General features: G+C 60.5%; 98 protein-coding genes, 1 tRNA gene and 3 pseudogenes. 56 read left to right on the top strand and 46 right to left on the bottom strand.

What is annotated here, in order from left to right:
- Nucleotides 1–104: 104 nt before the first annotated feature.
- The gene (locus AC07W7_RS16675) at nucleotides 105–863 is read right to left on the bottom strand and encodes an SDR family oxidoreductase (protein ID WP_099167809.1); all 759 of its coding nucleotides are present in this window, start codon (nucleotides 861–863) and stop codon (nucleotides 105–107) included.
- Between the two features lie 75 nt (nucleotides 864–938).
- Between AC07W7_RS16675 and AC07W7_RS16680 the strand changes: the two genes are divergently transcribed.
- The 4 genes from AC07W7_RS16680 to groL all read left to right on the top strand — a co-directional run bounded on the left by AC07W7_RS16680 (nucleotide 939) and on the right by groL (nucleotide 4,440).
- Entirely contained in the window at nucleotides 939–1,670 is a 732-nt protein-coding gene (locus tag AC07W7_RS16680) for a HugZ family pyridoxamine 5'-phosphate oxidase (RefSeq protein ID WP_495039726.1), read from the top strand.
- A gap of 66 nt (nucleotides 1,671–1,736) precedes the next feature.
- On the top strand, nucleotides 1,737–2,213 hold the full coding sequence (locus tag AC07W7_RS16685) for an FxsA family protein (RefSeq protein ID WP_076961844.1): 477 nt from the start codon (nucleotides 1,737–1,739) through the stop codon (nucleotides 2,211–2,213).
- 228 nt (nucleotides 2,214–2,441) lie between these two features.
- Nucleotides 2,442–2,738 carry a co-chaperone GroES gene (locus AC07W7_RS16690; protein WP_495039727.1) on the top strand — a complete coding sequence of 99 codons (297 nt, stop codon included), beginning with the start codon at nucleotides 2,442–2,444 and terminating at the stop codon, nucleotides 2,736–2,738.
- A gap of 49 nt (nucleotides 2,739–2,787) precedes the next feature.
- The gene (groL, locus tag AC07W7_RS16695; RefSeq protein ID WP_169864468.1) at nucleotides 2,788–4,440 is read left to right on the top strand and encodes a chaperonin GroEL; all 1,653 of its coding nucleotides are present in this window, start codon (nucleotides 2,788–2,790) and stop codon (nucleotides 4,438–4,440) included.
- Between the two features lie 85 nt (nucleotides 4,441–4,525).
- Here groL and AC07W7_RS16700 read toward each other — a convergent pair whose 3' ends face one another.
- Nucleotides 4,526–6,463 carry an LTA synthase family protein gene (locus AC07W7_RS16700; RefSeq protein ID WP_169864470.1) on the bottom strand — a complete coding sequence of 646 codons (1,938 nt, stop codon included), beginning with the start codon at nucleotides 6,461–6,463 and terminating at the stop codon, nucleotides 4,526–4,528.
- A 201-nt stretch (nucleotides 6,464–6,664) separates the two neighbouring features.
- On the opposite strand from AC07W7_RS16700, the gene colR reads away from it, so the two are divergent.
- The 5 genes from colR (at nucleotide 6,665) to AC07W7_RS16725 (ending at nucleotide 10,416) form a co-directional block, all read left to right on the top strand.
- Complete coding sequence (colR, locus tag AC07W7_RS16705; RefSeq protein ID WP_029295378.1) at nucleotides 6,665–7,348, top strand: two-component system response regulator ColR; 684 nt, start codon at nucleotides 6,665–6,667, stop codon at nucleotides 7,346–7,348.
- Nucleotides 7,338–8,618: a sensor histidine kinase gene (locus AC07W7_RS16710; protein ID WP_236309709.1), complete on the top strand. Its 1,281-nt coding sequence runs from the start codon at nucleotides 7,338–7,340 to the stop codon at nucleotides 8,616–8,618. Before colR ends, AC07W7_RS16710 begins: the two co-directional genes overlap by 11 nt.
- A gap of 169 nt (nucleotides 8,619–8,787) precedes the next feature.
- Nucleotides 8,788–9,468, top strand: a complete 681-nt coding sequence (locus AC07W7_RS16715) for a class I SAM-dependent methyltransferase (protein ID WP_076961848.1) — start codon at nucleotides 8,788–8,790, stop codon at nucleotides 9,466–9,468.
- A gap of 4 nt (nucleotides 9,469–9,472) precedes the next feature.
- Nucleotides 9,473–10,189 carry a lipopolysaccharide kinase InaA family protein gene (locus AC07W7_RS16720; protein WP_076961849.1) on the top strand — a complete coding sequence of 239 codons (717 nt, stop codon included), beginning with the start codon at nucleotides 9,473–9,475 and terminating at the stop codon, nucleotides 10,187–10,189.
- Complete coding sequence (locus AC07W7_RS16725; RefSeq protein WP_076961850.1) at nucleotides 10,189–10,416, top strand: hypothetical protein; 228 nt, start codon at nucleotides 10,189–10,191, stop codon at nucleotides 10,414–10,416. The genes AC07W7_RS16720 and AC07W7_RS16725 overlap by 1 nt, the downstream gene beginning before the upstream one ends.
- A gap of 222 nt (nucleotides 10,417–10,638) precedes the next feature.
- Here AC07W7_RS16725 and AC07W7_RS16730 read toward each other — a convergent pair whose 3' ends face one another.
- The 7 genes from AC07W7_RS16730 to AC07W7_RS16760 all read right to left on the bottom strand — a co-directional run bounded on the left by AC07W7_RS16730 (nucleotide 10,639) and on the right by AC07W7_RS16760 (nucleotide 23,090).
- Nucleotides 10,639–13,671: a multidrug efflux RND transporter permease subunit gene (locus tag AC07W7_RS16730; protein WP_495039728.1), complete on the bottom strand. Its 3,033-nt coding sequence runs from the start codon at nucleotides 13,669–13,671 to the stop codon at nucleotides 10,639–10,641.
- A gap of 3 nt (nucleotides 13,672–13,674) precedes the next feature.
- Complete coding sequence (locus AC07W7_RS16735; protein ID WP_495039729.1) at nucleotides 13,675–14,838, bottom strand: efflux RND transporter periplasmic adaptor subunit; 1,164 nt, start codon at nucleotides 14,836–14,838, stop codon at nucleotides 13,675–13,677.
- 179 nt (nucleotides 14,839–15,017) lie between these two features.
- Nucleotides 15,018–18,044, bottom strand: a complete 3,027-nt coding sequence (locus AC07W7_RS16740; RefSeq protein ID WP_099167816.1) for a multidrug efflux RND transporter permease subunit — start codon at nucleotides 18,042–18,044, stop codon at nucleotides 15,018–15,020.
- Nucleotides 18,041–19,201: an efflux RND transporter periplasmic adaptor subunit gene (locus tag AC07W7_RS16745; protein WP_099167817.1), complete on the bottom strand. Its 1,161-nt coding sequence runs from the start codon at nucleotides 19,199–19,201 to the stop codon at nucleotides 18,041–18,043. Before AC07W7_RS16745 ends, AC07W7_RS16740 begins: the two co-directional genes overlap by 4 nt.
- Nucleotides 19,202–19,463: 262 nt before the next feature.
- Nucleotides 19,464–20,561 (bottom strand): DUF1513 domain-containing protein, encoded by a 1,098-nt coding sequence (locus AC07W7_RS16750; RefSeq protein WP_076961855.1) that lies wholly within the window; start codon nucleotides 20,559–20,561, stop codon nucleotides 19,464–19,466.
- A gap of 2 nt (nucleotides 20,562–20,563) precedes the next feature.
- On the bottom strand, nucleotides 20,564–21,628 hold the full coding sequence (locus AC07W7_RS16755; RefSeq protein ID WP_076961856.1) for an imelysin family protein: 1,065 nt from the start codon (nucleotides 21,626–21,628) through the stop codon (nucleotides 20,564–20,566).
- A gap of 31 nt (nucleotides 21,629–21,659) precedes the next feature.
- Nucleotides 21,660–23,090 (bottom strand): di-heme oxidoreductase family protein, encoded by a 1,431-nt coding sequence (locus AC07W7_RS16760; RefSeq protein ID WP_495039730.1) that lies wholly within the window; start codon nucleotides 23,088–23,090, stop codon nucleotides 21,660–21,662.
- A 147-nt stretch (nucleotides 23,091–23,237) separates the two neighbouring features.
- On the opposite strand from AC07W7_RS16760, the gene AC07W7_RS16765 reads away from it, so the two are divergent.
- Nucleotides 23,238–23,801, top strand: coding sequence for a nitroreductase family protein (locus tag AC07W7_RS16765; RefSeq protein WP_197880848.1), 564 nt, complete (start codon nucleotides 23,238–23,240; stop codon nucleotides 23,799–23,801).
- A gap of 161 nt (nucleotides 23,802–23,962) precedes the next feature.
- On the opposite strand, the gene AC07W7_RS16770 is transcribed toward AC07W7_RS16765, so the two are convergent.
- From AC07W7_RS16770 to gap, 8 genes and pseudogenes are all read right to left on the bottom strand, one after another.
- Nucleotides 23,963–24,718: a methyl-accepting chemotaxis protein gene (locus tag AC07W7_RS16770; protein ID WP_420876154.1), complete on the bottom strand. Its 756-nt coding sequence runs from the start codon at nucleotides 24,716–24,718 to the stop codon at nucleotides 23,963–23,965.
- A gap of 102 nt (nucleotides 24,719–24,820) precedes the next feature.
- Nucleotides 24,821–26,101: pseudogene (locus AC07W7_RS16775) on the bottom strand (methyl-accepting chemotaxis protein); the annotation flags it as partial.
- 126 nt (nucleotides 26,102–26,227) lie between these two features.
- Complete coding sequence (locus AC07W7_RS16780) at nucleotides 26,228–26,632, bottom strand: YbaN family protein (protein WP_495039731.1); 405 nt, start codon at nucleotides 26,630–26,632, stop codon at nucleotides 26,228–26,230.
- Nucleotides 26,633–26,824: 192 nt separating this feature from the next.
- Entirely contained in the window at nucleotides 26,825–27,433 is a 609-nt protein-coding gene (locus AC07W7_RS16785; RefSeq protein WP_495039732.1) for a biliverdin-producing heme oxygenase, read from the bottom strand.
- Nucleotides 27,434–27,561: 128 nt separating this feature from the next.
- Nucleotides 27,562–30,129 carry a TonB-dependent receptor gene (locus AC07W7_RS16790; RefSeq protein ID WP_495039733.1) on the bottom strand — a complete coding sequence of 856 codons (2,568 nt, stop codon included), beginning with the start codon at nucleotides 30,127–30,129 and terminating at the stop codon, nucleotides 27,562–27,564.
- A gap of 115 nt (nucleotides 30,130–30,244) precedes the next feature.
- Nucleotides 30,245–31,213 (bottom strand): FecR family protein, encoded by a 969-nt coding sequence (locus AC07W7_RS16795; protein ID WP_099167821.1) that lies wholly within the window; start codon nucleotides 31,211–31,213, stop codon nucleotides 30,245–30,247.
- 74 nt (nucleotides 31,214–31,287) lie between these two features.
- On the bottom strand, nucleotides 31,288–31,806 hold the full coding sequence (locus tag AC07W7_RS16800; RefSeq protein WP_076961864.1) for an RNA polymerase sigma factor: 519 nt from the start codon (nucleotides 31,804–31,806) through the stop codon (nucleotides 31,288–31,290).
- A 211-nt stretch (nucleotides 31,807–32,017) separates the two neighbouring features.
- Nucleotides 32,018–33,019, bottom strand: coding sequence for a type I glyceraldehyde-3-phosphate dehydrogenase (gene gap / locus AC07W7_RS16805; RefSeq protein WP_076961865.1), 1,002 nt, complete (start codon nucleotides 33,017–33,019; stop codon nucleotides 32,018–32,020).
- Nucleotides 33,020–33,240: 221 nt separating this feature from the next.
- On the opposite strand from gap, the gene edd reads away from it, so the two are divergent.
- The 4 genes from edd (at nucleotide 33,241) to AC07W7_RS16825 (ending at nucleotide 38,322) form a co-directional block, all read left to right on the top strand.
- The gene (edd, locus tag AC07W7_RS16810; protein ID WP_099167822.1) at nucleotides 33,241–35,067 is read left to right on the top strand and encodes a phosphogluconate dehydratase; all 1,827 of its coding nucleotides are present in this window, start codon (nucleotides 33,241–33,243) and stop codon (nucleotides 35,065–35,067) included.
- Nucleotides 35,064–36,020, top strand: a complete 957-nt coding sequence (locus tag AC07W7_RS16815) for a glucokinase (RefSeq protein WP_099167823.1) — start codon at nucleotides 35,064–35,066, stop codon at nucleotides 36,018–36,020. Before edd ends, AC07W7_RS16815 begins: the two co-directional genes overlap by 4 nt.
- 126 nt (nucleotides 36,021–36,146) lie before the next feature.
- Entirely contained in the window at nucleotides 36,147–36,878 is a 732-nt protein-coding gene (locus tag AC07W7_RS16820; RefSeq protein ID WP_076961868.1) for a response regulator, read from the top strand.
- The gene (locus AC07W7_RS16825) at nucleotides 36,868–38,322 is read left to right on the top strand and encodes an ATP-binding protein (protein ID WP_076961869.1); all 1,455 of its coding nucleotides are present in this window, start codon (nucleotides 36,868–36,870) and stop codon (nucleotides 38,320–38,322) included. The genes AC07W7_RS16820 and AC07W7_RS16825 overlap by 11 nt, the downstream gene beginning before the upstream one ends.
- A gap of 33 nt (nucleotides 38,323–38,355) precedes the next feature.
- On the opposite strand, the gene AC07W7_RS16830 is transcribed toward AC07W7_RS16825, so the two are convergent.
- Nucleotides 38,356–39,285, bottom strand: a complete 930-nt coding sequence (locus tag AC07W7_RS16830; protein ID WP_099167824.1) for an AraC family transcriptional regulator — start codon at nucleotides 39,283–39,285, stop codon at nucleotides 38,356–38,358.
- 327 nt (nucleotides 39,286–39,612) lie between these two features.
- On the opposite strand from AC07W7_RS16830, the gene AC07W7_RS16835 reads away from it, so the two are divergent.
- Together AC07W7_RS16835 and AC07W7_RS16840 are read left to right on the top strand one after the other, a co-directional pair.
- On the top strand, nucleotides 39,613–39,954 hold the full coding sequence (locus AC07W7_RS16835; protein WP_099167825.1) for an antibiotic biosynthesis monooxygenase family protein: 342 nt from the start codon (nucleotides 39,613–39,615) through the stop codon (nucleotides 39,952–39,954).
- An 8-nt stretch (nucleotides 39,955–39,962) separates the two neighbouring features.
- Nucleotides 39,963–40,244: a hypothetical protein gene (locus tag AC07W7_RS16840; RefSeq protein ID WP_076961872.1), complete on the top strand. Its 282-nt coding sequence runs from the start codon at nucleotides 39,963–39,965 to the stop codon at nucleotides 40,242–40,244.
- A gap of 143 nt (nucleotides 40,245–40,387) precedes the next feature.
- Here the strand turns inward: AC07W7_RS16840 and AC07W7_RS16845 are convergent, their stop codons facing one another.
- Nucleotides 40,388–41,020 carry a flavin reductase family protein gene (locus AC07W7_RS16845; RefSeq protein ID WP_169864487.1) on the bottom strand — a complete coding sequence of 211 codons (633 nt, stop codon included), beginning with the start codon at nucleotides 41,018–41,020 and terminating at the stop codon, nucleotides 40,388–40,390.
- Nucleotides 41,021–41,216: 196 nt separating this feature from the next.
- Here AC07W7_RS16845 and AC07W7_RS16850 point away from each other — a divergent pair, with 196 nt between their 5' ends.
- A complete protein-coding gene (locus AC07W7_RS16850) occupies nucleotides 41,217–41,972 on the top strand; it encodes a COG4705 family protein (RefSeq protein ID WP_076961874.1) in 756 nt (251 codons plus the stop codon).
- A gap of 63 nt (nucleotides 41,973–42,035) precedes the next feature.
- Here the strand turns inward: AC07W7_RS16850 and AC07W7_RS16855 are convergent, their stop codons facing one another.
- The 4 genes from AC07W7_RS16855 to AC07W7_RS16870 all read right to left on the bottom strand — a co-directional run bounded on the left by AC07W7_RS16855 (nucleotide 42,036) and on the right by AC07W7_RS16870 (nucleotide 48,603).
- Nucleotides 42,036–43,355 (bottom strand): MFS transporter, encoded by a 1,320-nt coding sequence (locus tag AC07W7_RS16855; RefSeq protein WP_495039734.1) that lies wholly within the window; start codon nucleotides 43,353–43,355, stop codon nucleotides 42,036–42,038.
- Nucleotides 43,356–43,781: 426 nt separating this feature from the next.
- Nucleotides 43,782–45,107 carry a sigma-54-dependent transcriptional regulator gene (locus AC07W7_RS16860; RefSeq protein WP_076961876.1) on the bottom strand — a complete coding sequence of 442 codons (1,326 nt, stop codon included), beginning with the start codon at nucleotides 45,105–45,107 and terminating at the stop codon, nucleotides 43,782–43,784.
- The gene (locus AC07W7_RS16865) at nucleotides 45,092–46,867 is read right to left on the bottom strand and encodes a sensor histidine kinase (RefSeq protein ID WP_197880842.1); all 1,776 of its coding nucleotides are present in this window, start codon (nucleotides 46,865–46,867) and stop codon (nucleotides 45,092–45,094) included. Before AC07W7_RS16865 ends, AC07W7_RS16860 begins: the two co-directional genes overlap by 16 nt.
- 212 nt (nucleotides 46,868–47,079) lie before the next feature.
- The gene (locus AC07W7_RS16870) at nucleotides 47,080–48,603 is read right to left on the bottom strand and encodes a fumarate hydratase (RefSeq protein ID WP_236309460.1); all 1,524 of its coding nucleotides are present in this window, start codon (nucleotides 48,601–48,603) and stop codon (nucleotides 47,080–47,082) included.
- Nucleotides 48,604–48,859: 256 nt separating this feature from the next.
- On the opposite strand from AC07W7_RS16870, the gene AC07W7_RS16875 reads away from it, so the two are divergent.
- The gene (locus tag AC07W7_RS16875) at nucleotides 48,860–49,792 is read left to right on the top strand and encodes an iron-sulfur-binding ferredoxin reductase (protein ID WP_099167835.1); all 933 of its coding nucleotides are present in this window, start codon (nucleotides 48,860–48,862) and stop codon (nucleotides 49,790–49,792) included.
- 28 nt (nucleotides 49,793–49,820) lie between these two features.
- On the top strand, nucleotides 49,821–50,570 hold the full coding sequence (locus tag AC07W7_RS16880) for an enoyl-CoA hydratase (RefSeq protein ID WP_495039735.1): 750 nt from the start codon (nucleotides 49,821–49,823) through the stop codon (nucleotides 50,568–50,570).
- Between the two features lie 179 nt (nucleotides 50,571–50,749).
- Here the strand turns inward: AC07W7_RS16880 and pyk are convergent, their stop codons facing one another.
- A complete protein-coding gene (gene pyk / locus AC07W7_RS16885; protein ID WP_076961882.1) occupies nucleotides 50,750–52,201 on the bottom strand; it encodes a pyruvate kinase in 1,452 nt (483 codons plus the stop codon).
- A gap of 176 nt (nucleotides 52,202–52,377) precedes the next feature.
- Between pyk and AC07W7_RS16890 the strand changes: the two genes are divergently transcribed.
- Nucleotides 52,378–52,752, top strand: a complete 375-nt coding sequence (locus AC07W7_RS16890) for a tol-pal system YbgF family protein (protein WP_076961883.1) — start codon at nucleotides 52,378–52,380, stop codon at nucleotides 52,750–52,752.
- A 234-nt stretch (nucleotides 52,753–52,986) separates the two neighbouring features.
- Nucleotides 52,987–53,346 carry a PilZ domain-containing protein gene (locus tag AC07W7_RS16895; RefSeq protein WP_076961950.1) on the top strand — a complete coding sequence of 120 codons (360 nt, stop codon included), beginning with the start codon at nucleotides 52,987–52,989 and terminating at the stop codon, nucleotides 53,344–53,346.
- A gap of 13 nt (nucleotides 53,347–53,359) precedes the next feature.
- Here AC07W7_RS16895 and AC07W7_RS16900 read toward each other — a convergent pair whose 3' ends face one another.
- Together AC07W7_RS16900 and AC07W7_RS16905 are read right to left on the bottom strand one after the other, a co-directional pair.
- Nucleotides 53,360–54,691 carry a DUF58 domain-containing protein gene (locus AC07W7_RS16900; protein WP_495039736.1) on the bottom strand — a complete coding sequence of 444 codons (1,332 nt, stop codon included), beginning with the start codon at nucleotides 54,689–54,691 and terminating at the stop codon, nucleotides 53,360–53,362.
- A 7-nt stretch (nucleotides 54,692–54,698) separates the two neighbouring features.
- Entirely contained in the window at nucleotides 54,699–55,691 is a 993-nt protein-coding gene (locus tag AC07W7_RS16905) for an AAA family ATPase (RefSeq protein WP_076961885.1), read from the bottom strand.
- A gap of 734 nt (nucleotides 55,692–56,425) precedes the next feature.
- Here AC07W7_RS16905 and AC07W7_RS16910 point away from each other — a divergent pair.
- Nucleotides 56,426–57,061, top strand: a complete 636-nt coding sequence (locus tag AC07W7_RS16910) for a lytic polysaccharide monooxygenase auxiliary activity family 9 protein (RefSeq protein ID WP_076961887.1) — start codon at nucleotides 56,426–56,428, stop codon at nucleotides 57,059–57,061.
- Nucleotides 57,062–57,101: 40 nt separating this feature from the next.
- Nucleotides 57,102–58,103: pseudogene (locus AC07W7_RS16915) on the top strand (chitinase); the annotation flags it as partial.
- Nucleotides 58,104–58,682: 579 nt separating this feature from the next.
- Here AC07W7_RS16915 and AC07W7_RS16920 read toward each other — a convergent pair.
- The 4 genes from AC07W7_RS16920 to AC07W7_RS16935 are packed head-to-tail and all read right to left on the bottom strand — an operon-like array spanning nucleotide 58,683 to nucleotide 63,022.
- Nucleotides 58,683–59,840: a DUF4350 domain-containing protein gene (locus AC07W7_RS16920; RefSeq protein WP_495039737.1), complete on the bottom strand. Its 1,158-nt coding sequence runs from the start codon at nucleotides 59,838–59,840 to the stop codon at nucleotides 58,683–58,685.
- Complete coding sequence (locus AC07W7_RS16925) at nucleotides 59,837–61,366, bottom strand: DUF4129 domain-containing protein (RefSeq protein WP_495039738.1); 1,530 nt, start codon at nucleotides 61,364–61,366, stop codon at nucleotides 59,837–59,839. The genes AC07W7_RS16920 and AC07W7_RS16925 overlap by 4 nt, the downstream gene beginning before the upstream one ends.
- Nucleotides 61,353–62,333: a stage II sporulation protein M gene (locus AC07W7_RS16930; RefSeq protein WP_495039739.1), complete on the bottom strand. Its 981-nt coding sequence runs from the start codon at nucleotides 62,331–62,333 to the stop codon at nucleotides 61,353–61,355. The genes AC07W7_RS16925 and AC07W7_RS16930 overlap by 14 nt, the downstream gene beginning before the upstream one ends.
- Nucleotides 62,330–63,022, bottom strand: a complete 693-nt coding sequence (locus tag AC07W7_RS16935) for an RDD family protein (RefSeq protein ID WP_495039740.1) — start codon at nucleotides 63,020–63,022, stop codon at nucleotides 62,330–62,332. Before AC07W7_RS16935 ends, AC07W7_RS16930 begins: the two co-directional genes overlap by 4 nt.
- 210 nt (nucleotides 63,023–63,232) lie before the next feature.
- Between AC07W7_RS16935 and sbcB the strand changes: the two genes are divergently transcribed.
- A complete protein-coding gene (gene sbcB, locus AC07W7_RS16940; protein WP_076961892.1) occupies nucleotides 63,233–64,660 on the top strand; it encodes an exodeoxyribonuclease I in 1,428 nt (475 codons plus the stop codon).
- Between the two features lie 89 nt (nucleotides 64,661–64,749).
- Here the strand turns inward: sbcB and mvaT are convergent, their stop codons facing one another.
- On the bottom strand, nucleotides 64,750–65,124 hold the full coding sequence (mvaT, locus tag AC07W7_RS16945) for a histone-like nucleoid-structuring protein MvaT (protein ID WP_029295469.1): 375 nt from the start codon (nucleotides 65,122–65,124) through the stop codon (nucleotides 64,750–64,752).
- A 349-nt stretch (nucleotides 65,125–65,473) separates the two neighbouring features.
- Here mvaT and purU point away from each other — a divergent pair, with 349 nt between their 5' ends.
- Together purU and AC07W7_RS16955 are read left to right on the top strand one after the other, a co-directional pair.
- A complete protein-coding gene (gene purU / locus AC07W7_RS16950) occupies nucleotides 65,474–66,322 on the top strand; it encodes a formyltetrahydrofolate deformylase (RefSeq protein ID WP_076961893.1) in 849 nt (282 codons plus the stop codon).
- Between the two features lie 87 nt (nucleotides 66,323–66,409).
- Nucleotides 66,410–66,607 carry a hypothetical protein gene (locus AC07W7_RS16955; RefSeq protein ID WP_076961894.1) on the top strand — a complete coding sequence of 66 codons (198 nt, stop codon included), beginning with the start codon at nucleotides 66,410–66,412 and terminating at the stop codon, nucleotides 66,605–66,607.
- Nucleotides 66,608–66,652: 45 nt separating this feature from the next.
- Here the strand turns inward: AC07W7_RS16955 and AC07W7_RS16960 are convergent, their stop codons facing one another.
- Nucleotides 66,653–67,417, bottom strand: a complete 765-nt coding sequence (locus tag AC07W7_RS16960; protein WP_373562108.1) for a methyl-accepting chemotaxis protein — start codon at nucleotides 67,415–67,417, stop codon at nucleotides 66,653–66,655.
- Nucleotides 67,418–67,510: 93 nt separating this feature from the next.
- Nucleotides 67,511–68,542, bottom strand: a pseudogene (locus AC07W7_RS16965) (cache domain-containing protein); the annotation flags it as partial.
- 197 nt (nucleotides 68,543–68,739) lie between these two features.
- On the opposite strand from AC07W7_RS16965, the gene AC07W7_RS16970 reads away from it, so the two are divergent.
- Nucleotides 68,740–70,218, top strand: coding sequence for a helicase HerA-like domain-containing protein (locus AC07W7_RS16970; RefSeq protein WP_495039741.1), 1,479 nt, complete (start codon nucleotides 68,740–68,742; stop codon nucleotides 70,216–70,218).
- Nucleotides 70,219–70,289: 71 nt separating this feature from the next.
- Here the strand turns inward: AC07W7_RS16970 and AC07W7_RS16975 are convergent, their stop codons facing one another.
- Nucleotides 70,290–70,745, bottom strand: coding sequence for a DUF721 domain-containing protein (locus AC07W7_RS16975; RefSeq protein WP_076961896.1), 456 nt, complete (start codon nucleotides 70,743–70,745; stop codon nucleotides 70,290–70,292).
- Between the two features lie 308 nt (nucleotides 70,746–71,053).
- On the opposite strand from AC07W7_RS16975, the gene secA reads away from it, so the two are divergent.
- From secA to AC07W7_RS16990, 3 genes are all read left to right on the top strand, one after another.
- Entirely contained in the window at nucleotides 71,054–73,789 is a 2,736-nt protein-coding gene (gene secA / locus AC07W7_RS16980; protein WP_169900222.1) for a preprotein translocase subunit SecA, read from the top strand.
- 120 nt (nucleotides 73,790–73,909) lie between these two features.
- Nucleotides 73,910–75,127, top strand: a complete 1,218-nt coding sequence (argJ, locus tag AC07W7_RS16985) for a bifunctional glutamate N-acetyltransferase/amino-acid acetyltransferase ArgJ (RefSeq protein WP_495039742.1) — start codon at nucleotides 73,910–73,912, stop codon at nucleotides 75,125–75,127.
- 58 nt (nucleotides 75,128–75,185) lie between these two features.
- Nucleotides 75,186–76,130 carry a Nudix family hydrolase gene (locus AC07W7_RS16990; protein ID WP_495039743.1) on the top strand — a complete coding sequence of 315 codons (945 nt, stop codon included), beginning with the start codon at nucleotides 75,186–75,188 and terminating at the stop codon, nucleotides 76,128–76,130.
- Between the two features lie 126 nt (nucleotides 76,131–76,256).
- Here AC07W7_RS16990 and AC07W7_RS16995 read toward each other — a convergent pair whose 3' ends face one another.
- Genes AC07W7_RS16995 through AC07W7_RS17005 form a run of 3 tightly spaced genes read right to left on the bottom strand, consistent with a single transcriptional unit; the run spans nucleotide 76,257 to nucleotide 79,837 of the window.
- Nucleotides 76,257–76,835, bottom strand: a complete 579-nt coding sequence (locus AC07W7_RS16995) for a cob(I)yrinic acid a,c-diamide adenosyltransferase (RefSeq protein WP_032862480.1) — start codon at nucleotides 76,833–76,835, stop codon at nucleotides 76,257–76,259.
- Nucleotides 76,836–76,854: 19 nt separating this feature from the next.
- The gene (locus AC07W7_RS17000) at nucleotides 76,855–78,873 is read right to left on the bottom strand and encodes a sensor histidine kinase (RefSeq protein WP_495039744.1); all 2,019 of its coding nucleotides are present in this window, start codon (nucleotides 78,871–78,873) and stop codon (nucleotides 76,855–76,857) included.
- A gap of 46 nt (nucleotides 78,874–78,919) precedes the next feature.
- Nucleotides 78,920–79,837 carry a putative 2-dehydropantoate 2-reductase gene (locus tag AC07W7_RS17005; protein WP_169864513.1) on the bottom strand — a complete coding sequence of 306 codons (918 nt, stop codon included), beginning with the start codon at nucleotides 79,835–79,837 and terminating at the stop codon, nucleotides 78,920–78,922.
- A 137-nt stretch (nucleotides 79,838–79,974) separates the two neighbouring features.
- On the opposite strand from AC07W7_RS17005, the gene AC07W7_RS17010 reads away from it, so the two are divergent.
- Both AC07W7_RS17010 and AC07W7_RS17015 read left to right on the top strand, forming a co-directional pair.
- Entirely contained in the window at nucleotides 79,975–80,460 is a 486-nt protein-coding gene (locus tag AC07W7_RS17010; protein ID WP_057440144.1) for a YajQ family cyclic di-GMP-binding protein, read from the top strand.
- A gap of 129 nt (nucleotides 80,461–80,589) precedes the next feature.
- The gene (locus AC07W7_RS17015) at nucleotides 80,590–81,432 is read left to right on the top strand and encodes a mechanosensitive ion channel family protein (protein WP_076961902.1); all 843 of its coding nucleotides are present in this window, start codon (nucleotides 80,590–80,592) and stop codon (nucleotides 81,430–81,432) included.
- A gap of 176 nt (nucleotides 81,433–81,608) precedes the next feature.
- Here AC07W7_RS17015 and AC07W7_RS17020 read toward each other — a convergent pair whose 3' ends face one another.
- Complete coding sequence (locus AC07W7_RS17020) at nucleotides 81,609–82,904, bottom strand: OprD family porin (RefSeq protein WP_076961903.1); 1,296 nt, start codon at nucleotides 82,902–82,904, stop codon at nucleotides 81,609–81,611.
- Nucleotides 82,905–83,634: 730 nt separating this feature from the next.
- Between AC07W7_RS17020 and AC07W7_RS17025 the strand changes: the two genes are divergently transcribed.
- Both AC07W7_RS17025 and AC07W7_RS17030 read left to right on the top strand, forming a co-directional pair.
- On the top strand, nucleotides 83,635–84,060 hold the full coding sequence (locus tag AC07W7_RS17025; protein ID WP_099168833.1) for an HIT domain-containing protein: 426 nt from the start codon (nucleotides 83,635–83,637) through the stop codon (nucleotides 84,058–84,060).
- A gap of 3 nt (nucleotides 84,061–84,063) precedes the next feature.
- Nucleotides 84,064–84,270, top strand: coding sequence for a SlyX family protein (locus tag AC07W7_RS17030; protein WP_076961905.1), 207 nt, complete (start codon nucleotides 84,064–84,066; stop codon nucleotides 84,268–84,270).
- An 81-nt stretch (nucleotides 84,271–84,351) separates the two neighbouring features.
- Here AC07W7_RS17030 and AC07W7_RS17035 read toward each other — a convergent pair whose 3' ends face one another.
- Nucleotides 84,352–84,954 carry a cold-shock protein gene (locus AC07W7_RS17035; protein WP_076961906.1) on the bottom strand — a complete coding sequence of 201 codons (603 nt, stop codon included), beginning with the start codon at nucleotides 84,952–84,954 and terminating at the stop codon, nucleotides 84,352–84,354.
- A 408-nt stretch (nucleotides 84,955–85,362) separates the two neighbouring features.
- Between AC07W7_RS17035 and AC07W7_RS17040 the strand changes: the two genes are divergently transcribed.
- The 18 genes from AC07W7_RS17040 (at nucleotide 85,363) to AC07W7_RS17125 (ending at nucleotide 99,139) form a co-directional block, all read left to right on the top strand.
- Nucleotides 85,363–85,836, top strand: a complete 474-nt coding sequence (locus AC07W7_RS17040) for a Dps family protein (protein WP_076961907.1) — start codon at nucleotides 85,363–85,365, stop codon at nucleotides 85,834–85,836.
- 192 nt (nucleotides 85,837–86,028) lie between these two features.
- Complete coding sequence (locus tag AC07W7_RS17045; RefSeq protein WP_076961908.1) at nucleotides 86,029–86,379, top strand: ribbon-helix-helix domain-containing protein; 351 nt, start codon at nucleotides 86,029–86,031, stop codon at nucleotides 86,377–86,379.
- Between the two features lie 163 nt (nucleotides 86,380–86,542).
- Entirely contained in the window at nucleotides 86,543–86,764 is a 222-nt protein-coding gene (locus tag AC07W7_RS17050) for an FmdB family zinc ribbon protein (protein WP_029300317.1), read from the top strand.
- 110 nt (nucleotides 86,765–86,874) lie between these two features.
- Entirely contained in the window at nucleotides 86,875–88,650 is a 1,776-nt protein-coding gene (gene aspS, locus AC07W7_RS17055) for an aspartate--tRNA ligase (protein WP_076961909.1), read from the top strand.
- A 135-nt stretch (nucleotides 88,651–88,785) separates the two neighbouring features.
- Nucleotides 88,786–89,532, top strand: a complete 747-nt coding sequence (locus AC07W7_RS17060) for a YebC/PmpR family DNA-binding transcriptional regulator (protein ID WP_076961910.1) — start codon at nucleotides 88,786–88,788, stop codon at nucleotides 89,530–89,532.
- A gap of 182 nt (nucleotides 89,533–89,714) precedes the next feature.
- On the top strand, nucleotides 89,715–90,239 hold the full coding sequence (gene ruvC, locus AC07W7_RS17065) for a crossover junction endodeoxyribonuclease RuvC (protein ID WP_005790910.1): 525 nt from the start codon (nucleotides 89,715–89,717) through the stop codon (nucleotides 90,237–90,239).
- Nucleotides 90,240–90,302: 63 nt separating this feature from the next.
- On the top strand, nucleotides 90,303–90,914 hold the full coding sequence (ruvA, locus tag AC07W7_RS17070) for a Holliday junction branch migration protein RuvA (RefSeq protein WP_495039745.1): 612 nt from the start codon (nucleotides 90,303–90,305) through the stop codon (nucleotides 90,912–90,914).
- On the top strand, nucleotides 90,915–91,973 hold the full coding sequence (ruvB, locus tag AC07W7_RS17075; protein WP_029300308.1) for a Holliday junction branch migration DNA helicase RuvB: 1,059 nt from the start codon (nucleotides 90,915–90,917) through the stop codon (nucleotides 91,971–91,973). It begins immediately after the preceding gene.
- A 136-nt stretch (nucleotides 91,974–92,109) separates the two neighbouring features.
- The gene (ybgC, locus tag AC07W7_RS17080) at nucleotides 92,110–92,565 is read left to right on the top strand and encodes a tol-pal system-associated acyl-CoA thioesterase (protein WP_057441374.1); all 456 of its coding nucleotides are present in this window, start codon (nucleotides 92,110–92,112) and stop codon (nucleotides 92,563–92,565) included.
- Between the two features lies 1 nt (nucleotide 92,566).
- Nucleotides 92,567–93,262 (top strand): protein TolQ, encoded by a 696-nt coding sequence (gene tolQ / locus AC07W7_RS17085; RefSeq protein ID WP_029300305.1) that lies wholly within the window; start codon nucleotides 92,567–92,569, stop codon nucleotides 93,260–93,262.
- 23 nt (nucleotides 93,263–93,285) lie between these two features.
- On the top strand, nucleotides 93,286–93,738 hold the full coding sequence (tolR, locus tag AC07W7_RS17090; RefSeq protein ID WP_162473200.1) for a protein TolR: 453 nt from the start codon (nucleotides 93,286–93,288) through the stop codon (nucleotides 93,736–93,738).
- Nucleotides 93,738–94,811 carry a cell envelope integrity protein TolA gene (gene tolA / locus AC07W7_RS17095; RefSeq protein WP_076961913.1) on the top strand — a complete coding sequence of 358 codons (1,074 nt, stop codon included), beginning with the start codon at nucleotides 93,738–93,740 and terminating at the stop codon, nucleotides 94,809–94,811. Before tolR ends, tolA begins: the two co-directional genes overlap by 1 nt.
- A gap of 17 nt (nucleotides 94,812–94,828) precedes the next feature.
- On the top strand, nucleotides 94,829–96,109 hold the full coding sequence (gene tolB, locus AC07W7_RS17100) for a Tol-Pal system beta propeller repeat protein TolB (protein ID WP_154220440.1): 1,281 nt from the start codon (nucleotides 94,829–94,831) through the stop codon (nucleotides 96,107–96,109).
- A 55-nt stretch (nucleotides 96,110–96,164) separates the two neighbouring features.
- Entirely contained in the window at nucleotides 96,165–96,665 is a 501-nt protein-coding gene (gene pal, locus AC07W7_RS17105; protein ID WP_029300299.1) for a peptidoglycan-associated lipoprotein Pal, read from the top strand.
- Between the two features lie 6 nt (nucleotides 96,666–96,671).
- Nucleotides 96,672–97,496, top strand: coding sequence for a tol-pal system protein YbgF (ybgF, locus tag AC07W7_RS17110; protein WP_076961914.1), 825 nt, complete (start codon nucleotides 96,672–96,674; stop codon nucleotides 97,494–97,496).
- A 165-nt stretch (nucleotides 97,497–97,661) separates the two neighbouring features.
- Nucleotides 97,662–98,309 carry a 7-carboxy-7-deazaguanine synthase QueE gene (gene queE, locus AC07W7_RS17115; protein WP_057441364.1) on the top strand — a complete coding sequence of 216 codons (648 nt, stop codon included), beginning with the start codon at nucleotides 97,662–97,664 and terminating at the stop codon, nucleotides 98,307–98,309.
- Nucleotide 98,310: 1 nt separating this feature from the next.
- On the top strand, nucleotides 98,311–99,000 hold the full coding sequence (gene queC / locus AC07W7_RS17120) for a 7-cyano-7-deazaguanine synthase QueC (protein WP_076961915.1): 690 nt from the start codon (nucleotides 98,311–98,313) through the stop codon (nucleotides 98,998–99,000).
- A 63-nt stretch (nucleotides 99,001–99,063) separates the two neighbouring features.
- Nucleotides 99,064–99,139 (top strand) — tRNA-Lys (locus AC07W7_RS17125).
- A gap of 260 nt (nucleotides 99,140–99,399) precedes the next feature.
- Here AC07W7_RS17125 and AC07W7_RS17130 read toward each other — a convergent pair.
- The 6 genes from AC07W7_RS17130 to AC07W7_RS17155 form a co-directional block, all read right to left on the bottom strand.
- Nucleotides 99,400–99,594, bottom strand: coding sequence for a DUF3077 domain-containing protein (locus AC07W7_RS17130; RefSeq protein ID WP_495039752.1), 195 nt, complete (start codon nucleotides 99,592–99,594; stop codon nucleotides 99,400–99,402).
- A gap of 14 nt (nucleotides 99,595–99,608) precedes the next feature.
- Nucleotides 99,609–100,439 (bottom strand): alpha/beta fold hydrolase, encoded by an 831-nt coding sequence (locus AC07W7_RS17135; protein WP_495039746.1) that lies wholly within the window; start codon nucleotides 100,437–100,439, stop codon nucleotides 99,609–99,611.
- A gap of 713 nt (nucleotides 100,440–101,152) precedes the next feature.
- Nucleotides 101,153–103,639, bottom strand: coding sequence for a TonB-dependent siderophore receptor (locus AC07W7_RS17140; protein ID WP_495039747.1), 2,487 nt, complete (start codon nucleotides 103,637–103,639; stop codon nucleotides 101,153–101,155).
- 115 nt (nucleotides 103,640–103,754) lie between these two features.
- Complete coding sequence (locus AC07W7_RS17145; protein WP_495039748.1) at nucleotides 103,755–104,723, bottom strand: FecR domain-containing protein; 969 nt, start codon at nucleotides 104,721–104,723, stop codon at nucleotides 103,755–103,757.
- Nucleotides 104,699–105,211 (bottom strand): sigma-70 family RNA polymerase sigma factor, encoded by a 513-nt coding sequence (locus AC07W7_RS17150; RefSeq protein WP_083743117.1) that lies wholly within the window; start codon nucleotides 105,209–105,211, stop codon nucleotides 104,699–104,701. Before AC07W7_RS17150 ends, AC07W7_RS17145 begins: the two co-directional genes overlap by 25 nt.
- Nucleotides 105,212–105,311: 100 nt before the next feature.
- On the bottom strand, nucleotides 105,312–106,142 hold the full coding sequence (locus AC07W7_RS17155; RefSeq protein WP_495039749.1) for a hypothetical protein: 831 nt from the start codon (nucleotides 106,140–106,142) through the stop codon (nucleotides 105,312–105,314).
- Nucleotides 106,143–106,325: 183 nt separating this feature from the next.
- Between AC07W7_RS17155 and AC07W7_RS17160 the strand changes: the two genes are divergently transcribed.
- Nucleotides 106,326–106,730, top strand: a complete 405-nt coding sequence (locus AC07W7_RS17160; RefSeq protein WP_076964703.1) for an antitoxin Xre-like helix-turn-helix domain-containing protein — start codon at nucleotides 106,326–106,328, stop codon at nucleotides 106,728–106,730.
- Nucleotides 106,724–107,416: an RES family NAD+ phosphorylase gene (locus AC07W7_RS17165; RefSeq protein WP_495039750.1), complete on the top strand. Its 693-nt coding sequence runs from the start codon at nucleotides 106,724–106,726 to the stop codon at nucleotides 107,414–107,416. Before AC07W7_RS17160 ends, AC07W7_RS17165 begins: the two co-directional genes overlap by 7 nt.
- A 9-nt stretch (nucleotides 107,417–107,425) precedes the next feature.
- Here AC07W7_RS17165 and lldD read toward each other — a convergent pair whose 3' ends face one another.
- The gene (gene lldD / locus AC07W7_RS17170; RefSeq protein WP_236310078.1) at nucleotides 107,426–108,568 is read right to left on the bottom strand and encodes an FMN-dependent L-lactate dehydrogenase LldD; all 1,143 of its coding nucleotides are present in this window, start codon (nucleotides 108,566–108,568) and stop codon (nucleotides 107,426–107,428) included.
- A 108-nt stretch (nucleotides 108,569–108,676) separates the two neighbouring features.
- Between lldD and AC07W7_RS17175 the strand changes: the two genes are divergently transcribed.
- Together AC07W7_RS17175 and nadA are read left to right on the top strand one after the other, a co-directional pair.
- A complete protein-coding gene (locus tag AC07W7_RS17175; RefSeq protein WP_495039751.1) occupies nucleotides 108,677–109,570 on the top strand; it encodes a LysR family transcriptional regulator in 894 nt (297 codons plus the stop codon).
- 154 nt (nucleotides 109,571–109,724) lie between these two features.
- Nucleotides 109,725–110,783, top strand: coding sequence for a quinolinate synthase NadA (nadA, locus tag AC07W7_RS17180; protein ID WP_076964707.1), 1,059 nt, complete (start codon nucleotides 109,725–109,727; stop codon nucleotides 110,781–110,783).
- Nucleotides 110,784–110,867 lie beyond the last annotated feature (84 nt).

Below are 110,867 nucleotides of genomic sequence, written 5' to 3' on the forward strand. Positions count from 1 at the left end.
CGATAGCGGTGGGTCAGTTAAATATTTATCAACTGACCCACCGCTATCGCGGGCAAGCCCGCTCCCACACAAGCCCGCTCCCACATTAGAATGTGCGGTACCAGTTACAGGCGCAACCCCCCATCCATCTCCAGAATGCGCCCGGTGTAATAGTCGTTCTCGAAGATATACGCTGCCGAATGGGCGATCTCTTCCGGGCGGCCCATGCGCTTGAGGGGAATCCCCGCCGTCATCTTCTCCAGCGCCTCGGGCTTCATGCCCAGGGTCATCTCGGTCTCGATAAAGCCTGGGGCAATGCCCGCCACGCGGATGCCATAGCGTGCCAGTTCCTTGGCCCAGGTCACCGTCGCCGCTGCCACGCCGGCCTTGGCCGCCGAATAGTTGGTCTGGCCGACATTACCCGCCCGGGAGATTGACGAAATGTTGATAATGGCGCCGTGGTTGTTCAGTTCCACCATCTTCGCCGCCACTTCGCGGGTGCAGAGGAACACGCCGGTCAGGTTGACGTCGATCACCGCCTGCCACTGGGCCAGGCTCATCCTGGTCATTTCGCCGTCCTTGACCTTGAGCAGCAGGCCATCGCGCAGGATCCCGGCGTTGTTGATCAAACCATGGATCGCGCCGAAATCATCGGCGATCCGGGCCACGGTATGGATCACCTGTTCTTCATCCGCCACATTACAGAGATAGCTGCGCGCGGTAACGCCATGGGACTGGCAGGCCGCCACTGCTCCATCGAGCTTTTCCTGGTTGAGGTCCACCAGCGCCAGGTGGGCCCCTTTGCTTGCAAAATACTCGGCCATGGAACGGCCCAGCCCCTGGCAACCGCCGGTGATAATGATTACTTTGTCGTTGAGATGCATTCGCATGTCCTGTGAGCAGATTTAAGCGGTTGCCCAAGTCCGTTTTTTGACGGAATTTATCGAAGGAGTCATAAGTTGAGCGTCCACGTAGCCCAGAATGCCCGAGAACTACTGCTCAAGGAATACCGTGGGGCGCTCGCCACCCACTCCAAGGCCATGCCCGGCTTCCCCTTTGGTTCGGTGGTGCCTTACTGCCTGGACGCCGAGGGCCGGCCGCTGATCCTGATCAGCCGTATCGCCCAGCACACCCACAACCTGCAAAAAGACCCTAAATGCTCGTTGCTGGTGGGCGAGCGCGAGGCCGAGGATGTGCAGGCCGTGGGGCGCCTGACCTACCTGGCCGAGGCCGAAAAGCTCGACGACGAGGCCGCCATTGCCGCTGCCGCCGAGCGTTACTACCGGTACTTCCCGGATTCGGCGAACTACCACAAGGCCCATGACTTCGACTTCTGGGTCCTCAAGCCGGTGCGCCATCGCTATATCGGCGGTTTCGGGGCGATCCACTGGGTCGATCAGTTGAACCTGGCCAACCCGTTCGCCGGCAAGGCCGAGCTGAGCATGATCGAGCACATGAACAGCGATCACACCAAGGCCATTGCCCACTATGTCGAACTGGCCGGCCTGCCGACCTTCGAGCCGGCGCAATTGGCCGGTATCGACAGCGAAGGCATGCACTTGCGCATCGGCCAGGGCCTGCACTGGTTGCCTTTTGCGCAGACTTGCAACACGCCGACACAAGTGCGCGAGGCCCTGGTTTTCCTGGCTCACGCCGACGCCTGGCCGAAAAAAGCCGGCATGCACGCTTGAATTCACGAAAGGGCGACGTCATTTAAGGTCTAGTAGCAAGGCATTCTTGCGTTGAGGAACCATTTGATGCGCCCTTTTTTATTGCTCTTTCTGCTGTTTCCGGTGCTGGAGCTGTTCGTATTCGTCAAGGTCAGCGGGGCTATCGGGTTTTTCCCGGCGCTGCTGCTGATCATTCTCGGCTCGATGCTCGGCGTGTTTGTGCTGCGCATCGCTGGCCTGGCCACGGCACTGCGTGCCCGTGAAAGCCTGAACCGTGGCGAATTGCCGGCCCAGACCATGCTCGAAGGCCTGATGATGGCCTTGGCCGGTGGCCTGCTGATCCTGCCGGGTTTTGTCAGCGATGTGCTGGGCTTGATCCTGCTGCTGCCCTTCACCCGTCGCTTGCTGGCGGGCAAGATGCGCCAGCGTGCCGAAGAAGCGGCGATCCGCCAGCGCGCCTTTGCCGATGACCTGCAGCCCCGTGGCGGCCCGGCACCTCGCCAGCCGCTGGGGCGTGAAGGTGATGTGATCGAAGGCGAGTTCGAGCACCGCGACTCCAAGTAATGCCATCCCTGGCCCGGCACCTTCGGGTGCCGGCCGACACAAAAAATTTCACCTGCGGCCCTTGTAATAAGCATATACGCCCTTATGTAACGGTCACCGCAAGGTTTCTGGTGGCGACACCAGACAGACTTCCGCGTTTCGCTTGGCGAAGCGCGACCGGCACCGCCGGAATACAACCAGCCGGTACTGATACCGGCCGATGAAACTTACAATTAGGAGAGATCGACAATGAGCAAGCTTCGTCCTCTGCACGACCGCGTCGTTATCCGTCGCAGCGAAGAAGAAAAGAAAACCGCTGGCGGTATCGTTCTGCCAGGTTCGGCTGCTGAAAAAGCCAACCACGGTGTGATCCTCGCAGTTGGCCCAGGCAAGCCCCTGGAAAACGGTCAAGTACGTGAGCTGCATGTGAAAGTGGGTGAGAAGGTTGTATTCGGTCCTTACTCCGGCAGCAACACTGTGAAAGTCGACGGCGAAGATCTGCTGGTGATGGCTGAGAACGAGATCCTCGCCATTCTGGAAGACTGATTTCCCGCTCATTTTCCCGTTACTACAAAGTATTTAAGGAATATCGATCATGGCTGCTAAAGAAGTTAAATTCGGCGATTCCGCCCGTAAAAAAATGCTCACCGGTGTCAACATCCTGGCTGACGCAGTAAAAGCGACCCTGGGCCCGAAAGGCCGTAACGTGATCATCGAGAAGAGCTTCGGCGCTCCGACCATCACCAAGGACGGCGTTTCCGTCGCCAAAGAAATCGAACTGGAAGACCGTTTCGAGAACATGGGCGCGCAGCTGGTCAAAGACGTTGCCTCCCGTGCCAACGATGACGCAGGCGACGGCACCACCACCGCCACCGTTCTGGCTCAGGCCATCGTCAACGAAGGCTACAAAGCCGTCGCTGCCGGCATGAACCCGATGGACCTCAAGCGCGGCATCGACAAGGCGACCATCGCCATCGTTGCTGAGCTGAAAAACCTGTCCAAGCCTTGCGCTGACACCAAGGCCATCGCTCAGGTAGGTACCATCTCTGCCAACTCCGACAGCTCCATCGGCGACATCATTGCCGAAGCCATGGAAAAAGTCGGTAAAGAAGGCGTGATCACCGTTGAAGAAGGCACTGGCCTGGAAAACGAATTGTCGGTTGTAGAAGGCATGCAGTTCGACCGTGGCTACCTGTCCCCTTACTTCGTCAACAAGCCAGAGACCATGGTTGCCGAGCTGGACAGCCCGCTGATCCTGCTGGTCGACAAAAAGATCTCGAACATCCGCGAAATGCTGCCAGTACTGGAAGCCGTTGCCAAAGCCGGCCGTCCACTGCTGATCGTTTCCGAAGACGTTGAAGGCGAAGCCCTGGCGACTCTGGTGGTGAACAACATGCGTGGCATCGTTAAAGTCGCAGCCGTCAAGGCTCCGGGCTTCGGCGACCGTCGCAAGGCCATGCTGCAGGACATCGCCGTCCTGACCGGCGGCACCGTTATCTCCGAAGAGATCGGCCTGAGCCTGGAAAGCGCCACCCTGGAAAACCTGGGTAGCGCCAAGCGCGTGACCATCTCCAAGGAAAACACCATCATCGTTGACGGTGCTGGCGTAGAGCAGGACATCCAGGCGCGCATCACCCAGATCCGTGCCCAGGTTGCCGAAACTTCGTCCGACTACGACCGTGAAAAACTGCAAGAGCGCCTGGCCAAGCTGTCTGGCGGCGTTGCAGTGATCAAGGTTGGCGCGGGTTCCGAAGTAGAAATGAAAGAGAAGAAAGCCCGCGTTGAAGACGCCCTGCACGCAACCCGCGCAGCCGTTGAAGAAGGCGTGGTACCTGGCGGTGGCGTTGCGCTGATCCGTGCTCTGGAAGCGCTGACTAACCTGACCGGCGACAACGCTGACCAGAACGTGGGTATTGCTGTACTGCGTCGTGCTGTTGAAGCACCGCTGCGCCAGATCGCTGCCAACTCCGGCGACGAGCCAAGCGTTGTAGTCAACGAAGTCAAGAACGGCAAAGGTAACTACGGTTACAACGCTGCGACTGGCATCTACGGTGACATGATTGAAATGGGCATCCTGGACCCTACCAAGGTGACTCGTTCCGCGCTGCAAGCGGCATCCTCCATCGGCGGTCTGGTCCTGACCACTGAAGCTGCGATCGTTGAAGCGAAGAAAGAAGCCCCGGCTGGCGGCGGTATGTCAGACATGGGCGGCATGGGTGGCATGGGCGGTATGGGCGGCATGATGTAAGCCAGCCTTACCCCTGATGCATAAAAGCCCCGCCTGAGTGATCAGGCGGGGCTTTTTCATGGGCGCTTATCGGGGCACTGTTGGCTCAGTTGAGGGCCGGGTCTTTCGGGGCTTTCCAGTTCAGCAGGTGGTGCTTGAAGTCATAACTGGCCGTTTGGTAGTAAGTGATCGCGCGCTGGATCAACGGGTCATTGCTGTCAACCCGGGACTCCTGGCTTGCACCCAGGGCCTGGTCATGGCGACGCAGGCCTTGGCGCGGGCTAAGGATTGCCAGGTTGGTGCCATCAAACAGGCCCAGGTGCTGATAGTTGCCGACCACCACGCGCGGTGGCAGCGGGTTGTCCTGCAACAGGTTGCGCCCGAAAAACGTCGATTCATAGCTCAGGTTCAGCAGCCCCAGAAGTGTCGGGGCGAGGTCGATCTGGCTAGCCAGTTGCGCGCTTTCCCGGGCCTCGATCAATTTCGGCGCATAGATAAACAACGGAATCTGGTAGTTGGCAATGGGCAAGTCTTCCTTGCCCGCGCTGCCGGCGGTGTGGTCGGCGACAAACACGAAGATCGTATTGTCAAACCACGGTTTTTGGCGCGCAGCCTGCAGGAACTGGCCGATGGCGTAGTCGGTGTATTTCACCGCACCGTCGCGACCATTGCCGGACTTGATATCGATCCTGCCATCCGGGTAAGTGTAGGGGCGGTGGTTGGACGTGGTCATCAGCTGCAGCAGGAACGGTTGTTGTTTGGCGTAGTCGGCATCCGCCAGTTTCAGGGTCTGGTTGTACAGGTCTTCATCGGCCATGCCCCAGGCGTTCTTAAAACTGATGTCGGATTCGGCGACACTGCTCTGGTCGACCACCCGGTAACCGTTGCCGCTGAAAAACGCATTCATATTGTCGAAGTAGCCGCGACCGCCATACACAAACACGCTGTCATAGCCGATGCCCTTGAGCTGCTGGCCCAGGCTGGCAAAGCCGCTTTCCCGGCCAATGCGCTTGACGATGGAGCGCCCCGGTGTGGGCGGGATGGCCAGGGTAATGGCTTCCAGACCGCGGTCGGTACGGGTGCCGGTGGCGTAGAAGTTGTTGAAGTACAGGCTCTGCTTGCGCAGTGCGTCGAGGTTGGGCGTCAGGTTGCGTGCATCCCCATTGCTGCCCATGTATTTGGCGCTGAAGCTTTCGATGGTCACCAGCACTATATTGGGTTTGCGCAGGGTGCCGGGGTTATCGATGGTGCGGCGGATATCCAGCGGGTCGCTGCCGATGAAGCGGGCATTGGGCTCGCTCAGCTCCGCGCGTAGCTGGCGGGCCACGGTATCGCTCGGCAGGCTTTTGTAGAACTGGCTGTAGTCCAGTTCGTTGTTACGGAACGCCGCGAAGAACTGGTATGGGCCATTGCTGGCCAACTCGTTGTTATAGGCGTTGCCACCCTGGGTGCGCGGGCTGTCCTGGCTGATCACTTGCAGGCTCAGGCCGGCAACCACCAGCAGTCCCAAGGCATTGAGCAAGCGCCCACGCATGGCCGGCAGGGGCGAGTCGAGGGCTGCGTTGAACAGTTTGCGCAAGGCCAGGCTCAAGACAATCGCCAGCACCGCCAACAGGCTCAACAGTTTGCCGATGGGGTAGGACTCCAGCAGGTTGTTCAGTACCTCGTCGGAATACACCAGGTAATCGACGGCGATAAAGTTGAAGCGCACCCCGAACTCATCCCAGAACAACCATTCGGCCACTGAGGTGAACAGCATGGCGAACAGGCTGACGGTCAGTACCCCTTGCAGGAACCAGCGATGGCCACGCCGCCGCCATAACGCGGGCGGGCACAGCAGCAGGTACAGGCCCAAGGGCAGCGCGGCATAGGCCAGGAAGCCCAGGTCGTAGAGCAGGCCTACACCGAACACCGGCAGCAGGTTACCGCTGACTTCATCCAGGTGGGTGACGAGCAAGACGCTGCGGGTCAACAAAAAAATGACCAGCCAGGTGCCGGTCACCAACAGCAAATAGCGCATTGGCGCAGTTTTGATAAAACCCATATCTAACTTCCTTATATCAATGGGGGGCGATTTTCACTCGGGTACTGTAGTCAAGCTGTGAACCGATAGTGAAAAACTCGTTACGCCAGGCAATCAGTTGAAAAGAGTAATAGGTTAGCCTGTCAGGCCTAGCGGTAAGCCCGGCTTGGCCTTAAGCTGCGCGAGCCAACACGGCCGCTACCGCGTACGGAGACACTGCCCATGCGAATTTTATTGGTTGAAGACAACCGCGATATTCTGGCCAACCTGGCCGATTACCTGGGGCTCAAGGGCTACACCGTAGACTGTGCGCAGGACGGCTTGTCAGGCCTGCACCTGGCCGCCACCGAGCATTACGACCTGATCGTGCTCGATATCATGTTGCCCGGGATTGATGGCTACACCCTGTGCAAACGCCTGCGTGAAGACGCGCGCCGCGATACGCCGGTGATCATGCTCACCGCCCGCGATCAATTGGACGACCGTCTGCAAGGCTTCAAATCGGGTGCCGACGACTACCTGCTCAAGCCGTTTGCCCTGTCGGAGCTGGCTGCGCGCATCGAAGCGGTACTGCGTCGTGCCCAGGGTGGCGGTCGGCGGGAGCTGCAGGTCGGCGACCTGTCCTACGACCTCGACACCCTGGAAGTGACCCGCGAAGGACGTCTGCTCAAGCTCAACCCGGTCGGCCTGAAACTGCTTGCGGTGTTGATGCAAAAAAGCCCGCATGTCCTGCGCCGCGAAGTGCTTGAAGAGGCCCTGTGGGGCGATGACTGCCCGGACAGCGACAGCCTGCGCAGCCATGTCCACCAATTGCGCCAGGTGATCGACAAGCCTTTCGCCAAACCGTTGCTGCAAACCGTGCATGGTGTGGGCTACCGCCTGGCAGAGGGCCGTGATGGAGTTTAGGCAAAGCCTTGCCCAGCGGATCATCATCGCCTTTGCGCTGATGAGCGCGCTGGTGGCGGGAGCCTTCGCCATGGGCATCGTGGCCACGGTGCACCTGGTAGAAGAAAAACTGATTTCAGCGGGCCTGGGCGGCGACCTGCAACGCCTGCTGTTGATGGACAGCGTCGAGGACTGGCGCCACCGCCCTGAGCCGGACCAGTTGTTCTACTTCAGCGGCGGGCGTGGGGATTTTCAACTGCCCAAGGACTTGCGGCATCTGGATGCCGGCTTTCATGAAGTCTTTCGCGAAGAGCTTTCCTACCATGCCATGGTCGAGATCGTCGACGGCCGGCGGTATGTCCTGCTGCAAGACCAGAGTGATTTTGAAGAGCGCGAGCGCGTACTGTTTGCGGTGGTGCTGGTGGGGTTTGTCCTCAGCCTGGCGCTGGCGGTATTCCTCGGCTGGGTTCTGGCCCGCAAGGTGATGGCACCGGTCGTACGCCTGGCGCGCCAGGTGCGCCATCGCGACCAGCTATTGGGCCTGGCCCCACCGCTGGCCCCGGACTACGCGGCCGACGAAGTGGGCGAGTTGGCAGTGGCCTTCGACGCCACCCTTGGCCGCCTGCGCCAGGCGCTGACCCGTGAGCGCTTGTTCACCAGCGATGTCAGCCATGAACTGCGCACCCCCTTGATGGTGCTGGCCAGTTCCTGCGAACTGCTGCTGGAAAACCCGGCGATCGATTCACGGGGGCGCAAACAGGTCGAGCGTATCGCTCGGGCCTGCGAGGAAATGCGCGAGCTGGTGCAGACCTTCCTGATGCTGGCCCGTGCCCAGCATGATGACACCACGATGTCACCCCAGGTCAACCTGGCCGAGGTCGCGGAGGGCTTGCTGGGGATCTGGCGCGAACCCATCGAGCGCAAGGGCATCGAGTTGTTCTTCCAACCGGGCAACCCACTCGACACCCGCTACAACGCCACCTTCCTGCATGCGGTCATGGGCAACCTGTTGCGCAATGCCCTGCATTACACCGAGCAGGGGTTTATTCGCCTGACCCTGGAGCCCACCGGTTTTGTGGTGGAAGACAGTGGCGTGGGGATTCCCGAAGACAAGCGCGAGGCCATGTTCGAGCCGTTTGTGCGCGGCAACGAAAAGCGCGGTGACGGCCTGGGCCTGGGTTTGTCGCTGGTCCAGCGCATCTGCGAGAGCCAGGGCTGGGTGGTCAGCCTCAGCACCATGGAGCCCAGTGGTTGCCGCTTCCAGGTTGAATTGAACCCAATCAAAACCTGACCCCTTGCCTGCCCCTGCTCTCGGGGGCAAATGGCTTTATGCCATGCTTTTTCCCTGTAAAACTTTGTAATTCTTTAGGATTAGACGGGACGTTTTTTTCACAAAGGGTTGACCTGCGGATGACGCACGACTGCTTAAGGTTGTCGGCATCAGTCCAGGAGAGCTGTTGATGGCTACCCCAATCAAGCTTGAATTTTCCGCAAAGTACGACGACCAGCACGCTCAGGAATATTTGCTTAAACATCAGGACACCCTGTCGCGCCGTCTGTCTCACAAACGTGATGAACAATTGGCCCGTGGTGCGCTGGCGATGGCCGGTGAGCCTGGCCTGGTATTGGACCTGCCGTGCGGGGCCGGGCGTTTCTGGCCGTTGCTGGCCGAAAAGCCCAACCGGATCATTATCGGTGCGGACAATTCCGAGTCCATGCTCAACATCGCCATGGGTGCGCAGCCGGCCGAGGTGGTCAAGCAGGTACGGCCCTTGCAGACATCTGCCTTTGATATCGATTTGCCAGATAACGCCGTGGACAGCATTTTCTGCATGCGCCTGTTGCACCACATTGGCGAGCCTGCGCACCGCATGGCGATATTGAAGGAATTTCAACGAGTTACCCGCGATAGCGTGATTGTCTCGTTGTGGGTGGATGGCAATTTCAAGGCCTGGAAACGCAAGCGCCTGGAAGAGCAGCGCCGCCAAAAAAGTGAGCAGGACAGTTACCGAAATCGATTTGTGTTACCGGCTGCTACTGTTGAGGCTGAGTTTGAGCAAGCTGGTTTCCGCGTCCAGGAGTATTTGGACTTCATACCGCTGTACGCCATGTGGCGTGTGTATGTATTGCGCAAGAGGTAACAGGATGGCAGTTGAGTGCGTAGCAGGCAGTCACGTAGCTCCCGAAGAGCGGTTCGATTATTTCTGGCAACAGCAGGGCGAATGGGTCGAGGAACCCAATCGACGGCGGGGTGGCGAAAGCGGCGTACAGCGGGTGATCGGTACCCAGGGGCGCCTGCTCTACAGCAAGCGCCAGACCGGCCATACCTACCGCAGTTGGCTGCATCCCTTTGGGCGGCCTACGGTACTGCGCGAGCGTGATGCGCTCAGGGGCCTGCGCTTGCTGGATGTGGGCGTCCCGGAACTGGTGTTTTGTGGTGCCCGTCGCGATCGGGACCAGCAGTGGACGGCCTTGCTGGTGACGGCGGCATTGGAGGGTTTTACGGACATCGACAGCTGGTACGCCGCTGGTGGCCGCGAGCAATGCGGGGAGCTGGCGCATGAGCGCCTGCTCGATGAATTGGCGCAAACCCTGGCGCGGATGCACAAGGGGCGCTGGCAGCATGGCTGCCTGTACAGCAAGCATATTTTCGTGCGGGTCAGCGGGGCGGGTGAGGGTGCGACGGTCGACGTGGCGCTGCTGGATCTTGAAAAGTGCCGCCAACGTTTGACCGCCCGCCGGGCCGCTGCCCATGACATGCAGCAATTGCGTCGCCATTCGTCGTGGAATGCCACCGACTGGCAAAAACTCAGCTACTTTTACGAAACGGCGTTTGGCAGCGCTATCAAGGGTTTAACCTAATGAAGCTAGAAATAGCACGAGGTTTGTTTCTGTTGGGGGCCTTGGGCATCGCTTCCCTGGCCCTGGCTGCCTGGGAGCAGCCCCGCACAGAAGTCCTCAGCGCAGAGCACAGTGGTGGGCAATGCCCGCTGCCGCGTATCGCCAAGACTGCTGGGGTTACACAACCTGATCATCAGCTTTTGCTGTTTATGTTTGGGATGTCCCAGGGCATGAGGCCTGCGAGTTGAATAGATTGACGCCCCTGTAAAAGGCCCCGCAGTGCGGGGCCTTTTGTTTTTTGCGTGTTGCTGCGTGCTTTGCCCGGGTGGCGGCTAAAACAGAGCAACAGCAGAAGCGGAGCGCGAAGCTGCATTCCTCTGTGGGAGCTGGCAAGCCAGCTCCCACAGAGGGACGTGCGCCCCGTCAGGGCGCAGCCAATCGCCGCCATTACCGCAGAAATGGAGATGTCCTCAATCAGCCAAGGGATCACGCTTGGCCAACAACGTATAAACACACGGCAACACAAACAAAGTAAACAACGTCCCCACAGACATCCCCGTAGCAATCACCATCCCGATATCAAACCGACTGACCGCCCCCGCCCCCGTGGCCAGGATCAACGGCACCATCCCAAACACCATCGCCGCCGTGGTCATCAAGACCGGGCGCAGGCGAATCGCCGCCGCCTCTTCCACCGCTTCACGGGGCGTCAGGCCTTTGTCCTTGCGCAACTGGTTGGCAAATTCGACGATCAGGATCCCATGCTTGCTGATCAGCCCGATCAACGTCACCAACCCCACCTGGGTGTAGATATTCATGCTCGACCAGCCGAGGAACAACGGGATCAACGCCCCGCAGATCGACAGCGGCACCGTCACCAGGATCACCAGCGGGTCACGGAAGCTCTCGAACTGCGCCGCCAGCACCAGGAAGATGATTGCCAGCGCCAGGCCAAAGGTGACCCACAGCGCGCTGCCTTCCTGGATGAACTGGCGCGACGCGCCGCTGTAGTCAAAGGCATAGCCGGCCGGGGTTTCTTCGAGGGCGATCTGGCGCACGGTGTCGATGGCCTCGCCCATGCTGACAATCGGGAAACCCGAGATCAGTGCCGAGTTGAGTTGCTGGAACTGGTTCAGCTGGCGTGGCCGTGCGCGGTCGCTGACGCTGATCAGGGTCGACAGCGGCAACAGTTCGCCCCGGGTGTTTTTCACGTAGTAATTGTTCAGCCACTCGGGGTTGTCGCGGTAGGCCCGTTCGACCTGGGCGATTACCTTGTAGCTGCGCCCATCAAGGGTGAACCGGTTGATCTGCGCCTCCGCCAGCAAGGTCGCCAGGGTGTTGCCCAGGTCTTGCATCGACACCCCCATCTGTGCTGCCTTGGCGCGGTCGATATCCACCACCACCTCGGGCTTGTCGAACGCCAGGTCGATATCCACAAAGGCGAACTTGCCCGACTCCATGGCGCGTTTCTTCACGCGGGTGGCCACTTGTAGCAATGACTCATAGTCATTCGGCGTATTGATCACAAACCCGAAGGGCAGGCCTTCGCCGGTGCCCGGCAGCGACGGCAGGTTGAAGCCGAACACCTGCAAGCCGGGAATCTGCTCCAGGCGTTTCTGCACCTCGGGCAGGATCTGCATCTGCGTGCGGTCGCGCTCGTTCCACGGTTTGAGCAGGAAGCCGCCGATACCCGACTGCACCCCGTTGAACCCATTGATCTGGAATGAGGAGTAGTACTCCGGGAAGTCCTTGAAGATCGTGATGAACTCATCGGTGTAGGTGTTCAGGTAGTCCAGGTTGGTCGGCTGCGGCGCGCTGGCCATCATGAAGATGATGCCCTGGTCTTCGTCCGGGGCCAGTTGCGACTGGGTGAACTTGAGGAACACCGGGATCAGGCACAGCACGATCAAGGCAAATACAATCACCACCGGCCGAGTGTCCAGGGTGCCGTGCAGCAGGCTCTGGTAGCGGCGCTTGAGGCCCTCGAAGATCAGGTCCAGGCGATGGGCCAGGCCCGTGGGGTTTTCGTCGTGGCGCAACAGCAGGGCACACATCATCGGGGACAAAGTCAGGGCAACGATGCCGGAAATCACCACCGCCCCGGCCAGGGTCAGGGCGAACTCCTTGAACAATGCCCCGGTCAGCCCCTCAAGAAAGCCGATGGGCGCGTAGACCGCCGCCAGGGTGATGGTCATCGACACCACCGGCACGGCAATCTCCCGCGCACCTTCCAGCGCTGCGTCCAGTGGCGTCTTGCCGTCTTCGATATGGCGGTGGATGTTCTCCACCACCACAATGGCATCGTCGACCACCAGGCCGATGGCCAGCACCATCGCCAGCAGCGTCAACAGGTTGATGGAGTAGCCCATCAGTTGCATGAAAAACAGCACGCCAATCATCGACAGCGGGATGGTGACCACCGGGATCACCACCGAGCGCAGCGCCCCGAGAAACAGGAACACCACGACGATCACGATCAGCACTGCTTCAAACAGGGTCTTGATCACTTCGTTGATCGAGGCCTGGATAAACAACGTGGCGTCGTAGGCAATTTCGGCCTTGAGAGTGGGGGGCAACTGGGATTCCAGCTCCGGCATCAGCTTGCGCACTTCCTTGATCACGTCCAGCGGGTTGGCGCTGGGCGTGGCCTTGATGCCGATATACACCGAGGGCGTGCCGCCAAAGGAGCTGATGGCGTTGTAGTTTTCCGCGCCCATTTCCACCCGGGCCACATCGCCGAGCAGCACCCGGCTGTCGCCATCGGTCTTCACCGTGATAGCGGCGAAGGCTTCGACGGTCTTCAGGTCGGTATTGGCGTTGATGCTGGTGACCACATATTCGCCCTTCACCTCGCCAGCGGCGGAGAGGAAGTTGTAGTGGCGCACGGCATCGGTCACGTCGCTGGCGCTCAGGCCAAAGCCCGCGAGCTTGACCGGGTCCAGCCACAGGCGCATGGCAAACACCTGGTTGCCGAGGATCTCGGCCTCGGCCATGCCGGGCAGGGTCGCCAGCTTAGGCTGGATCACCCGCGACAGGTAGTCGGTGATCTGCGGGTTGCTCAGTTGCTGGCTGGAGAAGCTGATATACATCAGCGCCGAGGCATCCGCGGCTTCCTTGCTCAACACCGGGTCTTCGGCGTCCAGGGGCAGTTTGTTCTTGACCTCGTTGGCCTTGGCCAGCAGCTCGGTGAACAGGCGGTCGCTGTTGGCGCCGATCCGTGCATAGATGGAAATCACCGAGAAGTTCTGGCGGCTGACCGAGGTCATGTAGTCGATGCCTTCGGCGCTCGCCAGGCTTTGCTGCAATGGCTGTGTGATGTAGCCCTGGATCGTCTCGGCATTGGCCCCGGGGTAAGCGGTGGTCACCGTGATCAGGGCATTTTCCATGGACGGGTATTGGCGCAGTGGCAGTTTGCTGTAGGCCTGCAAACCCAGGAGCACGATCAGCAGGCTGACCACCATGGCCAGCACCGGGCGGCGGATAAACGTGTCGGTAAACGCCATGGCTCAGTTCCTTGAACCGTCGTTGCGCAGAGGCAGGCCAGGGGTGGCCGGCAGGTTTTTATCCGCAGTGATGGCAATATGCGCACCGGTGTCGAGCTTGATCTGCCCGGCGCTGACCACTTGCTCGCCACGGCTCAGGCCCTGGGTGACCAGCACCAGGCCGTCGTGCCGTTCGCCGGTCTCGATAAAGCGCCGTTCGGCAATCAGGATCGGTTGGCCGCTGGCATCTTGTTCGAGGCTGCCGTCCGCGGCCTTTTTCTGCGCCACCACATAGGCCGAATTGCCGTAGAGGGTGTAGGTAATCGCACTTTCCGGTATCACCACCTGGGCTTGCGGATCGGGCAACAGCACTTGCAGGCTGCTGAACATGCCCGGTAGCAGTTTAGTGTCCGGGTTGGCCAGGGTGGCCCGCACCAGCACGTTACGGGTGCTGCTCTCGACTTTGGGGTTGATGGCGCTAAGGGTGCCGGGGAAGGTCTGTTTGGGGTAGGCCGAGACGTGCACCTGTACCTCCTGGCCGATGGCCAGCTTGGGCACCGATTGCTCGGGCACATAGAAGTCCACGTACAGGCTGCTCAGGTCCTGCAAGGTGGCGATCACCGTGCCGCTGGCCAGGTAGTCGCCCACATCCACCTGACGGATGCCGATGGTGCCGCTGAACGGTGCGACGATATGTTTCTTGGCCAGGGATGCCTTGAGTTGGTTGACCGTGGCTTTGTGCTTTTGCAGTTGCGCCGAGAGCCGGTCGAACTCGCCCCTGGAGATTGCCTGGCTGCCCACCAGTTGGCTGCCGCGCCCGTAATCGAGCTGGGCCAGGCCCAGGTCGGCCTGGGCCGTTTGCAGCAAGGCGTCTTCCACCGCGCTGTCGAGTTGCACCAAAGGTTGCCCGGCCTTGACCTTCTGCCCGGACTCGAACTGCACGTCCTTGACGGTGCCGGCGATCTCCAGGGCCAGGTTCACCCCTTGCAAGGCCTTGAGCGTGCCCACCGCTGGCAGGCGTTGTTGCCAGGGGTGTTCGACCGCCGTGGCCACCGCCACGCTGATCGGCGGTTTGGGCGCAGAAAAGACCTGGATCTGCTGATAGATGGAAAAGGCCTTATAGCCTCCCAGCAGCAGGACGATTAACAGGACAATGGCCAACATGATCAGCATGCGACGACGCAGCATATTCCGGTTCCTTGGAAAAAACTGAGGCAGACGAAGACGAACGATTCGGCACATTACTCTGAGTTTCGGGGGGATTCCAACTGGTAAATTTCACAGTTGGCAGGCAGGCTCAAACCCCCGGGTTGTAAGGGCTTGGAGGAGTAGGAAAGGGGTGTCAGCCCTTTCCTTGGGGGCGTGTATCAGCGTGTAGGTTTGGCCAGCGCCGTATACACCGACGGGAGGACAAACAAGGTGAACAAGGTGCCGATCGACATGCCGGTGGCGATCACCATGCCGATATCAAAGCGGCTGACCGCGCCCGCCCCGCTGGAAAACACCAGGGGGATTACCCCCAGCACAGTGGCGATGGTGGTCATCAGCACCGGCCGTAAGCGGATCGCGGCGGCTTCCTCGATGGCGACGCGGGGTGACAGGCCCTGTTCCTTGCGCAGTTGGTTGGCGAACTCGACGATCAGGATGCCGTGCTTGCTGATCAGGCCGATCAAGGTGACCAGGCCGATTTGTGTGTAGATGTTCAGGGTCGACCAGCCGAGGAACAACGCAATCAACGCGCCGCAGATCGACAGCGGCACCGTCACCAGGATCACCAGGGGGTCACGCAGGCTTTCAAACTGGGCCGCCAGCACCAGGCCGATGATCGCCAGGGCGAGGCCGAACGTGCCCCAGAGCGCATTGCCCTCCTGGACAAACTGGCGCGTGGCGTTGCTATAGTCGAAGGTGTAGCCGGCTGGTGCCTCTTCTTCAGCGATGGTTTGCAGGGTTTCAAGTGCGTTGCTCATGCCGACAATCGGGTAAGCCGAGACCAGCACCGAATTGAGCTGCTGGAATTGATTCAACTGCCGCGGTCGTACCTGTTGCTTGGAGACGGTGATCAAGGTCGACAGGGGCAATAATTGGCCTTTGGCATTTTTTACGTTGTAGTGGCTCAGCCAGTCCGGGTTGTCGCGGTAGGTGCGCTCGACCTGGGCGATCACTTTGTAGAGGTTGCCATCAATCCTGAACCGGTTGATTTCCGTTTCCGCCAGCAGGGTGGCCAGGGTCAGGCTCAGGTCCTCCATGGACACGCCTATTTGTGCGGCCTTGACCCGGTCAATGTCGATCACCACTTCGGGTCGGTCGAACGCCAGGTCGATATCCACGTAGGCAAATTTCCCAGAGTCGATCGCCCGTTGCTTGACGCGCTCGGCCACGCCCAGCATCGATTTGTGGTCTTGCTGGGAACTGATGACAAAGCCAAAAGGCAGGCCCTCGCCCGTACCCGGCAAAGAGGGCAGGTTAAAGGCAAAAACCTGCAGGCCGGGGATCTTGTCCAGTTTCTCGCGTAATTGCGCCAGCACCTGCATTTGTGTGCGCTCGCGCTTGTCCCAGGGCAGCAGTTGAAAGCCGCCAACCCCCGAGTGCACGCCATCGAGGCCATTGATCTGGAAGGAGGCCTGGTACTCGGGCACGGTCTTGAACGGCTCGATAAAGTCCTGGGTGTAGCGATTGAGGTAGGCCAGGTTGGTCGGCTGCGGCGCGTTGGCGAGGATAAAGATCAGGCCCTGGTCTTCATCGGGTGCCAGCTCCGAGAGGGTGAAGGTGAGCATGGCCGGGATCAGGCCAAGGATGAGCAGGGCGAACACGATGACCACCGACTGCGCCTCCATGATCTGGTGCAGGCGGCGCTGGTAACGGTGCTTCAGATGATTGAAAAAGCGATCGAGGAGCAGCGGCAGGCCCTGTGGCTGTTGTTCCGGGCGCAACAACAGGGCGCACATCATGGGGGACAGGGTCAGGGCAACGATGCCGGAAATCACCACGGCGCCGGCCAGGGTCAGGGCGAACTCCTTGAACAGCGCGCCGGTCAAGCCTTGCAGGAAGCCGATCGGCGCATACACCGCCGCCAGGGTGATGGTCATGGAGATCACCGGCATGCACACCTCCCGCGCCCCCTTGATCGCGGCTTCAAGGGGGGACCTGCCTCTTTCGATATGCCGATGGATGTTCTCCATCATCACAATGGCATCATCGACCACCAGGCCAATGGCCAAGACCATGGCCAGCAGCGTCAGGACGTTGATGGAGTAGCCCATCAGTTGCATGAAAAACAGCGTGCCGACCAGCGACAAGGGAATGGTGATGACGGGAATCACCACCGCGCGTAACGAACCCAGAAACAAGAACACCACCAACACCACAATCAGGATGGCTTCCATCAGGCTCGACAGCACATGGTCAATAGAGGCGTTGATATACAGCGTCGAGTCGTAGGCGATATCCGCATGCAGGTGGGGCGGTAACTGTGTCTGCAGCAGGGGCATCAGCTCGCGTACGCGCTTGCCCAGCTCCAGTGGGTTGGCATCGGGGGTCGGTTTGATGCTGATATAGGTCGCGGGCAGGCCATTGAACGAACTGAAGCTGTCGTAGTTCTGCGAACCCAATTCCACCCGCGCCACATCACCGAGGCGGACCTGGCTGTCACCGTCGATTTTCAAGGTGATGGCCCGGAAGCCCTCGGCCGATTGCAGCTCGGTATTGGCCGTCACACTGGTGACTACAAGTTCACCGGTGGCATCGCCGGCAATGGACTGTACGTTGTAGCGCTTGATGGCGTGCGTCACATCGCTGGCGCTCAAACCAAACCCCGCGAGTTTCAGCGGATCGAGCCACACACGCATGGCAAAGCTTTGGTTGCCGATGATCTGGGCCTCGGCCATGCCCGGCAGTGTCACCAGTCGAGGCTGGATCACGCGGAGCAGGAAGTCGGTGATTTGCGCATTGCTCAGGGTGTCGCTGGAAAAACTCAGATACATCAGCGCGGTGTTATCCGCCGCGACTTTGCTCAGGACCGGGTCCTCAATCTCCTTGGGAAGCTGGTTCCTCACTTCATTGGTCTTGGCCAGCAGTTCGGTGAATAAACGATCGCTGTCGGCACCGACCCGGCCATAGATGGAGATAATGGACACATTCTGCCGGCTGGAGGAGCGCATGTAGTCAATGCCTTGCGCGCTTGCCAGGCTTTTCTGCAGGGGTTGTGTGATATAGCTCTGGACGGTTTCGGCACTGGAGCCCGGAGAGAGCGTGGTCACCGTAATCAGCGCATTTTCCATCTGGGGGAACTGGCGCAGCGGCAATTGCCCCCAGGCTTGCCACCCCAGCAGCAGGATCAGCAGGCTGACGACCAGGGCCAGCACGGGACGGCGGATAAACAGGTCGGTGAACGTCATTCAGCGTTCTCCCGTTGTGCCGCCAGTGGTCGCTCATCGGGTTGATTCCTGTCGAAGCTGATGTGCACCGGGGTGCCGTTTTGCAGTTTGATCTGGCCGGCCGTGATGATTTGTTCGCCCTTGGCCAGGCCCTTGGTAATCACGATGTCGCCGTCGCGTCGCTCGCCGGTTTCGACCAGGCGTTGTTCGGCGATCAGGACCGGCATGCCCTCGCCATCCAGTTCGTCGCGGCCTTCGCTGTTTTTGCGCGGCACCACGACGTACACGTATTCGCCATAGGGGCTGTAGGCAATTGCGCTTTCCTGGACCACGATGTGCGCGCCCGGGTCGGCCAGCATCACCTGCAAGTGGGCGAACATGCCCGGGAGCATGTCGTCGGGCGGGTTGGTCAGGGTGGCGCGTACCAACACATTGCGCGTGTTGTCATCGACGATGGAGTTGATGGCACTGACCGTGGCGAAACTGAAAAGCCCAGGCCGCGCCGAGACCTCAATGCGCACGGACTGTCCGATCTTGATCTGTTGGACGGCTTGCTCGGGGATATGGAAATCGACGTAGAGACTATGGGTATCCTGCAGGCTGGCGATCACCGTGGAGCTTTGCAGGTAGTCGCCGATGTTGACCTGGCGGATGCCAATGGTGCCATTGAACGGGGCGACGATACGTTTTTTTTCCAGGGTCGTGCGGCGTTGTGCAACGACGGCATTGTTGCGGTTGAACTCGGCGGACAGCCGGTCGAACTCACCTTTGGAAATGGCATTGACCGCCACCAGTTCCCGGCCGCGTTGAAAGTTCTGCCGGGCCAGGCTCCGGTCAGCCAGGGCCACCTCCAACTCAGCCTGCTCGGTCTGGTGTTCGAGCTGCAGCAGGGTTTGCCCTTCCTTGACCTCTTGCCCCGAGTCGAAGTGCAACTGGGTGACGACGCCGGGCACCTCGATACTCAGGTTGATACCTTGCAACGCCTTGAGCGTGCCCGCTGCGGGCAACTGGCGCTGCCACGGCTTTTCGAGGGCCGTGGACACCGCCACGCTGACGGGGGGCTTCGGCGCATGCAGAAGTTGCAATTGTTGGTAAGCCCAGAACGCCTTGTAGCTGGCGAGCATCAGCACGACCAACAGGACGATGCTGAGCATGGTAATCATCCGGCGACCCGGCATAGTTGCTTCCTTGTGATGGCGATGTCGTGCGGGAGGGGCGATGGACGAGCAGGCAGGCGCGCTCGTTGGCCCGGTGAGCCACGCAGTTTTCACGAGAAAGGCGGGTGCTATAAGGGGTAAATTCGCGAGTGTCTGTGAGAATGTTGGTTGCCGTAGAGAGGCGTTTTCACATGCTTCGTAGGAGAAATGCCTGGTGCTGGCGGGGCAGGAGAAGACGCTCCCGGGCGTTGGCCGGGAGCGATCAGGTGGCGCGGGGGGGAGGTCAAATCAGATGCAGGTGGTTATCCCAAAACCCGGCTGGTAAATCCAGGGGCTTGGCCACCCATTGGGGCTGCCGGCAATCGTAGAAACGGCAGCGGCCCTGGCCCGAGGTCACGACAAAGCCGTCCGCCACCGCGCCCACGCCGGCGCAGTCGGGCAATGGCCCGTCCAGGCGCAGTTCGCCGCTGTCCATGTCCCAGATAAAAAAGCGGTTACCCCGTGGCGCGGTCAGTGCCACCAGGCGTAGCTCGCTGTGCACGGCCACGCTGGCGGTGTAGTGCCCCATGGCCTGCAACTGCTCGTCCGCCACCGGGAACGCCACGAACGGTTGCCCCGGACGCTTGATCGCCAGCAGCTCGGAGCGCTCCTGGGACGGCCCCATGAACTGTTGCCCGGTGAGGATCGTGCCATCGCTGGCGATCCCCATATGCCGCACGCTGTTCATCGGCTGGGCGAGGGTTTCCTTGCTCAACAGGGTACCGTCACGCTGCATCAACACCAGGCTGGGTTCCATGGCGTCGAGGTTCATCTCGACCCGGCTCTCGGCCTCGGTGCGAATGCCACCATTGGCCACGATCAGGGTCTCGCCATCCGGCATCCACGACACCTGGTGCGGGCCGATGCCGTGGGTGGACATCTCGCCACTGTGCACCAGGCGCTCACCCTCAAACCGATACACCCCCAACAGGCCGCGACCGGGGTCGGTGGTGTCGTTTTCCGTGGCATACAGCCAGTCGCCACTCTTGTGGATCACCGCATGCCCATAGAAGTGCCGGTTAGCCTGGGACGTCACGGTTTGCAGCAGCGTGCCGTCGCGCAGGTCCACCAGATAGCTCTCGGTGCCCGGGCGGCGGGCCACGAACAGGGCGATGGGCAGGCTCGGGTGGTTGATGATGTCGTGGCAGCGCTGGCCGACCTGGGTGGCGAACACCTGGCTGCCGTCCAGGCGATAACCCACGGCGTAGTGCTTGCCATCACCATCATCCCGGGCCGACAGCAGCAGCGGGCTGTCGCCCTTGCGTTTGAACAGCGTCCAGCCGCCCAGGGTGATTGCACTGAGCAGCACGCTGCCGATGGCCAAAGCCTGTCGCCTGAGCATCATCAGTCACCGTCGTTGGCATTGAAGCCCAGTTGGATGCCCAGCGCCTTGGCCAGTTCGCCTTCGTGCAGGCGGTGGACCACGTTGAGGCTGTCGTAGAGTGCGTTGAGTTGCTCGCGCCCGGCGTCGTCGGCCAGCAGTTCATTGAGCGAACGCGGGTTGCTGTCGAACAGCTTCAGGGCGGCGGCGTAGGCGGCGTCGATCTTCTCGGCCAAAGGCTTCTGGTCGGCGGGCAGCAGGCCACGCAGGCCCTTGTTGTCGACCCCGACCCACACGGTCTGGGCCGCCGCGAGGCTGGCGCGCAAGCCTTGCAGGGACGACTGGCTGCGCCATGCATCGGCCTGGAACGGCTGAGGGATACCCTTGGACAGGCGCCCCATCGGTGTGCCGAGCTTTTTCTTCAGGGTGTCCAGGGCCGTGACCTGCACGCGCAGCAACTCGGCGATGGCCTCGTGGGAATCGGCGTAGCGCTGGTTAGGAAACTTGCTCATCTGCGCGAGCATGCCGTCGGTGCTGTTCCAGCTCGTAAGAATCTCTTCGGCCAGCAGTTTCTGGCGCTCGCCGATGGCAATCAGCAGCGGGCAGTAGCGGGCTTTCTGGGCGTCGTTGGCGATATCGGTCTTGGCGTCATACAGGATGTATTCGTAGGCCGACAGGCCCTGCACGACCACGCTGGACTTGGCCAGGGCGGCGGCATCGATCTGCGGCTGGGCGCTGGCCAGTTGCTCGACCTGGCGGCCGACGAGGTTTTTCTTGTCGGGCCAGAACTGCACCTGCCAGGCGCGATTGCCTTCGGCCAGCGGGCCGATCAGCAGCGGTTGCAACTCGGCCCAGGCTTTTTGTGCATGGAGGAAGTCGGCGCGGGCGGTCTCCAGGGATTCCTTGCCTTGGCAATAGGCCAGGGCGCTGACGGCCAATTGCCGGTCAGCCTCGACCCAGCGGCTGTAGGTCGGCAGGATCACTTGCTTGGCGATGGCCGCCGAGGTGACTGCTTGCGGGTCCTGCGGCGAGCAGGCGCCCAGGGCCAGGGCGGCCAGGCTGGTGAACAACAACTTGGGACGGAACATGTCGAGCTCCCTTCAATAATTGGGGCAAAGCTTATAGAGAATTCAGGAACGCGAGCAACGCGGCGCGCTGCTCGGCGTTAAACGACAACACCTGTTGTTGCGCCGCCTGGGCTTCACCGCCGTGCCACAGCACGGCTTCAAGCAGGTTGCGGGCGCGGCCGTCATGCAGGAACTGGGTGTGGCCACTGACGTTTTGCGTCAGGCCAATGCCCCACAACGGCGGCGTGCGCCAGTCGCGGCCACCGGCCTTGAATTCAGTACGGTTATCGGCCAGGCCCTCGCCCATATCGTGCAGCAGCAAGTCGCTGTACGGACGGATCACCTGGTTGGCCAGTTCCGGTTCGGCGGCATTGCCGGCGGTGGTGAACTTGGGGGTGTGGCACGCCTGGCAACCAGCCTGGAAAAACAGATTCTTGCCGGCCAGCACCTGCTGCGCGTTGACATCACGGCGTGCGGGTACGGCCAGGTTACGGGTGTAGAACAGCACCAGGCGCAGGATGTTATCGCTGACTTCCTGCTCGCCATTTTCGCCATTGCCGTTGGGCGCCTGCCTACAGGCAACCTGGGCCTCGGTGCAGTCGTCCATCGGCCGTAGACGGGTGGTCAGGCCCATATCACCAGAAAATGCGTGAATATTTTGTTGATTGAGGTTCGGTTGCCCGGCCTTCCAGCCAAAGCGCCCGAGCACGGTTTTTTGCTGGGCATCATCCCAGACCCAGTTCGGGCGGCCGAGCACGCCGTTTTTATCCGGGCGTTTGCTGGCGTTTTGCAGGATGTCCGCGTCGCTGATGGCTTCGAGCAAGCCCAGGCCGATCATCGGTGGGGCCACGCGCGCGGAAAACCGCGTATCCGGGTGCATCGGCCCGTAGCCGAGCTGGGTGATTTGCAGGGTCGGCTTGCGCAACTCGACCACCGTGCCGTCCTTGAACGTGACGTTGACCGGGGTGTAGTCGACCCGCACCTTGCCTTCCGGGACCACGCCGGGCACGGCCATGTCCTGCAGTTGCCCGCCGTAGACCGGCTCGGGCACCACGCCAATCTGTTCGATGACCTTGGCATAGGGCGGCGAATCCGGGATCGACAAACGCACCAGCATCGATACCGCATTGCTGGCGTCAGGTACGGGCGGGTGACCGCGACCGTCCTTGATATGGCAGTTCTGGCAGGCGTTGGTGTTGAACAGCGGTCCCAGCCCATCACGGGCGGTGGTGGTGGCCGGGGCGATCACCCAGGGGTTGCGGAAAAAACTGTTGCCGACGCTGAAGTCCAGGCGGCGGGTCGGTGCCAGGTTGGCCGATGGCAGTGAAAAGGCATTCTGGTCGCTCTTGCGCACCGTTGTGCCGCCTCCCGAACGGGCCTCACCGGGCTCGGCCTGGGTAAACGTCGGCGGCGGGGTGTCATCGCAGGCACTCAGGCCCACAGCCATCAAGAGTACAGACAGGCGAAGCGGCAAACGGAGCATCGGTAATCCTGGAAGACGAGCGACGGTGGAAAAAATCAAGGCGCAAAGTCTAACAGGGCGGGGCGGTTTGAATAAGAGCAATTATCGTTTGCTCCAATCCCGACCATTCCCGCTAGAATGGCCGCACATTTTTCCTGGAGGTGGCCAATGCAGGCTCTCGACGCTTTGCTTAACCGTGTTTCCGTGCCGCGCCTGCTGGAGCCGGCCCCTACTGCCGAGCAGCGCGAAGTGCTGTTCGCGGCGGCCATGCGGGCGCCAGACCACGGCCAGCTGCGGCCTTGGCGCTTCCTGACGGTGGAAGGCGCGGCCCGCGAACAGATGGGCACCCTGCTGGCCGAAGCGGCCCGCCTGCAAGACCCTGAGGCGCCGCAAGCGGTGATCGACAAGGCGCAGAACGGCCCGTTGCGCGCACCGTTGGTGGTGGTGGTGATTGCCCGTCTGCAGGAGCACTTCAAGGTGCCGCAGTCCGAGCAACGGCTGGCGGCGGCCTGTGCGGCCCACGGCATTCTGCTGGCGGCGTATGCCCAGGGCATTGGTGCGGTGTGGCGGACCGGGGAGTTGTCGTATTCGGCGCATGTGGCCAAGGGGTTGGGGCTGACGACCGGTGAAGAAGTCATCGGCTTCCTCTACCTGGGCACCGCGCAGAACCCGCCGCGTACGGCGGCCAAGGAAGATATCACGGCGTTTGTCAGCGCCTGGACCGGTGTCTGACTCGCCGCAAATCTGCTGGTGCTGTATGTGGGAGCTGGCTTGTGTGGGAGCTGGCTTGCCTGCGATAGCATCGCCTCGGTCTAACTGATACACCGAGGTGTCTGCATCGCAGGCAAGCCAGCTCCCACATAGGGTGTTTCATTGTTTTCAGAACCGGGGGGTTACACCCGGAACTGATCCATCAACTTCATCTGCTGATTGGCCAAGGCATTCAACTGGCTGCTGATTGCCGCCGATTCTGTGGCCTGGCCGGTCAGGGTCTCGGTCACGGTGCGGATCGCCGAGACGTTGCGGTTGACCTCTTCGGCCACGGCGCTCTGTTCTTCGGCAGCACTGGCGATTTGCAGGTTCATGTCGCTGATTACCGTGACCGCATCGCTGATCTTGCCCAGGGCCTGTACCGCCTGCTGGATCTGCCCGGCATTGCTCTGCGCCTGGCTTTGGCTCGAATGCATGGTGGTCACCACCCCGCGGGTGGCGCTCTGGATGCGTTCGATCACCAGGCGGATTTCCTCCACCGAATCCTGGGTGCGTCGGGCCAGGTTGCGCACTTCGTCCGCCACCACCGCAAAACCCCGTCCGCTTTCCCCGGCGCGCGCCGCTTCAATCGCGGCATTGAGCGCCAGCAGGTTGGTCTGCTCGGCAATGCTGCGGATCACTTCCAGCACCGAGCCGATCTGCTCACTGTTGACCGCCAGGGCTTCGACTTCGGTCACCGCCTTGCTGACTTCTTCGGCGAGGGTGGTGATATCGAGGGTACTGCGCTCGATAATCGCCAGGCCTTCACGGGCCGATTGATCGGCGCCCCGGGCGGCACTCGCCGCGTTTGAGGCGCTGTTGGCCACATCGTGGGCGGTGGCGCTCATCTCGTTGGAGGCGGTTGCCACCTGGTCGATCTCGCGGAACTGCACCTGCATGCCTTCGCTGGTCTGGCGCGCGATTTCCGAGGATTGGTCGGCGGTGCCGCGGGCTTCGGTGATGCTCTGCTTGATCTGGGCGATGGTCGGTTGCAGCTTGTCGAGGAAGCGATTGAACCAGCTGACCAGTTCCCCCAGTTCGTCTTTTTTCGTGTAGGCCAGGCGCTGGGTCAGGTCGCCGTCGCCGCTGGCAATGTCCTTGAGCATCGCCGCCACACTGTTGATTGGCCGGGTCACGCCGGTGGCGGTCAGCCACATCAGCAACAGGCCCAGCAGGCCGGCCACGGCGCCCACTAGCAAGGCCTGGAATGTGCCGCGCTCCTTAGCGGCATCGAGCACTGTCTGCAGTTTGAGTGCGTCGGCCAGAAACACTTGCTTGGGCAACTTGATCACCACGCCCCAGGGCTTGGCATCGGCAATCGGCTTGACCGGGTACACCGCGCGGATCGTATCGTCCTGCTCACGGACCATGCGTGTGTCACTGGCCATCAGTTGTACGAGCTCTTTGCCTTCGTCGCCGAGCACATCGACGATGCGCTTGCCGACCTTGTCCGGCTCGCCGCTGTAGCTGGCAATCAGGCCACTGCCAGAGAGCACCTCCATGATCCCGGCACCATTGAACAGTTCTTTTTGCGCGGTATTGGCGGCCGCTTGCAGGGCATCCAGGGCAATATCGACACCGACGACGCCAATCACCTTGCCATCCACCAGCAGCGGCAGGGAGATTGTGGTCATCAGCACCGACTTGCCGGCGACGTCGTCGGCGTACGGGTCCAGCAGGCAAACGCTGCGGGTATCCCGTGGGCAGGTGTACCAGATGTTGTAGGGCGTACCGCTGAGGTTGAGGCTGGTCTTGTTCATGTCGGCTTCGACCATCACCGTGTTCAGGCTCTCACCGCCGGCACGGCTCCAGTAGCTGGAAAAGCGCCCGGCCTCGTTGGAACCGTGCAGCTTGTCGTTGACGAACTCGCTGTCCTTGCCATCCAGGCCGTTGGGTTCAAACGACAGCCAGATTCCCAGCACCTTGGTATTGCGCTCGAAGGTGGTCTTGATCCGCTGGTTGAGTTCCTCGCGCACGGTCGCCGCTTCCAGCGAACGCTTGGCGGCCATGTTGCGCAAGTCCTTGACCTGATCGGCGAGGGCGGTGATCGCCAACAGGCTCTCGCCGAAGATTTTCTGGACCTGGACTGCCTGCTCGGCGGCCTTGGCCTGGAGCAGGTTCTCCACGCCGGTGGTGAGCATATGTGAGCTGGAGGCGCTGACCAGTTGGTCGTTCTGGTTGGACTGGTAGAGGTTCAGGCTGACGATCAGCGCAATCACCCCCAACAGGCAGAGGCCGGACAGCAGCACGATTTTCAAGCGGATCGAGAGGGTGTCGAACATGGCATTACTCGCGTTTGGACTTGTTGGAATACAAGCAGAAAAGCGGCCAAGTCCATTCGGCGCTATGTTCGCAACATCGGCGCCGACGGATATTTCATGAGGGGCAGGCGATGAGCGGTAGTGCGCTCAGGCAACGGTGCGCGCCAGACGTTCAGGGCGGGACCAGATCCACAGGTTGCCCAGGCCCATCCCGGCGATGGCCAGGTAGATCGGCCAGCCGTGATCGAGCATCACCAGCATCAGCCCGGCACACAGCAGCATGCTCACCGTGGCGCTGACCTTGGCCCGGCGCACGATGATCTTGCCGTTGCGCCAGTTGAACAGGATCGGCCCGAACAGCCGGTGGTTTTCCAGCCAGGCGCTCAGGCGTGGCGAACTCTTGGTGGCGGCCCAGGCGGCCAGCAGGATGAATTCGGTGGTGGGCAGGCCCGGCACGACAATCGCGACCAAGCCGATCCCCAGGCTGACGTAGGCCAGCAGGCCGAACAGGATTCGGGCGAGTTTGGAGGGGGATTGGGTTGTGCCGGTCATGGGTGCAATGGGTATGGAGTACGAAGATTTCAAATTGGAATGCGATCAAGTTGTGAGAGTTGGCTTATGTGGGAGCTGGCTTGCCTGCGATAGCATCGCCTCGGTCTAACTGATACACCGAGGCGTCTGCATCGCAGGCAAGCCAGCTCCCACACAAGCCAGCACCCACATTAATTGCATTCCAGCAGTGGATCAGGCCAGTTCTGGGGCACTAGCGTACGCCTGTTCCAGCAAGACGGTGAAGCGTACAAACGCATCCACGGCCGCTTTCTCAGCCGCCGCTTCTTCTTCGGCGCTCAGTTCCAGGTTATCGAGGGTGCGGGTGAAGCGCTTCCAGCCTTCGGCACGACCACCGGCCGGCTCGCCCAGGTGGCGGGCCCCGAAGGTTTCGCTCAGGCCCAGGCCCACGGCACGCTTGATCAGGAACGCCGCGCCCAGCTTGGAGCCTTCGGACACGAACAGCCAGCCCAGGGCCTGGGCCTTGCTCGGGTTCTGCACGGCACCGGCCACCGGGGCTGGCACTGCGGTTTCCAGGTCGGCCAGGTCCAGCTTGGCGGCGTCGGCACGGCAGCGTTCGGCCAGGTCCGGGACCAGCTTGATCAGCTCGGGATCGTTGTACAGCGCCACCAGTTCCGACTGGAACAGGTACTGCGCAACCACGAAACGGGCGAAGTTGGCCTGGGTTTCAAACGGGGCGTGAGCCTTGACCAGGGCATCGAGCTTGGTATGCGGCTCGTGGGTGATCTGGTTCAGGCGCTGGGAGCGCAGGCTTGCGCGTTCTGCGGTGGTGGAAGCGGTCATTGGATGTCCTTGAGAAGGAAAAGCGCCTTATTGCCAGGCTGTTATTACTAGACGAACAAGAAGACGCGTCACAGTAAAAAATCCTCACCCCGGCCGGCGATAAAACCGGCGAGGCGGGGCTGCATAGGTCAGATGTCCCAGATCAGGTTGATCGCAACGTTGCGCCCTGGCTGGGTCAGGCGGTCCAGGCTGGCCGGCGAGGTCACGCCGGCTTCACCCACACCGTCGTAGCTGCGCACGTCATCCCAGTTCCAGTATTTCTTGTCGGTCAGGTTGTACAGGCCGCCGTTGACGGTCAGGTCGTCGGTGACTTTGTAGAAACCGGTCAGGTCGACGACGCCAAAGCCCGGGGTCTTGAACGGGCCGTTGGCCTTGATGCCGGTTGGGGTAAAGAACGTGGCGCTGTCGACCCGGTTCTGTTTCTTGACCAGGGTCCAACTGACCAGCGCCCCGTAGTTGTCCTGGTCGTAGCCCAGGCCAAACACGCCCTTGAGCGGGTTGACACTGTTCAGCGGCTGGCCGGTTTCGTCGTTGCGCCCGTGGGCGTAGGCAATCGCACCCTTGGTGTACAGGCCTTGCGGCGCGCCGAAGGCGTCCAGGTTCAAGCGGCCTTTGACTTCCAGACCCTTGATGGTGGCACGCTTGATATTGCCCGGCTGGAAGATGGTGCCAGCCGGGCCCAGCGCGGCGTTGTCTTCATCGATAAAGTTGCGGTACTTGTTATAGAACACCGCGACATCGAAGTTGCCGGCGTCGAAATTGCCACGAATTCCGGTTTCATAGCTCTTGCTGGTTTCTGGCTTGAGGTTGGAGTTGGGCTCGACGACATAGCCTTCGCCAAGGTTTTCAAAGCGCCCGTACAGCGCTTTGGCCGATGGCGTGCGGAACCCTTCGGCGTACTGGCCAAACCAGGTGTACTGCTCGGTCAGCGCGTAGGTCACGCCCAGCTTTGGCGAGAAGCGATGCCAGGTTTTATTCGAGTCGTTGTGGGGGTACTTGCGGTCCGGGTCGGTGGTGTTGAGGAACTCTTCGGTCAGCTTGGGTTTGAGCTGGATGTAGTCGTAGCGCAGGCTGGGCATGACGGTCCAGTTGTTCCAACTGATCTGGTCCTGGGCGAACAGCGCATAGCTGTTGATGGTCGGGTCCGGGAAGTCGCTGGCTTTTTTCACGCTGTCGGCAGGGGCTGGGCTCGGTGCGCCGATGGCGGTACAGCCGGCACCGACGGCCAGGCAGGTGGCCGCGCCTTCACGGGAGCCGGTGACTTTCTGCTGCTTGAGCGTGGTGCCGTAGGTCAGTAGGTGATCGGTATCGCCGATGACGAAGGCCTTGTCCAACTGGGCGTCGAACACCCACTGCTTTTCTTCGTAGAGGGTGTCGCGGGTGCGCAGTACGCGGCGGCCGGCTTGATAGATTTCGCTGGTGGCCTGATCGGTCTTGGCGATCTGGTAGTTGAGGCTGGTCTTGATGTGATCGGCAAACGGCGAGTCGAGGGAAAACCGGTTCTCCAGGCCAAAGCGTTCGCGGGTGATGGTGTCGTTGCCACGACGGTCGCGGTACATATTCATGCCCTGGCCTTCGAGGAAGATCCCGCCCACTGCACTTTTCTGGTTGATGTCGCGGTCGTCCTTGTACTTCTCGTAGGTCAGGCCCAGGCGGTTGTCTTCGCCGTAGTTCCAGCCCAGCTTGGCCAGCACGTTGGTGGTGCGCACGTCTTCGGGGTTGGCGCCGGTGCGGGCCAGGCCGGTGGCGTTGTTGCCGTCGTAGGATTCCATCTCGTGGCCATTGCGCTGGCTCAGGTGCAGCAAGCCATCGAAGTCCTGCAGCCGCCCGGCGACGGTGCCGGAGGTCAGCCAGCTTTCGTCGGCCGAGCTGTAGCCGGTTTTCAGGCGCGCGCCCACATCCTGGCCGGGTTTGATGATGTCGTCCGGGTCGAGGGTGAAGTAGCTGACGGCGCCGCCGATGGCGCTGCTGCCGTACAGGGCCGAGGCCGGGCCGCGGATAATCTCGACGCGCTTGACGATTTCCGGGTCGACATAGTTGCGGCGGGTCTTGGCGTACGGGCCGTTGAAGAAGTTGTCCGGCACCTCTACACCGTCCACCTGGGTGAGGATGCGATCACCGTCGATCCCACGGATGTTGTAGCCGGAATTACCGGAGCGGGTGCCGGCGCCGCCGACCGAGACACCTGGCTCGTAGCGCACCAGTTCGCGGATGGTGTTGACGTTCTGGCGGTCCAGTTCCTCGCGTCCATGCACGGTGACAGTGCTGGGCACGCTGTCGACGCTCTGCTCCTGGCGGGTGGCGCTGATGGTCATTTGTTGCAGGGTGATGGCGCTGCCCGCCGTGCGCTTTTCCAGCACGATGTTGTTATTGCCCAGTTTGCGGTAGTTCAGGTTGGTCCCCACCAACAGCCGGTCCAGGGCTTTTTCCGGGGTCAGCGAACCGCGCGCGCCCGGGGAGGAAACCCCTTGGCCCAGTTCGGCGGGCAGGCCGATCTGCCAGCCGGTGACGGCGGTAAAGGCGTTGAGTGCTGACACCAGGGGTTGCTGCTCGATGCTGAAGCTGTAATTGGCATGGTTGCGCGCAGCGGGTTCGGCCGCGGTGGCCGTCAGCACCGGGCCGCCCGCCAGCAGGATGGCGGCGGTCAGCAGGCACAGCGTGGGCGAAGAGGACCGGCGGTTGAAACGAGAGGACATCGAGAGCGCTCCGAGGGACGAGTCTTATAGTTGCGAGCCTGAATCAAATAGGAATCAATTGCATTGGCTAAGACGAGACGTACCAGCAGCGGCTATCGAGTAAAAATAATTATTCTCAGTTGAGAATCACCAGCGCGGGGAACTCCGAGAGCTTGGCCGAGGTGATGTGGGCCAGGGAGCGCACCACGTCCAGGGGCTGGTCCAGGCGGTAATTACCGGTCACCGCGACGCTGGCCAGTTGCTCATTGGTGTTGACGATCCAGCCCGGGTAATAGCGCCGCAGCTCAGCCAGCACTTCACTCATCGGGCAGTTTTCAAAGATCAGCCGGCCCTGGACCCACGCCAGTTCCTTGGTGGCATCGAGCTTGGCCGGTTGGCCGAAGCCCTTGGGGCCGACGCGGATGCTCTCGCCGGCGCTCAGGCGCACCCGGTTGTTGCCGGAGGGGGTGCTCAGGTCGACATCCCCGCGTTGCACCTGCACCTGCGCTTCACCGTTGAGGTAACGCACGGCAAACGCCGTGTCGCTGACGCTGGCGCGCACCGGGCCGGCGTCGATTTGCAGGGGCAGGCCACGGTTGGCCACGACCTCGAAAAACGCCTCGCCCTGATACAGGCGGGCGATGCGCTGATGCTCGTCGATGGTGCTGGAGAACGCCGAATTGGTATTGAGCAGCACCTTGGAGCCGTCCTCCAATTGCAGGCGCTGGCGCTCACCGACCACGGTCAAGTGGTCGGCCTGCAGGCGCACCGGCAGGTTGCTGAAGCTGAACAGCCCCAGCAGCAACACCGCCGCCGTGGCCAGGGGCTTGCAATGCGGCTTGATCCGCCGCCAGGCGCTGGGCTTGCGCGGCGCATTGAGGGCTACGGCGGCGCTGTGCACCGGCGCACCGCCCCAGGCGGCCTGGGCTTTGGCGAAGGCTTGGGCGTGACTCGGGTCGGCATCCAGCCAGGCCTGGAACGCGGCTTGCTGGCCAGGCTGCGGGCACTGCAACGCGATCAGCCAGTCGAGGGCTTGATCCATGGCCGCATGTTGCAACACCTCATGAGCCAGCTCATGGGGGTGCAGTTTGTTCGGGTCCGTCACGGTGTTCCTCGGGTCTTCGCCACGTTTTATTCAAGAGCTGTTGTGACATGTCTGTCAGCTTTTACCGACAAAGCTTAAGGGTGATCGAGCCGTGCGGCTACACCTATGCAGATGGCCATGATCAATTTCAGTTCCTTTTGCACGGTGCTCAACGACACCTGCAATTGGTCGGCGATCTCTTGATAGCTGCAGCCGTGCAGGCGGCTGAGGATAAAGATCTGCTGCTGGCGGGCGCTCAACTGCCCGAGGCTGACGCTCAGGTGCTCCAGCAGTTGCTCGGCGTGGGCGGCGTCTTCGGGCGTCGTGACCGGGGAGGCGACGCTTTGCAGGACATCCATCGGGACATCTTCCTGCAAGGTACGGGACTGGATCCGCCGCGCGCGCAGATGATCCAGGGCCAGGTTGCGCGCGGTCTGGAACACGAAAGGTTCGAGGTGATCAATCGGTCGTTCGCTGAGGGCCCGGGTGACGCGCAGGTAGGTTTCCTGCAACAGGTCCTCGGCGGTGCTGTGGTTATCCACCATCCGCTGCAAAGTGCGCAATAGCACCAGCCGTTGGCTGAGGAAGACTTGGTTGAAGCGAGATAGGCTCACAGGGGTACCGGACCGATTGCTAGTTAATGATAATGCTTATCATCAACGCAAATGGCAAGTAGCGAATGTATGAGCTGCACGAATCCCTGTGGGAGCTGGCTTGCCTGCGATTGCATCATTGGGGGGCGGCAGATACACCGCGCCGTCTGCATCGCAGGCAAGCCAGCTCCCACATAAGCCAGCCCCCACACAAGCCGGTTCCCACAGGGAGTTACTCGGCGTTACATAGCGCCAGGCAGTTATCCAGCATACGGTTGGAGAAGCCCCACTCGTTGTCATACCAGGCCAGGACCTTGAGCAGCTTGCCGCTGGACTTGGTGTGGTTGGCGTCGAAGATCGACGACAGCGGGTTATGGTTGAAGTCGCTGGAAACCAGCGGCAGGGTGTTGTAGCCGAGGATTTTCGAGTGTTGGCTGGCTTCTTTGAGCAGCGCGTTAACCTCGTCTGCCGTGGCTTCTTTTTTCAATTGCACGGTCAGGTCCACCAGCGACACGTTGATCACCGGCACCCGCACCGCCATGCCGGTCAGCTTGCCTGCCAGTTCCGGCAGTACCAGGCCCACCGCTTCGGCGGCGCCGGTCTTGCTCGGGATCATGTTCTGCGTGGCCGAACGGGCGCGGTAGGGGTCGGTGTGGTAGACGTCGGTCAGGTTCTGGTCGTTGGTGTAGGCATGAATGGTGGTCATCAGGCCGCTTTCGATCCCCAGTTCGCGATGCAGCACCTGGGCCACCGGCGCCAGGCAGTTGGTGGTGCAGGAGGCGTTGGAGATGATCTGGTGCGATTGACGCAAAATGTCATGGTTTACCCCGTAGACCACGGTGGCATCCGCGCCCTTGGCCGGGGCCGAGATGATGACCTTGCGCGCACCGGCGCTAAGATGGGCGGCGGCCTTGTCACGGTCGGTGAACAGGCCGGTACATTCAAATACCACGTCGATCTTGTGTGCAGCCCACGGCAGGTCGGCCGGGTTGCGAATGGCACTCACGGCAATCCGGTCGCCGTTGACGGTCAGACTTTCCTGATCGTGGGCCACCTCTGCATCGAAAGTGCCATGGACGGTGTCGTATTTGAGCAGGTGGGCATTGATCGAACTGTCGCCCAGGTCATTGATGGCGACGATCTGCAAATCCTGGCGGTAACCTTGGGTATAAAGTGCGCGCAGGACGTTGCGGCCAATACGGCCAAAACCATTGATTGCAATCCGAAGAGTCATTTGAAAGCGCCTGTCGTCGATTTGTTGTAAGAATTACAAGATTATTCGCATAAAAATAGAAAACAAGCCTTTTTAGTGGCAATATTTTGTTCAATCTACAACGAGTGACCTGAATCAACTGGTCCGATGATCCAAGCGACTCCCTGCCATCCCATGAGCGGTGGGCGTTTGATCAGCATAGACACTCAGGTCGCCACATCCGTTAGCCTGGAGTTCTACACATGCATCCCCGCGTACTTGAGGTCACCGAACGCCTTATCGCCCGTAGCCGCGCTACCCGTGAGGCGTACCTTGCGCTGATTCGCGGCGCGGCCAGCGACGGGCCGATGCGCGGCAAGCTGCAATGCGCCAACTTTGCCCACGGCGTGGCCGGGTGCGGCACTGAAGATAAAAATAGCCTGCGGATGATGAATGCCGCCAACGTGGCAATTGTTTCGTCATATAACGACATGCTTTCGGCGCACCAGCCCTACGAGCATTTCCCGGAACAGATCAAGAGCGCCCTGCGCGAAGTCGGCTCGGTCGGCCAGTTCGCCGGCGGCACCCCGGCCATGTGCGACGGCGTGACCCAGGGCGAGCCGGGCATGGAGCTGAGCCTGCTGAGCCGCGAAGTGATTGCCATGTCCACGGCGGTAGCGCTGTCCCACAATATGTTCGATGCCGCGTTGATGCTGGGGATCTGCGACAAGATCGTCCCCGGCCTGATGATGGGCGCCCTGCGTTATGGCCACTTGCCGATGATCTTCGTGCCGGGTGGGCCGATGCCGTCGGGGATCTCCAACAAACAGAAGGCCGATGTGCGCCAGCGCTATGCCGAAGGCAAGGCCAGCCGTGAAGAGTTGCTGGAATCGGAGATGAAGTCCTACCACAGCCCCGGCACCTGCACCTTCTACGGCACCGCCAATACCAACCAGCTGCTGATGGAAGTGATGGGCCTGCACCTGCCGGGCGCCTCGTTCGTCAACCCGTACACGCCGCTGCGCGATGCGCTGACCCGTGAGGCCGCGCACCAGGTCACGCGCCTGACCAAGGCCAATGGCAACTTCACGCCCATTGGCGAGATCGTCGACGAAAAATCCATCGTCAACTCCATTGTTGCTCTCAACGCCACCGGCGGCTCGACCAACCACACCCTGCATATGCCGGCCATCGCCATGGCGGCGGGCATTATCCTCACCTGGCAGGACATGGCCGACCTCTCGGAAGTGGTGCCGACCCTGTCCCACGTCTACCCGAACGGCAAGGCCGATATCAACCACTTCCAGGCGGCGGGCGGTATGTCGTTCCTGATCCGCGAGCTGCTGGAAGCCGGCCTGCTCCACGAAGACGTCAACACCGTCGCCGGCCATGGCCTGGGCCGCTACACCCGCGAACCGTTTTTGGTGGACGGCGAACTGATCTGGCGCGAAGGCCCGATCGAAAGCCTCGACGAAACCATCCTGCGCCCGGTGGCCCGCGCTTTCTCTCCGGAAGGCGGGCTGCGGGTGATGGAAGGCAACCTCGGCCGTGGGGTGATGAAAGTCTCGGCTGTGGCCCTCGAACATCAGGTCGTCGAAGCGCCGGCCGTGGTGTTCCAGGACCAGCAGGACCTGGCCGATGCGTTCAAGGCCGGCCAGTTGGAGAAGGATTTTGTCGCCGTGATGCGCTTCCAGGGCCCGCGCTCCAATGGCATGCCGGAATTGCACAAGATGACGCCGTTCCTCGGTGTGCTGCAGGACCGTGGCTTCAAGGTCGCGCTGGTGACGGACGGACGCATGTCCGGTGCCTCGGGTAAGATTCCCGCTGCGATTCACGTCAGCCCCGAAGCCCAGCGCGGTGGGGCGCTGGCGCGGGTCAAGGATGGCGATATCATTCGCGTCGATGGCGTCAAAGGCACCCTGGAGCTTAAGGTGGACGCCGAAGAGTTTGCAGCGCGCGCGCCGGCCACGGGCCTGTTGGGCAATAACGTGGGGGCCGGTCGCGAGCTGTTTGCATTTATGCGCTTGGCCGCAAGCTCCGCAGAGCAGGGCGCCAGCGCCTTTACCTCTGCCCTGGAGACACTCAAGTGAAACTTGCACTGGTTGGTGATATTGGCGGTACCAACGCCCGGTTTGCGTTATGGCGGGACCAGGCACTGCATTCGATCCGGGTGCAGGCCACGGCGGATCACGCCAGCCCCGAGGAGGCGATCCAGGCCTACCTCGCCGAGGAAGGCCTGGCGCCGGGTTCCATTGGTGCGGTGTGCCTGTCGGTGGCCGGGCCGGTCAGTGGGGATGAGTTCAAGTTCACCAACAACCATTGGCGCCTGAGCAAGGCCGCGTTCTGCAAGACATTGCAAGTGGACGAGCTGTTGCTGGTCAATGACTTCTCGGCCATGGCCCTGGGCATGACCCGCCTGCAACCCGATGAGTACCGCGTGGTCTGCGCCGGCACGCCGGAGCCGTGGCGCCCGGCGGTGGTGATCGGCCCGGGCACGGGGCTGGGCGTGGGCACTCTGCTGGATATGGGGGCAGGCCGTTGGGTGGCGCTACCGGGGGAGGGCGGGCATGTCGACCTGCCCCTGAGCAGCCCACGGGAAACCCAGTTGTGGCAGCACATCTACAACGAGATCGGGCATGTCAGCGCCGAGACCGCCCTGAGCGGCGGCGGCTTGCCCCGCCTGTACCGGGCGATCTGCGCGGTGGACGGCCACCCGGCGGTATTGGAAACCCCGGAGGCGATTACCGCCGCGGGGCTGGCGGGTGATCCGGTGGCGATGGAGGTTTTGGACCAGTTCAGCATCTGGCTGGGCCGCGTGGCCGGCAATAACGTGCTGACCACCGGCGCCCGGGGTGGCGTGTATATCGTGGGCGGGGTGATCCCGCGGTTTGCCGAATTCTTTATCAACAGTGGCTTTGCCAAGAGCTTTGCGGACAAAGGCTGCATGAGTGACTACTTCAAGGGTATCCCGGTGTGGTTGGTGACGGCGCCGTATTCCGGGTTGACCGGGGCCGGTGTGGCGTTGGAGCAGGCATTTGCGTAGGCAGTGATGGCCCTATCGCGGGCAAGCCCGCTCCCACATTTGATGGTGTTCACAAATCAAGATGTGGGAGCGGGCTTGCCCGCGATGGGGCCCTAGAGAGCACCCCATAACAACAAGGAGGCCCCCGTGAGCGTAATCAGTAAATCCATTCTTCTCGTCGACGACGACGAGGAAATCCGCGAGTTGCTGCAAACCTACCTCAGTCGCGCCGGCTTCCAGGTGCGGGGCGTGCCCAATGGCGCGGGGTTTCGCCAAGCCATGGACGAAGCACCGTGCGACCTGGTGATCCTTGACGTGATGCTGCCCGATGAGGATGGCTTCAGCCTCTGCCGCTGGGTGCGCCAACACCCGCGCCAGGCCCAGGTGCCGATCATCATGCTCACCGCCAGCTCCGACGAAGCCGACCGGGTTATCGGCCTGGAGCTGGGCGCCGACGACTATATCGGCAAACCCTTCAGCCCCCGTGAGCTGCAGGCGCGCATCAAGGCCCTGTTGCGCCGCTGCCAGTTTGGCCAGGAACGCAGCGGCGGCGATGTGCTGGTGTTCGATGAGTGGCGGCTGGACATGATCAGCCATCGGCTATTTCACCTCGATGGCGAGGAAGTCATCCTGTCCGGGGCCGACTTTGCCCTGCTCAAGCTGTTCCTCGATCATCCCCAGCAAATCCTTGACCGCGACACCATCGGTAATGCCACCCGTGGCCGTGACCTGATGCCTCTCGACCGCATTGTCGACATGGCCGTCAGCCGCCTGCGACAACGCCTACGCGATACCGAGAAACCGCCGCGGCTGATCCGCACCGTGCGTGGCAGTGGTTACCAACTGGCAGCCAATGTGGTTGCCAGCAATGCCCACTGAACGCCGGCGCATTCCGGTCCCGCGTTCATTGCTGGGGCGCATGCTGCTGCTGACCCTGTTGGCGGTGCTGTTTGCCCAGGCCTTATCCAGCGTGATCTGGGTGTCGCAACTGCGCGCTACCCAGCTTGAAGGCCTGGTCACCAGCGCCCGTAGCCTGGCCCATTCGATGACCGCCAGCGTCAGCTATTTCCGCTCGCTGCCGGTGGCTTATCGGCCGCTGGTGCTCGACCAGTTGCGCAGCATGGGCGGCACGCGTTTTGTGGTGACGCTCAACGACAAGCCGCTGGATATGCAGATCTTGCCGCAAACCCCGCGCAAACAGGCGGTGCTTGGTGTGGTGGACGACGTGCTGCGCCAGGCCCTGGGCAGTGACGTGCATTTTTCGGTGGAGTTTGTCAGTGCCGAAGACCTGCGCATCTTCAATGCCGGCCTGAAACTCGATGAGCTGCCACGCTCCTGGGCGCATTACGCCCTGACCCTGGAGCCGGTCAACCCCCCCGTATTGGTGACGCAGATCGAGTTGGGCGCCGGCGAGTGGCTGTATATCGCCTCATTGCTGCCCGAGCCCTACACCAGCCTCGAAGAACAAGGCCTGCCCTCCCAGCAGGTGTGGTTTATCGTGTTGACCAGCGGCTTTTTGTTGCTGTTTATCGGTTTGCTGGTGCACTGGCAAAGCCGGCCGCTCAAGCGCCTGGCCCGGGCGGCGCGGGACCTGTCCCTGGGCGCCGACGTGGAGCCGGTGGCCGAAGGCGGCGGCAGTGAAGTGGTGGAAGTGGGCCGTGCGTTCAATGCCATGCGCGAGCGGATCAGCCGCTACCTGACCGAGCGCAGCCAGTTGTTCAGTGCCATTTCCCACGACCTGCGCACCCCGATCACCCGCCTGCGGCTGCGGGTGGAGTTGCTGGAGGATGAAAAGCTGCAAGCTAAGTTCGGCCGTGACCTGGATGAGCTGGAGCTGCTGGTCAAGGGCGCGTTGCAGTGTGTCAAGGACACCGACATCCACGAGAACATCGAGCCGGTGGACCTCAACCATGTGCTCGACTGCCTGGTGGAGCCGTACCTGGCGCCCAACGGCAATGGCCGGGTGACCCAGCACGGCCGGGCGTTGACGGCCTACCCGGGCAAGCCGTTGGCGCTCAAGCGCTGCATTGGCAACCTGATCGACAATGCCTTGAAGTACGGGCAGAACGCCCATCTGCGTATCGAAGACGATGGCGCGCAGTTCATCCTGCATGTGGATGACGAGGGGCCGGGCGTGCCGGAGCAGCGTCTGGAGCAGGTCTTCGAGCCGCATTTTCGCCTGGCGGGGCAGCAGCAGGGGTATGGTTTGGGGTTGGGGATTGCGCGCAATATTGCCCACAGCCATGGCGGCGAAGTGAGCCTGCAGAATTTGCGCGAAGGTGGCCTGCGGGTGACCTTGCAACTGCCCCGAACCCTGGACTAAGCCGCGCTGCCGAGCCTATGTGGGAGCAGTGGGTCAGATACTCTGGCGCAATCTGGCTAAATCTCTCAGCGGCGGCGCGCCAAACAACCGGCTATATTCCCGGCTGAACTGCGACGGGCTTTCATACCCTACCCGATAGCCCGCCGCCGAGGCTTCCAGGCCTTCGGTGATCATCAGGCGGCGCGCCTCCTGCAAACGCAACTGCTTCTGGTACTGCAACGGGCTCATGGCGGTGATGGCCTTGAAGCGGTGGTGCAGGGTCGACACGCTGAGATTCACTTCCTTGGCCAGGTCATCGATGCGCAGCGGTTGCTCATAGTGGCCGTTCAACCAGGTGATTGCGCGGCTGACCCGATGGCTCTGACTATTGGCTACGGCAATTTCGTACAGGCGATAGCCCTGTGGCCCACGCAGCAGACGGTAGAGGATTTCGCGACTGATCAACGGTGCCAGGACCGCGATATCTTTGGGTGTATCCAGCAAGCGTGCCAGGCGCAGTACGGCGTCGAGCAACTGGGTGTCGATGCGGTCGACATACATCCCACGCGCTGTCGGGCGCGTGGGCACGCCCATGGGGCCGGCTTCGACAATCAAGGCGGTCAACTGCGCCGGGTCGAGATTGATGCGTATCGACAGGTTGGGGTCTTCGGGGGTGGCATCGATAACCCGCCCGGCTACCGGCATCGCGACCGAGAACACCAGGTAGTTGAGTGGGTCGTAGGCAAAGATTTCATCGGCCAGGCGCACTTCCTTGCTGCCGTTGGCGAGGATGCACAGGGCGGGTTCCACCAGCACCGGCATGAAATCGCGCGGCGCATTGTGGCGGTTCAGGTACAGCGAGGTGATCGCCGTGCCGTAGGAACCGTCTTCCCAGGTATGCCGGTGCACGATACTGGCCAGCTCGGCGCGCTGTTTTTCCATCTCGGTATCGAGGGGAATGGACTGCTGTTCGGGCGACGACATGGGGCGTTCTCTGCAGGCTGCATTGATGGGCACAGCTTAGCGGCGGCGGGGCAAACAGTGTTATGTCGATTCTGCACAATCCTTGCCTGATCCTGCGGCGCCTTTTGAATCAGGCAAGCACAGGGCCTGTCATCTGCCTGAAACAAAGCCTCTGCCCCTGGCATAAAGCCTGGGGGTAAACCGGGTGTCCCTGCTTCTGGCAGGATTGTGCAATAAGCCGGCAGGAATCGACTAACCCTGCCAGTGCCTGCGCCCGTATCGTTGATCCTGTGGCAACACGTCCTCAGCGTGTTTGCCGAGCATCACTTCTCAACGGGAGAGTCGAACATGTCCACCCCCATTCCCGCGAGCCATATGGCCTTTATCCGTGCCCGCAGTGGGTGCAGCACCGAACTGGGTGCGCGCTTGAGCCGTTTGATCGAACCGGGTCGCCAGGCTCAGGGTTGCCTGCAATTCTCGTTGCAGCATTCCCAGGTTGACCCCGACGTATGGTTGGTTTCAGGTTTCTGGTGCAGCGAACAGGCGATGAGCGCCTACTTCAGCTCGCCGGCCCTGATGCTGTTTAGTGAGTTGTTGAACGACGGGGTCGTGCGCAGCATGGACTTCCAGACCTTCATCGATGCATCTGCCCCGGATGCCTATGGCGAGTACCTGCAACTGGCCGGTTAGGGTTTAGAATGGCCGACTTTCCATTGGCCAGGACCTGCAACATGGCACGTAAAGAGTTTGCCCACCACGAAGCTGTTTCCGCCCTTGTGCGCGAAGACCAGGGTGGCTATAGCGCCGCCATCGCCGTCAAGGCCCTGGATGGCATGAGCGCCCCGCGCTTTCACAAGATCCTCGATGGCCAACGGTTCAAGACTGCCGACGACGCTGACGATGCGGCGGCCCAGCAATTGGAGCGCTTGATCGCTATCGATGAAGAGGGCCAACTGGCCTGGGCAGCTGCAGCAAACTAAAGAACAGCGCAATCCCAATGGGGTAACCCGATCAGTGTGGGAGCTGGCTTGCCTGCGATAGCGGTGTTTCAGTCAGATTTGCCTTAACTGAACCACCGCTATCGCGGGCAAGCCCGCTCCCACATTTTTTACGGTGGTTTCCATCAGGGTTTGTGGGCACCTGGCCGGTACATCTTGAACAGGGCTTGCGGCCCCAGCTGGAAATAATCCGCCGGGCCGCCACCCCGCAGAATCGGCTCGGCCGCTGCGGTGTCGTAGATCCCATCCTTGAGCAGCCATTTGGCGATATGCACCGCAACCACTTCGCCGAGCACCAGCCAGCTCGGGACCAGCCCTTTGTCAGCCCGCTGCAACTGAATGATCTGCGTAACCTTGCACTCGAACGACACCGGGCTTTCGCCGACCCGTGGCACCGCAATCACCTTGGACGCCACCGGCGTCAGCCCGGCCAGTTCAAACTCGTTGACCTCAGGTGCAACGGCGGCGCAGCACTGGTTCATCTGCTCGGCCAGCGGGCGCGTGGCCAGGTTCCAGACAAACTCGCCGGTCTGTTCGATGTTGTTCAGGCTGTCTTTGCGCCCGACACTGGAAAAACCAATGATCGGTGGGATGTAGTTAAAGGCGTTGAAAAAACTGTAGGGCGCCAGGTTCAGGCGGCCCTGGTTGTCCTGGGACGAAATCCAGCCAATCGGGCGCGGGCCGACGATGGCGTTGAACGGGTCATGGGGCAGGCCATGGCCGTTGGCGGGTTCATAGAAATGGATATCGTCAGGCATGGACGGCGGTTCCTACGGCGGGGAAAAGCGCAATAGTGCAGGTCCAAGGGCCGGATTTCCACCGGATTGGCGGTGCTGTATGGAATTTTCATCCATCGCCCACCTATTTTTCACAGCTGCACGGCCAGTCTGCACGCCAGGTCGATACCCCCCATGAGTCGGCCTTTCGAGACTGAACTCTGGAGCCTTCTGCACAATGAATAAACTTCCTCAGATTACCCTGGCGTTCTGGGTCATGAAGATCTGTGCGACCACCCTTGGCGAGACCGCCGGGGACTTGTTGTCGATGACCTTGAACGTTGGCTATGCCATCAGCTCGATGATCCTGCTCAGCGTGTTCCTCATCACCTTGCTGACGCAGTTATGGTCGAAAACCTACAACCCGGTGCTGTACTGGATCGTGATCCTGTCGACCAGCACGGCGGGCACCACCATGTCCGACTTTATGGACCGTACCCTGGGCCTGGGGTACGCCTCCGGTTCGATGATCCTGATTGTCCTGTTGCTGATGGTCTTCGCCCTCTGGCACTTGAGCGGCAACTCGCTGAACGTCAACAAGGCGCAGACCCCGCGCGGCGAGCTGTTCTACTGGGTGGCGATCCTGCTCTCCAACACCCTGGGCACGGCACTGGGGGACTTTTTGGCTGACGACTCGGGGCTGGGCTTTGCCGGCGGCGCCCTGTTGATCGGCGCGAGCATCCTGCTGGTGGTGGCGCTCAAGTACTGCACAACGGTTTCGTCGGTGGTGCTGTTCTGGGTGGCGTTTGTCTTGACCCGGCCCTTTGGCGCGACCCTGGGGGATTTTTTGACCAAACCCTACGAAAAGGGCGGCCTGGACTTTGGCACCGTTGGCTCGTCGGCGGTGCTGGCGGCGGTGCTGCTGGTGATGATCGCCGGTGCCTGGTATGTGCAGCGCAGGGATAGCCGCCAGCCGCTGGCAGAGCTGTCCTGACGGGATGAAAAAAGGGGCCATGTCACTTGATGACATGGCCCCTTTTTTATACCCGGCGAATGCTTAGTCCGTGGTAATCCGTGAATGCTTGCGTGTGTCCTTCATGGTCACGTAGACCACCAGCGACACGGCAATACAAGCGGTCACGTACCAGTAGTAGCCGGTCTCCATGCCGACACTCTTGAACCACAGCGCGATGTATTCGGCGGTGCCGCCGAAGATCGACACGGTCAGTGCGTACGGCAGGCCGACACCCAGGGCGCGGATTTCGGTAGGGAACAGCTCGGCCTTCACCACCGCGTTGATCGAGGTGTAGCCGCTGACGATGATCAGCGCGGCCATGATCAGGAAGAACGCCCCCCACCAGGTCTGGATGGTGTGCAGGGTGGTGAGGATCGGCACGGTGAACAGCGTACCGAGGATGCCGAAGGCGATCAGGATCGGTCGGCGACCGACCTTGTCCGACAGGCCACCGATGATCGGTTGCAGGCACATGAACAGGAACAGCGTGGCCGCCGAAATGGTGGTGGAGTCGGAAATGCTCATGCCGACGGTGTTCACCAGGTATTTCTGCATGTAGGTGGTGTAGGTGTAGAAGGCCAGGGTGCCGCCCATGGTCAGGCCGACCACGGTCATCAGTTCCTTGGGGTGGCGCATCAAGGTGCGCATCGCGCTTTCCTTGGCTTTTTCCTTCTTGGTAAACGACTCGGTTTCTTCCATGCCGCGACGCAGGTACAGGGCCACGACCGCGCACAGGGCACCGATGGCAAACGGGATACGCCAGCCCCAGGCATACAGCTCTTCGGTGGTGAGGACCTGTTGCAGCACGATCAGCACCGCCAGCGCGATGAGCTGGCCGGAGATCAGGGTCACATACTGGAAGCTGGAGAAGAAACCGCGACGTTCCTTGGTCGCCATTTCACTCAGGTAGGTGGCCGAGGTGCCGTATTCGCCACCGACCGACAGGCCTTGCAGCAAGCGGGCAAACACCAGCAGGATCGGCGCGCCGACACCGATGGTTTCATAACCCGGGCTCAGGGCAATGATCAGCGAGCCGAAGCACATCAGCAGTACCGAAGCCATCAACGCGGCTTTACGGCCTGCGCGGTCGGCGTAGAGGCCCATCAGCCAGCCGCCGATCGGGCGCATCAAAAAGCCTACGGCGAAGATCGCGGCGGTGTTGAGCAGTTGGGCAGTGGTATCGCCCTTGGGGAAGAAGGCTTTGGCAAAGTACAGGGAGAAGGCGGCGTAGACGTACCAGTCGTACCACTCGACCATGTTGCCGACCGATCCGCTGAAGATCGACTTGATGCGGCTGGAGGTGCTGCGTTCTTGCGCCGGCACAGCCGCCGACCCCAAGGGCAGGGAATTGGAGTTATCCATTGAAGGATCCTTTATATGTCATTGTTTTTGTGGAGCGCGCGTGGGCGCAGCCTGGCTGGAGCTATAGCAGGAGCTGTGCCAAGTAGGTGAGGGCCCGGTCTAGAGGGGTTTTCGGATATTTCTGAGCGGAAAATCGCTGATGGTTTTTTGCTGATGAGCGGAAATCCGCCGACGCTGATCGTTCCCACGCTCTGCGTGGGAACGCTTCCTGTGACGCTCTGCGTCACGGACGTGGAGCGTCCTGGGTTGCATTCCCACGCGGAGCGTGGGAACGATCGGTTAGAGAAAGGCTTCCCGGGTCAGGCCATGGCGCTGCATGTTTGATCGTTCCCACGCTCTGCGTGGGAACGTTTCCTGTGACGCTCTGCGTCACGGACGCGGAGCGTCCTGGGCTGCATTCCCACGCGGAGCGTGGGAACGATAGGGTTAGAGAAAGGCTTCCCGGGTCAGGCCATGGCGCTGCATCTTTTCATTGAAGGTACGTCGTGGCAGTTGCAACTCGGCCAGCACCGCCTTGATATCGCCCTTGTGCCGGGTCAGCGCGGCTTTGAGGCAATGGGCCTCGAACGCTTCCTGCTGCGCCGCCAGGGATTGCCCGGCCTCGATACCTTCCGGCTCCGGCTCGCCCAGGCCCAGCACCTGGCGTTCGGCAACGTTGGCCAGTTCGCGCACGTTACCGGGCCAGTCATGGCTGAGCAGCCGCCCCAGTTGCGGCCCGCTGAGGGGCGCGGCCTCACGGCCCAGGCGTTCGGCGGCGCCCTGGGTAAAGTGCTCGAACAGCAGCGGGATATCTTCGCGGCGTTCGCGCAACGGCGGCAGGCGCAGTTGCGCCACGGTCAGGCGGTAGGCCAGGTCTTCGCGAAAACGTCCGGCGCGGGCTTCGTCCAGCAGGTCGGGCTTGGTCGCGGCAATGATGCGCAGGTCCACCTTGATGCTCTGGTTCGAGCCCAGGCGCTCCAGCTTTTGTTCCTGCAACACCCGCAGCAGCTTCACCTGCTGGGCCAGGGGCATGCTTTCGATCTCGTCGAGAAACAGCGTACCGCCGTCGGCGTACTCCAGCTTGCCGATGCGCTTGCCCTGGGCGCCGGTGAAGGCGCCGCTTTCATGGCCGAACAGTTCGGCTTCAAACAGTTGCTCGGGAATCGCCGCACAGTTGAGCGCGACAAACGGCTTCTTCGCCCGGGGCCCGAAGTCATGCAGGCAACGGGCGACCAGTTCCTTGCCGCTGCCGGTCTCGCCGCGGATCAGTACGTTGACCGGCAAGGCCGCAAGGTCCAGCACCTGGCGTCGCAGGTTCTGCAGGCTGCGCGACACCCCGAGCAGGCTTGACTCCAGTTTGGCCCGATGATCGGCCTGTTGGTGCAGGCGGCGGTTTTCCAGGATCAGCCCGCGCTTGTCCAGGGCCCGGCGCAGGCTGGCGAGCAGGGCGTCGGGGCTGAAGGGCTTTTCCAGGAAGTCGTAGGCCCCGTCGCGCATGGCTTCGACGGCCATGGGCACGTCGCCATGACCGGTCAGCAGGATCACCGGCAGGTCGCCATCGCGCCGTTGCACCTCGGCCAGCAGCTCCAGGCCGCTGAGGCCCGGCATGCGCACATCGCTGAGAATCACCCCGGGAAAATCCCTGGGCAGGTGGGCCAGGCAGTCCTCGGCGCGGCTGAACAGCTGCACGGCGAACCCGGAGAGGCTCAGCCACTGTTCCACGGCCGTGCGGATGCTGGCCTCGTCATCCACCACGATCACTGCGTTGAGCATAGGTCCGGCGCCTCCAGCGCGATGGGCAGGGTCAGGGTAAAGACGGCGCCGTCGCCCTGATTGGCAGCACTCAGGCGCCCGCCCAGTTCATGCACGATAGCGTACGACACCGCCAACCCGAGCCCGAGCCCGTCCCCCACCGGCTTGGTGGTGAAGAACGGGTCGAACACATTGTTCAGGTGTTCCTCGGCAATGCCGCCGCCGCTGTCACTGACGCTCAGGTGCCACAGTTGTTGATCGGCATGCAGGCGGATTTCCAGGCGTTTGCGCGGCTTGTTGGCCATGGCATCCAGGGCATTGCGCAGCAGGTTGATCAGCACTTGTTCCAGGCGGATGGCATCGCCGCGCACCCAGGCCGGGCGGGTCAGGTCGAGCACGGTGCCGATGGCTTCGTCGCGCAGGCGCGCGTCGAGCAAGTGCAGGGACTGATCGACCACGGTCGCCAGGTCCAGGCGTTCGCGCAGGCCGCTGGGGCTTTTGCGGGCGAAGGTCTTCAGATGGCCAGTGAGGGCGGCCATGCGGGTGAGCATGTCGTCCAATGGCGTCAGCGCCTGGTAGGCGTCATCGATGCGCCCGTGATCGAGCAACAGGCGCAAGGTGGCCAGTTGCATGCGCTGGGCGGTCAGTGGCTGGTTGATTTCATGGGCCAAGGCCGCAGACATCTGCCCCAGCGCCGCCAGCTTGGCCGATTGCACCAGGCCATCCTGGGCGGTGCGCAAGGCGCGGGTGCGTTCCTCCACCAGGCGCTCCAGTTCTTCGCGGCTACGCTGGCGCAAACGGGCCAGGCGCCAGCGCTGGCTGAGGAACAGCACCAGGAACACCAGGGTCAACCACAGGCCCGCCGCGGCGAGGCCGGCGTTGCGCTGGTCTTCAAAGGCCACCTGAGGCTTGCGCAGCAGGTGCAGGGTCCAGCCTTCGGCTTTGAGGGGCAGGGATTCCCAGATGTAGTCGGCGTTGCCTTCGGGCCCGGCCACGCGCATCAGATGGCTGTTTTCGTCAAAGCGCTGCAGGGTCTGGGTGTCCAGGGGCAGCAGTTGTTTCTTGTCGTATTGACGGGTGGCCTGCAGTTCGGCGTGGTCGTTGGCCGACAACGGGCGCAGGTTGCGGTACCGCCATCCGGGTTTATTGGCGATAAACACAATGCCCCGGGCATCGCTGACCAGCAGCAGGTCATCGCCCTGGGCCCATTCGCGCTCCAGCTCCGGGAACTCCAGTTTCACCACCATGGCGCCGAGAAACTGCTCCTGCTCATCCAGCACCGCGCTGGAGAGGAAGTACCCCGGAATCCCGGTGGTCACCCCCACCGCATAAAAGCGCCCGGTGCCCTGGCTGCGGGTCTGGCTGAAATAGGGGCGAAACGCATAGTTGTGGCCGACATAGCTGCTGGGCAGGCGCCAGTTGCTGGCCGCCACAGCCAGGCCGGTGCGGTCCATCAACTCCAGGGTCGACGACTGCGCGGCACCGTTGATGCGTTCCAGTTTATGGTTGAGCACGTCCTGGGTTGCCGGATCCAGCGGGCCTTTCAGGGCGCGGATCATTTCCGAGTCCAGGGCCAGCACGGCGGGCAGGGCGCGGTAACGTTCAATCAGGGTGTGCAGGGAGTTGGCATACAGCGCCAGTTGCTGGTTCGCACGGCCGGCGTCGTCCACCAGGGCCTGGCGTTCAGCCTGGCGCATGGCGAGGGCGGCGGCCAGGACGGCGCCGGCGATAATCAGCAGGGAGTAGAAGGTCAAACGCAATGGGCGAGGGATCGCGATCATACGAGAATGAACAGCTGCAGTAGGGGGCGAGCACCATAACATGCGCAGTACTTGTGGCGAGTGAGCTTGTGTGGGAGCGGGCTTGCCCGCGATAGCATCACCTTGGTGTTACTGAGACACCGAGGCGCCTGCATCGCGGGCAAGCCCGCTCCCACAAAAAAAGGCGACTGTGGCATGCAGCCACAGTCGCCTTTATCCCGGCAGGAGGGGGCTTACTGCACTTCTACCGCCAGGCTCTCACTGATCTTTTTCTGCCAGATAGCAGGACCGGTGATGTGGACCGACTCGCCCTTGCTGTCGACGGCAACAGTGACCGGCATGTCCTTGACGTCGAACTCGTAGATCGCTTCCATGCCCAGTTCGGCGAAGGCCACCACGCGCGACTGCTTGATCGCTTGCGCCACCAGGTAAGCCGCGCCGCCGACTGCCATCAGGTACACGGCCTTGTGGTCCTTGATCGCTTCGATGGCGGTCGGGCCGCGCTCGGATTTGCCGATCATGCCCAACAGGCCGGTTTGTTCGAGGATCTGGCGGGTGAACTTGTCCATCCGCGTGGCGGTGGTCGGGCCGGCTGGGCCAACCACTTCTTCGCGCACCGGATCGACCGGGCCGACGTAGTAGATGAAACGACCCTTGAGGTCTACCGGCAGGGTTTCACCCTTGTTCAGCATTTCGACCATGCGCTTGTGCGCCGCGTCGCGACCGGTGAGCATCTTGCCATTGAGCAGTACGGTTTCACCCGGTTTCCAGCTCTGTACGTCTTGCGGGGTCAGGGTGTCGAGGTTGACGCGGCGCGCCGACGGGCCGGCTTCCCAGACGATTTGCGGGTACGCGTCCAGCGGTGGCGCTTCGAGCGAGGCCGGGCCGGAGCCGTCGAGCACGAAGTGCGCGTGACGGGTGGCGGCGCAGTTGGGGATCATGCACACCGGCAGGGAGGCGGCGTGGGTCGGGTAATCCATGATCTTCACGTCGAGCACGGTGGTCAGGCCACCCAGGCCCTGGGCGCCGATCCCCAGTTGGTTGACCTTCTCGAACAGCTCCAGGCGCATCTCTTCGATACGGTTGGACGGGCCGCGCTTTTTCAGCTCGTGGATGTCGATGGATTCCATCAACACTTCCTTGGCCATGACGGCGGCTTTCTCGGCGGTGCCGCCGATACCGATGCCGAGCATGCCCGGTGGGCACCAGCCGGCGCCCATGGTCGGCACGGTCTTGAGCACCCAGTCGACGATGGAGTCGGACGGGTTGAGCATGGCCATTTTCGACTTGTTCTCGGAACCACCGCCCTTGGCGGCCACGTCCACTTCCACGGTGTTACCCGGGACGATGGAGTAGTGGATCACGGCCGGGGTGTTGTCCTTGGTGTTTTTGCGCGCGCCGGCCGGGTCGGCGAGGATCGAGGCGCGCAGGACATTTTCCGGCAGGTTGTAGGCGCGACGCACGCCTTCGTTGATCATGTCGTCCAGGCCCATGGTGGCGCCATCCCAACGCACATCCATGCCCACGCGCACGAACACGGTGACGATCCCAGTGTCCTGGCAGATCGGGCGGTGGCCGGTGGCACACATGCGCGAGTTGATCAGGATCTGCGCCATGGAGTCACGGGCAGCCGGCGATTCTTCGCGCAGGTAGGCCTCGTGCATCGCCTGGATGAAGTCAACGGGGTGGTAGTAGGAAATGAATTGCAGGGCGTCGGCAACGCTCTGAATCAGGTCGTCTTGCTTGATCACGGTCATGAGTCGCGCTCCTCTATAAGGGAACATTCAATAAAGGTGGCTTCAGATGGGGGGATCGGTCGCTGAAGCCACCTTTTCCAAGGCACGCCGGGTAGTGCTGGCGCGACGCTAAAAAGGCGCGGCAGTATAACCCGGTGCGATGGCCGATACACCCGACGATGGTCAAACTCTACCGATTGCGAACCGGCAGGCGCCGACCAGCCGGCGCCTATAAAAAGCAGTTACAGTGATCGTACATTTTGATTCGAGAGCTTTCATGCCTGAACTGCACGTCGGCGAACGCCAGTGGTCGGTCGCCACCGGCAGCAATCTGCTGGACGCCTTGAACCAGGCCGGTGTGGCCGTGCCCTACAGTTGCCGGGCGGGCAGTTGCCATGCCTGCCTGGTGCGTTGTCGGGGCGAGGTCGAGGACAAGCAACCCGACGCCCTGAGCCCGGCCCAGCGCCAGGACGGCTGGCGCCTGGCCTGCCAATGCCAGGTCACGGGCGATGTGCAGGTTGAAGCCTTTGATCCCTTGCGCGACGGCACGGCGGCAACGGTGCTGGGCACAGACTGGTTGAGCCCGACGGTGTTGCGCCTGCGCCTGCAACCGGAACGTGGGCTGCGTTACCGGGCCGGCCAGCACTTGGTGTTGTGGGCCGGCGCGGTGGCGCGGCCTTATTCCCTGGCCAGCCTGCCCCAGGACGATCCGTTCCTGGAATTCCACCTCGATTGTCGCTTGCCCGGCGAGTTCAGCGATCTTGCCCGGCAGCTACAGGCCGGTGATCAGCTACGCCTGGGCGAGTTGCGCGGCGGGGCGTTGCACTATGATCCTGACTGGCAAGCCCGGCCATTGTGGCTGCTGGCATCCGGCACCGGCCTGGGCCCGTTGTGGGGGGTGTTGCGCGAAGCCCTGCGCCAGGACCACCAGGGCGCCATCCGCGTGATTCACCTGGCCCATGAGACGGGCGGCCATTATCTGGCCGAGCCCCTGGCCCAGCTCGTTGCCAGCCATGGCAACCTCACCGTCGAGTTGTGGACGGCGGCGCAGTTGGCCGGTGCTTTGGCGCAACTGCGGCTTGTTTCCCGGCAAACCCTGGCCTTACTCTGCGGGCACCCCAGCAGTGTCGAGGCCTTTTCCAAGCGCCTGTTCCTGGCTGGCTTGCCGCGTAATCAACTGCTGGCCGATGTGTTCCTGCCCCGTGGTTGAACGCTGATGTCTACCTGCGAGACTCACCATGACCGACGCCATTTTGCTGGAACGTGACCGTGGACTGCAGATCCTGCAGTTCAACCGCCCCGACAAGAAAAATGCCCTGACCCGTGCCATGTACTACCAGTTGGCCGAGGCGTTGGAGCAGGCTGATGCCGATAACACGGTCAATGCGGTGCTGATCCAGGGCAGCTGCGAGTGTTTTACCGCCGGCAACGACATTGGCGACTTCTTGCAACAACCGCCCACGGACCTGGACAGCCCACAGTTCCTCTTCATGAAAAGTTTGCTTAATTGTCGCAAACCGGTGATTGCCGGCGTGGCCGGCGCTGCGGTGGGCATTGGCACCACGCTGTTGCTGCATTGCGACCTGGTGTATGTCAGCCGTGATGCCCGGTTGCGCATGCCGTTCGTCAACCTGGGGCTGTGCCCGGAATTTGGCTCCAGCCTGATCCTGCCGCGCTTGCTCGGGCATGCGAAAGCCGCTGAGTTGTTGCTGTTGGGCGAAGGGTTCAGCGGGGAGCAGGCTGCGCAGTGGGGGATTGCGACACAAGCGCTGGACAGCGGCGAAGCCGCCTTGGCCAAGGCGCGGGAGGTGGCCGAGCGTTTCGAGACTCTGGCGCCGGGGGCAGTACAAATCAGCAAGCAGTTGATGAAAAACGTCGACCGCGAGCAGTTGCGCCAGGTGATTGAGGCGGAGGGTGCATTGTTTACCCAAAGGTTGCGGTCGCCGGAGGCGATTGCGGCGTTGTCGGGGTTTATTGCCCGGCGCTGAAACTGAAGTGGCTGGACTGACGCTATCGCGGGCAAGCCCTTTCCCACATTTGAAATGCATTCCCATGTGGGAGCGGGCTTGCCCGCGATAGCGCCAATCCAGCCACCCCATCACCATGATCTGAAATGCAAAAAGCCCCGGCACTCACATGCCAGGGCTTTTGTTCTTCAGCAGGTCACTCAGACCATCTTGTCGCCAACGTGCAGGATCTTCATGCCGTTGGTGCCACCAATGGTGTGGTAGCTGTCACCCTTGGTCAGGATCACCCAATCGCCTTTCTCTACCACACCACGCTTGAGCAGTTCGTCGATGGCAGCCTGGCTGACTTGCTCGGGCGGCAGCGATGCCGGGTCGAACGGTACGGTGTAGACGCCACGGAACATGGCCGCGCGGGCCTGGGTTTCGCGGTGCGGGGAGAACGCGTAGATCGGGACCGAGGAACGGATACGCGACATGATCAACGGCGTGTAGCCACTTTCGGTCAGGGCGATGATCGCCTTTACACCCGGGAAGTGGTTGGCGGTGTACATGGCGGCCAGGGCGATGCTCTGGTCGCAGCTTTCAAAGACCTTGCCGATACGGTGGCTGGAGGTCTTGCTGGTCGGGTGCTTTTCCGCGCCGACACAGATACGCGCCATGGCCTGGACCGCTTCCAGCGGGTACGGGCCGGCAGCGCTTTCCGCCGAGAGCATCACGGCGTCGGTGTAGTCGAGCACGGCGTTGGCCACGTCGGACACTTCGGCACGGGTCGGCATCGGGTTCTGGATCATCGACTCCATCATCTGGGTCGCAACGATCACTGCTTTATTGTGGCGGCGTGCGTGCAGGATGATTTTTTTCTGGATGCCGATCAGTTCAGCGTCACCGATTTCCACGCCGAGGTCGCCACGGGCAACCATCACCGCATCGGACGCCTTGATCAGGCCGTCGAGGGTTTCGTCGTCGGCCACGGCTTCGGCGCGCTCGATCTTCGCTACCAGCCAGGCGGTGCCGCCGGCTTCGTCGCGCAGTTGGCGGGCGTATTCCATGTCGGCAGCGTCGCGTGGGAAGGATACGGCGAGGTAGTCCACTTCCATTTCGGCGGCGAGCTTGATGTCAGCCTTGTCTTTTTCGGTCAGGGCCGGTGCAGTCAGGCCACCACCGCGACGGTTGATGCCTTTGTGGTCGGACAGCGGGCCGCCGATGATCACAGTGCAGTTGAGCTCGGTGACGGTGGCGGTGTCGACACGCATGACCACGCGGCCGTCGTCCAGCAGCAGCTCGTCACCGACGCCGCAGTCTTTCACCAGGTCTGGGTAGTCGATACCCACGACCTGCTGGTTGCCTTCGGTCAGCGGATGGCTGGTGGAGAAGGTGAATTTGTCACCAATCTTCAGCTCGATGCGCTTGTTGGCGAATTTGGCGATACGGATTTTTGGACCTTGCAGGTCACCCAGCAGCGCGACGAAGCGGCCATGCTTGGCGGCGAGGTCACGTACCAGCTTGGCGCGAGCCTTGTGCTCGTCCGGGGTGCCGTGGGAGAAGTTCAGACGGGCAACGTCCAGGCCAGCCAGAATCAGCTGTTCGAGGACTTCCGGCGAGTTACTGGCCGGGCCAAGGGTGGCGACGATTTTGGTACGACGGACGGACATGCACGGACTCCTGAGTTCTAGCGCTGGGGAAGGCTACTATGCTCTTTGGCTGTAGTCATTGTTCGTTTGCACTACTTATTGTCGATTCGCCTGTTTTCACTCTATGACGCTGGACGAACAACCTTGAAGATTTTCGCCCAAGGGTCGATACACTGCTCAAGACAGGAGAACACCCCATGCGAGTTTTGATCATTGCTGCCCTGGCCGTCAGTGTTGTCGGCTGTACCCGTTGGTCGATGGACCATCATTTGAACAATGCCTACCGTGCCTACAATGTGGGTGACTGCGAACGCGTCACGCTGGAGTTGTCCCAGGTCGACCGTGAAAGCCGGTCCCGTCGCTACGTACAACCGGAAGTCTCGATGCTGCGTGGGCAGTGCCTGGAGCGGCAGAAGCTATTTGTGGATGCAGTACAGACCTATCAGTTCATCATCAGCCAGTACCCTTCGAGCGAATACGCGTACCGTGCTCGCGCCCGCCTGGATACGCTGCAACAGCTGGGGCACTACCCGGGTGCCAGCACGGCACGAGCGCGGCCAGCAGCCTTATGATGGCATTTATCATTTCATAGCTGGCCTCTTGCCAGAGTTGGGCTATTCTTTGAATGTCTGTTTGTACAACTTTCAACTCAAACAGATACAAAGCCCGAATTCGGCGCAGGTAAAGTGACAGGGCTGAAGCTGCTGTTGCACCGCGATTCGGGGCGCGCAGGGGCGTTGCTGGCAGCGCTGCGGTCCGAATCACAGGAGCGGGCTGAGTCATGACTATTGGACGGCGATCTCATCATGTTTAAGGACCGACGGATTGAACGGCACCAGTTGCCCTGTTTTCTACAGGTGTTCAACCGCTTCACGGACAAACCCATCGGTTACCTGGGCAACATCTCCAATGAAGGACTGATGCTGGTCAGTCAATTACCCATGATGGTCGACGTGGATTTTGAGCTGCGCTTGAAAATCCCCGGACCGGAGGGGGCTGTGCATGCCGTTGACTTCACTGCCACCTGCCTGTGGAGCCGTGAAGATATCAACCCCCAGCATTACGATTCGGGGTTCATCCTGTTGCAGGCGCCCGCCGAGTACGGGCAACTGATCGTTGCTCTGGTGCAGTACTTCAGCTTTGACCCCTTGCAGGCTTCGGCCTAGGGTCATGTGCCCTTCATAACACGCCGGCTTTTTTCCAGCCCAGGTAACGGGTTACCAGGTCGGCGCCCAGTTCGGACGGATGAGCATCCAGTACCGCCAGGCCCTGCGCCTTCAGGCGATCATGGAGTTCTTCCCGGGCATTGAGGTAGTCGACGCTGCCACAGTAGGCCAGCGCTTCAGGCAGGGTTTGCACGGGTGCCTGGCGCAATTGATCCAGCACTTCCTCGCGCAGGCTTGCCACCAACACCCGGTGCTGGCGGCTGATGCGCTTGACCGCCGTCAGCAGATCCTCATCGTCCTCATCCCGCAGATTGGTCACCACAATCACCAGGCCCCGGCGTTTCTGGCGGGCCAGCAGTTGGTTGGCCGCGGCCTGGTAGTCGGCCGTGCGCCGGGTGGTGTCCAGGTCGTATACGGCGTTGAGCAGCTGGTTCAACTGGCCACTGCCCTTGACCGGTGCCAGGTAGCGCGGCTGGTCGCAGGCGAAGGTACACAGGCCCACGGCATCGCCCTGGCGCAAGGCCACGTAGCTGAGCAGCAGGCAGGCGTTGAGGGCGTGGTCGAAATGGGACAGTTCGCCGTCCTGGCTGCGCATCCGTCGACCGCAATCGAGCATGAAGACAATCTGTTGGTCGCGTTCATCCTGGTATTCCCGGGCGATCGGCGTACGTTGTCGTGCCGTGGCCTTCCAGTCGATCTGGCGCAGGCTGTCGCCCTCGCGAAATTCCCGCAGTTGGTGAAACTCCAGGCCCAGGCCACGTCGTTGGCGCTGGCGCACACCCAGTTGGCTGAGCCAGTTGTCCACTGCCAGTAACTGGGCACCGTACAGGCGGGCAAAATCTGGATAGACCCGGGTGGCATCCTTGGCCGGCACCTGGCGTTTTGCGGTCCATAACCCAAGCGGGCTGGGCAGGTGCACCTCGCAGCGCTCAAAGCTGAAATGCCCACGGCTCAAGGGGCGCAGGCGGTAACCCAGCGTGCTGTGTTCGCCGGGGTGCAGGGCGATGGACTGCGGCAGGTTCTGCACGCTCAAACCGTCCGGCACGTGATCAAACACTTCCAGGGCCAGTGGCTGTGGATAGTCGTGCTCCAGGGTGATCCTCACCTCGCTCCAGCGCCCCAAGGCCAGGCTGCCTGGCATTTGCCGCCGCAGGCGTGGCGAGGGGCGGCGCTTCAGGCGAGCGGCGTCGAGCAATGCCAGCAAGAACAGCGCCAGGAGCAGGCCCCAGGCTACGGAGTGCAGGGCGGCCGGCACGTTGAGTTGCAGGGCCATGGCCGTTCCGAGGGCGATGTTCAGGCCCAACAACACCGCGAGCCAGGTTAGCAACAGGCGAGTGGGTCTCATGGGCAGGTCACTGGCGTGGCGCCGGCACTTGGTCGAGCAACTGGGTCAGCACCTGATCCACCTCCAGGCCCTCGATATCCAGCTCCGGGGCGATACGTACCCGATGGCGCAACACTGCCAGCGCACAGCCCTTGATGTCGTCCGGGGTCACGAATTCGCCGCCACGCAGCAGGGCGCGGGCGCGGGCACCACGAACCAGGGCAATGGAGGCGCGAGGCCCGGCACCCAAGGCCAGGCCGGGCCAGGTCCGGGTGGTGCGGGCCAGGCGCACGGCGTAGTCGAGTACCTGCTCATCCAGGGGCAGCTCACTGGCGACCTGCTGCAACAGCAAGACGTCATCAGCCTGTAGCACAGTGCGCAGCGGCTGTACGTCGAGCATGTCGGCGCGGGATGAGCGGGTCACTTCGCGTACCATTTCCAGCTCCTGCCGGGCCTCGGGGTAGTCCATGCGCACCTTGAGCATGAACCGGTCGAGCTCGGCCTCCGGTAGCGGGTAGGTGCCTTCCTGTTCGATAGGGTTTTGGGTGGCCAGCACCATAAAGGGCTGGCCGATGGGCAGGGCTTCGCCTTCGAGGGTGACCTGGCGCTCCTGCATGGCTTCGAGCAGGGCGGCCTGGGTTTTTGCCGGGGCCCGGTTGATCTCGTCCGCCAGCAGCAAGTGGGTGAACAACGGCCCCTTGCGCAGCTTGAACTGTTCGGTGTGCAAGTCGTACACGGCATGCCCGGTCACATCACTGGGCATCAGGTCCGGGGTGAACTGGATGCGTGCGAAGTCGCCGTCAAAGCAGCGGGCGAGGGCACGCACCAATAAGGTTTTACCCAGGCCGGGAACGCCTTCGAGCAGCACATGGCCGCCGGCGATCAGCGCGGTCAGTACGTCATCGATCACGGCATCCTGGCCAATCACCGCCTTGCGCAACTCGGTGCGCAGCGCCTGGGCCAACTGGGTGGCTCGCCCGGTGTCGAGGGTGTTGGATACGTCCACTGGAGAGTCGCTCATTGGTTCTGGAGCCTTGCTAACGGTTACATGTAGTTTATCGTCCATAAGTCAGTCACTTACCTAATCTAACTGTTTCTAAAATTTTTTACGCGTGGAACGAGTGTGTGACTACCAAGCTGCCCCGTAGCAAGTCTTCGGCAACCTCCTCCTTTGTGCGTTCGTCTGAAGTGGAGGTTAGGCCATGATGGCAATCATGTTTGTAGGTAGTGATCCTATCCTTAAGAAGAACGAACTCTGGAGCTGGGGCTATGCCATCGCGAACAAAAGTGGCTTCGATAGTCAGTAGCCTAACGACATGGACTCAAAAGGTAAGCCGAATTTTATCTCATCCGATTTCGATCTCTTCAACACCAGCGTCCGTCAGCAACTGATAGAGCTCGGAGGCATTCCGTCTTGCACCTCGATGCGGACAGAACAAAAAAATCGCCCCGCTGCTATCCCGCGCGCCCAGGCCAATGCTTCATCCCATGCAAATGGCCATCCCTTACGAACGGGATAAGGCGATTTACGAGAGAGACTGTGTTGATTTGCGCCTGTTGCTGTAGGAAATAAACCTTTAGTTGCGTAGGTTATTTCCTTAATACTGGTTTTATATCCAGTATTTTCGGGGCGGTGCTCTCATGAAACGAAAATGAGTGAAAAACGGGCCTGTGGAAAAAAAAAGTAACTCCGTTAGTTTGAGGTCCTCTCCTTCAAGAAAGGAGAGTTCTTAATCAATCTCAATGGAGTCACACATGAACAAACCACAAACCCAGACACCTCTTCGCCATGGTCGTGTCACGTCCCCTTCCAGCCGTGGCGCAGTCGCCGTGGATCTCGGCCTGTTGGCTACCTGGCAGGTCAATGAAATGGAAGGCGGCAAGAACTTCCCGGCATTGGTTGCCGGTCCGTTCCCGGCGCCTTATCAAACCGACAGTGACAGCGTCACCCCACCAGCCGACGGCTTCATCCTCAGCGGCGGCAAGACCGATGCCCGTGACTGCATCAACTTCACCAACGAGGAAATGGCCAAGAAACTCAACCGCGCCTTCACCTGGCCGCTGCTCAATGTCGACCCGGGTCAGACCTTCAAGGTCACCTGGGAATACACCGCAGCGCATACCACCCGTGGCTATCGCTGGCTGATCACCAAGGATGGCTGGGATCCGAAACAGCGCATTACCCGTGCACAACTGGAAACCCAGCCGTTCGCCGAAGACTTCTATACCCAGGTGCCGTACTACAGCCATGCAGGGGAACTGAAGGCCAAGGTCAATCACGAAGTGAAACTGCCGGCTAACAAAAAGGGCCAGCATGTGATCGTGTTGATGTGGATCGTCGCCAACACTGGCAACGCCTTTTATCAAGCCTTCGATGTGGACTTCAAATAAGCCCGCGTCGTTAAACCCACACGTTCTGAAGGATTAGAACATGTCAAAGATTGACTTTACCTTACTGAAATCACCGCTGAGCGATGCTGCTTCGCTGATGCCGAGCATTGCCGGCAAAAAGATCCTCATGGGCTTCTGGCACAACTGGCCTGCCGGCCCAAGCGACGGCTACCAGCGTGGCCAGTTCGCCAACATGAACCTGGTCGACATACCAAGGGATTACAGCGTGGTGGCCGTGGCCTTCATGAAGGGCAACGGTATCCCAACCTTCAAGCCGTACAACCTGTCCGACGCCGAGTTCCGCCGCCAGGTGGGCGTGCTGAACAGCCAGGGCAGGGCGGTGTTGATTTCCCTTGGCGGCGCCGATGCGCACATCGAGCTGCATAAAGGCAACGAACAACCACTGGCCAACGAGATTATCCGCCTGGTGGAAACCTATGGCTTTGATGGCCTGGATATCGATCTTGAACAGAGCGCGATTGATTTCGCCGACAACAAGACTGTCCTGCCCGCCGCGTTGAAACTGGTCAAGGACCACTACGCCGGTGAAGGCAAACACTTCATCATCAGTATGGCGCCGGAGTTTCCGTACCTGACCACTGCCGGCAAATACGTCGGTTACATCCAGGCGCTGGAAGGCTATTACGACTTCATCGCCCCGCAATATTACAACCAGGGTGGCGACGGGATCTGGGTGCAAGAGGTCAACAACGGCAACGGCGCCTGGATTGCCCAGAACAACGACGCGATGAAAGAGGATTTCCTGTTTTACCTGACCGAAAGTCTGGTGAGCGGAACGCGCGGGTTTACCAAGATCCCAGCGGACAAGTTCGTCATTGGCCTCCCCGCCAACGTCGACGCGGCCGCCACCGGTTATGTGATCAACCCCACAGCCGTGACCAATGCATTCAAGCGTTTGTACGACAAAGGAATGTCGATCAAGGGCCTGATGACCTGGTCGGTAAATTGGGACAACGGGACCAGCAAAGACCACGTGCCCTACAACTGGGAATTCAGCAGCCGTTATGGGCCGATGATCAACGGCACTCATCTCTCTGGCCTCGGGCAGGATGAGGCGGATCTTGAAGTCGCCAATCGGCAGTAGCTCAAAGAGGCATCTGGCAGACGTGTCTGATGTCAAACAGCTAGGCTTATGATCTGACTGTTGGCTTTATGAAATAAAATCCGGTGCCTGTTCGGGCATCGGATTTTTTGTATCACGCTTAAATCTACATCCAGTTTTCTATGAATTTGCTTTGCTCGTTTTCTGTTGGTATTCCTAGGGGCTGTTCCTTTTTCTATATAAGTCATTGATACATATGAAAAAGTTCGTATTTTTATAGTTCTCAAACCCCCCAATACGAGCTTGCAATGCCCCGATTACTGTTCAGTGATGAGCATTGGTCGAAGCTGCGGGAAATTCTGCTGCATAAGGCCATCTACAACAAGCGTGAACCCCGCATAGGGCTGCCCGGCAATTACGAAATCCTCAGTAGCCCACACAAGCTCCATCTGCCGTCTCCTGCACTGAACAGATACCCATTGCTCATTACCAAGACCTATGGGCTTCTAAGGTGTCGATTTCACTATGGCAGGGATCCAACGGTTTTCAAGTGCCGGATCATAGGGCATTCCTGAGCGTTTGCAGGCAGGCCACCTGGCGGCTGAAGTCGGCGCTGGAAAGCCGCTTTGCCGGGAGTGGGCCGAGGGCCTGGCTGATAAGTGAAGCGGGTTGGCGGGTCAGGCGTTCAAGCGCCTGCCATTGCCCGGCGGTGTCCAGCTGCTCTAACCCAGGATGGCGGCGGCGAGCGGTGCGCAGGATGTCCCGCTGCAAGGCTTGTAACAGGCTGTTTTGCCCGCTGCGGCGCAACAGGAAGTCGGCACTGGCATTCAAGTGTTCCTGCAATTGCCGGCGGGCTTTCGGGGACGGCGCCTGGATCGGCCCCTGGCGTACTCCGGCTCGCCACAACCCCAGCAGGATCAAGGCGGCGAGTGCCAGCAGGGCCTGGGGGAAGTAACGCAGTAACAGGCTCAACAGGTTTTCGGCGTCGGTGTTGGACAGCAGGGTGACTCCGCTGCCCTGGGTCAGGTACCACAGCAACCAGGCATTGTCGTGCAAGCCGATGGCCGGGGTTTTCCACAGCTCGCTATCGGTGATCACCGTCACACGGCCGCGCCCGAGATTGAGTTGCATCAGGTGGCTGGACTTGGCGCTGTTGGCCGAAAACTGTGCCAGGTGCCTGGGGTCGATCAGTGTGAAGTCCGTGTCGAAACTGAAGAAGGCGGGTGCGGTTTCGTTATCGACATAGAGCCGTGTGAGGTCCGGTTGCTTGCCCTTGCGAGCGGAGGGCGGCTGGTCGAAGTCGTCGCTGAACGCCTGGCGCAACTGCAGGCGGTTGAGCAGCAGGTCGCTGCTGTCCTGGGTTTCTTCATCCCATATGGCTTCGGCCACCAGTAGCAGATGGCCGCCAGCCTGGGTCCACTCCAGCAACTGGTCAACCTGGCGCGGGGTCATGTTGCTGCGCTCGCTGAGCAACAGCAGGCTGTTGTCCTTGGCAGGCAGGGTGGCCAGGCGCTCCAGGCTGTGGGCATGCTCGACGGCCAGGCCTTGTTGGCGCAGAAAATGTTCCGCTGCCAGGTAGGGATTGGCCTGGGCTTCGGGGGATGGGCCACGGTCGACCACTTCGTCGTAGGGCGTGGCCCTGTGCCAGGCGTAGAAGCCCCCGGCTGTCAGCAGGCAGGCCAGGATCAGCCCGACCCAGATCAGCGGCCGGTTCATCGCGTGGCCTCGCTGTCGAACAGGCTGCGCCAGTGGTTGCAGAGCTGTTGTTGGGCCAGGGGCGGGGGCGTGCGATGGCCATAGGCAAGGTTTTGCCAGTGCCGGGTCAGGTCGTCGCTGAATGCCAGCAATTGCGGCTGTTGCAAGTGGCGCACACGCTCCAGGACCTGGCCTTCGGTATCGGCGTTTTTCAGTGGCAGGTTGAAGTCATGCAGCAATCGGCTAAGCAGGCCGCGATAGAGCAGGCCAAGGGCTTCGCGGGGTTGCGTGGCCCACAGTTGCTCGGCGGTACTGGCAATATCCTCGGGCAAGGTCTCCACGCCCATGTCCAGGCCGAACAGTTGTGACGGCACGGGCTGGTCGACGCTAGGCCGGGGGGCGCGGCGACGGCTGACAAAGGCGTGTAGCCAGTCACGATAGCGCCAGGCAACCAGGGCAATGCCGGCGATCAGCACGCCCCAGAGCAACACCTCCATGACCAGGGCCAGGGCCTTGAAGGTGTCGCTGTTGAGGTTGTCCAGTAGGGACTTAAGCCAGGCGGGCAACTGGGCATCACCCGGGGGCTTGGGTGTGTGCAGGGGCTTTTCCTCGCCGAAGCGGTAGCGGGTAACGGTTTCCGGGTTCTTGAACGGGGGGTGTTCCAGCAGGCGCTTGATCGCCTGGCTGGCGACCGGCGTACTCAAGGGTTTGGCGGGCGCGGGTTGATCGGCCATGGCGTGGGGCGTTGGCGGGATCAGCAGCAGGCCGACAGCCAGCAGCAGGGCGGCGGCTGCCGACCCCAGGCGCTGGCGCAAACGGCGGAACACCAGTTCCAGGTCCCAGGCTTCAAGCACGGTACGCCGGTTGAGGTAGAGGCTGAAGCCACAGGCCACATAGATCGGCTCCCAGAACACCAAGATCAGGGCGTACAAGGCATTGCTCAGGTGTTCCAGCCAGAGCCAGTCCTGGTCGCTGGCCAGTGCCAGTTGCTGCCAGTCCCAGTCCAGCTCTATCTGTTGCGGCAGGAGCAGGTAGAACAGGGCCATCAAGCCAAGCCACAGCGCGCTTTCCAGGTGCATGCCGATCAGCGTCAGCCAGCGCGCCGCGCCGCCATTGTGTTGCAGCAGTCCCCCCAGCCGTTGTTGACGGGCCTGGCCGCCGAGGCCTTCAAGTTGCACCACGGGCATGGCAAAGCTGCGGCTGAGGCTAAAGCGCCTCCAGGTCAGGCTGGCCAGCAGTTGCCCCCTGAGCAGGCGGGGCCATTGGCGTAGCGCCTGCTTGAGGGTGGGTGTCTCGCCAAACAGGGCCTTGGACAGGATATACAGCGGCAGGCGCTCAAAGGCTGGTTTCAGCCACCAGAACACCAGCATGGTGACAGACGGGTAGTCCCACAGCACAAGGCTGATCAGGATAAAGACCGGCAGGCTGACCAGGGCCCAACTGCTCATCAACAGCACGCGGTGTTCACGGGCCAGCAACACCCCGAGGTCCATGGCTTCCCATGAGGTGCGGGGGCGGATCACCACACTGGCGTCACTCAGGCGCATGACGACTCCGACCGGCGAACAGCAGATAGGCAATCACCATCGCCCAGAGCGCGGCGCCCACCAGGTATTTGCCCCAGGGCTCCACGGTGGTGGTCGAGGACCAATAGGCTTCTATAAAGGCCGCGATCAGCAGGAAGACAATCACGCCACAGATCATCTGCACGCTTTTACGGGCTGCCAGGCGCAGTGCCTCACCCCGGGGCAATGCTCCCGGCGCGATCAGGGCCCAGCCCAGTTGCAGGCCGGCCGCACCGGCCAGGGTGATGGCCGTCAGCTCGAAAGCACCGTGGCCAATGACAAAGGACCAGAAGGTTTGCCCGTAGCCGATTTCGGTCAGGTGCCCGGCGATGGCCCCGATCATCAGGCCATTGAAGAACAGGAAAAACACGCTGCCCAGGCCAAACAGCAAGCCGCCGGCGAAGGTCTGGAATGCGATGCCGATGTTGTGCATGACGTAGTAGCCGAACATCATCCAGTCCTCGCTCGATGCCCGCTCGGCCGCGCGCCCCAGGCGGCTGGCGTCGGGGTCGTACATGCCTTGCATTTCGGTCACTTGTTGGGGGCTGACGATGGCGTAGATCAAGTCGGGGAACAGGTAGACCAGCAACGCAATGCCGATCAGGCTGCCAAAGAACAGCAGGCTGGCCACCAGCACGAAGCGCCATTGTTCACGAACCGTGCGGGGGAAATCCGCGAGCAGGAAGCCCAGGACCTTGGCGCCGAGCTGGCTGCGATGGCGGTACAGCTGTTGATGGCCGCGCAGGGCCAGTTGTTGCAGCGGGTCGATCAGGTAGCTGCTGTAGCCGCGTTGCTGTGCCAGCGCCAGGTGCTGGCACAGGCGGCGGTAATCCTGGGGGAAGTGCGTCAGGTCCTGGGCCTTGGCCTTGCCTTGCTCAAGCAGGGCCAGTTGCGTGGCAAATGCCTGCCAGTGCGGCTGGTGACGGGTTTCAAACAGGCTTTGCTTCATGTCGGCCCCAACAGGCCGCGGGCCACGCCATTGAGTTGTTCCACGGCGCGTGCGGGGGAAACCTGCAGGGGCGTGGCCAGAATCGCTGCCAGCTCGTGGGTCCGTTCGGTGGAGAGTTCACCCTGGCGCTCGGCAAAACCCAGAATCGCACGCTGCTCGTTCAGCTCAAGGGCAAAAGGCAGGCGCAAGGCTGGGGCCTGGGGCAGTTGGGGGCGGGCCAGGGGCTGTTCGCGATAAATCACCAGGGTGCCGGCCGCGATGTCGCCCAGGCGTTTAAAGTGGAGGTGTTGCAGGCAACTGATGGCGCCGAGGAAGTAGCCGAACGGCAGCATATCGACAAAACGCAGCAGGTTGCGGATCAGGGACGCGGACCAGCCAATGGGCGTGCCGTCATCCTGTACCACGCGCAGGCCCATGATCTGCTTGCCTGGCGAGCAGCCCTGGTTGAGTACTTCAAACAGCACCATGTACCACCAACTGACGAGGAACAGCAGGATCGAGCCCAGGCCGATGCCCAGGTTGCCGAGAAAGGCCAGGGCGATGAACAGGATGCCGAGGATCAGGCCGCGCAGGCCCAGGTCGAACCCGAATGCGAGTGCGCGGGGCATCAGCCCGGCGGGGCGCAAGGGCAGGTCGATGCCTTCCGGGGTCTCGATCTGGTAGCGGGTGTCCAATGGTACGGTGGGCATTGCGTTCCCTGGCAGTGCGGCGTGGCTGGGCATGGGCAACCTCATCGGGCAGCCGGCAAATTGAGAGGTCGATGCTAGCAGTGTCGTCGCTGGAAGTAACACCTGAAAATGTGCCAAGGTTTCACTGCATATTTATCCAGTACACATGGTGCTGGCCCCGGGCGGCATCCAGCGCCTAGACTTTGTCGGTCTTCAGCACAGGAATAGCCCGTGACCTCGATCTTCTGGTACGACTATGAAACCACCGGCATCAACCCGCGCAGCGACCGTCCGTTGCAGGTTGCCGGGATTCGCACCGACCTTGACCTCAATGAGGTAGGGCCGCCGGTCAACCTTTATTGCCAGCTCAGCGACGATATCCTGCCGCATCCGGCGGCGTGCATGATCACTGGCATTACCCCCGGCCAGCTGGCGGAAAAAGGCCTGGCCGAAGCCGATTTCATGACCCGGGTGCATGCCGAGCTGGCGGCCCCCGGCACTTGCGGCGCGGGTTACAACACCCTGCGTTTCGACGATGAAATGACCCGCTACAGTTTGTATCGCAATTTTTTCGACCCCTATGCCCGGGAATGGCAGGGCGGCAACAGCCGCTGGGACTTGATCGATGTGCTGCGCACGGCCTATGCCCTGCGCCCCGACGGCATCGTCTGGCCCGAGCAGGACGGGCGCGTGACCCTCAAGCTGGAGCGCCTGACAGCGGCCAACGGCATTGACCATGGCCAGGCTCACGAGGCTTTGGCCGACGTGCGTGCCACCATTGCCCTGGCGCGCCTGGTCCGGGACAAACAGCCCAAATTGTACGATTGGTTGTTTCAACTGCGTAGCAAGCAACGGGTCATGGATCAAATCCGTCTGTTGCAGCCCATGGTGCATATTTCCGGGCGTTTCTCCGCCGAGCGCCATTACCTGGGGGTGGTCCTGCCGCTGGCCTGGCATCCGCGCAATCGCAACGCGTTGATTGTCTGTGACCTGGGGCTCGACCCACAGGGGCTGCTGGACCTGGATGCCGATACCCTGCGCCAGCGTCTGTATACCCGGCGCGATGAGTTGGCCGAAGGCGAGTTACCGGTGCCGCTCAAATTGGTGCACATCAATCGTTGCCCGGTGGTCGCACCGTTGAGTGTGTTGCGGGCGCAAGACCAGCAGCGTTTGAATCTGGACATGGGTGAATATCAGGCCCGGGCGCTGCGACTAACTGACGCACAGGAACTTTGGCGGGATAAATTGCCGGCGATTTATGCCGAAGAAGGTTTTGCTGCGAGCGCCGACCCGGAGCAGCAGCTCTACGATGGTTTTATTGGTGATCGGGATCGGCGTTTATGTGAACAAGTGCGCAGCGCAGAACCGGCGCAACTAGCACGCCAGCAATGGCCTTTCGATGATCATCGTTTGCCGGAATTATTGTTTCGCTATCGTGCCCGTAACTTTACGTCCACCCTGGACAGTGAAGAGCAACAACGCTGGAAATTATTCTGTCAGCAACGCTTGTCAGATGCAGATTACGGTGCGCCCAATACCCTGGAGAGTTTTAATAAGGCCAGGCATGAATTGGACGCTAGTGCTACATCGTTTCAGCGTCAGGTGCTGGATGAGTGGCAGGAATATGCTGACGCTTTATGCCAGCGCCTGAGCCTGTAATCGGTCTTTCATAAAAGCGGGCAATAAAAAAACGCCAGCAAGCTGGCGTTTTTTAGTGTGTCACGAATCAGGTGACGACCTGGCGAGCCTTAGCCCAGCAGGGTGGCCCAGCCTTCAACCACGTCACCGCCCCACTTGGCTTTCCACTCTTTCAGAGTCTTGTGGTTGCCACCTTTGGTTTCAATCACTTCGCCGTTGTGCGGGTTTTTGTATTGCTTGACCTTGCGCGCGCGCTTGGTGCCGGTAACTTTTACGGCGCCGCGTGGTGCTTTAACTTTCGATTCTGGATCCAGCAGCGCGATGATGTCACGCAGGGATTTGGAGTACTCACCCATCAGGGTGCGCAATTTGCCTTCGAATTCCAGCTCGGTTTGCAGTTTGTCGTCTTGGGACAGGTTCTTCAAACGGGCTTGCAGCTCTTTGATCGCTTCTTCGGTGGCACGGTATTCGTTGATCAGGGACATGTGGACTACCTTATAAGGGGCGCTGAGGGACAGGGATAGTGGCTTAATAATAGTCAGACAGTTTCCCCAAGTAAACATTTAAGCTCGGTTTTACGTAATTTACTTTGGTTGTTTCTAGGGGAAAGCCGGGAATGCATTTTTTAGTACGCTCAACCGGCTAAAGATATTCTCATTAGATCTAGGCTAATTGCGGTAACAGATGCTTGGGTTGACATAGTGCTCAGGTAAAAACCTTATGCTGTTTAGGGGCACCGCAAGGAATCGCTCGAATAAGCGTTGAGGAATACTGCAGTTTTTCTACGGTGTCGCTAGAATGGCGGCCTTTGCGAAGTTCTGGAGTTTGCCCCTAATGCGCACTTTTCGTCTGGTGATTGCTTGCCCGGATCGGGTTGGTATCGTCGCTAAAGTCAGTAACTTTCTGGCCTCCCACAATGGCTGGATCACCGAAGCGAGCCATCACTCGGACAATCTCAGTGGCTGGTTTTTCATGCGCCACGAAATTCGTGCCGACACGTTGCCCTTTGGCCTGGAGGCGTTTCGTGAGGCATTTGCGCCTATCGCCGAAGAGTTTTCCATGACCTGGCGCATCACCGACACCGAACAGAAAAAGCGCGTGGTGCTGATGGCCAGCCGCGAATCCCATTGCCTGGCGGACTTGCTGCACCGCTGGCACAGCGATGAGTTGGACTGTGAGATCGCCTGTGTGATTTCCAACCACGACGACCTGCGCAGCATGGTGGAGTGGCATGGCATTCCGTACTACCACGTGCCGGTCGATTCGCAGAATAAACAGCCGGCCTTCACTGAAGTCTCGCGCCTGGTCGAGCAGCATGAAGCCGACGTCGTGGTACTGGCGCGCTACATGCAAATCCTGCCGCCGGAACTGTGTCGCGCCTATGCAGGCAAGGTGATCAACATCCACCACAGCTTCCTGCCGTCGTTTGTCGGGGCCAAGCCGTACCACCAGGCCTCCCTGCGCGGCGTGAAGCTGATTGGTGCAACCTGCCACTACGTCACCGAAGAGCTGGACGCAGGTCCCATCATCGAACAGGACGTGGTACGCGTCAGCCACAGCGACAGCATTGAAGACATGGTGCGCTTCGGGCGTGACGTCGAGAAGATGGTCCTGGCCCGTGGCCTGCGCTATCACCTGGAAGACCGCGTGCTGGTGCACGGCAACAAGACCGTGGTGTTCTGATCGGCGGTTTCGGGTTGAAGTAAAAAGGGCCTGGGCGTTAAATCACCCCAGGCCCTTTTTATATGTATCAACTACGAGGATCGAACCATGGCTGATCCCCTGGATAAAGCCACGTCCAAGGCACCCGCCACCTTGGGTGAGGGCTGCTTGAGCCGCTATGACCCGGATGCCCTGGATGCCGAGGACGGCACGGACTTCCCCGATGCCGCCCGGTTGTGGGAGCAGTTGCAGGAAGCGTCAGAGCCGTACGACAAGCCCGGCCCTGACACAAACAACGCAGGTTGAATGTGGGCGCTATCGCAGCCTCGCTCGGGCTCGACAGCTCCTACATCAGATACGGAAGCTACCCACCAGTTGTTTCAAGCGCGCCGCCTGCTGCTCCAGGTCGGAACAGGCGCGCAAGGTGGATTGCAGGTTTTCCACGCCTTCCTGATTGAGCGTATTGATTTCGGTGATATCGATGTTGATCGACTCCACCACCGAGGTCTGCTCTTCAGTCGCGGTGGCCACCGATTGGTTCATGCCGTCGATCTCCCCGATGCGCTGAGTCACGCTGCTCAGGCGTTCGCCGGCGAGGTTGGCGATCTCCACGCTGTCGAGGCTGTGGCGCTGGCTTTCGCTCATGGTGCTGACCGACTCCCGGGCGCCGACTTGCAGCTCCTCGATCATCTTTTGCACCTGTTGCGCCGATTCCTGCGTGCGATGGGCCAGGTTGCGCACCTCGTCGGCCACTACCGCAAACCCGCGCCCGGCTTCCCCGGCTCGCGCCGCCTCGATGGCCGCGTTGAGCGCCAGGAGGTTGGTTTGCTGGGAAATACTGGTGATCACTTCAAGGATCTGCCCGATATTCACGGTCTTGCTGTTGAGTGCCTCGATATTGCTGCTGGAGGCGCTGATCATCTCGGACAGTTGGGTCATGGCCTTGATATTGCGCTCCACCACGTGTTGGCCATCTTCGGCCAGGTGGCGCGCATCGCTGGCCTGGTGCGAGGCCTGGGCGGCGTTACGGGCAATTTCCTGGGCGGCGGCACCCAACTGGTTGATCGCCGCGGCGACGCTATTGGTACGGTTGGCCTGTTCGTCGGAGTTGACCATCGACGAGTTGGAGGCGCTGACCACGCGCAGTGCCACTTCATTGACCTGGCCGGTGGCGGAGGAGACTTCGCGAATCGAGGTATGAATCCGCTCCACAAAGCGGTTGAAGGCTTTGCCGAGGATGCCGAATTCGTCATGGTTCTGGATAGTCAGGCGGCGCGTCAGGTCGCCTTCGCCATCGGCAATGTCTTCCATGGCCCGGGTCATGATATGCAGCGGCTGCATCAACACGCGGATCAGCATGCCCAGCAACGCGATGATGATCGCCACGGCAATCACGGTGGCAATGATGGCTGAGGTGCGGAATTCGCGGAGCATGGCGAAGGATTTGTCTTTATCTACCGACAGACCGACATACCAGTTTACCGACGGCAAGCCCTTGATCGGGGCGAAGGTGACGATGCGGGTTTTGTCGCCGGTCTCGATTTCGTTGAAGTCAGTATTGATTTTAATGGGCTGGTTCGGGTAAGCCTCGCCCAGGGTCTTCATCACCAGGCTTTTGTCCGGGTGGACCAGGATCTTGCCGTCGGCACTGATCAGGAACGCATAGCCCATGCCGCCGAAGTTCAGCGCGCCGATGTTGTCCACCAGGGTTTGCAGGCTCAGGTCGCCGCCCACCACGCCGACGCTTTGCCCGGCCTTGCTGCTGGGGGTGGCGATGGAAATGATCAACTGGCCAGTGGCCGCGTCGATATAGGGTTCGGTCAAGGTCGAACCATTGCTGGCCTGGGCGCCCTTGTACCAGGGGCGTGCGCGGGGGTCGAAGCCGTCGGGCATCTTGGCATCGGGGCGAATCGTGAAGCCGCCTTTGCTGTCACCCAGGTAGGTGGCCATGAACGATGACGTCAGGGCTTTCTGCTCCAGCAGGCTGGCGACCACTGTCGGCTCGGGGTTGATGGCGATGTTCTGGGCGGCGTTTTCCACCAGGACAATGCGTCCGGTCAGCCAGCCCTGGATATTGCTGGCGGTGACGTCGCCCATTTCATGTAGATAGCTGTCGAGGTCGTCGCGAATCGCGTTGCGTTGCAGGTAGTCGTTATACAACGTGAACAACGCAAATGCGGCAATGACGATAAGGGCGGCTGCAAGCAGGATTTTATGGCTGAAGCGCAGATTTTTATTCATGGCTTGTCGTGTCCGCTAAGGTCTTAATGTCCGAGGCGCGTTTTTTATGGAAACGCACAAATGGCAGCGTTAAATAAAGTGTGATATTTCCATCTGCTCCTGCAGGAATTATCTGGTCTAACTTTTTTAGACTTTTTGGGTCTCTCGCTTTGTCTGTATCGACCGTGCAGCGCTAAAGATTAATCATGGGTGACAAAATGCCTGACTCCTCGCAACTTCTTATTGGCGCAGACCTCGAAGGCCAACCTATCGCCCAGGCCATGCGCCTGGCTAACCGCCATGGCCTGATCGCCGGTGCCACGGGCACGGGCAAGACCGTGACGTTGCAGCGGCTGGCGGAGGCATTCAGCGATGCCGGGGTCGCGGTGTTCGCCGCAGATATCAAAGGTGACCTGTGTGGCCTGGGTGCCGCGGGTAACCCTCAAGGCAAGGTGGCCGAGCGTATTGCCGGCATGCCGTTCCTGAATTACGCGCCTAAGGCGTATCCGGTAACGTTGTGGGATATCCACGGTCAGTCCGGTCATCCGCTTCGTACAACCTTGAGTGAAATGGGCCCACTGTTGCTGGGCAGTCTGTTGGAACTGACCGACAGCCAACAGTCGACGTTATATGCGGCGTTTAAAGTGGCCGATCGCGAGGGCTTGCTGCTGCTGGATCTCAAGGACCTCAAGGCCCTGCTCAATCACCTCAAGTTCCATCCCGAGCTGCTGGGTGACGATGCGGCCCTGATGACCACCGGCTCCAGCCAGGCTTTGCTGCGGCGCCTGGCCGTGCTGGAACAGCAGGGCGCCGAGGCCCTGTTCGGCGAGCCGGCGCTGCAACTGGAAGATATTCTGCAACCGGCCAGCGATGGGCGGGGGCGTATTCACCTGCTGGATGCCAGCCGCCTGGTGCACGAGTCGCCCAAGGTCTACGCGACCTTCCTGCTGTGGTTGCTGGCGGAGTTGTTCGAGCAGTTGCCGGAGCGCGGCGACGCCGACAAGCCGCTGCTGGCGCTGTTTTTCGACGAGGCGCATTTGCTGTTTGCCGATACCCCCAAGGCCTTGCAGGACCGCCTGGAGCAAGTGGTACGGCTAATTCGTTCCAAAGGCGTGGGGGTGTATTTTGTCACCCAGTCGCCGGGCGACTTGCCGGACAACGTACTGGCCCAGTTGGGCTTGCGGATCCAGCATGGGCTGCGGGCGTTTACCACCAAGGAGCAAAAATCCCTGCGGGCGGTGGCGGATGGTTTCCGGCCTAACCCGGCGTTCGATGCGCTGGCGGTGTTGACCGAGCTGGGTACGGGTGAGGCGCTGGTGGGCACGCTGCAGGAAAAAGGTACGCCAGAGGTGGTCCAGCGGGTGCTGGTCGCGCCGCCGCAATCGCGGATCGGGCCGTTGACCGCCGCCGAGCGTGCGGCATTGATCGCCAGTTCGTCGCTGTTGGGGCGCTACGACAAGCCGGTTGATCGGGAGTCAGCCTATGAGGTGCTGATGGCCCGCAAGGCGCTGGGGCCAGAGGAGGGGGCCGCGCCTGCCGCTGAAGAGCCGAGCTTCACCGACAAGGCCGGGGCGTTCCTGGGCACGGCTGCGGGCAAGGCCCTCAAGTCTGCGATGCAGCAGGCGGCCAACCAGATGGGGCGTCAGTTGGTGCGTGGGCTGCTGGGGTCTTTGCTTGGCGGTAGCAAGCGCAAGTAGCCAGCAAGGTCTATGCAACTCAATGTAGGAGCGGGCTTGCCCGCTCCTACACTATTTAGGTTGTGCAGTTTTCAGGCCTTGGGCTTGGCATGACTGGCCAAGCGCTCCAGCGCCGCGCGCAACTTCGGATCTGTAATCCCGTCCGCCGTCGCCTGGATGGTTTCGGCGGCATTCACCGACAAATCCATGGTATGGCCCACCGCACCTTGCGGCACGGTGGGTGGCTGGACCTTGAACTGGATGCGCAGCAGGCTCTCAAATACCTCAAACGCCTGTAGCTGGCGCTGCAGGCGTTTTTGCTGGTAGCGCAGGCGGGTCGCCCAATGCCCGTCGGTGACGATCAGCAGGAGCGTGCCTTCGCGCCACGAGGCCACATGGCAGTGCTCGCGGGCCGCAGGTTGCAGCTGGCTTTCCAGCAGGCGTTGCAGATGGCCCAGGCGTTGCGCATGGCCAAAGATGGCTTTTAAAGGCTTGGCTTCGCGCAGCAACACGGCGGGAGCACGGGCCGTAAGAGGGCGAAATGCCATGATCTAGACACCTTAGGTAACAGAGCCGCCATGGTAGCAGAAAGCGTGTGCGGCACCGTGGTCATTGCTTTGTCAGCAGTTTATCCATTAAATCAATAAGTAACTTCTCGCTCGAATGGGTTGAAGTTCAGCAAAAAGCCCTTATTTTAAACAAGCCCTCCCGGAACGCTGTGCCTGCATCGTGGAACAACGCCACTTTCCTCACCCTCGTTTCCGGGTAGAATGCTCGTTCGCATGCGGCCGTGAGGGCTGCTCGGGCGACTTACGGGGCGCCCCTTCATCCCTAATGTGTGGAAGAACCTGCCGATATGTTTGCGCCTTTGTTAAAGAAACTTTTTGGAAGCAAGAATGAGCGCGAAGTCAAACGCATGCTCAAGACGGTGCAGCTGGTCAATGCCCTCGAAGAGCAGATGGTTGCCCTGTCGGACGAGCAATTGCGCGCCAAGACCGAAGAGTTCAAGGCCCGCATAGCCAAAGGTGAAACCCTCGACAAGCTGCTGCCCGAAGCCTTTGCGGTCGCCCGCGAAGCCGGCAAGCGGGTGATGGGCATGCGCCACTTCGACGTCCAGTTGATCGGCGGCATGACCCTGCATGAAGGCATGATTGCCGAAATGCGTACCGGTGAAGGCAAGACCCTGGTGGCAACCCTGGGCGTTTACCTCAATGCACTGTCCGGCAAGGGCGTGCACGTTGTGACGGTGAACGACTACCTGGCCCGCCGGGACGCCAACTGGATGCGCCCGCTGTATGAGTTCCTCGGCCTGAGCGTCGGCGTCGTGACGCCGTTCCAGCCGCCGGAAGAGAAGCGCGCCGCCTACGCTGCCGATATTACCTACGGCACCAACAACGAATTCGGTTTCGACTACCTGCGCGACAACATGGCGTTCAGCATGGAAGAAAAATTCCAGCGCGAACTCAACTTTGCCGTGATCGACGAAGTCGACTCCATCCTGATCGACGAAGCCCGTACCCCGCTGATCATCTCCGGCCAGGCCGAGGACAGCTCGCGCCTGTACACCGAGATCAACAAGCTGATCCCGCGCCTTGAGCAACATATCGAGGAAGTGGAAGGCGTGGTGACCAAAGAAGGTCATTACTCCATCGACGAGAAGACCCGCCAGGTCGAGCTCAACGAAGCCGGTCACCAGTTCGTCGAAGAAATGCTGACCCAGATCGGCCTGCTGGCCGAAGGCGAAAGCCTGTACTCGGCACACAACCTGGGCCTGCTGACCCACGTGTATGCCGGCCTGCGCGCCCACAAGCTGTTCCACCGCAACGTCGAATACATCGTCCAGGACGGCCAGGTGGTACTGGTCGACGAGCACACCGGCCGTACCATGCCCGGTCGTCGTTTGTCCGAAGGCCTGCACCAGGCCATCGAGGCCAAGGAAGTGCTCAATATCCAGGCCGAGAGCCAGACGCTGGCCTCGACCACCTTCCAGAACTACTTCCGCCTGTACAACAAGCTGTCCGGCATGACCGGTACCGCAGATACCGAAGCGTTCGAGTTCCACCAGATCTACGGTCTGTCGGTGATGGTCATCCCGCCGAACAAGCCACTGGCGCGTAAAGACTACAACGACCTGGTGTTCCTGACCGCGGACGAGAAATACGCGGCCATCGTCGCCGATATCAAGGAATGCATGACCCACGGCCGTCCGGTCCTGGTGGGTACGGCAACCATCGAAACCTCCGAGCACATGTCGAACCTGCTCAACAAGGAAGGGATCGAGCACAAGGTCCTCAACGCCAAGTTCCACGAAAAAGAAGCCGAGATCATTGCCCAGGCCGGTCGCCCAGGCGCACTGACCATCGCCACCAACATGGCCGGTCGTGGTACCGATATCCTGTTGGGCGGCAACTGGGAAGTGGAAGTGGCCTCCCTGGACAACCCGACCCCTGAGCAGATCGCCCAGATCAAGGCCGACTGGCAGAAACGTCACCAGGCGGTGCTGGAATCCGGTGGTTTGCAGGTGATCGCGTCCGAACGTCACGAATCGCGGCGTATCGATAACCAGTTGCGTGGCCGTGCCGGTCGCCAGGGTGACGCCGGTTCCAGCCGTTTCTACCTGTCCCTGGAAGACAGCCTGATGCGTATCTTTGCCTCGGATCGGGTGAAGAACTTCATGAAGGCCCTGGGGATGCAGTCTGGCGAAGCCATCGAGCACCGCATGGTGACCAACGCCATCGAAAAGGCTCAGCGCAAGGTCGAAGGCCGTAACTTTGACATTCGTAAGCAACTGCTGGAGTTCGATGACGTCAACAACGAACAGCGTAAAGTGATTTATCACATGCGTAACACGTTGCTGGCCGCCGACAACATTGGCGAAACCATCGCCGACTTCCGCCAGGACGTGCTCAACGCCACCGTCAGTGCCCATATCCCGCCACAGTCCCTGCCTGAACAGTGGGATGTTGCCGGCCTGGAAGCGGCGTTGAAGAGCGACTTCGGTGTCGACTTGCCGGTCCAGCAATGGCTCGACGAAGACGATCACCTGTACGAAGAGACCCTGCGCGAAAAACTGATGGCCGAACTGCTGGCCGCGTACAACGAGAAAGAAGAGCAAGCCAGTGCCGAAGCGCTGCGCACCTTCGAGAAGCAAATCGTTCTGCGCGTGCTGGACGACCTGTGGAAAGACCACCTGTCGACCATGGACCACCTGCGTCACGGTATCCACCTGCGTGGCTACGCCCAGAAGAACCCGAAGCAGGAATACAAGCGCGAGTCGTTCACGCTGTTCTCCGAGCTGCTGGATTCGATCAAGCGCGATTCGATTCGTGTGCTGTCCCACGTTCAGGTGCGCCGCGAAGACCCGATCGAGGAAGAAGCCCGTCTGCGTCAGGAAGCCGAAGCCCTTGCCGCGCGCATGCAGTTCCAGCATGACGAAGCGCCAGGCCTTGAGTCGCCGCAAGTGCTGGGCGAAGAGGTTGATGTGGCCCTGGCCCAGGCGCCGGTGCGCAACGAGCAGAAGCTGGGCCGCAACGAGCCGTGCTGGTGCGGTTCGGGCAAGAAGTTCAAACACTGCCACGGCGAAATCAACTAAGATTTTTGCCTGACGCTGCAATACCCCGCGCCGCGACCGGCATCAGCCGTCGCGGCGTTTTGCCATTTATTCACCGTCGACGACGACGGTGCAGACATCACATCGTTAAGGAGCGCATTCATGGCTGTTGGTCTTGGTCCTTTGCCCACGTTGCACCCGGTTGCCGGTTTTGAACTCGGTATCGCTTCGGCCGGTATCAAGCGTCCCGGGCGCAAGGACGTGGTAGTGATGCGCTGTGCCGAAGGCTCGACCATCGCGGGTGTGTTCACCCTGAACGCGTTTTGCGCCGCGCCCGTGATCCTCGCCAAGCAACGGGTCGAAGGCCCGGTGCGTTACCTGCTGACCAATACCGGTAATGCCAACGCCGGCACCGGCGAGCCTGGCCTGGCCGCTGCCGCGCGCACTTGTGCCAAGCTGGCGGAGTTGACCGGTGTGGATGCCAGCCAGGTGCTGCCGTACTCCACCGGGGTGATCGGCGAGCCGTTGCCCGTGGAAAAAATCGAAGGCGCCCTGCAAGCCGCGCTGGACGACCTGTCGGTGGATAACTGGGCGGCCGCGGCCACCGGGATCATGACCACCGACACCTTGCCCAAGGGCGCCAGCCGTCAGTTCGTGCATGACGGCGTGACCGTGACCGTGACCGGCATCAGCAAGGGCGCGGGCATGATCCGTCCGAACATGGCGACCATGCTCGGCTACATCGCCACCGACGCCAATGTCTCCCGTGACGTGCTGCAAAACCTGATGCTCGATGGCGCCAACAAATCGTTCAACCGCATCACTATCGACGGTGATACCTCGACCAACGACTGCTGCATGTTGATTGCCACCGGTAAAGCCGACCTGCCGCAAATCACCTCGTCCAACGGCCCGCTGTTCGCAGCGTTGAAGCAGGCGGTATTTGAAGTGTGCATGGAGGTGGCCCAGGCCATCGTGCGCGATGGCGAAGGCGCGACCAAGTTCGTCACCGTGCAAGTCAACGGCGGCGGCAATCACCAGGAATGCCTGGACGTCGGCTACACCGTGGCCCACTCGCCACTGATCAAGACCGCATTGTTTGCGTCCGACCCGAACTGGGGCCGGATCCTCGCGGCGGTTGGCCGTGCCGGCGTGCCGAACCTGGATGTGAGCAAGATCGACGTGTTCCTCGGCGATGTGTGCATCGCCAGCCGTGGCGCCCGTGCCGAGACCTACACCGAAGCCCAGGGCTCGGCGGTGATGCAGCAGGAGGAAATCACCATCCGTATTGAGCTGGGCCGTGGTGAGTGCAGCGAAACCATCTGGACCACCGACCTGTCCCACGAATACGTGAAGATCAACGCCGAATACCGTACTTGATACCTGCCCGGGGCATTGGCAATGCCCCGGCAGGCGCCGGCTTAGAGGACGTAATACCGTGAAACGAGTTCATGTAGCAGCCGCAGTCATTCGCGGTACCGATGGCCGGATTCTGCTGGCGCGTCGTGCAGATACCCAGCACCAGGGCGGCCTCTGGGAGTTTCCCGGTGGCAAAGTGGAGGCCGATGAGTCGGTTGTCACTGCACTGGGGCGAGAGCTGCAAGAGGAGTTGGGCATCCAGGTCATCACGGCGCGGCCGTTGATCCAGGTCCAGCATGATTACCCGGACAAGCAGGTGCTGTTGGATGTCTGGGAGGTCTCGGCGTTTACCGGCGAGCCCCATGGCGCGGAAGGGCAGCCCCTGGAATGGGTCGCGCCACGGGACTTGCAGAACTACGAATTTCCAGCGGCCAACGCGCCCATCGTTGCGGCTGCGCGTTTGCCCGCCGGCTACCTGATTACCCCGGGCGAACTGGAAACCCCGGTGCTGTTGCGTGGTATCCAGAAAGCCATTGCCGGTGGCATCAAGCTGATCCAGCTGCGCGCGCCCAATGGCTACGACCCCAAGTACCGCGACCTGGCGGTGGACGCCGTGGGCCTGTGTGCTGGCAAGGCGCAATTGATGCTCAAGGGGCCGTTTGAATGGCTCGGTGACTTCCCAGCAGCGGGCTGGCACATGACCTCGGCGCAACTGCGCAAGTACGCCAGCAAGGGCCGGCCGCTGCCCAAGGACCGCTGGTTGGCGGCGTCTTGCCACAATGCTGAGGAACTGGCACTGGCCGAATTGATGGATGTGGATTTTGTCACCCTGTCGCCGGTGCAGCCGACCCAGACTCATCCCGATGCGCAACCCTTGGGTTGGGAGCAGGCGGCGCAGTTGATCAAGGGCTTCAGCAAGCCGGTGTTCCTGTTGGGTGGGGTTGGGCCTGACGAGCGGCAGAAGGCCTGGGAGAGCGGGGCGCAGGGTGTTGCGGGAATTCGGGCGTTCTGGCCTGAGGTGTGAGTCGTCAGTGCTGGCCCCATCGCAGGCAAGCCAGCTCCCACATTGGAATGTATTCACACATCAAAATGTGGGAGCGGGCTTGCCCGCGATGAGGTCCCATCAGGCAATACAAAACCCCGCAGAATCTCAGTGCGGCTTGGCCGCCGCCTGCCACAAAATCTCCGCAACCCCCTGCCGCCGGGCAATCACCCTCGCTGCCACAAACAGCAAGTCCGATAACCGATTGATATACGCCAACCCCACCCCCTCCAACGGTTCCAGCGCATTCAATTGCTGGCAACGCCGCTCGGCGCTGCGGGCCAGGCTGCGGCATACATGGGCCTGGGCAATCAGCGCTGAACCGCCGGGCAGGATGAAGTTTTCCAATGGCCCGACTTCTTCATTCCAGCGATCAATCGCGGCTTCCAAGCGGTCCACCTCGCCCGCATTAAGTGCCTTGTAGACCGGCATCGCCAACTCACCCCCCAGGTCAAACAGTCGATGCTGGCAGGGTGTCAGTACCTCGATCACATCCTTCAGGGCTGGATGCTGGCCACTTTGCTCCTCAAGCCCGGCCAGCAGCAGGCCCAGTTGGCTGTTGAGGCTGTCCACTTCACCGATCGCCTCCACCCGGGGGTGATCCTTGGGCACGCGGCGACCGTCACCCAGGCCGGTTTCGCCTTTGTCGCCGGTACGGGTGTAAATTTTCGACAGGCGAAAGCCCATGGTCAGTGCTCCAGTTGAGTCAGTTCGTGGGGGCAAGCTGGCTGCCGGCCAACGGCAGGCGCAAGGTAAAGCAGGTGCCCTGGCCCAGGGTGGAGTGAACCTCCATCTGGCCCTTGTGATTGTTGGTGATGATGAAGTACGAGACCGACAGGCCCAGCCCCGTGCCCTGGCCGATCTCCTTGGTGGTGAAGAAGGGCTCGAACGTGCGTTTGCGCACGTTCTCACTCATGCCGATGCCATTGTCCTCCACCTGGATCTCGGCCCAGGGCGGGTTGAGCCGGGTGCGCAGGATGATGCGCCCCGGCTCGCTGTCGTCTTCGCGCAGGTGGATGGCCTGGGCGGCGTTTTTCAGCAGGTTGAGCAGTACCTGTTCCAACTCGTTGGCGGTGCCTGGGACCGGGCCCAGCAACGGGTCGAACTGGCGAGTGATCGCCTGGCCCTTGAAGTCGAAACCGATGGCCAGGTCGAAGTCGTTGCCGGCAATCTCCACGGCCTGGTCGATCAGCGCCGGCAGATCGCACGGTGCCATCTGGCGGTTGCTGCGGCGGCTGAAACTGAGCATATGGGTGACGATTTTTGCCGCGCGGGCCCCGGCTTGCTGGATGCCGTCAAGCAGTTGTGGCACTTCACGGCTTTGCAGGTAGCGGTTGACCGTTTCCAGTTCCACGCCCACCTGCTCGGCGTGCTCCAGGTTTTTCGGCAGTTCTGCCGACAGGCGCCGGCGAATGTTCTGTACGTTATGCAGGATCGCCCCCAGGGGGTTGTTGATCTCGTGGGCCATGCCCGCCGCCAGCCCGCCAACGGACAGCATCTTCTCCGATTGCACCATCATCTCTTCAAGGGACAGGCGCTGGGTGATGTCATCGATACGGATCACCACCCCGCGCCCGGCGCCGCCCATCAGCGGGTAAAAGGTCAGGGCATAGTGCTTGGGTTCGTCGTCCTTGATCCAGGTGACGCGCTCGATGCGTTCCACGGTGTGTTGTTCCACCGCAGCCTTGAGCTGGGGCAGGTAGGGCTTGAGCGGTTCAAAGGCAAGGAAGATCGGCTGGTTCAGCGCTTCGTCCAGGCGTGTGCCCGACAGGGCGCTGGCTTCCTGGTTCCATTGTGTGACGTAGAGCTGCTCATCCAGGGCGATCAGGGCGGAGGGCATGGAGTCGATGATGCTGTTGAGATAATTCTGGAAACCGGTGAGTTTTTTCTCGATCTTGCTGCGCACCTGCACTTCCAGCTCCAACTTGCGGTTGGTATGCCGGGTTTCTTCGGCCAGGCCCTGGGCCTGGTCATAGGCGGCCTGGGAATCGTCCCGTGCGCGCTTGAGCTGCTGCTCCCGGGCTTCGATGCGCGACAGCATGGTATTGAACGCTTCGGCCAGGCTGCCGATTTCGTCATGGTTGCCGCGACTGGCCCGCAGGGCGTAGTTCTCTTCGCGGGTCACCTGGCGCGACAACTCTTCCAACTCGTGGATGGGGCGGGTAATCAGGCGCTTGATTTGCCGGGCAATGACCATCCACAGCAGGATGCTGAAAATCAGGATACCCAGGCTGGCGGTCAGGGTGCCGGTGTAGAAGGCAACCGGCAGTTCGCTGCTGGCCACCAGCAGCAGATGCCCCGAGGGCAAGCCGGGGCGGGGCAGGGTGATGACTTGGTTACTGCGAAACTCGGTGACCCGCCAGGCTTCGATATCGCGATAGTGCGTCGGCAGTTGCAGGCGGTCACCCTGTTGTAGCTGCGCCAGGCGATTGCCTTGCGCGTCGTACAGGGCTGCGGCCCGTAGTGGCGAATAGCTGGTCAGCTCATTGAGCAGGGCGTCGGCCTCGGCAGGAGAGTCCAGGGCTTGCGCGGCGAGGGCCGGGTTGGAAACCAGCCGGCCAATGGCCTGCAACGCCTGGGGGGCCATGCTTTCCTGGGAGATCCAGTAGGCGGCGCTGATAAAGGTCAGGTTGGCCACCAGCAGCACGGTGGTCAGCAGTACCAGCAGGGCCGCCAGCAGTTTCTGCCCAACGGGGAGATTTTCGAGACGCTGGCGCAGTGGCATCAGGTTGTTCGCAGGCAAGGATCAAGTGGGCAGGGTAGCGCGTGCCTCAGTCGCTGGGCAATCCGCGTGCGTCCAGGTCGCCGGCCAGGCGCACATGCAGTTGTTGCAGGTGTGGCAGGCTCAGGCGATGGCGCAAGGCCGCCTGGCAGGCATGGCCGAGCAGATAGCTGATCTCGGTGCGCCGCCCATTGGCCACATCCTGATACATCGACGAGAAATTGGCTGCCGTCGCCTGGATCACCCGCTCCACTTCAGCCTGAAGGTCCTCGGCCGCCGCAGGCTGGCCGCAGCATGCCAGCAGTTCGGCGAGTTCGGCACACAGGGTTGCCACCTCGCATTGATGCGCCTGCAGCCCGCCATTGCGGCATTGATAGAGCACGGTCAGTGGATTGATTGCACAGTTGAGGGCCAGTTTTCGCCAGAGGCGCGTGAGGATGTCGGTGCTCCACTGGTGCGCAATGCCGGCAGCGTGCAAGTCGTCCAGCCACAGCGGCGCCGTGGGATGGGTGGCGTCACCCAGCCAGGTAAAACCATGGCCGGCGAAGACCACGCTGCCATCGCCCTGGCGAAATGCACCCTCGGTGCTGGAGGCGAAGATACAGCGCGCCTGGGGTAGTTGGGCGGCAACTGCATCCTGGCTGCCCAGGCCGTTCTGCAGCAGGATCAGCTCGGCGTTGGGTGTCAGGCGTCGGGCCAGTTGTGCGACGGCGCCAGGTGCGTCGTAGGCTTTACACGCGACCAGCAGGCGATCAATTGGCTCGGGGCTGTCGGATGTTTGTGCAATCACCGGATAAACCTGGGCATGCCCCTGCTCGATCAGGGTCAGCCCGGGAGAGGCCCGGTAGCTGGCCAGGCGCGCCTGATCCCGCAGGATCAGCGTGACGGGCAGGCCGGCGCGGGCCAGGCGTGTGGCCCATAATGTGCCGAGACTGCCTGCGCCGAGGATATGCCAGGTGGTGGACATCAATTTTGCTCCGTCGGCCTTTGGGTGAGCCAAGCAGCTCGGGGTAAAGAGTCGTTATAATGCCCCGGCATTTTACCCGCAAGCCAGGCGCGCTCCATCTCTACTGAGCCGCGCCCCTTTTTTATTGGAGAAACTACATGCCGTCGTTCGACGTGGTATCTGAACTGGACAAGCACGAAGTCACCAACGCCGTCGAGAACGCCGTCAAGGAGCTGGACCGTCGTTATGACTTGAAAGGCAAGGGCAGCTTCGAGTTCAAGGAAAAGGAACTGACGGTCAACCTGACCGCTGAAGCCGACTTCCAGCTCGAAGCGATGATCGAGATCCTCAAGCTGGCCCTGGTCAAGCGCAAGATCGATGTGCAGTGCCTTGAAGTCAAGGATGCCTATGCTTCGGGCAAGTTGATGAAACAGGAAGCCGTGCTCAAGGAAGGTATCGACAAGGAGCTGGCGAAGAAAATCGTGGCCCACGTCAAGGATGCCAAGCTCAAGGTCCAGGCCGCGATCCAGGGCGAGCAGGTGCGTATCACCGGCAAGAAGCGCGATGACTTGCAGGACGCGATTGCCGCCCTGCGCGCCAAGACCTTCGATATGCCGCTGCAGTTCAATAACTTTCGCGACTGATCCGGTTTTGGGGAACCCGTAGGGGTTTTCGACGTCCCACGCCCCAGCCTCTGCAGAAACGATTGAGCCCTTCGGGGCTCAATTGCTGTGGCGACCTTTATTGCAGTTCGGTAAACAGAGAGAATCTAGATGGACTTGAACGCTGAAGTGGATCAATTGATCAAGGCTTCCCAAGCCTGGGTCCCCATGATCATGGAATACGGCAGCCGGGTATTGCTGGCGGTGCTGACCCTGGCCATTGGCTGGTGGCTGATCAACAAACTGACTCACAAGGTAGGGCGCCTGCTGGCTCTGCGCAATGCCGACCTGGCATTGCAGGGCTTTGTGACCAGCCTTGCGAACATCGTGCTCAAGGTGATGCTGATTGTCAGCGTAGCCTCGATGATCGGCGTTGAAACCACCTCGTTCGTTGCCGCAATTGGTGCCGCGACCCTGGCCATCGGCCTGGCGTTGCAAGGCAGCCTGGCCAACTTTGCTGGCGGTGTGCTGATCCTGCTGTTCCGGCCATTCCGTATCGGTGACTGGATCGAAGCCCAGGGCACCTCGGGCACCGTCGATAGCATCCAGATCTTCCACACGGTGATCCGTACCGGCGATAACAAGACGGTCATCGTGCCTAACGGCATCTTGTCCAACGGCATTATCACCAACACCAATCGCCAGCCGACCCGCAAGGTGATATTTGACGTGGGGGTCGACTACGAAGCCGACCTGCAAAAGGCTCGCGCCGTGTTGCTGGAGCTGGCCAAGGACCCACGGGTTCTGGCAGACCCTGAGCCGGTTGCCGTGATTTCGACCCTGGGCGACAGTTCCATCACGGTTTCCCTCCGGGTATGGACCAAGACTGCGGATTATTGGGACGTGCTGTTCATGTTCAATGAACTGGCGCGGGATCGTTTGAAAGCGGCCGGGATTGATATCCCATTCCCGCAGCGCGTTATTCGCGTGATGCAGGAAGCCTCTGCCAAGTAATAAGCGAAGCGAGGATCAAACTTGGCTGAAGGGTCAAGTTTGAGCGCAATAATAAACTCGATAGCTAGCTTGCTAGTTATTTGGTCGGTAGAAATATAAGTGCAATAAAAAAGCCGCTCACGGATTAAAAGTGAGCGGCTTTTTTATTAAGGGCCAAAGCCCTCGGGCATCGTTGATTACAAGATGTTCAGCGGGTATTGCGCGATCAGGCGCAGTTCGTCGATAGACGAAGAACCGTAGTAAACGCCATCAGACGAACGATAAGTCGCTTGGCGAATACGCAGGCTCAGGTCTTTGGCCGGGCCGCTCTGGATCACGTACTTGGCTTCGAGGTCGCGTTCCCACTCTTTACCGTTCGAGGTGGTGGCCATGTTGGCACCGCTACCCGTTACGTAAGCTGCCAGGAAGCTCAGGCCTGGTACACCGAAGGTGGCCATGTCGAGGTCGTAGCGAGCCTTGAACGACTTCTCGCCTTCGGCGTTGAAGTCGGAACGCGCGACGGAGTTGGCCAGGAAGACGGTGCCACCGCCATCGATGCCGTAGGCGTAGTCGCCATCACCGGTGACTTTCTGCGCTGCCAGGGTGAAGGTGTGCGCACCGATGGTGTAGGCACCCTGCAAGCTGAATGCACGGTTGTCGATTTTGGTAACGTCGTCTTTGTAGGCGCGTTGCAGGCCGGCACCCTCGCTCTTGGTGTCGTAGATGTTGAAGTCGACAGCCACCGACTGGTCAGCGCCCAGGGCGTGGGTCCAGTTGACGTTGGCGTAGTATTTGCGCCAGTAGTCTTCGACTTTCGAGTAGTAGAGGCTGGTGGTGAACTCAGGCGTCCAACCGTAGGTGCCACCCACGAAGTTGGCTTGCTTGATGCCGCGGGAGGTTTCAGGGAAGTCGAGGATACTGTCCTTGAAGGTCTGGGCCTGGGCAACGCTGGAGGTGAAGTGACCGGCTTCGAGCTTGAGGTCCTTGATCTCGTTGCTGACGAGCGAGATACCTTGTGGCAGCTCCGGCAGCAAGCGACTGTCGTCGGACGCGAACACCGGTGCGGTGGTGTATTGGTCACCGACTTTCAGCACGGTATTGGAGAGGCGGAACTTGATGGCGCCGCCGCCCTTGGAGTATTGATCCTGCGAGCGGCCGTCCGAGCCTTCGGGGAACAAGCCAGTGCCATTACGGCCTTTGCCACTGTCCAGCTTCACGCCCAGCAGGCCAATCACGTCAACACCCACACCCACGGTGCCCTGGGTGAAGCCCGATTGGTACAGGCCGTTGAAGCCCAGGCCGGTTTCATTGCTGTAGCTTTGGCCGGTTTCGTTGTTGCGGTTGTCCCGGCGGAAGTTCAGCAGGCGAGTGTTGATGCTGAAGGTGCTGTCTTCAACAAAGCCTTTGGCATCATCTTGAGCGGATGCCATTGCGAACTGCGAGGTGCCTGCTGAAACAGCCAGGGCGATCATGCTCCACTTCATCACGCGCATCGTGATTTGCTCCTTTGGTTTTAGGAAGAGTACTGCCGTCCCACCTGATTTTTTTTGTCTGGGCGGCTCTTTCTTTTTTGTGACAACGTAAACTTATAGCACGCTGGCAATAATTGGCGATACTTGCACATCTATCCTTTCTGCTTCTTTACGAGGCTGTCGTAAATTGCTAGATCCATGTCGCAAATCTACAGTCTTTTTGTAACCAGACTGACAACTTCAATACCGTGTTTAATACCCTGGAAAAGGGTAGGAAATACCCCTCCTCAAAGTTTAAAACTTTTTATTTGCGTATTGACTCACTGTTCTTTTTATCGTGAAACACTGCCTTCCTGGCAGGTGTGGTTGTCGACGATATGGGAGTGAATGCAACAAGCGTGCACAAACTGCCAGGCGGATGTCATTTTTTCGTGAAAAATGTGCTGGATTTGTGAAAGGCTCATGGCCACGGGCGTTTCGCGTGGTTTTTTTTGGAATTTTGGGGCGTGGTTGTGCGGGATTTTGAACGGATAAAAAGATGCGACTGTCAGAAATGTTACCGGTTCACCCTTGAAAGTGAGTAATCGGCGGATAGTCCTTGCTCAAGGCGGGGCATAAAAGACTCATTTTGGTGCGTCGGTGCCCGGCAGTGGGATTGCTCGCAGGTGGCGAGCGGATTGCCCCGTGAAGCAGCCGCCATTCGCAGGTATGCTGGGCGCCTGAAACTGACTAGCCGAACGGAGTGACTGCGGTGTTCGCCTTGGATCCACGTCTGCAAAACGACACCTTGCCCATCGGGGAATTTCCCCTGTGCCGGCTGCTGCTGTCCAACGATTCAAACTACCTGTGGCTTATCCTGGTGCCGCGTATTGCGGGCATCAGCGAAGTGTTCCAGCTCGATGCCGGTGACCAGTCCCGGTTGTGGCACGAAACCACCACCTTGGCGCAGTTGCTCAATGCAGGGTTCGATGCCGATAAAATGAACATTGGCGCGCTGGGCAATGTGGTCAACCAGTTGCATATGCACGTGATTGTGCGCAAGCGCGACGATGCGGCCTGGCCTGCCCCAGTCTGGGGCAGGCACCCGGCAGTGCCTTATACCGACGCTCAGGTCGCGGTGATCCGTGCCCGTCTGCGCCAGTTGTTGCCCCCCGACTTCACTTTTGCCCAGGACTGAGCCATGGACCTGCAAGACCGCGTGACGGACCTTGAGAGCCGCCTGGCTTTCCAGGACGACACCATCGAGACACTCAATGACATCCTGGTCGCCCAGCAGCGGGCGGTAGAGCGCCTGCAATTGCAGATAACGGCCTTGCTCAAGCGCCAGGAAGAAATGGGCGGGCAGTTCGAGTCTTCCGAGGAAGAGGCGCCGCCGCCCCATTACTGATGCCTGGATAAACCCCAGGCGATAAAAAACCGCGATGCAGTCTCGACTGCATCGCGGTTTTTTTTGGAGCCTGGTCTGGGGTCAGCGACGCGGCAGGGCGGCGATCACGTCTTCAGCTTGCAGGCCTTTGTCACGGTTCATCACGGAGAACTCCACGCGCTGGCCTTCCACCAGGACGCGATGGCCTTCGCCGCGAATGGCCCGGAAGTGGACGAAGATATCGTCGCCCGAGTCCCGGGAAATAAAGCCGAAGCCTTTGGAGGTGTTGAACCACTTGACGGTCCCGGTATCCCGGTTGGTCATATCGTAGTTTTGCGAGGTGGCCGGGGCCGATGCACGGTAGAAACTGATGGCCAGGTGAAGAACGATAGCCACAACAGCAATGGCCAGGCTGAGCAGGATGGCTGGATGGCCGCCGACTTCAGGCATGGGGGCCAGGAGGGTGAGGGTTTGTACGACGACGGTCAGTACCAGCAATGCGCTGACCAGGTTTTGCAGTTGATGGCGTGTGCCTTTGTTCCAGTAGGGAATCACTGGCGCCAGCGTCAGGTTGAGAAGGCCGAACAGAGCCAGGTACAGCGCGTCGTGTTGTTGCAGGTACGGCAGGCTTTCTGGTTGCAGGCTAGGGATAAAGGACAGCAGCAACGCTGCAGCGCCCGTTAGCAGGTGGACGATTTTCAACATTTTAATTAACTCACGTTAAGACGGATCACAAGGAAGAGCTGACTGGCACGGTTCGCTTCTGAACAATGGGAGGCGTTGGGCACGTGCGCGATTTTCAGCCTATGCCGCTTACCACAGGAAATAGCGGCGGCGACACGCTGCCTATTTAACAGCAAAGCCTGTGCCTTCTCAAATCAAGCGTTTCAAGGCGTTGCGAAGATTATGGCATTTGTGCGGCAAACGCTTGTCCTAGACAGGTGCGCGGTTTTTTCAGGGCGCCGGGCCTTGTCGCTCGTGCATCAAGCGTGATGCAAAGAGGCGATTTGTCGCAGGCTTCCTGCGGCGCGAGGGCTGCGCAAGGCGGGTACTCTTGCTAGAGTGGGTAAGCGCCTGATCAATGAATTTTCATCACAATTGAAGGGAATAAACATGGCAATCGATATCGGTATCAGCGAAGAAGATCGTAAATCCATTGTTGACGGACTTTCACGGCTGCTTTCAGATACCTATGTACTCTATCTGAAAACCCATAACTTTCATTGGAACGTTACAGGGCCGCAATTTCGTACATTGCACTTGATGTTTGAAGAGCAATATAACGAACTGGCGCTGGCCGTCGACTCCATTGCCGAGCGTATTCGTGCCCTGGGCTTTCCTGCACCGGGTGCCTACTCTATCTATGCCCGTCTGTCTTCGATCAAGGAAGAAGAAGGCGTACCCAGCGCTGAAAACATGATCAAGCAACTGGTTGATGGCCAGGAAGCCGTTACCCGCACGGCCCGCGGGATCTTCCCGTTGCTCGATAAAGTCAGTGATGAGCCCACCGCAGACTTGCTGACCCAGCGCATGCAGATTCACGAAAAAACCGCCTGGATGCTGCGTGCGCTGCTCGAAAGCAAGTAAGCACCGCAGGCCAGTGGTGCCTGGCAGGCGCCACTGGCTTCACCTGGTTGCTTCCTGATCCATACGTTGGCTTGTCCTACGAACCGCGACTCTCCGTCTTCTGGCTGCCTTTGCCTGCTTGATGTTTTATAGGCTCAACGGTCAATAACAGCCGTTTATTCAAGAGCCGTTTGGCAAGGGAGTGTCAAGTGTATGTCGCGTAGTATGGGTAAAGGTGTGCTGGAAACTTCCGGCGTCTACAAGATAAAGATCGACCCCTTCGTCAAAGGGTTCGATATGGCGCTGGCCCGGCCATTATCGCGTTCTGTCCGGTTGAATGGTTTCTCAACATGCCTGCGGCTTGAAGAAGTGTATTGGAATATCCTTGGCGAGATCGCCAGGATCAATACCTGTTCGGTCAGTGCGCTGCTGTCTTACGTCGATCGCGAAGTGCACCTGCGTTATGGCGGGGTCAAGAATTTCAGCGGCCTGGTCAGGGTGGTGTGTGTGGTTCATGCGTTGAAAGGGCAGGTATCCACCGCAGATCAGGCTGGGGTTATGTAGCCGGGTTACCCTGTATCAGAGGGGCCGGAGTGTTTCTATAGCGTGTGCTGCGCGTTGCCACGGCTGCACAGCCTCGATTTAACGGATATAATCTCGCCCTTTGCTGCGCATACCGGCTGGTACGGGGCGTGGCGCAGCAGTGATGTGATCGCCGAGATATTCCATGCCCATGTACGATTACCAATGCGCTTCCTGTGGTCATCAGTTGGAAGCCATTCAAAAGATCAGCGACGCGCCGTTGGTCGACTGCCCTGCTTGCCGGGCGCCCGAGCTGAAAAAGATGTTGTCCATGCCGGGCTTTCGCCTGAGCGGTAGCGGCTGGTACGAGACCGACTTCAAGACCGGCGCCAAGAAGAACCTGGCGGGCGGCGACAAAGCAGACTGAGTTGAACTCTACGCGCGAGCTCCTGCATTATCCGTGGCCTGACTTAAAAGGTGCGGTGTCCGGGCAGGAACTCCACCGAATTTCGAATTACGAGAAGTGAAACCACTACCATGATGCGCAGCCACTATTGCGGCCAACTGAACGAGACCCTGGAAGGTCAGGAAATCACCCTTTGCGGATGGGTTCACCGTCGCCGCGACCATGGCGGGGTGATTTTCCTCGATATCCGTGATCGTGATGGTCTGGCCCAGGTGGTATTCGACCCGGATCGCGCCGAGAGCTTCGCTGCCGCCGACCGCGTGCGCAGCGAGTACGTCGTGAAAATCACCGGCAAGGTCCGCCTGCGTCCGGCCGGTGCCACCAACGCCAACATGGCGTCGGGCATGATCGAAGTGCTGGGCTACGAGCTGGAAGTGCTGAACGAGTCGGAAACCCCGCCGTTCCCACTCAACGAGTTCTCCGACGTTGGCGAAGAAACCCGCCTGCGTTATCGCTTCCTCGACCTGCGTCGCCCGGAAATGGCCGAAAAGCTGCGCCTGCGTTCGCGCATGACCACCAGCATCCGTCGTTTCCTCGACGAGAACGGCTTCCTCGACGTCGAGACGCCGATCCTGACCCGGGCCACGCCGGAAGGCGCCCGTGACTACCTGGTGCCAAGCCGTACCCACGCCGGTAGCTTCTTCGCCCTGCCGCAATCGCCGCAGCTGTTCAAGCAACTGCTGATGGTCGCCGGCTTCGACCGTTACTACCAGATCGCCAAGTGCTTCCGCGACGAAGACCTGCGCGCCGACCGCCAGCCGGAATTCACCCAGATCGACATCGAGACCAGCTTCCTCGATGAAAAAGAGATCATGGGCCTGACCGAAGAAATGATCCGCAACCTGTTCAAGGAAGTGCTGGGCCTGGAATTCGGCGAGTTCCCGCACATGACCTTTGAAGAAGCCATGCGCCGCTACGGTTCCGACAAGCCAGACCTGCGTAACCCGCTGGAACTGGTCGACGTTGCCGACCAGCTCAAGGAAGTCGACTTCAAGGTGTTCAGCGGCCCGGCCAACGACCCGAAATGCCGCATCGCCGCACTGCGTGTGCCAGGCGGGGCGAGCATGCCGCGCAAGCAGATCGACGACTACACCAAGTTCGTCGGCATCTACGGCGCCAAGGGCCTGGCGTACATCAAGGTCAACGAGCGCGCCAAGGGTGCTGAAGGCCTGCAGTCGCCTATCGTCAAGAACATCCCGGAAGACAAGCTCAATGTGATCCTCGACCGCGTTGGCGCAGTCGATGGCGATATCGTGTTCTTCGGCGCCGACAAGGCCAAGATCGTCAGCGAAGCCCTGGGCGCGCTGCGGATCAAGCTGGGCCACGACCTCGACCTGCTGACCTGCAAGTGGGCACCGATGTGGGTCGTCGACTTCCCGATGTTTGAAGAGAACGACGACGGCAGCTTCAGCGCCCTGCACCACCCGTTCACCGCACCCAAGTGCACGCCGCAAGAGTTGGAAGCCAACCCGGCGGGCGCTCTGTCCCGTGCCTACGACATGGTGCTCAACGGCACTGAGCTGGGTGGCGGTTCGATCCGTATCCACCGCAAAGAGATGCAGCAGTCGGTCTTCCGCCTGTTGGGCATCAACGAAGCGGAACAGGAAGAGAAGTTCGGCTTCCTGCTCGACGCCCTGAAATATGGCGCTCCACCCCACGGTGGCCTGGCCTTCGGCCTTGACCGCCTGGTGATGCTGATGACCGGTGCCCAGTCGATCCGTGAAGTGATTGCCTTCCCGAAAACCCAGAGTGCTGCGGACGTCATGACCCAGGCTCCGGGTGTGGTGGATGCCAAGGCGCTGCGCGAGCTGCACATCCGCCTGCGCGAGGCGCCGAAGGCTGAGTAAGGCTGCGGCGTGAAAGCGCGATAAGGTTGTACGCAGTCAAAAAGGCGCATCTTCGGATGCGCCTTTGCGTTTAAAAGAGGGAAATCCCGCCTGGGGCGGGATTGAAAGGTTTCTAGAGAATTTCGGAGTTGTGTTATGGCTGGCCATTCCAAGTGGGCGAACATCAAGCACCGCAAAGAGCGTCAGGATGCCAAGAAAGGCAAGATCTTCACCAAGTGGATTCGCGAACTGACCGTCGCTGCCCGCCAGGGCGGCGGTGATCCAGGCTCCAACCCGCGCCTGCGCCTGGCCTTGGACAAGGCCCTGGGCGCCAACATGAGCCGCGATATCATCGACCGCGCCGTGGCCCGTGGGGCCGGCGCGGCAGATACCGACGACATGGTCGAACTGACCTATGAAGGTTACGGCCCGGGCGGCGTCGCGGTGATGGTCGAATGCATGACCGACAACCGAAACCGTACTGCAGCGGCCGTGCGCCATGCCTTCAGCAAGTGCGGCGGCAACCTGGGGACGGATGGTTCGGTGGCCTATCTGTTCGAGCGCAAGGGCCAGATCACCTTTGCACCCGGCACGGATGAAGACGCCCTGATGGAAGCCGCGATGGAGGCGGATGCCGACGACGTGGTGACCAACGAAGACGGCTCCATCGACGTGTTCACCTCGTTCGCCGGCTTCTATGCGGTGCGTAACGCCCTGGAAGCGGCTGGCTTCAAAGGCACCGACGCGGAAATCGTCATGCTGCCGACCACCAGCGCCGAACTGGACCTGGATGGCGCGCAAAAGGTGCTCAAGATGCTGGATATGCTTGAAGACCTGGATGATGTGCAGAACGTCTACTCCAACGCCGACATTCCAGAATCTGTCGCCGAACAGCTTTCTTAACCGCAACACCGATCCAATGTGGGAGCTGTCTCGCCCGGCGAGGCTGCGATGCAGGCAGCGCGCAGTGTCGGGTGTACCGCGGCGATACCATCGCAGCCTCGCCGGGCGAGACAGCTCCCACAGGATTTCATGTCGCCCTGCATGTTTTATGCTGGCTTTTGTTCACTCTATCTGCAGGCGTTATGACTTTAATCCTAGGTATCGACCCCGGTTCGCGCATCACCGGCTTTGGCGTGGTGCAGCAGACCCCGCGTGGCTGCATCTACGTCGCCTCGGGGTGTATCCGTACCGGCGCCGGGGAACTGGCCGAGCGCTTGCAGATCGTCTACCGCGGCGTGCGCGAAGTGATCCAGACCTACGGGCCGGTGACCATGGGCATTGAAAAGGTGTTCATGGCCAAAAACGCTGACTCGGCCCTGAAGCTGGGCCAGGCCCGGGGCGCGGCGATTGTCGCCGGTGCGGAGGAGGGCATGGAAATCGCCGAATACACCGCGACCCAGGTCAAGCAGGCCGTGGTCGGCACCGGCGCGGCCAATAAAGAGCAGGTGCAGATGATGGTCATGCATATGCTCAAGCTCACCTCCAAGCCACAGATCGACGCTTCTGACGCCCTGGCCATTGCCATTTGCCATGCGCACACCCGGTCCAGCCTGCTGCCCCATGGCCTCGGCACGGCACGCAGTCGTGGCGGGCGCCTGCGTCTCTGATAGCATCAGCGCAATCGTTATGGTCGGGCCTCAATCTGACCTCAAGCTTTAAGGATCTGAACCGTGATTGGACGCTTGCGCGGCACCCTGGCTGAGAAACAGCCGCCGCACCTGATTCTGGATGTAAACGGGCTGGGGTATGAGCTGGAAGTGCCCATGACCACCCTGTACCGCCTACCGTCGGTCGGTGAGCCGATAACCTTGCACACCCATCTGGTGGTGCGCGAAGACGCGCAACTACTCTATGGTTTCATCGGCAAGCGCGACCGCGACTTCTTCCGCGAGCTGATCCGCCTCAATGGCGTAGGCCCGAAACTGGCCCTGGCCTTGATGTCGAGCCTGGAAGTGGACGAGCTGGTACGTGCCGTTTCGGCCCAGGACACCTCGGCGCTGACCAAGGTGCCGGGGGTCGGTAAAAAGACTGCTGAGCGCCTGCTGGTGGAACTCAAGGACCGCTTCAAGGCCTGGGAAGTGGCGCCAAGCATGTTTACCCTGGTGCCGAACCAGCCGGATATGCCGGCGACCCAGGTCGCCAGTGCCGAAAGCGATGCCGTCAATGCGCTGATCTCCCTGGGCTACAAGCCCCAGGAGGCCGGCAAGGCCGTGTCGGCCATCAAGGACAAGAACCTGAGCGCAGAAGACATGATCCGCCGAGCCCTGAAGGGAATGATTTAAGTGATTGAAGCTGATCGTCTGATTGCGGCCACCGGCCCTCGCGACCGCGAAGAGGTCCAGGACCGGGCCATCCGCCCTCTGAGCCTTGCCGACTACATCGGCCAGCCCACCGTGCGCGAGCAGATGGAGCTGTTCATCCAGGCGGCGCGCGGGCGTGCCGAGTCCCTGGACCACACGTTGATCTTCGGCCCGCCGGGGCTGGGTAAGACCACCCTGGCCAATATCATCGCCCAGGAAATGGGGGTGTCGATCAAGAGCACCTCCGGCCCGGTGCTGGAACGCCCGGGCGACCTGGCCGCGCTGTTGACCAATCTTGAGCCCCATGACGTGCTGTTTATCGACGAAATCCATCGGCTTTCGCCCATCGTCGAAGAAGTGCTGTACCCGGCCATGGAGGATTTCCAGCTGGATATCATGATTGGCGAAGGCCCGGCGGCGCGCTCGATCAAGCTCGACCTGCCGCCCTTCACCCTGGTCGGCGCCACCACCCGTGCCGGCATGCTGACCAACCCGTTGCGAGACCGTTTCGGCATTGTTCAACGTCTAGAGTTCTATAGCACTGCCGATCTGGCGACGATTGTCAGCCGTTCGGCAGGGATTCTTGGCCTGCCGCTGGACCCGGAAGGCGCCTTCGAGATTGCCCGCCGGGCCCGGGGCACGCCGCGGATCGCCAACCGCTTGCTGCGCCGGGTGCGCGATTTTGCCGAGGTGCGGGCCAAGGGCCATATCACCAAGGCCGTGGCCGACCTGGCGCTGAACCTGCTGGATGTTGATGAGCATGGTTTCGACCACCAGGACCGGCGCCTGCTGCTGACCATGATCGAGAAGTTCGACGGCGGGCCGGTGGGTGTGGACAGCCTGGCGGCGGCGATCAGTGAGGAGCGCCATACCATCGAGGATGTGCTGGAGCCGTACCTGATTCAACAGGGTTACATCATGCGTACGCCGAGGGGGCGTGTGGTCACGCGCCATGCGTATTTGCACTTTGGGTTAAACATTCCGTCACGATTGGGGGAGATGCCTGTGGTAGACGAATTCCTCGATGCAGTGGACGATTAAAGGCATGAGCGGTCGATTTATTCGACGTTTGTGCTGTCCTAGTGGCTGGCGTCGTCATTCTTTCGTTAGAAATGCTGCTGAGAATGAAAAACAGTTGCCTGGCCGGATTGGCAACCTGAGGAGTAAGCACTAGAGTATGCGCGCGCAAAACGGGGATCAGTCGTTCGCACATCGCTGTCGCGTTTATTACGAGGACACCGATGCGGGCGGCATCGTGTATTACGTCAATTACCTAAAGTTTATGGAGCGGGCTCGAACCGAGCGGCTACGGGAACTGGGCTTTGCCCAATCCCAGCTGGCAGGGGAGGACCTGTTATTTGTCGTGCATTCCAGCGAGGCCCGTTACTACGCGCCGGCGCGACTGGACGATGAATTGCTGGTCAGCGCAGAAGTAATCGAATTGAACCGTGTCAGCCTGCGCTTTAAACAGCAGGTCAGGCGGGCAACGGATGCAACGCTGCTCTGCGAGGGGCAGTTCCTGGTGGCGTGTGTGCGCACCAACAGTTTGAAACCCAGGGCCATTCCCGAAACTCTACGTGCGGCCTTTGCCAACGTGAGCGGCGCGGGTCAACAATCAAAGCAGGAGATTTAGCGTGGAACCTACCGTCGTCGACCATTCCTCCATGTGGAGCCTGGTCAGCAATGCCAGTGTCGTGGTTCAACTGGTCATGCTGACCCTGGTAGCCGCATCGGTTACCTCATGGGTCATGATTTTTCAGCGTAGCAACCTGCTGCGCGCCGGTCGACGTGCCCTGGAGAGCTTTGAAGAGCGCTTCTGGTCGGGTATCGACCTGTCCAAGCTGTATCGCCAGGCGGGCAGCAACCCGGACCCGGATTCGGGCGTCGAGCAGATCTTCCGCGCCGGTTTCAAGGAATTCTCCCGCCTGCGCCAGCAGTCCGGCGTTGACCCGGAAGCGGTCATGGAAGGCGTGGCCCGTGCCATGCGCGTAGCGATCTCGCGCGAGGAAGAAAAACTCGAGCAGAGCCTGCCATTTTTGGCCACCGTCGGTTCGGTCAGCCCGTATATCGGTCTGTTCGGTACCGTATGGGGCATCATGAACTCCTTCCGTGGCCTGGCAACGGCCCAGCAAGCGACCCTGGCCACCGTGGCCCCGGGTATCGCCGAAGCGCTGATCGCCACTGCCATCGGCCTGTTCGCTGCAATCCCCGCAGTAATCGCCTACAACCGTTTCGCCGCCACCAGCGAAACCCTGATTGGCCGTTACTACACCTTCGCCGATGAATTCCAGGCGATCCTGCACCGTAAAGTGCACACCAGCGAAGAATAAGCAGGTAATTCCCAATGGCTTTAATCGCTCGAGCTCGCAAAAAGCGCAAGCCGGTCGCCGAGATGAACGTCGTGCCTTACATCGACGTGATGCTGGTGCTGCTGGTGATCTTCATGGTGACCGCGCCGATGCTCAATCAGGGTGTGAAGGTTGATCTGCCCAAGGTTTCCAGCGAAGCCTTGCCGCAGGACAACAACACCCAGGTCCTGACCATCTCGATCAAGGCTGACAAGACCTATTACTGGAACCTTGGCAGCGAAGTCGACACCCAGAAGCAACAGGACAAGGCCATGACCTTGCCGCAGATGACCGACGCCGTGACCAAAATCATTCGCGCCGGCAATGAAGGCGGCAAGCACACCCAGGTGTTCATCCGCGGTGACAAGTCGGTCGACTATGGCTCCGTCATGGGCGCCATGGGCGGGCTGCAGAAGGCCGGGGTCGGTAATGTTGGCTTGATTACCGAGGCGCCCTGATGCAGCAACAGCGAGAGCCGTCCGCCTCGGAAAGCTTCTTCTGGCCTAGCGTCTGGGCGATTGCCCTGCACGTTCTGGTGTTTGGCATGCTGTTTGTCAGCTTTGCCATGACCCCGGAGCTGCCGCCAGCCAAGCCGATCGTGCAGGCGACCCTGTATCAGCTGAAATCGAAAAGCCAGGCCACCACCCAGACCAATCAGAAGATTGCGGGTGAGGCCCAGAAGTCGGCTGCGCGCCAGACTGAAGTCGAACAGATGGAACAGAAAAAGGTCGAGCAGGAAGCGGTGAAGGCTGCTGCGGAACAAAAGAAAGAAGAGGCGGCTCAAAAGGCCGAAGAATCGAAAAAGGCTGACGAAGCGAAGAAGGCCGATGAGGCGAAAAAGGCTGATGAAGCCAAGAAAGCCGAGAAAGCCGCCGAAGCGAAAAAAGCCGAAGAGAAACAATTGGCTGATATAGCCAAGAAGAAATCTGAAGAAGAAGCCAAGAAAGCGGCTGAAGAAGAGGCCAAGAAAAAGGCCGCTGAAGAAGCCAAGAAAAAGATAGTCGAAGACGCGAAGAAGAAAGCCGCCGAAGACGCCAAGAAAAAAGCCGAAGCAGACGAGGCGAAGAAGAAAATCGCCGACGACGCGAAGAAGAAAGCTGCCGCCGACGCCTCCAAGAAAAAGGCCCAGGAAGCAGCACGCAAATCCGCCGAAGATAAAAAGGCCCAGGCCTTGGCAGATTTGCTTTCCGACACGCCGCAGCGTCAGCAGGCCCTGGCCGATGAGCGTGGTGATGAAGTCGCGGGCAGTTTCGACGATCTGATTCGCGCACGCGCAGCAGAAGGCTGGACACGTCCACCTTCGGCACGCAAAGGCATGACAGTCGTGCTGCAGATCGGCATGTTGCCGGACGGTACGGTGACTTCGGTCAGCGTGGCCAAGTCCAGTGGCGACGGTTCGTTCGACAGTTCGGCGGTTGCAGCGGTCAAGAATATTGGCCGCCTGACCGAGATGCAGGGAATGAAACCAAGCGACTTCGCTCCCTATCGTTCATTCAAGATGACATTCACACCTGAGGATCTAGCCTTGTGAGAAACCTTCTTCGAGGAATGCTTGTCGTTATTTGCTGTATGGCAGGGATAGCGGCGGCGGATGAAAAGAACATCCTGGTAACCAGCGGTAGCGATCGGGCCACCCCGATTGCGGTTGTACCGTTTGGCTGGCAGGGCGGCAGCGTGCTGCCGGACGATATGGCGGAAATCATTGGCAATGACCTGCGCAACTCGGGTTACTACGCGCCAATTCCGAAACAGAACATGATCAGCCAGCCGACCCAAGGCAGCGAAGTGATCTACCGTGACTGGAAAGCCCTGGGCGCCCAGTACCTGATGGTAGGTAGCATCGTGCCAGCGGGCGGTCGCCTGCAGGTGCAATACGCCCTGTTCAACGTGGCTACCGAGCAGCAAGTGCTGACCGGTAGCGTGTCGGGCAGCGTCGACCAACTGCGGGACATGGCGCACTACATCGCCGACCAATCGTTCGAGAAGCTGGTCGGTATCAAAGGTGCGTTCTCCACCCGCATCTTGTACGTGACGGCTGAGCGTTTCTCGGTGAACAACACCCGCTACACCTTGCAGCGTTCGGACTACGACGGTGCCCGTGCAGTGACCCTGTTGCAGTCACGCGAGCCGATCCTGTCGCCGCGTTTTGCCCCGGATGGCAAGCGTATCGCCTACGTGTCGTTTGAACAGAAGCGTCCGCGCATCTTCGTCCAGCACATCGACACCGGTCGCCGCGAGCAGATCACCAACTTTGAAGGCCTGAACGGCGCGCCAGCCTGGTCGCCGGATGGCAATCGCCTGGCATTTGTACTGTCCAAGGACGGTAACCCGGATATCTACGTGATGAACCTCGGTTCGCGCCAGATTACCCGTGTCACTTCCGGCCCTGGTATCAATACCGAGCCGTTCTGGGGCAAGGATGGTTCGACCATCTACTTCACCTCGGACCGTGGTGGCAAACCGCAAATCTACAAGAGCAGTGTTGGCGGTGGTGGTGCCGAACGTGTGACCTTTATCGGCAACTACAACGCCAATCCGAAGCTTTCGGCCGATGAAAAGACCCTGGTTATGATCCATCGCCAGGATGGCTTCACTAATTTCAAGGTTGCGGCCCAGGATTTGCAGCGCGGAAGTGTAAAAATCCTCACAGATAGCACTCTTGATGAGTCACCTACTGTTGCGCCCAACGGCACCATGGTAATCTACGCCACCCGCCAGCAGGGCCGGGGAGTCTTGATGCTCGTGTCCATTAATGGACGCGTAAGGCTCCCGCTTCCTACCGCACAAGGCGAAGTCAGAGAACCGTCCTGGTCCCCTTACCTGAACTGACGCGGCGCTACAAAAAGAAGTACTTAACACACTGGGGTTCATTAGGAGTTTCACGATGGAAATGCTGAAGTTTGGTAAGTTTGCTGCTCTGGCTCTGGCTCTGTCCGTAGCCGTTGGTTGCTCGTCTAAAGGCGGCGACAATGCCGGTGAAGGCGCAGCTGTTGATCCAAACGCTGGTTACGGCGCTAACACTGGTGCAGTTGACGGCTCCCTGAGCGAAGAAGCTGCTCTGCGCGCAATCACCACTTTCTACTTCGAATACGACAGTTCGGACCTGAAGCCAGAAGCCATGCGCGCTCTGGACGTTCACGCGAAAGACCTGAAAGGTAACGGCGCTCGCGTTGTTCTGGAAGGCAACACCGACGAACGTGGTACTCGTGAGTACAACATGGCACTGGGCGAGCGTCGTGCGAAAGCCGTTCAGCGTTACCTGGTACTGCAAGGTGTTTCCCCAGCTCAGCTGGAACTGGTTTCCTACGGTGAAGAGCGTCCAGTTGCTACCGGCAACGACGAGCAATCCTGGGCTCAAAACCGTCGCGTCGAACTGCGTAAGTAATTCGTCATGCGAACGTGCCGTCGTGTTGTAACCGTATTGGCTCTCAGCCTTGCACCGCTTGCGGTGTGGGCTGCGGTTCCCGTGGAAGATAGCAACTCTGGCTATAACAATAGTGGGAGCAGCTATCCACCTGCAGGTTATGGCACGAACGGCGCCTATGCGGGAGGAGCGGCCACGGCCGCTCCTTCGGCACAGGGCGAACTGTTCAACCAACTGCAACGCATGCAGGATCAATTGGCGCAGCAACAAGGCACCATTGAAGTTCTGCAAAATGAAGTGCGTCAGCTCAAGCAGGAAGGCCTGGAGCGTTACCAGGATCTTGACCGACGTATAGGAGCCGGCGCTACACCAGCCGCTACTCCTGATAATTCTTCTGCCGGTGGTGCCGCAAGCGCCGCCGGTGGCGCAGCCGCAGGTGCCACACAGGCCCCTGCCGCCAACAGCGAACCGGGTGATCCGGCGAAGGAAAAGCTGTATTACGACGCAGCCTTCGACCTGATCAAGGCCAAGGATTTCGACCGGGCCAGCAAGGCGTTCACCGCTTTCCTGGGGCGTTATCCAAACAGCCAATACGCGGGCAATGCCCAGTACTGGTTGGGTGAGGTCAACCTGGCCAAGGGTGATTTGCAGGGGGCAGGCCAGGCATTTGCCAAGGTCAGCCAGCTTTACCCCAAACACGCCAAGGTGCCTGATTCGTTGTACAAACTGGCTGATGTAGAGCGCCGCCTGGGTCATACCGACAAGGTCAAAGGCATTCTGCAACAGGTGGTGGCCCAGTACCCGGGTACCTCTGCTGCCCAGTTGGCCCAGCGCGATTTGCAGCGTTTGTAACCACTGCTGTTCCGCCTGGAAGAAACCCGCGCCTATCGCGGGTTTTTTCGTTAGAATCCACGCCCTTTTATGAAATACGCTTTTTGGGGTTCACGCTTTGCCGGGATCCCACAAAGTGCCTGACGGAGGCGGACAGCCTGTTTAGCTGTTACGCCCGTGGCGACTATGCAAGACACATTACGCATCACCGAAGTTTTTTACTCGTTACAGGGTGAAACGCGCACTGCCGGCCTGCCCACAGTATTTGTGCGCCTCACCGGCTGCCCGTTGCGCTGCCAGTACTGTGACAGCGCCTACGCTTTCAGTGGCGGCACCATTCGCACCCTCGACGACATCCTGGAGCAGGTTGCAGGCTTCCGGCCACGCTACGTCTGTGTAACAGGCGGTGAGCCCCTGGCCCAGCCCAATGCCATTCCTTTGCTCAAGCAGCTGTGTGACGCCGGTTACGAGGTGTCGCTGGAAACCAGCGGCGCCCTGGACATTTCCGCGGTCGATCCGCGTGTCAGCCGCGTGGTTGACCTGAAGACGCCGGACTCCAAGGAGGCGCATCGCAACCGTTATGAGAACATCGAGCTGCTGACCGCCAACGACCAGGTGAAGTTTGTCATTTGCTCGCGGGACGACTACGACTGGGCCAACTCCAAGCTGATCCAGTATGGCCTGGACCGACGCGCCGGCGAGGTGCTGTTCTCCCCCAGTCACCATGACTTGAACGCTCGCGACCTTGCTGATTGGGTGGTCGCGGACAACCTGCCGGTGCGCCTGCAATTGCAGCTGCATAAATACCTTTGGAACGACGAGCCAGGACGCTGAAATGACTGAACAAATCACTGACCAAAAACGTGCCGTAATCCTGCTGTCTGGCGGCCTCGACTCCGCCACCGTGGTGGCGATGGCCCGTGCCGAGGGCTACAGCTGCTACACCATGAGCTTCGACTATGGCCAGCGCTCTCATGCCGAATTGGACGCTGCCGCCCGTGTCGCCCGCGACCTTGGCGTGGTGGAGCACAAGGTGATCGGCCTGAACCTCAATGGCATTGGCGGCTCGGCCTTGACCGACAGCTCCATCGACGTGCCTGAGGCGCCCACTGAGGGCATCCCGGTCACCTATGTGCCGGCCCGTAACACCGTGTTCCTGTCGCTGGCCCTGGGCTGGGCAGAGGTGCTCAATGCCCGTGACATCTTTATCGGTGTCAACGCCGTGGACTACTCCGGCTACCCGGACTGCCGCCCAGAGTTCGTCGAGTCGTTCGAGCGCATGGCCAACCTGGCGACCAAGGCCGGCGTAGAAGGGCACGGCTTCCGTATCCAGGCGCCACTGCAAAACCTGAGCAAGGCCGATATCGTCAAGGCAGGTGTAAGGCTTGGTGTCGACTACTCGCTGACTGTTTCCTGCTACCAGGCAGATAATGACGGTCGTGCTTGTAGGAAATGTGACAGCTGCCGACTGCGTGCAGAAGGCTTCCAAGCGGCCGGAATTACTGACCCAACGCGTTATTTCTGATTTATTTAAAATAAGGTGTTGAATAATCCTTAGAAATCAGTATTATACGCGCCACCACACAGCGGGTCGTTAGCTCAGTTGGTAGAGCAGTTGGCTTTTAACCAATTGGTCGTAGGTTCGAATCCCACACGACCCACCATTTTTAGCGGTTTAGAAAATCCGGAAGGCCCACGCAAGTGAGGATTTCCGGGTTTTTTTTTGCCTTGTGCAAAGGCAAGCGTGGGGTTCTCTGAGGAGCGTGACGTACTGCTTACAGGTTAGACATGCAGCCGTCTGGAGCGAACAATAATTTCGCTACCGGGATGATGTCAATCTGCTGAAGATACCGTTTTTGTAGGGCAGTTAATGCCCGCATCCATTACCTTTCAGGTATTTCTGACAAAGCCTCGAGCGCCTTATTCAGGACGCGCGAGGCTCAGGTTTCGCCGGTACCATCGCCTGTTTCAGGTCATCCACAATCGCCTTCCCCATTTCGCACAGAGAGTGCGAAGCCCAAGCAGAGTGTTCTCCACGCGTATCCATAGATAGGTTTTTACCAACCCTCCGTAGCCAATGAAGTAGAGGAGGGGTGATATGGGCATACGGATGAGCGATCCTTCTCTAACCGCCTAACCTCTCACGAATGCGAGCAAGTCCGTATTGATTTGCTCGGCGTTTGTGGTGGGCATTCCATGGGGGAAGCCTGGGTAAGTGTTCAATGTGCTGTTAGAGAGCAGTTTGGCGGATAAAACCCCTGCGTTTTCATAAGGCACAATTTGATCATCTTCACCGTGCATGACTAGGACAGGTATGTTGATGCGCTTGAGGTCTTCGGTGAAGTCGGTCTGGGAAAAAGCCACGATCCCATCAAGATGTGCCTTCGCGCAACCCATCATGCCTTGCCGCCACCAGTTCCAAATGATGCCTTCAGATGCTATGGCTCCAGGACGGTTATAGCCATAGAACGGTCCAGCAGGCACGTCATAGTAAAACTGCGCACGGTTGGATTTCAGTTGTGCCTGCATGTCATCGAAAACTGACTTAGGTAATCCCCCGGGATTGCGGCCGGTCTGAACCATCAGTGGAGGCACAGCGCTAATGAGTGCTGCCTTCGAGACTCGATCCTCACCGTGACGCGCAATGTAGCGGACGACTTCGCCACCTCCAGTAGAGTGGCCGACATGCACGGCTCCCTGCACGCCAAGATGGTTAACTACGGCGGCCACGTCATCGGCGTAGTGGTCCATATCATGCCCGTCCCAGACCTGACTGGAGCGCCCGTGACCACGCCGGTCGTGGGCAATGACCCGATAGCCGTTAGCCAGGAAAAAGAGCATTTGCGCGTCCCAGTCGTCAGCACTGAGCGGCCACCCGTGATGGAAGAATATGACTTGGGCATCGCGTGGGCCCCAGTCTTTGTAAAAAATATCAACACCGTCCGGCGTAGTGACGTGCCCCATTTTTATATCTCCTGTTTAAACCCAAGCGTGATCGAAGAGTGTTCTGAGACTGCTCCTGCATGGCTATCAGGCGCGAGCCCATATACCAAGCCTTAAGTTGCCGCTTAAAAAGTGAGATGTGAAGAGGAAATTTCCTACACGGTTCTACTGCCTCGACCAAGTGTTTGAAGGTTGGGCCGTGGTGCACCTGGTCGAGTTGACGGGCAACGATACACCTACGGCGAGGGTGTGTTGGGGGCAGCCCATAGTCCGATGGGGCTGCACGAGCCTGAGCGTCGCGAAACGATTGCTGATTGGCTGAAGCGAGATTCTGAAGACTGGAAAAGTGGAAATATCATTTTATTGATAAGGCATGAAGAGCGCTGCGACCGTTCAAGCAACCCATCCTTGGGGTCCGAGGATGGAATTACACTGCTTGGAAGCCAGAAAGCAAAAGAAACAGGCGCTCGTATACAATCATATTTTTGGAAAGTTAAATCCTGCCGATGTTCCTGAATAACTCGATAGATTCACTTTGCTTTTGCTAAGCACATGTCGCCGCCCCATATGTATCCATCACCGCATCCTCCACCGACCTGCCGGAGAGAGATCGAGAACAACGCGGAGTACCAGCCCCCGCGTTATCGTCGATGATTTTTACTGCGATGCGGCGACCCGACCAGCTCACTCCTACGGTGCACCGCTAACCCTCGGACAAACGCTCTACTGCCCCTTCAAAGTTCCCAGCGTACCGTCACCATTGCATTACGCGGTGCGCCATACAGGTTGTTGCCGTAATCAGTGTTGGCGCTGATGGCCTGATAGTAATGAGTGTCGAAGACGTTGTTCAGGTTCAGGCGCACATCGACGTTCTCTGACGCTTTGTAGCTGGCCATCAGGTCAGTCACGGTGTAAGCCTTCTGCTCTATGCGGTAAGCGTGCGGCGGCGGTGCGTCAGCACTGTTGGTGCCTTTTTTGTAGATCGTGTTCTGCCGGTAAAGACCGCCACCGATGGTCCAGCGATTGAGGTCTCCGGGCAGTTGGTAGCGGGTGAATGCCTTGAAGATATGGCGAGGGGTGTCGGTGCTGAACAGTCGTCCGACGTTGTCCGGGTTGCTGTCCTTGGTGTACTTGGCCGAGGAATAGGTATAACCGGCACCCAATTCCCAGCCGGGTGCAGGAGAACCGTTGATTTCCAGCTCAAGACCTTCGCTGCGCACTGCGCCCGCCGCCTCATAACAGGTGGTTCCCCTGGGCGTGCAGAGGTTGCGATTGAGTTCCTTGGCGCGATTTTCCTGATCAATGCGGAAGATCGCCGCACTGGCATTCAGGCTGGCGTCAAAGTACTCACCCTTGAGGCCGATCTCGTAGTTTTTGCCTTCGATGGGCTTGAGTGCGTTGTTCTGCGCGTCGAGTTCGGTCTGTGGGCGGAAGATGTCGGTGTAGCTGACATACACCGAGTGATGGGCGTCCAGGTCATAAATGGCGCCGGCATAGCGTGTGAGGTGGCGGGTGACTTTGTTCGGCAGGCTACTGGCGGAAGATTTACCTTCCCAGCGTGTGTCCACGTCGTATTCGTACCAGTCCAGGCGCCCGCCGAGGATAAGTTTCAGGTCGTCGGAGAGGTTCAGGCGCGTGGTGATGTAGGTGCCTTCCTGCTGGCTGGTGCGGTGTTGGGTCCAGGGCGTGGCGCTGACGTCCGGCTTGGGGATGCCAGTGGGGCGGTACAGGTTGGTGTTGGTCTCGACATCGATGGGCAAGCCTTTGCCATTGAATGTCAGCTCGCGCCTGCTGGCGCCCACCACCAGTTCATGGGTGCGGCCGAACAGCGAGAACGGGCCGCTGACATAACCGTCGTAGCTGTTCTGTTGGTCTTTGTACTCATACCTGCCGATGTTCTGCCCCCACTCAACGAAGTCGCTTTGCCAGGTTCGCATCGGGATGGAACCGAGCATATTTAATTGCGACCAGCTTTTGCTGGCAGACAGGAGCATTTTCCAGTTATTGGCAAAACGGTACTCCAGGCGGCTGAAGGCGGTGGTGTTGTCCTGGTCCCAGTATTCCCAAGTGCTGCCCAGGTAGGTCGAGCGCTTGAGGTGCAGGTCGCTGCCATCGCGGGCAACCGGCAAACCACCCCAGGAGTCGTTGTTGTTGGCATCCTGGTTGGAGGCGCCGAAGGTAAAGGTTGTGTCTTCATTCAGGTCAGCCTCGGTAATGGCATAGAATACCGAGCGCTCGGCGCTGACGAAGTCCTGGAAGCTGTCCTTGGACTGGTAGGCCGTCACCACCCGGCCGCGTAAGGTGCCGCTCTCGTTGAGCGCGCTGGACGCATCGAACTCGGTGCGGTAGTTATCCCAACTGCCGGCACTGCCGGTGACGGTGACACGCGGCGTGGCAGTTGGACGCTTGCGGATCATGTTGACCGCCGCCGCCGGGTTGCCTGAGCCTTGCATCAGCCCGGTGGCTCCGCGTACCACTTCCACCCGGTCAAAGATCGCCATGTCGGGGCTGGAGTTCATGTCACGGCTGAGGTAATGGGACAGGTCGTTGGACAGGCCATCGGTCATCAGGTTTTCGACGGTAAACCCGCGGGAGTAGAACGTTGCACGGTGTGGACCGGCCTTGGTCACGGCAATGCCGGGGGTGTTCTTGAGGACATCCTCCAGGCTGCGCATGTTCTGGTCATCCATGCGCTGGCGGGTGATGACCGTGATCGATTGCGGGGTTTCGCGGCTGGATAGCGCGAGTTTGGTCGCCGTTGCCATCGGGCCCGTGGTGTAGGAACCGGTGTCCTCGGTCGTATCTCCCAGGGCCGCGCCGCTGATGGTGGTCGCACCGAGTTCCAGCGTCGAGTCGCTGGGTATCTTGACCAGGCTGTAGCGTCCCACGCCCTCTTGACGCGCCTGCAGCCCGCTGTGGGCCAGCAGTCGGGCGATGCCTTCGTCAAACGAGTAGTGGCCCTGGATGCCCGGTGTGGTCAGGCCCTGGGTTTGCGTCGAACCGAACGACAAGGTCACGCCGCTGGCGGCGGCGAACTGACTGAGCGCGATATCGAGCGGCCCGGCCGCGATAGTGTATTGGGCCCGTTCAGGGGCTTGCTGTGCCCAGGTTGGCGGGATGACTGCGCATGCGCACAGCGTCCCGGCGAAGCTCATGCGCAATAACCTCGAATTGAGGTGCAGCCGCAACGCGGCACTGTGAAGGGGGCGTGGGTGGCTCATATGACTTCCTATGCCGTTGCAGTAAAGGCGGCTGATTAACCGCTCTACTTGATGAGCCGAACGAAAAAAGCAATCGGCAAGGAGATCTGCCTGGTTTATTCGCCGTCAGGCGCGATTACGCTTCTATGCGCGCCCAATACCGTGAGAAGTGGCGAACCTTCACGGGCAACGAGACCTGCAGGTTGGCCAGGATGCCGTCGATATCGTCGAGGCGGAACGCGCCGGAAATTCTCAAGTCCCTGACCTCATCGGCGCACCCCAGGTAGCCGACCCGATAGCGGGCCAGTTCGCCGACAAAGTCGCCCAGTCGCCAGTCGATAGCCACCAATAGACCTTGGGTCCAGGCGCTGCTATCGGCAGTGGCCGGGCGCAGGTTGCCGAGTTGGGATGAGCCGAAGGTCAGTGCCTGGCCTTCGTCCACGCGTTGTATGTGCTGTGGTGTGTCACGGGGGCGTACTTCGACGGCGTGTTGTTGTACGTGCACGCTGCTCAAGCCTGGCAGCAGGCGCACGTCGAAACGGGTGCCCAGGGCCCGTATGCGACCCTGGGGTGTTTCCACCGATAAGGGGCGAGCGGGCAACCGGTCTGTTGCGGTGGTGACCAGGATTTCGCCGCGGCGCAGCAGGATCAACCGCTCCTGTGCGTTATAGGCGATATCGACTCGGGTGTCGGTGTTCAACTCCAGGCGGCTGCCGTCCGGCAGCGTTACCTGGCGCCGCTCTCCGGTGCGGGTGGCGAAGTCGGTGTGGTAGGGCGAGAGTCGATACCCGGCCAACACCGTCGCGCCAGCGGCCAGCACCAGCAGCATCTTGAGGCCCTGGCGGCGCTGGACGCCCATCTGCGACAAGATCGGCAACGCGACGTCCCGGGGCACCCCGCAGAGTTGTTGCTGGAGCTTTTCGATCCGGGCCCAGGCCTTGACGTGCTCGGGGTCAGCGCCAAGCCAGTCTTGCCACGCCAGGTGTTGTTCGGGGCTGACATCGGCGTCGTTGAGCGTCAGATACCACTGCACCGCTGCCTGCAGCTGGGCCGTGGAGGGCGGGCCAACCTGTGGGCTGCTCAATCGTCCATCAACCGGATGCATTGCATCATCGCCTTGCCCAGGTGATTTTTTATCGTGGTCACCGACAGGCCCAGTTGCCTGCCGACTTGCACATAACTCAGGCCTTCGAGCTGGACCAGGAGGAAAATCTGCCGGGTTCGCGCGCCGAGGCCATCGAGCAGTGCATCAATGGCCAGCAGGGATTCGATGATCAAGTGATAGGTTTCCGGGGAAACCTCAAGCGGCTCGGGCCGGGCGGCAAGCACTTCCAGGTAGGCCCGTTCCAGGGTTTGCCGGCGGGCCTTATCGATCATCAGGCCGCGGGCAATGGTTACCAGGTAGTGCCGTGGCTCGCGCAGGACGGGCAACTGGCGCAGGGTGAGCATGCGCATAAAGGTGTCCTGGGCCAGGTCAGCGGCATCGGCGCTGTTGCCAACGCGGTTGCAGAGCCACCCTTTTAGCCAGCCGTGGTGCTTTCCGTAGAGATGCTCGATATCCATTGGCGTTGAAGGTTTGATCCCGACGTCCATCAGCTTGATCGCCACAAATGATAATGTCTCGCATTATTACCTTTGGGGCTATTTATGACAATTGGCTATCCGTCCCTTGGGGGAGGTGGGGCTTGGTTGTTTATTTCGTAGCGCTGCGTCCATTCATCCACGGGCTGTAGTCCACCTGCACATAACCCAGGGGCAGGCCTTGAGGGTAGTTGGCAAACCCCGGCATCTGCCGCAGGTCCAGCCGTTTGCACTGCGTGACGAGGCGTTGTTGCAATGCGCTATCGACCTTGAAGCCCTGTGAGCGGTACGGGCTCTGATTCAGGTTGACCATGCACTCACTCACTTTGCCCTGTGCATCGGCGATGAGGTGGAAGCTGGCGACGCCAATGCTCTGGACGTTATGCCCGATAAACAGTTGTTCACGGAAGAAACGGATCTGCCGGTAGAGGTCGACCCGCTGGTTCTGCCACCGTTGCTGTTCTTCCGAAAGCCCGATCATAGGGCTGAACACCATGGGCGCGACAATCACCTGGGTGTCCTTGGCATCGGTGAAAGCCTTGGGCGAGACCTCAGGAAACAGGGTGGTCCAGCACAATTCGGTGACCAGTTGGGCCAGCTTGGCCTGGCGCTGGTTGTTCTGGCTCATGTTGGGCAGTAGGGTCCCGCGTTTGACTGAGCAGTCCACCACGTGGTTCTGCGCGTCAACGGTCATGATCAGGTTCATCACGCCTGTCAGCCCCTGTTCATTGGCGGCCAGGGCATAGCTGCGCAGTATCGTTTGGAATGTGGTGGTGAATTTTTCGTACTTCTGTTGTTCCAGTGCCTGTTCTGCCGCCGAGGCTGCTGCCTGCTCTGGCGTTTGGCTCTGGCAGCCGGACAGTGACAGCAGGCTTGCACCGAACAAGGCCAGCAGCCAGCGGGACGAAGAAGACGGGTTGAATTCCATTTCTTGGGGGCTCATACACAAATAGATGGGAAAGTTAGACGGGAACCATTCTCACCCATCAGGCGGTAAAGTGCGATTTGAAATCAAAAAAAGCATTTCACTGGGGCTTTTGGTTGTAAGGGCTGATGTACGCTGATTTGCTCTATAGACTCACTTTATCTATATTTGAATCTGTAGATTTATTTTGAGGTGGCAACCATGAGCCTGGCCCTCCAAGCACAACCCTTCACCCGGGAGCAATGCGTCGCCGGACTCCGGGCGGCGGTGAGCATCCTGGAGAAATGGCAGGCCAGCAGCGAGCAGGCCTGCCGCATCCTGCGGATCTCGCGCAGCACCTACACCCGTGCCCGGCAGCGCGATGTCGCGTGGTCCGTGAGCCTGGATTCCGACCAGATGCAGCGCATCAGCTTCGTGTTGAACATCCACGCCACGCTGCGCATGGTGTTCGATAACCCCGAGAATGTGTATGGCTTTGCCGCGATGGCCAACGACAACGCGTTTTTCAACGGGCGTTCGCCCCTGGAGATCATGGCCCAGGGCGATATGATTTCCCTGTACGAGACCTTCCGTCACATCGATGTGTTACGTGGCGCGCAATGGTGAGGGTGAGCCAGTTGGGCGATTTGCCCGCGGGGCAGTTGCAGGCCTATCGCCTGGTCAATTCCAAATTCCCGCCGATTGCGTTGTTTGACGATGTGGCGGATGCCGATGAATTTGAGGCGCTTTATCAGATCCAGGCCCTGACCAACCCGCGGCTGGGCAATGAAGTCGGTCGAATCGAGCTGATACCTCGTAGGGAAATCCCCTTTGGGATCGTGGGATGTTCCTACGCGATTGCACCGTTCACCCACGTCAATCCGGCAGGATCGCGTTTCAGTGATGGGCGCTTTGGCGTGTTGTACCTGGCGGCCACGGTCGAGACCGCGCTGGCCGAGGTGCGTCATCACCAGAACCAGTACTGGTCCGGGGTCCACGGCCTTAACTATGAACGCTTTGTCTTTCGCGGGCTGTCCTGCACCTTTGCCGGCGACGCCATGAAGGACGCGACGTCGATGCCGATGAGCGACCCGATCTACGACCCAGACGACTACAGCCACGCCCAGCGCCTGGGCGGCGCGCTGAAGAAGGCCGGTTGTCCCGGCCTTCGTTACCGGTCAGTACGCTCGGAGGGCGACCACTGCTGGGCGTTGCTGAGCCCCAGGCCGGTGTTGTCGATGGTCCAGGCCGCCCATTACGAGATGGTCTGGAATGGGCAAATCACCAGTGTCAGCAAGATCAGCGAAGCCTGAGGCTCGGGGTCAGATCTTTCCGCGAACCAGGATCGACTCATCGATCTGTGCAATGGACGTGACCCCGGTCAGGGTCATGGCCACGCGCATTTCCTTGGCAAAGATATCCAACAGGTTTTCCACGCCACGTTGGCCATCGGCGGCCAGCGCGTAGGCGGGTGCTCGTCCCAGCAATACGCCCCGGGCGCCGAGGGCGAGCATGCGTACCACATCCAGCCCCGAACGCACCCCGGAGTCCACCAGTACCGTGAGGTCGCTGCCAACCGCTTGGGCGATCTCGGGCAAGGCCTTGGCGGTGGACAGCACGCCATCGAGTTGGCGGCCGCCGTGGTTGGACACCACGATGCCGTCGGCACCAAAGCTCACCGCATCCTTGGCGTCCTGTGGGTCGAGGATGCCCTTGATGATCATCGGGCCCTTCCAGAATTCACGGATCCACTCCAGGTCCTTCCAACTGATGGAGGGGTCGAAATTGGTGGCCAGCCAGCCGATGTAGTCTTCAAGGTGGGTCGGTTTGCCCAGGTATCTGGAGATATTGCCCAGGTCATGCGGGCGCCCCATCAGCCCCACATCAAACGCCCAGGCCGGTTTGCTCACGGCCTGCAACATACGCCGCTGGGCGGCGTACGGGCCGGACATGCCGGAGTGGGCATCGCGGTAGCGGGCGCCGGGGGTGGGCATGTCGACGGTGAACACCAGGGTTTTCACCCCGGCGGCTTGCGCACGCTCCAGGGCGTTCTTCATGAAGCCGCGGTCTTTCAACACATACAGTTGGAACCAGATCGACTGTGCGGTCTGGGACGCCACTTCCTCGATCGGGCACACGGACACGGTCGACAGGCAAAAAGGCACGCCTTTATTGGTTGCCGCGTTGGCCACCTGCACTTCCCCGCGCCGGGCAAACATGCCGGTCAGGCCCACCGGGCTCATGACCACCGGCATCGCCAGCGGTTGGTCGAACAGGGTGGTCTCCAGGCTCAGGCTCTCGACATTGCGCAGCACGCGCTGGCGCAGGCTGATATCTGCCAGGTCCGCACTGTTGGCCTTGAGGGTGTGCTCGGCGTACGCGCCCCCGTCAATGTAGTCGAACAGGAAGCGCGGCAGTTTGCAGCGTGCGGCTTCGCGGTAATCCGATGCGGACGAAATGATCATGAACAGTGAGGCCCCGGAATAAAGAAAACGGTGGGTGGAGGATAGTCAAAGGCATTCCATGGTAAAAACAACTTTTACAACTTCATTCAAGTCGCAAATGGAATAGTCATGAACCTGCGAACCCTGCGAGCCTTTGTCGAAGTGGTGCGCCAAGGCAGTTTCTCACAAGCGGCCGAGATGGTTTCGCTGACGCAATCGAGTGTCAGCAAAGCGGTCAAGACGCTGGAGGAGGAGTTGGGCACGCCGTTGTTCAGCCGTATCGGTCATAAGAGCGAACTGACAGCCGCCGGTGAGATTGCCTACCGCCGCGCCCTGGTGTTGCTGGCCGAGCGCAGCGACCTGGTGGCCGAGATCAATGACCTGCTGGGGCTCAAGCGCGGCGTGTTGCGCATTGGCTTGCCGCCGGTGGGCAGTGGTGAATTGTTTGCGGCAATGTTTGCCGTGTACCGCCAGCGTTACCCGCAGATCGAGATCGAGCTGATCGAGCACGGCAGCAAGAAGCTGGGCGAGTGCTTGCAAGCGGGGGAGGTGGATGTGGCCGCCCTGCTGGTGCCGGTGGAGGGCGAGTTTGAGTATCAGGACGTACGGGTCGAGCCGTTGATGGTCGTGCTGCCCAGCAGCCACCCCTTGGCGGGGCGCAACAGTGTGGATTTTTCGGACCTGTCCGACTCGCCTTTCATACTATTCGAGGCCGGGTTTGCCCTGAATCGCATCATTCTTTCCGCCTGCGAGCGCCGGGGCGTCTCGCCGAAGGTTTCGGTGCGCAGCGCCCAGATCGACTTTATCGTCGACCTGGTGGGCGCGGGCCTGGGCGTCGCCTTCCTGCCGCGGATGCTGGCCTACAAGCACCTGCATGCCGGCATTGCCTTGATATCCCTGGATGAGCCCCAGACCGACTGGCATATCGCCCTGACCTGGCGGCGTAATGCTCATTTGCCGCCGGCAGCGCGGGCCTGGCTGGACCTGGCCAGGGAAATGGGCAATGTTCCTGTGCCATATTAGGCTTTTGAATCCAATCGATATTCTGTAGCCTTGCGCAGCTTCACCTTAACCCGTGCTTGATGAACACAATCACTTCGTCCGGCGGCGCCCGAAGGGCTCCAGAGCCGGTGGTACACTCGACTTTCGCGCAACTGCGCCTGCAGGTCTTGCGAACATGACGCAAATTTCCGAACGCCTTCTGGTTCAAGCCCACCTCGATGCCAAGCAACCCAAGGTGCTCAGTGCCGAGGAAGAGGCAAGCTTACGTTCTGCCATTGCTGCCGAGCTCAAGGCTCAAGACGCGGTGCTGGTGGCGCACTTTTACTGCGACCCGGTGATTCAGGCCCTGGCCGAAGAAACCGGCGGTTGTGTTTCCGACTCCCTGGAAATGGCCCGCTTCGGCGCCGCCCACCCGGCCAAGACCGTACTGGTCGCCGGCGTGCGCTTCATGGGCGAGACGGCGAAAATCCTTACCCCTGAAAAACGCATCCTGATGCCGACCCTGGAAGCCACCTGCTCCCTGGACCTGGGTTGCCCGGTGGACGAGTTTTCGGCGTTCTGCGACCAGCACCCGGAGCGCACCGTGGTGGTGTATGCCAACACTTCGGCGGCGGTCAAGGCTCGTGCGGACTGGGTGGTGACTTCCAGCTGCGCCCTGGAAATCGTCGAAAGCCTGATGGATAACGGCGAAACCATTATCTGGGGCCCGGACAAACACCTGGGCACCTATATCCAGCGCCAGACCGGTGCCGACATGCTGCTGTGGGACGGTGCCTGCATCGTCCATGAAGAGTTCAAGTCCAAGCAGCTGGAAGACATGAAGGCGCTGTACCCGGACGCGGCGATCCTGGTGCACCCGGAGTCGCCGACCTCGGTCATCGAGTTGGCCGACGCCGTGGGTTCCACCAGCCAGTTGATTGCGGCGGCGCAGCGCTTGCCGAACAAGACATTCATCGTTGCCACTGACCGCGGCATTTTCTACAAAATGCAGCAACTGTGCCCGGACAAGGTGTTTGTCGAGGCGCCCACCGCCGGTAACGGCGCAGCGTGCCGCAGTTGCGCGCACTGCCCGTGGATGGCGATGAATACCCTGGAGCGCACGTTGCAATGCCTGCGGGAAGGGAGCAACGAGATCTTCGTCGAACCCTCGTTGATCCCCCATGCCGTGCGCCCGCTCAAGCGCATGCTGGACTTTACCCAGGCGGCACGCCTGAAGCTGGCGGGCAACGCCTGATCCATGCCTGACGCAGTAAAAGTGTGGGAGCGGGCTTGCTCGCGATGGCGGTGTGTCAGTCAGCACATGTACTGACTGACACAC

This window comes from Pseudomonas sp. GW821-FHT01D09 (assembly GCF_059422465.1).

What these genes read in the sequence shown, in the direction of transcription:
- AC07W7_RS16935 (WP_495039740.1), bottom strand. Translation starts at nt 63,022, where the DNA reads ATGCCCACCGTACCATTGGACACCCGCTACCAGATCGAGACCCCGGAA.
- queC (WP_076961915.1), top strand. Translation starts at nt 98,311, where the DNA reads ATGACTGAACAAATCACTGACCAAAAACGTGCCGTAATCCTGCTGTCT.
- AC07W7_RS16900 (WP_495039736.1), bottom strand. Translation starts at nt 54,691, where the DNA reads ATGAGACCCACTCGCCTGTTGCTAACCTGGCTCGCGGTGTTGTTGGGC.
- AC07W7_RS17175 (WP_495039751.1), top strand. Translation starts at nt 108,677, where the DNA reads ATGAACCTGCGAACCCTGCGAGCCTTTGTCGAAGTGGTGCGCCAAGGC.
- AC07W7_RS16875 (WP_099167835.1), top strand. Translation starts at nt 48,860, where the DNA reads ATGCCTGAACTGCACGTCGGCGAACGCCAGTGGTCGGTCGCCACCGGC.
- nadA (WP_076964707.1), top strand. Translation starts at nt 109,725, where the DNA reads ATGACGCAAATTTCCGAACGCCTTCTGGTTCAAGCCCACCTCGATGCC.
- ruvC (WP_005790910.1), top strand. Translation starts at nt 89,715, where the DNA reads ATGACTTTAATCCTAGGTATCGACCCCGGTTCGCGCATCACCGGCTTT.
- AC07W7_RS17000 (WP_495039744.1), bottom strand. Translation starts at nt 78,873, where the DNA reads ATGCCACTGCGCCAGCGTCTCGAAAATCTCCCCGTTGGGCAGAAACTG.
- aspS (WP_076961909.1), top strand. Translation starts at nt 86,875, where the DNA reads ATGATGCGCAGCCACTATTGCGGCCAACTGAACGAGACCCTGGAAGGT.
- AC07W7_RS16860 (WP_076961876.1), bottom strand. Translation starts at nt 45,107, where the DNA reads ATGCTCAACGCAGTGATCGTGGTGGATGACGAGGCCAGCATCCGCACG.
- AC07W7_RS16750 (WP_076961855.1), bottom strand. Translation starts at nt 20,561, where the DNA reads ATGCTCAGGCGACAGGCTTTGGCCATCGGCAGCGTGCTGCTCAGTGCA.
- AC07W7_RS16870 (WP_236309460.1), bottom strand. Translation starts at nt 48,603, where the DNA reads ATGACCGTGATCAAGCAAGACGACCTGATTCAGAGCGTTGCCGACGCC.
- AC07W7_RS16700 (WP_169864470.1), bottom strand. Translation starts at nt 6,463, where the DNA reads ATGGGTTTTATCAAAACTGCGCCAATGCGCTATTTGCTGTTGGTGACC.
- AC07W7_RS16725 (WP_076961850.1), top strand. Translation starts at nt 10,189, where the DNA reads ATGAAGCTAGAAATAGCACGAGGTTTGTTTCTGTTGGGGGCCTTGGGC.
- AC07W7_RS17160 (WP_076964703.1), top strand. Translation starts at nt 106,326, where the DNA reads ATGAGCCTGGCCCTCCAAGCACAACCCTTCACCCGGGAGCAATGCGTC.
- AC07W7_RS16890 (WP_076961883.1), top strand. Translation starts at nt 52,378, where the DNA reads ATGCGAGTTTTGATCATTGCTGCCCTGGCCGTCAGTGTTGTCGGCTGT.
- lldD (WP_236310078.1), bottom strand. Translation starts at nt 108,568, where the DNA reads ATGATCATTTCGTCCGCATCGGATTACCGCGAAGCCGCACGCTGCAAA.
- AC07W7_RS17155 (WP_495039749.1), bottom strand. Translation starts at nt 106,142, where the DNA reads ATGAGCCCCCAAGAAATGGAATTCAACCCGTCTTCTTCGTCCCGCTGG.
- AC07W7_RS16765 (WP_197880848.1), top strand. Translation starts at nt 23,238, where the DNA reads ATGCAGGCTCTCGACGCTTTGCTTAACCGTGTTTCCGTGCCGCGCCTG.
- AC07W7_RS17035 (WP_076961906.1), bottom strand. Translation starts at nt 84,954, where the DNA reads ATGTTGAAAATCGTCCACCTGCTAACGGGCGCTGCAGCGTTGCTGCTG.
- AC07W7_RS16845 (WP_169864487.1), bottom strand. Translation starts at nt 41,020, where the DNA reads ATGCCTGACGATATCCATTTCTATGAACCCGCCAACGGCCATGGCCTG.
- AC07W7_RS16970 (WP_495039741.1), top strand. Translation starts at nt 68,740, where the DNA reads ATGCCTGACTCCTCGCAACTTCTTATTGGCGCAGACCTCGAAGGCCAA.
- AC07W7_RS17015 (WP_076961902.1), top strand. Translation starts at nt 80,590, where the DNA reads ATGGACTTGAACGCTGAAGTGGATCAATTGATCAAGGCTTCCCAAGCC.
- ybgF (WP_076961914.1), top strand. Translation starts at nt 96,672, where the DNA reads ATGCGAACGTGCCGTCGTGTTGTAACCGTATTGGCTCTCAGCCTTGCA.
- AC07W7_RS16745 (WP_099167817.1), bottom strand. Translation starts at nt 19,201, where the DNA reads ATGCCGGGTCGCCGGATGATTACCATGCTCAGCATCGTCCTGTTGGTC.
- AC07W7_RS16685 (WP_076961844.1), top strand. Translation starts at nt 1,737, where the DNA reads ATGCGCCCTTTTTTATTGCTCTTTCTGCTGTTTCCGGTGCTGGAGCTG.
- AC07W7_RS16930 (WP_495039739.1), bottom strand. Translation starts at nt 62,333, where the DNA reads ATGAAGCAAAGCCTGTTTGAAACCCGTCACCAGCCGCACTGGCAGGCA.
- AC07W7_RS16910 (WP_076961887.1), top strand. Translation starts at nt 56,426, where the DNA reads ATGAACAAACCACAAACCCAGACACCTCTTCGCCATGGTCGTGTCACG.
- AC07W7_RS16735 (WP_495039729.1), bottom strand. Translation starts at nt 14,838, where the DNA reads ATGCTGCGTCGTCGCATGCTGATCATGTTGGCCATTGTCCTGTTAATC.
- AC07W7_RS17165 (WP_495039750.1), top strand. Translation starts at nt 106,724, where the DNA reads ATGGTGAGGGTGAGCCAGTTGGGCGATTTGCCCGCGGGGCAGTTGCAG.
- tolB (WP_154220440.1), top strand. Translation starts at nt 94,829, where the DNA reads ATGCTTGTCGTTATTTGCTGTATGGCAGGGATAGCGGCGGCGGATGAA.
- AC07W7_RS16740 (WP_099167816.1), bottom strand. Translation starts at nt 18,044, where the DNA reads ATGACGTTCACCGACCTGTTTATCCGCCGTCCCGTGCTGGCCCTGGTC.
- AC07W7_RS17060 (WP_076961910.1), top strand. Translation starts at nt 88,786, where the DNA reads ATGGCTGGCCATTCCAAGTGGGCGAACATCAAGCACCGCAAAGAGCGT.
- AC07W7_RS16835 (WP_099167825.1), top strand. Translation starts at nt 39,613, where the DNA reads ATGTCCACCCCCATTCCCGCGAGCCATATGGCCTTTATCCGTGCCCGC.
- AC07W7_RS16995 (WP_032862480.1), bottom strand. Translation starts at nt 76,835, where the DNA reads ATGGGCTTTCGCCTGTCGAAAATTTACACCCGTACCGGCGACAAAGGC.
- pyk (WP_076961882.1), bottom strand. Translation starts at nt 52,201, where the DNA reads ATGTCCGTCCGTCGTACCAAAATCGTCGCCACCCTTGGCCCGGCCAGT.
- AC07W7_RS17145 (WP_495039748.1), bottom strand. Translation starts at nt 104,723, where the DNA reads ATGCATCCGGTTGATGGACGATTGAGCAGCCCACAGGTTGGCCCGCCC.
- AC07W7_RS16730 (WP_495039728.1), bottom strand. Translation starts at nt 13,671, where the DNA reads ATGGCGTTTACCGACACGTTTATCCGCCGCCCGGTGCTGGCCATGGTG.
- AC07W7_RS17050 (WP_029300317.1), top strand. Translation starts at nt 86,543, where the DNA reads ATGCCCATGTACGATTACCAATGCGCTTCCTGTGGTCATCAGTTGGAA.
- colR (WP_029295378.1), top strand. Translation starts at nt 6,665, where the DNA reads ATGCGAATTTTATTGGTTGAAGACAACCGCGATATTCTGGCCAACCTG.
- AC07W7_RS16780 (WP_495039731.1), bottom strand. Translation starts at nt 26,632, where the DNA reads ATGACCGGCACAACCCAATCCCCCTCCAAACTCGCCCGAATCCTGTTC.
- AC07W7_RS17030 (WP_076961905.1), top strand. Translation starts at nt 84,064, where the DNA reads ATGGACCTGCAAGACCGCGTGACGGACCTTGAGAGCCGCCTGGCTTTC.
- AC07W7_RS16840 (WP_076961872.1), top strand. Translation starts at nt 39,963, where the DNA reads ATGGCCGACTTTCCATTGGCCAGGACCTGCAACATGGCACGTAAAGAG.
- AC07W7_RS16710 (WP_236309709.1), top strand. Translation starts at nt 7,338, where the DNA reads ATGGAGTTTAGGCAAAGCCTTGCCCAGCGGATCATCATCGCCTTTGCG.
- AC07W7_RS16675 (WP_099167809.1), bottom strand. Translation starts at nt 863, where the DNA reads ATGCATCTCAACGACAAAGTAATCATTATCACCGGCGGTTGCCAGGGG.
- AC07W7_RS16850 (WP_076961874.1), top strand. Translation starts at nt 41,217, where the DNA reads ATGAATAAACTTCCTCAGATTACCCTGGCGTTCTGGGTCATGAAGATC.
- AC07W7_RS16690 (WP_495039727.1), top strand. Translation starts at nt 2,442, where the DNA reads ATGAGCAAGCTTCGTCCTCTGCACGACCGCGTCGTTATCCGTCGCAGC.
- AC07W7_RS16880 (WP_495039735.1), top strand. Translation starts at nt 49,821, where the DNA reads ATGACCGACGCCATTTTGCTGGAACGTGACCGTGGACTGCAGATCCTG.
- AC07W7_RS17005 (WP_169864513.1), bottom strand. Translation starts at nt 79,837, where the DNA reads ATGTCCACCACCTGGCATATCCTCGGCGCAGGCAGTCTCGGCACATTA.
- AC07W7_RS16855 (WP_495039734.1), bottom strand. Translation starts at nt 43,355, where the DNA reads ATGGATAACTCCAATTCCCTGCCCTTGGGGTCGGCGGCTGTGCCGGCG.
- AC07W7_RS16760 (WP_495039730.1), bottom strand. Translation starts at nt 23,090, where the DNA reads ATGCTCCGTTTGCCGCTTCGCCTGTCTGTACTCTTGATGGCTGTGGGC.
- AC07W7_RS16790 (WP_495039733.1), bottom strand. Translation starts at nt 30,129, where the DNA reads ATGTCCTCTCGTTTCAACCGCCGGTCCTCTTCGCCCACGCTGTGCCTG.
- AC07W7_RS16960 (WP_373562108.1), bottom strand. Translation starts at nt 67,417, where the DNA reads ATGGTCAACTCCGACGAACAGGCCAACCGTACCAATAGCGTCGCCGCG.
- pal (WP_029300299.1), top strand. Translation starts at nt 96,165, where the DNA reads ATGGAAATGCTGAAGTTTGGTAAGTTTGCTGCTCTGGCTCTGGCTCTG.
- AC07W7_RS17045 (WP_076961908.1), top strand. Translation starts at nt 86,029, where the DNA reads ATGTCGCGTAGTATGGGTAAAGGTGTGCTGGAAACTTCCGGCGTCTAC.
- AC07W7_RS16925 (WP_495039738.1), bottom strand. Translation starts at nt 61,366, where the DNA reads ATGCGCCTGAGTGACGCCAGTGTGGTGATCCGCCCCCGCACCTCATGG.
- gap (WP_076961865.1), bottom strand. Translation starts at nt 33,019, where the DNA reads ATGACTCTTCGGATTGCAATCAATGGTTTTGGCCGTATTGGCCGCAAC.
- argJ (WP_495039742.1), top strand. Translation starts at nt 73,910, where the DNA reads ATGGCTGTTGGTCTTGGTCCTTTGCCCACGTTGCACCCGGTTGCCGGT.
- ybgC (WP_057441374.1), top strand. Translation starts at nt 92,110, where the DNA reads ATGCGCGCGCAAAACGGGGATCAGTCGTTCGCACATCGCTGTCGCGTT.
- groL (WP_169864468.1), top strand. Translation starts at nt 2,788, where the DNA reads ATGGCTGCTAAAGAAGTTAAATTCGGCGATTCCGCCCGTAAAAAAATG.
- AC07W7_RS16905 (WP_076961885.1), bottom strand. Translation starts at nt 55,691, where the DNA reads ATGAGCGACTCTCCAGTGGACGTATCCAACACCCTCGACACCGGGCGA.
- AC07W7_RS17010 (WP_057440144.1), top strand. Translation starts at nt 79,975, where the DNA reads ATGCCGTCGTTCGACGTGGTATCTGAACTGGACAAGCACGAAGTCACC.
- AC07W7_RS16755 (WP_076961856.1), bottom strand. Translation starts at nt 21,628, where the DNA reads ATGTTCCGTCCCAAGTTGTTGTTCACCAGCCTGGCCGCCCTGGCCCTG.
- AC07W7_RS16955 (WP_076961894.1), top strand. Translation starts at nt 66,410, where the DNA reads ATGGCTGATCCCCTGGATAAAGCCACGTCCAAGGCACCCGCCACCTTG.
- AC07W7_RS17020 (WP_076961903.1), bottom strand. Translation starts at nt 82,904, where the DNA reads ATGCGCGTGATGAAGTGGAGCATGATCGCCCTGGCTGTTTCAGCAGGC.
- mvaT (WP_029295469.1), bottom strand. Translation starts at nt 65,124, where the DNA reads ATGTCCCTGATCAACGAATACCGTGCCACCGAAGAAGCGATCAAAGAG.
- AC07W7_RS16825 (WP_076961869.1), top strand. Translation starts at nt 36,868, where the DNA reads ATGCCCACTGAACGCCGGCGCATTCCGGTCCCGCGTTCATTGCTGGGG.
- AC07W7_RS16770 (WP_420876154.1), bottom strand. Translation starts at nt 24,718, where the DNA reads ATGCAGGTGCAGTTCCGCGAGATCGACCAGGTGGCAACCGCCTCCAAC.
- AC07W7_RS16830 (WP_099167824.1), bottom strand. Translation starts at nt 39,285, where the DNA reads ATGTCGTCGCCCGAACAGCAGTCCATTCCCCTCGATACCGAGATGGAA.
- queE (WP_057441364.1), top strand. Translation starts at nt 97,662, where the DNA reads ATGCAAGACACATTACGCATCACCGAAGTTTTTTACTCGTTACAGGGT.
- AC07W7_RS16895 (WP_076961950.1), top strand. Translation starts at nt 52,987, where the DNA reads ATGTTTAAGGACCGACGGATTGAACGGCACCAGTTGCCCTGTTTTCTA.
- secA (WP_169900222.1), top strand. Translation starts at nt 71,054, where the DNA reads ATGTTTGCGCCTTTGTTAAAGAAACTTTTTGGAAGCAAGAATGAGCGC.
- AC07W7_RS17135 (WP_495039746.1), bottom strand. Translation starts at nt 100,439, where the DNA reads ATGGGGCACGTCACTACGCCGGACGGTGTTGATATTTTTTACAAAGAC.
- AC07W7_RS17040 (WP_076961907.1), top strand. Translation starts at nt 85,363, where the DNA reads ATGGCAATCGATATCGGTATCAGCGAAGAAGATCGTAAATCCATTGTT.
- purU (WP_076961893.1), top strand. Translation starts at nt 65,474, where the DNA reads ATGCGCACTTTTCGTCTGGTGATTGCTTGCCCGGATCGGGTTGGTATC.
- AC07W7_RS16785 (WP_495039732.1), bottom strand. Translation starts at nt 27,433, where the DNA reads ATGACCGCTTCCACCACCGCAGAACGCGCAAGCCTGCGCTCCCAGCGC.
- AC07W7_RS17140 (WP_495039747.1), bottom strand. Translation starts at nt 103,639, where the DNA reads ATGAGCCACCCACGCCCCCTTCACAGTGCCGCGTTGCGGCTGCACCTC.
- AC07W7_RS16920 (WP_495039737.1), bottom strand. Translation starts at nt 59,840, where the DNA reads ATGAACCGGCCGCTGATCTGGGTCGGGCTGATCCTGGCCTGCCTGCTG.
- edd (WP_099167822.1), top strand. Translation starts at nt 33,241, where the DNA reads ATGCATCCCCGCGTACTTGAGGTCACCGAACGCCTTATCGCCCGTAGC.
- AC07W7_RS16720 (WP_076961849.1), top strand. Translation starts at nt 9,473, where the DNA reads ATGGCAGTTGAGTGCGTAGCAGGCAGTCACGTAGCTCCCGAAGAGCGG.
- AC07W7_RS17150 (WP_083743117.1), bottom strand. Translation starts at nt 105,211, where the DNA reads ATGGACGTCGGGATCAAACCTTCAACGCCAATGGATATCGAGCATCTC.
- AC07W7_RS16715 (WP_076961848.1), top strand. Translation starts at nt 8,788, where the DNA reads ATGGCTACCCCAATCAAGCTTGAATTTTCCGCAAAGTACGACGACCAG.
- AC07W7_RS16865 (WP_197880842.1), bottom strand. Translation starts at nt 46,867, where the DNA reads ATGATCGCGATCCCTCGCCCATTGCGTTTGACCTTCTACTCCCTGCTG.
- AC07W7_RS16975 (WP_076961896.1), bottom strand. Translation starts at nt 70,745, where the DNA reads ATGGCATTTCGCCCTCTTACGGCCCGTGCTCCCGCCGTGTTGCTGCGC.
- tolA (WP_076961913.1), top strand. Translation starts at nt 93,738, where the DNA reads ATGCAGCAACAGCGAGAGCCGTCCGCCTCGGAAAGCTTCTTCTGGCCT.